The organism is Massilia sp. DWR3-1-1, from assembly GCF_049898325.1.
Classification (GTDB): domain Bacteria; phylum Pseudomonadota; class Gammaproteobacteria; order Burkholderiales; family Burkholderiaceae_D; genus JAFCUW01.
This window is the reverse complement of record NZ_JAFCXL010000014.1, coordinates 1-115,343: the sequence shown is the minus strand read 5'-3', so window position 1 is coordinate 115,343 and position 115,343 is coordinate 1. Positions and strand designations below refer to the sequence as shown.

Sequence of the window (115,343 nt, the reverse complement as noted above, 5' to 3'; positions counted from 1 at the left end):
GTGGCCTCGGCCAGGAAATCGTCGACACCGGCTTCGGCGGCAATCGCCGCGGCGGTCAGCTTGTTGTCACCGGTGATCATCACCGTCTTGATACCCATGCGGCGCAGCTCGGCGAAGCGCTCCTTGATGCCGCCCTTGACGATATCCTTCAGTTCCACCACGCCCATGACGCGGCCATCGTCGACCACCACCAGCGGCGTACTGCCGCGGCGCGAGACGTCGTCGACCAGCTTGGCCATCTCGGCCGGATAGACCTGGCCAATCGCTTCGACATGCTTGCGCACGGAGTCGGCGGCGCCTTTGCGCAACTGGCGCGCACCGATATCGGCGCCGCTCATGCGGGTATTGGCGCTGAACGGAATGAACACCGCGCCGAGCGCACCCAGGTCGCGTTCGCGGATATTGAACTTCTGCTTGGCCAGCACGACGATCGAGCGGCCTTCCGGGGTTTCATCGGCCAGCGACGCCAACTGCGCCACATCGGCCAGCTGTTGCTCGGTGACGCCGGGTGCCGGAAAAAAAGCGGCAGCCTGGCGGTTGCCCAAGGTAATGGTCCCTGTCTTGTCGAGCAGCAGCACATCCACGTCGCCGGCGGCTTCGACCGCGCGGCCCGAGGTGGCGATCACGTTGGCGCCCATCATGCGACTCATGCCGGCCACGCCAATCGAGGACAGCAGGGCGCCGATGGTGGTGGGGATCAGGCATACCAGCAGCGCGATCAGCACGGTCACGCTGACCGGGGTGCCGGCGCCGGCCGCGGTCACGCTGAACATGGAGAATGGCAGCAAGGTCACCGTGACCACCAGGAACACAATGGTCAGCGCGACCAGCAAAATCGTCAGTGCGATTTCATTCGGCGTCTTCTGGCGCTTGGCGCCTTCCACCATCGAGATCATGCGATCAAGAAAAGTTTCGCCCGGGTTGACGGAAACGCGCACCACCAGCCAGTCCGACAGCACGCGCGTGCCGCCGGTCACCGAAGAAAAATCGCCGCCCGATTCGCGGATCACGGGCGCCGATTCGCCCGTGATGGCGCTTTCGTCGACCGAAGCCATCCCTTCGACGACCTCGCCGTCGATGGGAATGACGTCGCCCGCTTCAACGAGGATACTGTGCCCCTTGCGCAGATCGGCGCCGGGCACCGGCAGCCAGGTGGTGCCGTACTTGGCAATGGCCAGCTTTTTCGCCATCACGGTCTGTTTCAGACCGCGCAGCGATGCCGCCTGGGCCTTGCTGCGCCCTTCCGCCAGGGCCTCGGCGAAGTTGGCGAACAACACGGTGAACCACAGCCAGATCGAAATTGCCGCGATAAAGCCGCTGTCGCCAATTTCGGCCGGTGAGCTCAGCGCCCGAAAATACATCAGCGTGGTCAGGATACTGCCGACATACACGACAAACATCACCGGGCTGCGCGCCTGCGTGCGCGGACCGAGTTTCGCGAAGGCCTCGCCGATGGCGGGCAGCAGCAGGCTGGTATCGAACAGTGTCAGCGATTTGCGTGGCGCTGCTGGTGGCGCCACCGGCGGCGTGCTGACCTTGGGCAGGGATTTTGTTTGGGACATCTTGGACTCCGTGGCCATGATTACTTGGTATACAACTGAAGGTGTTCGACCACCGGGCCCAGGGCCAGAGCGGGAACATAGTTAAGGACGCCAACGAGCAGCACCACCCCGACCAACAAGCCGACGAACACCGGCCCATGGGTGGGCATGGTGCCCGGGTTGGCTTGCAGGCGCGGCTTGGCGGCCAGCGAACCGGCAATCGCCAGGATCGGCACGATGACGGCAAAGCGGCCGAACCACATGGCGATCGCCAGCATCACGTTGTAGAACGGCGTATTGGCGGACAGGCCGGCAAACGCACTGCCATTGTTGTTGGCTGCCGAGCTGAAGGCGTAAAGAATTTCCGAAAAGCCGTGCGCACCCGGGTTGGCAATGCCGGCCCGGCCGGCGTCGACCATGACGGCAATGGCGGTCCCGCCCAGCACCAGCACGGGAGTGACCAGGATGGCGATCGACGTCATCTTCATCTCGAAACTCTGGATTTTCTTGCCCAGATATTCCGGCGTGCGACCGATCATCAGGCCGGCGATAAACACCGCCATGATGGCGAACACCAGCATGCCGTACAGGCCCGAGCCCACCCCGCCGAACACCACTTCGCCAAGCTGCATCAGCAGCATCGGAACCGAACCGCCCAGGGGCGTGAAGGAGTCGTGCATGGCGTTGACGGCGCCGCACGATGCGGCGGTGGTAATGGCGGCAAACAGGCTTGATGCGGCAATGCCGAAGCGCGTTTCCTTGCCTTCCATATTGCCGCCAGCCTGGATCGCACTGCCGACCTGGTCGACGCCCATCTGTGCCAGCTGCGGGTGCGCGGCCTGCTCGGCGCCCATCACCACCAGGGTCGCGGCAACAAACATGATGCTCATCGCTGCCAGCACGGCGACGCCCTGGCGGCGGTCGCCGACCAGGCGACCAAAGGCAAAGCACAGGCCGGCGGGAATCAGGAAGATCGCAAGCATCTGGCCAAAATTACTCAAGGGCGTAGGGTTTTCGTAGGGATGAGCGGAATTGGCATTGAAAAAACCGCCGCCGTTGGTGCCGAGCATCTTGATCGCTTCCTGCGAGGCTACCGGGCCCATGGCAATGGACTGCGTGGTGGCCGTCAGGTTTTCCATGACCGGCTGGCCCTTGGCGTCTTTCAAGGGCTGGCCGTCGGCACCGTTTTTCGGCACCGAATAGGCGACCGGCTCAATGAGCTGCACGTCCTGGTACGCCGAGAAATTCTGAATCACGCCCTGCCCCATCAGAAATACCGAGAACAGCAGCGACAGCGGCAGCAGCACGTACAGGGTCGAACGGGTCAGGTCGACCCAGAAGTTGCCGATGGTCTTGGCCGAGCGGGCGCTGAAGCCCCGGATCAGGGCGAACACCACCGCCATGCCGGTAGCGGCCGAAAAGAAATTCTGGGCCGTCAGCGCCAGCATCTGCGTCAGATAACTCATGGTCTGTTCGCCGCTGTAACCCTGCCAGTTGGTGTTGGCGACAAAACTGATGGCCGTATTGAACGACGAATCCGGGCTGATATTGGGCAGCGACTGGGGATTCAGGGGCAACCACAGCTGCAAGCGCTGCAGGGCGTAGACAAACAAGGCGCCCAGAGCGTTAAACACCAGCAAGGCGACGGCATACGCCTTCCAGCCCATGGTGGCGCCGCTGGCGACGCCGGCGGCGCGGTAGAACAGGCGTTCGATGGCGCCCAGCCAGCCCATGCCGGGAACGGCAGCGCCCTCGCCCTTGCCCACCTGGGCCAGCACGATGCCGAGCGGCCACGCCAGGGCGAACAGTGCGACCAAAAAGGCGCACAACAAGATCAATGATTGGGTGCTCATCACAAATCCTCCGCATTGAGCAAGGCATGCACCAGGTAGGCCAGCAGGCCGATGGCGACGACGCCGCCGATTTGCCAAATTTCCATTATTTTTCTCCCATCTTCTGGCAGCCTGAGGCAAAAGCCCAGGTCAGTGCGAAGAACAGCACTGTGGCCCCGATATAAATTGCATCCATGTGATCCCTTTTGATGTTCTGGTGTCGATACGGTCAGCGTAGCGCTGACCGCCTAAAAATTTTGTAAACACTTGAACCAAAGGTGTAAACAAGCCGTAAAAATTTAGAACGTTTTGCTGATCGTCAGCTGCAGCGCGGATTTGCCAAGAAATTTGCCGTTGGCCGGCGACGCATACGCCACTTTGCCGGCGTTGGTGCCAATGTAGGCAAGGGCGCCAGTGACAACGCCGAAGTCATGGGTGACCCCGACTTTCCAGTCGGTGTAGCTGGCCGCGCCGTTGTTGGCGACGCGCTGGCGGCCGACATGCAGGTTCAGTGTGACGTCCTTGACCAGCTCGGGATTGACCGACAGGTCGAGGTAGCCGCTGTTCTTGCTGTCGACAAAGCCGAACAAATTACTCACCGCGTGCGAATACTTGAGCGAGCCCGGGCCGTATGACAGCTGGCCGTACAGCTCCGTGGTATTGGCGTTGGCAAAGCCGCTGACGTGGGCCAGGCCGTTAGAGGGATAGACATAGGTCAGCACGCCGACGTCGTAGCCAAATCCCTGTCCGATATCGCCGCGCTTGCCGCCGTACAGGTCGATTTCCACATCGCCGCTGCCACCGGCGTCCTTGGTCCATTTGATCGTCGAGGCCCAGATCCCCACGTACAAGCCGGAAGGCTCGTTGGTAAAATCGGCGCCGCCCTGCACGGCCGGCTGCAGGCGGGTCTGCGAAATGCCGCGGTAACGGTAGTCGCTGGTGACGGCGGCATTGAAGGTCAAGGCATTGGGCTCGGCAGCGGCCTCTTGCGCCAGGGCCTTGCTTGATGCAAAAGTAGAAACCAGGGCGACTGCAAATAATACGTTTTTCATGAAACTCTTTCTCGTTCAGGGGGGGTAAATCAATGGTTGAATGAAATGGGGAAACCCGCGGCCTGCTGCGCGTAGACCTCGCGGTACAAAGCGTGCAACTCGGCAGCCGCACCGGGATCGCAGGTCTCGGCGTCGCACACGCAGCGCCCGTGGCCGTATTCCTCGGCGCCAGGACAGTGCAGCACGGTCGTGGCCAGGCTTGCCGACATGACCTGGCTGACATACAGGCGGGCGCGCGCCAGCTCGAGTGCGGTCGGCTCGCCGCCGTCGGCCAGGATGACGAACAGCACTCTGAGCGAGGGGTTGAACATGCGCGCGCCGTTCAGGTCCGCAATCAGGCCGTAATTGGCGTCAAGGTCGTAATCGGCCGGCGCGAGCGGCACGACGACCACGCGTGCCGACAACAGCGCGCTGTGGCAATCCTGGCTGGCGCAAGCGCCGGTGTGGATCAGCAGATCGCTGTAGCGCGCGGCGATCTGGTCGATGCCGCCGCTGGGCACCCGGGCGGGCAGCGCCAACGACGCCATGGCCGGCCCCTGGCCTGCCTCCTTGCGTGCACAGCCCCAGCGATAGGCGCTGCGCGCCGGGTCGATGTCGAGCAGGCACATGCGACTGCCGCTGCGGGTACGCAATACCGCAAGGTTGGCGGCCAAAGCGCAATGCTGGCGGCCGGCCGCGGTGCCGGCGATGGCGACGATCATTGCAGTTCTCCTTCGGAGGTGCGATGGCTGCCGAGCCGCACGCCAGGCAACTGCTGCTGTACCGCTTCGCTCAGCAGCGCGACAAAGCCCAGTTGCACGCACAGCCACACGTCAATGCGCTGGCCGCCGGCGCACACAGCAATGCGCATGAATTCCAGAGCATCGCCGCACACCCGCATGGCAAGCTGGCGCAGGCTGGTGACGGAAGCGCTGTCCACCGTCAGGCGCAGCACATAGAAACCCGCAGCTGCAAGGGGGGCTCCAGCGGCGTATTTCGGCACGCGTGCGGCGGACTGTTGTGACACGTGGCGGGTCGGCCAGGATTTCATGCTGCCTCCATCGGCAATGCGTAATTGACCCGGTGAAGCGTATCAAGCAAGGCGTAAAGATTTTCTAAAAAAACCACGACGGCGCGTAAACGCGGTGTAAAAAAACGCAGGCCGGGACGGCCCGATCCCACCCGCGTTTACAGTTCGTTTACGCATTCGGCGCCGTTCTTGACAAATTTTTTACAAGTCACTGTGTACGATCTGTTTGAACTCGCTACCGGAACGATCAATGCCATGAATGTTGCAGAAGAGATACCGCCCTCGGCACACCGATTGCTGACACCCCATATCCGTCACGGTGTGGAGGACGATGTCGCCGAATTGCTGCGCATCGAACAAGCCAGTTTCAGTTCCGACCGTTTGAGCCGGCGCAGCTTTCGCCATCTGCTCACGGAAGGCAACTCGGTGACCTTGATCGACGACGCCGGCGGCGCGCCGCGTGGCTACATTACCTTGCTGTTTCGCGCCGATGTATCGCTGGCGCGGGTGTACTCGATCGCCAGCGCGCCCGGATGGCAGGGGCAGGGCGTGGCGGCCGGACTGCTGGCGGCGGCCGAGGAATTGGCCCTCGCACACAGTTGCGTGGCGATGCGCCTGGAAATTCGTCGCGACAATGTCTCCTCGCAGCAGCTATTTATGCGCCATGGCTACGAAGTATTCGGCGAGCACGCGGCGTACTACGAAGACGGCATGGACGCGCTGCGCCTGGAAAAATCGCTGACAGCACGCCTGCGTCCCCAGCTGGCGCGCACTGCCTACTATCCACAGACGCTGGGTTTTACGTGCGGTCCGGCGTGCCTGATGATGGCCATGAAAGCCTTCGATCCCGTCATGCTGCTCGACCGTACCCTGGAATTGCAGATCTGGCGCGAGGCCACCACCATCTTCATGACGGCCGGTCACGGCGGCTGCGGTCCCTACGGCCTGGCGCTGGCAGCCCACCGGCGTGGCTTCCCAACAGAAATCTATGTCAACGGCGATGGGGTGCTGTTTCGGGAATCGGTGCGCAGCGAGGAAAAGCGCGAGGTCATCACGCTGGTGCACGACGATTTCGTGCGCCAGGTTCACCAAGCCGGTATCGATGTCCATCACAAGCTGGCGGGCACCGCCGAGCTCGATCGGTGCTATCGCACAGGTGGCATTGCTCTGGTGCTCATTTCCACCTACCGACTCACGCGCGAGCGGGCGCCGCATTGGGTTGTGCTCACCGGGTCGGACGAGCGCTACTTTTTTATCAACGACCCCGACCAGGCCAACGGACGCGCCGCTGAGGAGCACATCAACATGGCCATCCTGAAGCAGGACTTCGAACGCATGGCACGTTATGGACGCAAGGCCACCAAGGCCGTGGTTGTCGTCTACCCGCCCACCACCGGCACCGATGCCGCAGAACCGAACGCCTAACCCATTTCTCACTTATGCAGAACACTTCTTCTCGCGCCGGCGCCAACGCCGGAGTCTCCACCGCGACGCGCACTCTAGCGCCGCCGCGCCTGGTGATTGTCGTCGAACAGCAAAGGGACTGGCCAGACAAGTCCACGCCCTACAAAGTAGTAACGGCCGCGCAATTTCTCGCCTCCGCCGACAATCCGGACAGCGCCGGCACCACCGTCATTAATCTGTGCCGAGGCTACAAGTATCTGTCGGTCGGCTATTACTGCTCCCTGCTCGCTGAGGCGCGCGGTCAGGCCGTGCTGCCGTCGGTGAAGACCATCAATGACTTGTCGCGCAAGGCAATCTACTGCCTCGATACCGATGAGCTCGACTACGCCTTGAACCAATCGCTCGACGACAGCGCGGCGCGGCCCATGCCAGTCGAATTCTCCATGGACATTTATTTTGGCACCACGGAATACACCCCGCTGGCCACACTGGCGCGGCAAATCTTTGAAACCTTTCCGGTCCCCCTCATGCGGGTCGAATTCGAACGCGAAGGCGACTGGAAAATTGCCGCCATCCGCGTGCACAATGTCAACAGCTTGAGCGACGCCCAGCTGGCGCGCGGACGTCAAGGCTTGCATGCAATTGCCTCGGCGCCCATGCCGGCAGCGGCGCCCGTCAAGCCTTACCGCTACCATATCGCCATCCTGCACGATCCGGACGAACAACTGCCCCCCAGCAATCGAGCAGCGCTGCAGCGTTTCATCGACGTGGGTCGCACGCTGGCGATGGACGTCACCCTGATCGAGAAAAGAGATTTTTCGCGTCTTGCCGAGTTTGATGGCCTGTTGATCCGCGAAACCACCGCCATCAACCACCACACGTATCTGTTCGCCAAAAAGGCGGAAAGCGAAGGCATGGTGGTGATTGACGACCCGATGTCGATTCTGCGCTGTACCAATAAAGTCTACCTGGCCGACCTGATGCGGCTTAACCGGATTCCCACGCCCCGCACTTACGCCCTGCAGCGCGCCGATCTGGACGATATCGACGCGATCGAGCGCGACATTGGCTATCCGATGGTCATGAAGATACCCGACGGTGCATTTTCGCGCGGCGTCACCAAGGTGGCCGACCTCGCGCAGTTTCAGCAGACCGCGCAGGCCCTGCTCACCCAGTCGGCCCTGATCCTGGTGCAGGAATACATGTACACCGAGTTCGACTGGCGCATCGGCGTGCTCAACCGCGAGCCTTTGTTTGCCAGCAAATATTTTATGTCGAAGGATCACTGGCAAATCGCCAAGCGCGATGCGGGCGGCCAGGCCGAATTCGGTGCCGCCCGCGCCGTCCCGCTCGACGAGGTGCCACCCGAGCTGTTGGCGCATGCGCTGGCAGCTGCCAATCTCATCGGCGACGGCCTGTATGGCGTCGATATGAAAATGACGGCGCGCGGTCCAGTGGTGATCGAGGTGAACGACAATCCCAACATCGATGTCGGCAACGAAGACAGCGTGCTGGGCGACGCCTTGTACCGCAGTATCCTGCTCGACCTTGCGCGCCGGCTCGACCTGGCGCACGGCATTGGGGCGCCGCAAAACCGGAATGTTGCATGAACGAGGGCGTCGCCCGGGTCAACTGCTCGGTTTATCGGCACGGCCAGAAACTGTCCACTATCACCATCGACGACATCAGTGAAGCGCTCCACGAGAGCGATACCTTCGTCTGGCTCGGCCTGGTGGAACCGGATCGGGAGCTGATGCTTCGCGTCCAGCAGGAGTTCGATCTGCACGAACTGGCGGTGGAGGATGCCCAGAAGGCCCATCAGCGCCCGAAGATCGAAGAATACGGTGACACCCTGTTCGTGGTGCTGCACACGGTGGCCCTGAGCGGCGACACGGTGGACTTCGGTGAAACCCACGTGTTTGTCGGCAGCCGCTTTGTCATCACTGTGCGGCATGGCACATCGAGCAGCTACGCGGGCGTGCGCGAGAAAACCGAGCGGACGCCGGCCCGGCTGGCGACAGGCCCCGGCTACGTGCTCTATTCCATCGTTGACTTCATTGTCGACCAGTACCAACCGTGCATGGATGTGCTGCAGTTTCGCTTTCGCCAGGTGGAAAAGGACCTGTTCCAGGAGAACCCACCAGACAGCAATCTGGAAACGTTTTACAAACTCAAGAACGAATTACTGGCCTTGCACTCGGCAGCGGGCCCGCTGACCGATATCTGCACGCAATTGCTGCGCTTTCACGGCGATATCGTTCCCAAGGAAACACGTATTTACTACCGCGATATTCTCGATCACGTTGCCAGTGTCAACGAGGCGGCCGACCGCCTCCGGACCATGATCGATGCCGCGATGCAGGTGGCGCTGGCCCAGGTGACGATCCGACAGAACGAGGTCGTCAAGCGCCTGGCAGGATGGGGAGCCATTCTTGCCGTGCCGACGATGGTATTTAGCTGGTACGGAATGAACTTTGAAGTCATGCCAGAGCTGAAATGGCAGTGGAGCTATCCGGCGGTCATGAGCGCCATTGTCGTCATCAGCGCGGCGCTGCATCGGCGCCTCAAGCGGGTTGGCTGGCTGTAGTCGCAGCTTCATCAACGCTTGCCGCCACCAAAGCAGGACGGCCAGAACTATCGAGCGTTCTATCCACCCCGTTAGCGTGGATCGTGCCGGAAGGTGCCTGACCTCGCCGGACATAAATCAAGCAAGCTCCCTATGACGGGACGAAAAAAAGCCCCGTCTCCGGGGCTTTTTTTCTAATACTTGGCGGAGACGGTGTCTGTAGAACCTCCCTATGAAAAAAAGCGAGAAATCGGGGCTATCTACCTTTCTATCTACCTTTCGGCGCACGGCTTATCTGCAGTACAGGGAGTGAGGTGTACTGTCAATAGCGGACACTCTTGTTTCAGGCCGCCTGTCATTGTTCTCTGAATTTTTCAGCGGTGGCGACCTTTTCGCAACAGAACGCCAGCCAAGGCTGGCAGTGTTGCCGCATCGATCACGTGACACGCTGAGCGCGCCGATTTCGGCACAGACAAGACTGACACAATGTCAATTTTCGGAACAACATGCGCTGATCGGGGCGCAGCGCACCAGCCATTGCGTGAACATTCTTACTTTTTTTGTAGTTCATTCCGACAACTCCGTAAGGAAATTTATTTTTCTTTCGGCAACCAATCGACTGAACAATTGATCAGTAAATCATTGCCGCGCAGCGCAGGGCCGACACCTTGTTGCTTAGACTCATGAAATATTTTTGCAACTAAAATAGCTCCTAGACACATTGCAAAAAAGAAAATATACTTCGAAAATATGCACGCTAGGTTGCCCGGGCGTCATGCGTGATGGGGCTGCAATAGCGTGGCTGTACGCGCCTTCCCGACCACCTTCACCTGGCCTATGGCATGAGTTACCCCGCACGCAGCGTCACCTCTTCTGCCATCCACGGCGCCGCCGACACACTTGCGCTCTGGGTCTTCGCCGTGCTGGCTGTGTTACAAGCGATCATCGTCGCTGACCTCAGCGATGGCGCGCTACGCACGGTGGGGCTGGCCGGTCTGGCGCTGACGCTGTTACTGACCGTTGTGCCAACTGGGCGGCGCGGCAAGCTGCCGGCGGTCGCCCTGGTCGCGCTGGCGCTGGCCATCAATTTCACCTGGTTTCTCATTGCCGTACCGGACCCCTCGCGCTGGCGGATCATGCTGGTGGCAGTTGCCACGGGCTACGTCAGCACGCTGTTGGCGATCCTGCCGGCAAGTCTGCTGCCCCGCTTGCGACTCGGTATCTGGATCTCAGCGCTGACACTGACATTGACAGTGCCCCTGTCCGAATGGATTTTCGCCCAGACCGAGCCAGGCCGCCAATTGCTGTCGTACAACCCGACGGTGATCCATTGGTCAGGCGGCACCGCGCCCCATCCCGTCCTGGAAGAATACTACCCACCCAACACGGTGGCGACTACCTATTATCGTTCCAACCCGAACGCCTATTTCACCAGGGACGATACCCGCTCGCAGCAATGGCAGCTCAACATCGCCGATCCCGCCAGCGCCGCCGCACTGCAATTTCCCGCCGGCGCCGCCGACCGCGCGACCGTGACGATGGCCCGCGCGGCACAGCAAATCTGGCAGGTGCAGCTGGTCTATCCCGGCTTGACTGTGGCCGACGACGACGAGGTGATGGTGGCGTTTCGCGTGCGCGCCGCGCAGCCGCGCACGATCGGCGTGGGCGTGGGACAAAATCACGCGCCATGGGAATCGCTGGGGCTGTACAAGCAAATCACCGTCAACAGCGTGTGGCAGGATGTGCTGCTGCCGTTCCACACCAAAGGCGGGGACGACCACGCCCGCCTGCACTTCGATCTCGGATCGGACGCCGCCGCCGTCGACATCGAACAAGTCCAGGTGCGCCGGCGCGTCTCTTCAATGAGCATGGTTCGTCCAATTGCCGCCTCCTATTCCGTCGAGTACCGATTCAATGACCAAGGTTGTCGCGGCGCGAGCCTGCCCTCGACGCCGGCAAGCGGCCACCGCCGCATCCTCGTGCTGGGCGACTCCTATGGCCTCGGCGTTGGCGTGCACCAGCAGGACACCATGTCGGTCCAGCTTGAACGGCTCCTCAACAGCGGTTCCGGCACCGCCAGGTCCGACGTCGTCAATTGCAGTGTGAGCGGCTACGCCACCTTGCAGGAGCGTCAGATGTATGCCATCCAGGCGCCGTTTTACCGGCCGGCGGTGGTGATTGTGCCGATGGTACAAAACGACGCCGACTCGTGGCGCGACGATGTCCGCGATGGCTATTTTTACGAGCGCACCAAGTTCGACCGCCTGTTCCTGATGTGGGGCGTGTACCAGGGCCTGCGTCATGCAAAGCCACCGGCAGACTTCAGCAAAAATGTGCAGGAACTGCGCGCGCTGCGCGATGCGTGCGCAAAGAACGGCGCGCGCCTGGTGGTGGTGTCGTTCAGAAACGGCAATCTCGAGCAGGGAGAATGGGGTCGGATGGCAGCTACCATCAAGGCCGGCGTGGCCGGGACCGACATCATCTGGGCCGACCTGGGCGATGCCATCAAGGGCCAGCAGGACTGGCGTTCCCTGTATGTCCATCCAGAAGGCGATTTCCACCCGAACGCCGTGGCCCATGCGCACGCGGCGGCCGAACTGGCGCGCCTGCTGCGCGCCAACGGCCTGGCCAACTAAGCTGGCGCCTGTCCGATGCCGCCCACCACATCCCCGTGCTTGTTGCGCCCCTGGGCGCGACCATGAAGCACCTGTTCATCTGCCGTGAGTATCCGCCAGCGGCGTATCTGCCAGGCGGAATCGGCACCTATGTGCGCAATATCGCCGAAAGCCTGGCCAGCGCCGGTGAGACCGTCGTCGTCATCGCGCACCGCTGGGCCGGCGCCCCGCGCCTGGCCGAGCAGTCGTTCGACGGCCGCCTGACCGTGCACCGTATCGCGCTCGATGAACCGGTGACCGATCCTGCCGCCCTGTCGCCGCTGCGTGGCGACGCCGTCCAGCGCGGCATGCTGGCGTCGTCGTTTCCCGCCCAGGCTTTTGGCTGGCAGGCCGCGTTGCTGGCCGAGCGACTCATCGACAGCGAGGGCATCGACGTCGTCGAAGCGCAGGAGTGGGAAGCGCCGCTGTACTACCTGCAGCGACGGCGCGCCCTTGGCCTCGGTCCGCAACGCCAGCCTGCCTGCGTGGTCCATCTGCATTCGTCCAGCGAAAGTATTTTTAACGCCAACGCATGGGACACGACGGTGGCCGATTACGCCCCGGCGGCGGCGATGGAAGCGTGGTCGATCCGCGCCGCCGACGCCATCCTCGCCCCGAGCCGCTTCATCGCAGACGAAGCGATCGCCCGCTACGGCATCGCCCGCGAGCGCGTGACCGTGATCGCCTATCCGCTTGGCCGCCGCGCCGCCATCGCGTCACAGCATGACTGGTCGGGCAGCACCGTGTGCCATATCGGCCGGCTCGAATTGCGCAAGGGCGTGCTCGAATGGGCGCAGGCGGTCGATCATGCCGCCCACGACTATCCCGCCTTGCGTGCCGAGTTTGCCGGCGGCGACACCCCCGTCGCGGTGACCGGCGTGGACTCCGTGCGGGCCGCCATGCTGCGCCCGATCGGCGCTGCGCGGCGTGGCCGCCTGCACTTTCACGGCAACCTGGGGCGCTCCGGCATGGATGCCGTCATGGCGCGTTCCTTCGCCGCGGCGATTCCCTCGCGGTGGGAAAATTTTCCGAACACGTGCATGGAAGCGATGCTCAGCGGCCTGCCGGTGATCGTCTCGCCCAACGGCGGCATGCGCGAACTGGTCGAAGACGGCGTGACCGGATGGATCGCCGCCGACGGCAGCGCCGCCGGACTGGCCGCAGCGCTGGCGCGCGCGCTGGCCACCACGCCAGCGCAGCGCGCGGTAATGGGCGCGGCAGCCCATGCCGCCGTCCTGCGCCGCTGCGACACTGCCGACGTGGTGCGCCAGCATCTGCTGTTCAAGGGGCAGCTGGTGCAGGCGCATACGACTGCGGCGCCGGCCGCGGGCCGGATCGCCGTGCTTGTCAGCGGCCACGCAAGCACCAGCGAAAACAGCGCCATGCTCGAGGCAATGTTCGCCTCCCTTCGCAGCCAGACCCTGCGCCCGGCCGCAATTGGCCTGGTCGGGATGGCGGCCGGCGCCGCCCGCTGCGCGGCCGCCATCGCGCCGACCATCGAGGTGGCCACCGACTGCGCCATGAACGCCGCCGTGGAGATGGCAGCCGACGGGACTTTTTCGGCTCTGCTGATGGTCGACGTCACGCAGCCCTTGTCCTGCGGCGCGCTCGCTGCCCTTGCCGACATGTTCGCGCGCGATGCGGCGCTGGGCGCGGCCTCAGGCTGGCTGCTGGCAACCCAGCCGGCAGCGTGCGTGCTGATGGCCGAATCGGTCGCCGTGCCGCAGCGCTGGCACGGCGTCGCCGGGCCGCTGGCCTTGCGCGCAGATGCACTGCGTGAACAAGCCGGCACGGCGGCGGCCGATGTCGTCGCGCGCATATTGGAAGGCCGCTGGCACGGCGCGGTCTATCCGGGCATACTCGCGCTCACCGAGCACGGTGCCGCGCGGCCAGCAGGCGAGCGGCACTATTCGGCCATGGCGTTGGCGGTGCGGCGCCTGCACATGCCGCCGGGCCGCTGGCTCATGGAATGTCCGCCGCCCTATCGGCACGCACTGCTCAATCGGGCGCTTGCACAATTGCCGGCAAGGTTAGTGGCACGGCTGGCGGCGCCCCTGGTGGCACCTGAGCGCACCATTGCCGCCATTCCATACAACCCAGATGCCGCACTGGCGCCCGTCCCGGCCCCAAGCGAGCAAGGCGCGCCGCTGGTGTCAGTGATTATCGCCGCCTACAACGGGGCCGACTACATCGGCGCGACCCTGCGCTCGGTGTTCGCGCAGACACTGAGCGACATCGAAGTGATCGTCGTCGACGACGGCTCGACCGATCACACCGCCGCCCTGGTCAGTGCCATGGCCGTGCACGAGCCGCGCCTGCGCCTGATCCGCCAGAGCAACCAGGGAGTGGCGGCGGCGCGCAACCGCGCCATCGGCGATGCGCGCGGCACCTATGTCGCACCCGTCGACGCCGACGACCTGTGGGCGCCGACCAAGCTGGCGCGGCAAGTGGCCCGCATCGAGCAATGCGGCCCCGAGACAGGACTGGTGTACTGCTGGTGGGCCTGGATCGACCAGCACGGCGCCCTGCTCGACCGCTCGCCGCGCTGGCGCGAAGAAGGTAACGTGCTGGCACGGCTGTTGCAGATCAACTTTACCGGCAACGCCAGCATTCCCCTGTACCGGCTCGCCTTCGTGCGCCGCCACGGCGGCTACAGCGTGCGCCTGCGCGATCTTGGCTGCCAGGGCTGCGAGGACTGGGACCTGGTGCTGCGCATCGCCGAACACAGCGCCGTCGCCTGCGTGCCGGAGATCCTGGTCGGCTACCGGCGCTACGCCACCAGCATGTCGGCCGGCTGCGCCGTCATGTGGCGCTCGGGCACCCGCGTGATCGATGAACTGGCGGCGCGCCAGCCGGCCCTCGGCGCCGCCGCAGTTCGGCACGCGCGCGCGCAACTGGCCATGCACCTGGCCGGCGTGGCGTTCTGGTCGAAACGCTACCTCGCCGCCTGCGGCTGGGCCTTGCGGGTGCCCTCGGCCTGGTTGTCACTGGCCATTGCCATGCCGGTGCTGCGCATGCTGCTGCGCCGCCTGGTGCAGCCAGGCAGGCCAGGTCCAACGACCGGGCACGATTGGCAAGCGGCCGACGGCATCGCCGAACCGTTGATCCCGTACGACGCCATCTATGCGCGCCACTGGGCAGCCACGTCCCCCATTGCCGCGCAGCGCTTGCGCCGGGAGCGGCCGTGAAGCGCCTGGACGGACTCGCCCGTTGGGCCGCATCGGCCCCGCTGCAGTGGCTGGCGCTGGCACTGGCGACCGGCGCACTGATTTACCTCGACTGGGGCCACGACGGCCTGTGGTTCCAGGGAGATGCGCCACGCCATGCGGCCACAGGCCTGTTCTTCGCCGATCTGCTCGCGGCGCTGCCGGCGCACCCGGTCGACTACGCGCTGTCCTACTACGTGCGCTATCCGATCATCACGCCACTGCTGTATCCACCGCTGTTTTACGTGGCCGAAGCGATCGGCTTTACCGTCTTCGGGCCTTCGCCGTGGCTTCCCAAAGCCATCGTGCTGGCCAGCGCCGCCGTGGCCGGCGCCTACAGCCTGCTGTGGGGACGCCGCTGGATCGGCCCGCCCGCTGGCTGGGCCGGCGCCTTGCTGCTGCTGATGCCCGGCATGCTGTTGTACGCCAACACCGTCACGCCCAATGTGCCTTCGCTGGCCCTCACAGTGGCCACCCTCTACCACCTGCGTCGCTGGAGCGACGGCGACGCCGGCCGCCATCTTGCACTGTTCATCGGCCTGGCCGCCGCCAGCGTGCTGACCTATTACCCGGCGGCGCTGGTACTGGCGGTGGCGGCATCGTGGACCTTGCTGGCCGCGCCGCGCAAGGCCGGTTGGACCATCATCTTGCTGAGCGCGGCCGCGCTGGGCACGATCATCGTGCTGGGCAGCCTGCTGCCGCTCAACCTGCTGAGAAACCGTCCCGTGCTCGCCAGCCTGTTGAGTGCCCCTGGCTGGCAATTTTATTGGCAGGCGCTGCCCGCGCTGGTCGGCACCGCCACGCTGGCGCTGGCGGTGCCAGGCGCCCTGCTGGCGGCGTTGCGGCCACAACGCCGCCAGGAAGCGGCCCGTTACGGCCTGGCCCTGCTGGTCACGCTCGCCTGCCTGGTGGTGCTGCCACCCAAAGACGCCCGCTATGCCCTGCTGCTGCTGCCGTTCGCCGCCCTTGCCGTCATGCTTGGCGTGATCACCTGCGCCGACGCCGTGCGCGCGCCGCGCGCCTGCGTGCTGGCCGTCGGCCTGCTGTGCGCCGCCGGCGGCGCACTTGCCGGCTGGCACAAACAGCAAGTTGCCGTCGTCGCCGGCTTCGCGCCGCTGGCGCGCATGCTGGCCAGCGAGGGCCCCGACAACGCCGTCCTGTACGCCGGCCGCTACGATGGCGTCTTCGGTTTCTACCTGCGCCTGGCCGACCCGCACATGCGCCAACGCGTCGCGTTCGCCCACAAACTGCTCTACCAATACGACCTCGCCGAGGGCTTCGAACGCATCGAACAGCCGCGCATCGACGCCGCCGGCGACGTCGCCGCGCTGGTGGCGCAGCGCTGCGGCTGCCGCTGGGTGGCGTTCGAGGTGCGCGAGGACGCCACCCTGACCGTAGCGGACCGCTTGCTCAGAAGCGCCCTCGCCGGGCCGCCCTTCGCGCTGGTCGCCTCCTTCCCGCTGGCCGCGCCAAGCGCCATACGGGTCGATCTTTACCGGCTCGCGCTGCCGGTGACGCCGTCGCCAGCGCAAGACATCGCCTTTCCCACCTTCGGCGCGCGGGTCTACCGTGGCATCGCACCGCTCAGACCACGCTGACATGAAGCGATTACTGACCTCACGCCTGCGACCTGTTGCCTTGGTCGCCCTGCACGCGGCCCATGCCGCGCAGCGGTGGCGCCTGCGCGCCGAATCGCTGTGGAGCGACCGGCCCGGCGCCGGCGCGCCTCGCCTGCGCGTGGCGGCCACGGCATGCTGGCAATTTCCCATCTATTCGCAAACCTTCGTCCAGCAGGAAGCAGCCGCGCTGGCCGCAGCCGGCTTCGAGCTGCGCTTTTGCTACGCTGAACTGGGCGAGCACGCCGACTTGTCGGTGTCGGCCGCCATCCTGTGGGGCCTGAAGCGGCGCTTGATTCTGCATGTGAGTACGGCCGCCACCGACCTCGCCTACTACCAGCGCCGCATGCCCGACAAGCTGGCCGCGCTGGTGGCGCTGCTGTGCGAAGCGAGTGGACTATCGCGCGACCAGCTGTATTGCCACGAGCATTTTCTGTACGCGTTTTCCTTCACGCGGGCCATGCAGGCGTGGCGCCCGCACTACCTGCACAGCTATTTTTTTTATGAACAGTCGCTGTTCGCGCTGGTGGCAGCGCACATGCTGGCGATCCCGCGGGGGGTTAGTTGCTATGCCGACCATCTGCTGGACGATTACGCGCTCAAGGTGGTGCCACTGCACCTGCGCAGCTGCGCCGTGGTGGTGGCCACCTCGAGCCGCATCGGCGCCGAACTGAACGCCCTGCACGGCGCCCCGCTGCCAGCGGTGCTGGTCAAGCCGAACGCCATCGACACCGCCAGCTTCACGCCGCGCTTGCGCCCGCAGCACCGGGCCGAGGACCTGGTGCGCCTGCTGTGCGTGAGCCGCATCGATCCAAAGAAGGGGCTCGAATACCTGATCGAGGCGACCGCACTGTTGCGCAGCTGCGGCTACCGCGTGCACACCACCATCGTCGGCGCACCCACCCCGGACAGCGCCGAGAGCCGCTACGAGAGCGACCTGCGCGCCCAGGCGGCGCGGCTCGGTGTCAGCGATGCCATCGATTTCGCCGGCAAGTGCAACAGCGCCGCGGTGCGCGTGCACCTGGCCGCAGCCGACGTCTTTGTCGCTCCCTACGTCGAACTGGCCAATGGCGACAAGGACGGCATCCCCACCGCGGTGCTCGAAGCGATGGCCTCGGCCTGTCCCATCGTGGCAACCGATGCCGGCTCGATCGGCGAAATCGTCACCCACGACCGCGAAGCGTGGATCGTGCCGCAGCGCGACGGCGCCGCGCTGGCGGCGGCCATCGATCACCTGCTCACCAGCGCCGGTCTGGGCGCGCGCCTGGGTGCAGCGGCGCAGGCGCGCGCCGTGGCGCAGTTCGATGTCGGCGTGTGCGAACACGCGTTCCATCAGCGCATCCGCGCTGCGGTCAAGGCGGCAATATGAAAATAGCCCTGCTGTCGTTCGAATATCCCCCCGAGACCGGTTTTGGCGGCATCGGCACCTATACCTGGCACCATGCGCGTGGCCTGGTCGCGCTGGGCCACGAGGTGCACGTGCTGGCCGGCGCCACCACCGCCACCGCCATGCGCTCAGAGATGCGCGATGGCGTCATGGTGCACCGCTACTGGTCGGGCGAGGCGGCGATGGCGGTCTTCAACGGCTTTGGCCGGGTGCGTTTCTGGTGGACCCGTCAACGGCTGCAGAATGCCTGGAGCATGCGGGCCGGTCTTGCTGAACTGGAGCGCATGCACCGCTTCGACGTCGTCGAGATGCCCGAATGCGGCGCCGAGGGTGCGCTGGTGACGCGCCGGCGCGAGCTGGCCAGCGTGGTGCGCCTGCATTCACCGGCGCAGCTGATCATGGGCTACTACGATGTGCGCCGCGGCGACGTCAGCCTGTGTTCGGCCATCGAGCGGCAGGCCATCGTACGGGCCGGCGTACTGACCGCCTGCTCGCGCTTTGTCGCCGACGCGACCACCGCGCAGCTGGGACTGAACCGGCCCATTGCGCACATCACCAACGGCCTTGACATCGACTGGTTCGACAGTCTGGCCAACAGCTTCGATGTGCACAGCCACTACGGGCTGGTGCGCGCACGGCCCATCGTGCTCTTTACGGGCAGGATGGAAACACGCAAGGGTATCGATGTGCTGCGCCAGATCGCCATGCTGCTGCTGCAACGGCGCGAAGTGAGCCTGGTGCTGGCCGGCGACGACCTGTTCGGCCACCTGCGCGAGACGCTGGTGCCGGCCCTGGCGCAGCTGCCCCTCAAAGGCAGCCTGCACTGCCTGGGCGCGCAGCCGAACGCCGACCTGCGCTCGCTGGTGCGCGCCTGCGACGTTTTTTTGCTGCCCAGCCTGTGGGAGAACTGCCCGTATTCCTGCCTGGAGGCGATGGCCGCCGGGCGCGCAGTGGTGGCATCGCGCCAGGGCGGCATGCCGGAGCTGATTGACGACGGGGTCGATGGTTTGCTCGCCGATGCGCACGACGCCGCCGCTTTCGTCGCCCACATCGAAGGCCTGCTCGACGACGCCGCCCTGCGCGAGCGGCTCGGCGCCCGCGCCCGCGCTGCCATCGAACGCCGCCACAGCCATATCGAGGTGGCGCAACAAACGCTGACGCACTATCGACTCGCCATCGCCGCTGTCGGGGAGCAAGCATGCCGATGACATCGTTTGCCCGCTTGAGCGAGACCGCGCGCTGCGCCGACTGGTGGTCGCACAAGATCCCGCCGCTGCTGGCAATCGCGGCGGCCGGCTGGCTGCTGTCGGGCGCCACGCCGAGCAACTGGACGGCCGCGCTGTCGGCGCTGGCCGCGCTGGTGTGCGTGGCGGTGTTCGGCTACGTGCTCAATGACCTGTGCGACATTGATGCCGACCGCCTGGGCGGACGGCGCAACCGCATGGCGGCGCTGGGACATCGCGCGCGCGCAGGCGCCTTGCTGCTGCCCGTGGCCTGCCTGGCGGCGATCGTCTGGCAGGCCGCCGATATGCCGCTGGCACTCCTGCTGGGCCTGAACTTGCTGCTGCCAATCGCCTACTCGGTGCCGCCGCTGCGCTTAAAGGGGCGCGGATTGTGGGGTGCCCTGTTCGACGCCGCCGGCGTGCATCTGCTGCCGGCGCTGATCGTGGCGCGCGCGGCAACCTTGAGTATCGATGCGCCCGGCCCCTTCATCGGCGCCGTCGGCTGCTGGGCTGCCCTGGCCGGTGTGCGCGGCATCGTCCTGCACCAGGTCGCCGATCACCAGGCCGACAGCGTGGCCGGCGTGCGCACCCTGGTCGGCACCATCGGCATAGGCGCGGCGCGGCAGCTGGTGAGCTGGCTGCTGCCAGTCGAATTGCTGGCCCTGTGTGTGCTGCTGGCGCCGCTGGTGGCGCGCGCGCCGCTGGCAGCGCTGCTGCTGGCCGCCTGCGCGCTGCTCGAAGCGGTCAAGCGCCTGCGCGGCTGGCGCCAGCCCGTGTTCGAGCCAGCCGACAGTTCGCGTGAACCCTATGTGCCGTTCCTGAACAACGAAATGGTCGAGGTGTGGCTGCCGCTGTCGCTGCTCATTGGCCTGGCCATGCTGGAACCGCGCGCCTGGCTGATGGTGCTGGGGTTTGTCGGGCTGTTCCATGCCAGCCTGCGCCGCGCGCTGCGGCAAGCGGCGCGCGCCTGCCGTGCGCGCTGGCCCAGCACCGCGCCAGCCGCACCGCCGCCGCTGCGCGTACTGATCGGCGCCACCAGTTGGACCGTCAATGGCGTCAACGTGTTTTCGGCCAATCTGGCGCGCGGCCTGATCGCGGGCGGCGCCGAAGCCACGATCCTGTTGACCGAAAACGACAGCGAGCTGGTCTCGACCAGCGAACGGCTGCTGCCGGCAGCGCCCGACCTGCCGTTCGCCTCGCTCGGATTGCACCGCACGGCCAGCTGGGGCGCGCACTGGGGCGCGATGGTGCGTACGCTCGATGCAAACGCGCCCTGCATCTATATTCCCAATTCCGACTGGCGCCACTCGAACGTCTGCCCGCGCCTGTCGGACCGGGTGATCGTGGTGGGCATCGTCCACAGCGACGACCCCCTCCATTACGATCACGTGCGCCGCCTCGGCGCCAGCTGGAACATCGTCGTGGCCGTCAGCGAGGCAGTGGCCAGGCACACGCTGGCGCTGTGTCCGCATCTGGCCGATCGCCTGGTGGTGATCCCGATCGGCGTGCCCATTCCCGAACGCCAGCCGGCACCGGCGCGCGCGGCGCCGGTGCTGCGGCTCATTTACCACGGCATCTTGAAGCAGCACCAGAAGCGGGTGCTCGACTTGCCGCGCATCGTCGCCGCCGCAGCGGCGCGCGGCGTGCCGCTCAAGCTGACCATCGTCGGCGCCGGTCCCGACGAGCAAGCGCTGCGCCTGGCGGCGGCGCCGCTGGTGGCGCAGGGCCTGATCCATTTTCACGGCCTGGTTGCCCCGGAAGCGGTGGCAGCCTTGCTCGAACAGCACGACGTCTACCTGCTGGCGTCCGAATTCGAAGGCATGCCCAACGCCCTGATCGAGGCAATGGGCAGAGGTTGCGTGCCGCTCGTGTCGCGCATGGAAAGCGGCATCCCGGAGCTGATCGACGATGGCGTCAACGGTGTGCTGGCGACGATCGGCGATGCCGAGTCGTTTGCCGATGGCATCGCGCGGCTGTGGGCCGCACCGGCGTTGCGCCAACAGATGGCGGCCAACGCGTTCGCCTCGGTGCGCCACGGCGGCTTTCGCGTCGAGGACATGGTCGCCTCCTACCGGCACGTGTTCAAGCGCGCCGCCGAGGACCTCGCCGCCGGCCGTTTCAAGCGCCCGGCCGGATTGCTCGACCATCCGCCGGCCAGCGTGGCCGGCGTCAGCCTGTTTCCCGTGGCGCTGCCGTTCACGTTGCCGCAGGTCGGCAATTTCCCTTCGATCGACGATGCCGAGCAATACCAGGAGCAGTTGTCGCAGGCGGTGACGCCCACGACGGCCCTCGGCCTGGACGAGCTGGCCAGGTCGCTGGCCGGCATGCGGGTATTCATCGCCGCGCCCGTATGGACGGCCAACGGCGTCAATGCCTGGTCGGAGGACGTGGCGCGCGCGCTGCAAGGCGCCGGTCTCAAGGTCAGCCTGCTCTTTACCGAGGAGACGACGGTGCTGGTCAATATCGACGCCGACCGTTTGACGCGGCCGACCGACATCGACTGCATCGAGCTGGCCGTGGCCGGCGAGGACAACTGGGGCGCCCGTTGGGGCGCGATGATCAGTTTGCTCGAATCGAATGCCCCGTGCGTCTATTTCCCCACCTTCGACTGGCGCCATTCATGCATCAGCGCGGCGCTGTCGGACCAGGTGCTGGTGATCGGCAGCTTTCACGACACTGGCCCACTGTACCTTGAGCACGGCGCGCGCATGGGGGCCAGCTGGAACGGGGCGATCGCCACCGACCGCGTGGTCGCGCGCCAGGTGCGAGAACAGCTGCCGGCGCTGGCGCCGCGCCTGGCCATGATCCCGCACGGCCAACTTGGCGCGACAGCCGCGCCGAAAGAGCGCGCCACGCTGCTGCTGCTGGCGCCGCCCGAGAGTGACCCGGCAGCGCTGGCCTGGCTGGTCGAGCTGGCGCGCGCCATGCTGCAGTGCGCGCCGACCTTGACGCTGCTGGTACTGAACTCGGCGCCGGCACAGGCGGCCGTCCTGGCCATTGACGGCATTGACATCGCCGGCGCCATCAATCGCCAGCAGATGCGCGCCCTGTTTGGCCAGACGCTGATGGTGGTCGCCGCCGATAGCACGGGCGCCAATTACCGCAGCCTGTGCGAGGCCATGGCACACGGCGCCGTGCCGCTGGTGCACCCGCAACTGGCGGCGCAGTGGCCGGCGCTGGCCAGGGCCGGCGCTGTCGTGGCTGGCAGTGCCGACGCGGCGGTGGCCGCGCTGGCCCGCCTGCGCGCCGACGGCGCCGCCCACGCCGGGCAGATGGCCGGCTTCGCCGTCGACAGCGGCTACAGCGACCGCCAGATGCTGCACGCGCTACTCGAGCTGCTCCATCGGGCACGCCTTGATGGGGAAAGTTACGCGTTTCGACGGCGCCGCGGACCAGTGTCTGCGCCGCCGGCGCGCATCGACGGCATCGACATCCTGCCGCTGGACCTGGCCTACCACAGCCGCCTTGGTCGTTTCGCCTCGGCCGCCGAGGCCGGTAGTTTCGCCGCCAATGCGCGCCTGCGCAGCATACCGAGGAGCACTCCAGCATGACCATCCCCGTCCCCGCTCGACGCGAGCCGCTGCTGCCGGGCGCCTTTTATCGCTATTGGTACCCGCTGCTGGCGCTGTCGCGCCGCGAACTGCGCAAGCGCTACGCGACGACCGTGTTTGGCGCCTTGTGGACGGTGCTGCTGCCACTGGCAACGCTGGCGATCTATCTGACCGTGTTCGTGTTTATCCTGCGCTCTGGCCGCAGTGACAGCCAGGCCTGGCATTTCGCCGTCAACATGCTGGCCGGTCTGCTGCCGTTCCAGGCCTTCGCCGACGGCCTGCAGCGCGCTTGCCCGTCCTTGCGCGAAGACCGCGCCCTGCTCGATCGCGAACAGTTCCCGGCCGAAGTGGTGGCCGCCTCGCGCGTGCTGAGCACCTCGGTGAGCGAAGTGGCCGGCCTGGCCCTGCTGCTGCTGGCCGTGGCGCTGCACGGCGAGCCGCCCGGCCCGCTGGTCTTGCTGCTGCCGCTGGCGATCGCCTTGCGCATCTTACTGACGGTCGGCATCGGCTGGTTCGTCAGCATCCTGTCCGTGTTCATCGCCGACGTCGCCGAGGTGCTCGGCTTTGTGCTCACGGCATGGTTATTCCTCACGCCGATCTTCTACAGCGCCGAGGCGCTGCCGCCGGCACTGGCGTGGACGCTGACGGTCAATCCGCTGCACCACCTGGTGTCGATCTACCGCGCGCTGCTTGTGCATGGCCCGTTCGACTCGAGTGCGGTGGCGATCCTGCTGGTGTGGGCAGTGGCGGCGGCGGCGGCCGGGCTGTGGATGCACCGGGCAACCATCGACCGCGCCAAGGATTTTCTCTGATGTACAGTATTCGCGCCCGCGTGGTAAACAAGGCCTTCCGGCTTTACCGCAACCCCATCGACAGCCTCAAGGAAGTGCTGCTGCGGCGCAGCTACGGCGAAACGGTCAGCGCCGTGCGCGACGTCAGCTTCGAGGTGGCCGCCGGCGGCTCACTTGGCATCGTCGGTGCCAATGGCGCCGGCAAATCGACCCTGCTCAAAATGCTGGCCGGCGCGCTGGCGCCGACCAGCGGCAGCATCGAACGGCATGGCCGGGTCGCCGCGATGCTACAGCTCGGCGCCGGCTTCCACCCGGACCTCAGTGGCCTTGAAAACATCCGCGTCGGCTGCGCCGTGATGGGCCTGTCGCCGGCGCAAACGGCAGCGCTGATGCCGCATATCGTCGACTTCGCCGAGCTGGGCGAGTTCATCGACAAGCCGGTGCGCATTTACTCGTCCGGCATGTATCTGCGCCTCGGCTTTGCCGTCGCCACCGCCAGTGCGCCCGATATCCTCGTGGTGGACGAGCACCTGTCGGTGGGCGACCAGCACTTCCGCCTCAAGTGCATGCGCCGCATCAAGGCACTGCGCGAGGGCGGCTGCGCCCTGGTATTTTGTTCGCACGATATGTATGCCATCGGCGAAGTGTGCGAGCGCACACTGTGGCTGCGCGACGGCCAACCGGCCATGCTGGCCGATACCGCTTCGGTGCTCAAGGCCTACCAGGACCATGAGCGCGACCGCGATGGCGCTGCGGCGCAGGCGCTACCGGCACCAGCGCCGGCCGATCCGCGCCGCAGCGGCACCGTGTTGCGCGACGTGTGCCTCGGTTCGGACGCGCATGCCGGTGTCATCGCCACCGGCCAACGGCTGACACTGCGCATTACCGCCGACGTGAGCGAGCAGGCGTGGCGCGACGGCGTCCATGTCGGCATCGTCATCGTGCGCAACGACGCGCTCTGGTGCTACGGCATCAGCACCAAGATGGATGGCCTGGCCAGCGGCATGCAGCGCCTCGACGGCACGCTGTGCGCCGTCACCTTCGTCATCGACCAATTGCCGCTGCTGTCGGGACAATATTCTTTCACCGTGGCGCTGATGGACAATCTGAGCCCGCTCGTGTTCGACTCCAGGGCCGCGGTGGCGCCGTTCGCCGTGCACCACGACGGCAAGGACGTCGGCGTCGCCTTGCTACCTCACCGTTGGGAACTTGCATGAACCAGTCGCTTACCGCCGCCAGTGGCGCCGACGACGTAGACCTCGCCGCCGCCTGCACTGCCATCGTCGACTACCTGGCCAGCAGCCAGGGCGCCGACGGCAGCTTTCCCACCTACCGCGCCTTTCCCGCCGCAGTGCCGTCCTATGTTGGCGCCACCGCATTCGCACACTGGTTCAGTTTCGGCGAATGCCCGTTCTGCACCGCCAATATCGTCTATCACCTGGCCGACATCGATGTGCCCGGGGTGGCGGCCATCATCCGTAAAGGCTGCGCTTCGCTTGCCCGTGGCATGGAAAACGGCGTGGCGCGCTACGTGCCGGCGCACGCCAAGCCGATTGATTTCCCCACCGACGTCGACGACACCTGCCTGGCCGCGCTCGCCCTCGAGCGCAACGGCGTCGCCAGTGGCGTCAACCTGGCAATGGTGTTCGAGAACATCACGCCTGGCGGCGACATCCTGACCTGGCTGGTGCCGCGGCCGGCGCCCTGGTACCGGCGTGTGCGCCACCGCGCCGAGCGCCGCTGGCTGCGCGCCGACAAGGCGGTGTCGGACGCGGCCATGCGCGCGTATGGCACGCCCGCAGCCGTCATGGCGCTGATCGACGCCGAGTACCGCGACAGCTTCGAGCCTGGCATCGCCGCCAATGTGCTGCTCCATTGCGGCATCACGCCACGCACCCGAGTGCTATTGGCGCGGCTGATTGAACGGATCGAGACGGCGCAGATGCCGCCCGGTTATTACGCCAGCCTGAGCGTGGCCTACTTCCACGTGGCCCGGCTGGCGGTGCACCGCATCGACCAGCTCGAACGCGTCAAGCCGACCATCCTCGCCCATTTCGCCGCCCTGCAGCAGGCCGACGGCATGGTCGAGACGCCTTTTCATACGGCGCTGGCGGCACTGTCGTACATGTACTTCGAGGCCTGGGAGGCGCCGCAACTGGCGCGCGCGGTGGACTACCTTGCGCGCCATCGCATGCACACAGAAGGCTGGCTGCCCTGGCATTACTGCAACGACCTGCACGGCGTCTTCATCGACGGCGGCGCTGAACTGACGGCAACCCTGTATCTGGAAGTGCTGTACCGCTGGCACCAGCGCAGCGTAGCCGGTCGGGCAAATGGAATCAATCAAGGAGCATGAGCATGCGGGTACTGGTCGTTGGAGGGGCAGGTTATATCGGCAGCCATGCGCTGCGCGTGCTGGCGCGGGCGGGGCACCAGGTGTGGGCCTACGACAATTTAAGCGAAGGCCACCGCGCGGCAGTGCCGCCCGGGCTGCTGATCGAAGGTGATCTGCACGACGGCACACTGCTCGAGAAGGTATTGCGCGAGCATGCCATCGAGGCGGTGATGCATTTCGCCGCCTGCGCGCTGGTCGGTGAATCGATGGTCGATCCGGCCAAGTACTATCACAACAATATCGTCGGCACGCTGTCGCTGCTCGAAGCGATGCGCCGCGCCGGCGTCAACCGCATCGTCTTTTCGAGCACCACCGCCACCTATGGGGCCGCCGTGACCATCCCCATCACCGAAGACGAACCGCAGCGGCCCATCAATCCCTATGGCTATTCAAAAATGGTGGCCGAACAGGCCTTGCAGGAGTATGCGCGCGCCTATGGCTTCGCCACTGCCGCGCTACGCTACTTCAATGCCGCCGGCGCCAGTCTGGAAGGCGGTATCGGCGAAGCGCACACGCCCGAATCGCACCTGATTCCGAATATTCTGAAGGTGGCGCTGGGCCAGGCCGAGCGCGTGCTCATTCACGGCATTGATTACCCGACCGCCGACGGCACCTGCGTGCGCGACTATGTCCACGTCGACGACCTGGCCGATGCCCACCTGCGCGCGCTGCAGGCGCTGGTGCCGGGCGTAGCCCTGCAGCTCAATCTCGGTAGCGGTACCGGCTACAGCGTGCGGCAGGTCGTCGACGCCTGCCGCGCCGTCACCGGCAAACCGATCGAGGCGGTGAGCGGACCGCGCCGGCCGGGCGACCCGCCGATACTGGTGGCCGACAGCAGCCGCGCCAGGGCCCAGCTGGGCTGGAGCGCCAGTCGCTCGGACCTGCACACCATCGTCGCCAGCGCGTGGCAGTGGCACCTTTCTCATCCGAACGGCTACGGCGACACTGCCGCCGACGGCGCGCACGCACAACAGGAACGGGCATGACGATCAAAACAATTCTGGTCACCGGCGGCGCCGGTTTCGTCGGCTCGCACCTGTGTCGCCGCCTGCTCGACGATGGCGCCGCCGTCATCTGCGTCGACAATTTTTCCACCGGCAGCGAGCGCAATGTCGATGCCCTGCGCGCCCATCCGGCGTTCACCGTGCTGCGCCACGATGTCACCGAGCCGCTGCGGCTCGAGGTCGACCAGATCTATAACCTCGCCTGCCCCGCCTCGCCCGTGCACTATCAGCAGGACCCGGTGCGCACCACGCGCGTCTCGGTGCTGGGCGCGCTCAACCTGCTGGAGCTGGCGCGCAGCACAGGCGCACGCATCTTGCAGGCCTCGACCAGCGAGGTGTATGGCGACCCGCAGGTGCATCCGCAGCGCGAGGACTACTGGGGCCACGTCAATCCGACCGGTATCCGCGCCTGTTACGACGAGGGCAAGCGCTGCGCCGAGTCATTGTTTTTCGACTATCACCGGCAATACCAGACCGATATCCGCATGATCCGCATCTTCAACACCTATGGGCCGCACATGCATCCCGAAGATGGCCGCGTGGTGTCGAACTTCATTGTCAGCGCGCTGCGCGGCGAGGACCTGACCGTGTGCGGCGACGGCCAGCAAAGCCGCAGTTTTCAGTACATCGATGACCTGATCGAGGGCATGGTGCGCGTGATGAACAACCGCGACGGCCTGATTGGTCCCTTCAATATCGGCAATCCGGTCGAGATCACGATCGCCGAGCTGGCGCGGATGGTGTTATCGCTGCTGCCCGACAGTGCCAGCCGCACCGTCGCCATCGCCGCGGTGCAGGACGATCCGCAGCAGCGCTGCCCGGATATTTCGCGCGTGCGCGAGGCGCTGGGCTGGTCGCCCAAGATCGACCTCGTTACGGGGCTATCGAACACCATCGCCTATTTTCGCCACCACCTGCAGGCGGAGCATTGAAGCGCCACAGCGCGGCGCCGTTGCGGCCGGTGTTCGCTTGCACCCTGATCCTCCAGGGCGTAGGGCTGATCCTGGCGGCGCTGCTGTGCCACACCATCAACGTGCCGACGCTGCGACTGCGCATCGAAACCCCGCTGATACTGGGCGCTGGCGGCGCGCTGCTGGTGCTCGGCCTGGGCGCGCTGGCGGCACGCCGGCTCTCGCCGGCCTGGTCGATGGCGGCCGTCTTCGCGACCTTGCCCGTCACCGTCGCTTTCGCACTGGGCTACCAACCAGTACGGCCGGGCGATTTCACCTTGCTGCTCGGTGCACGCTTGTGGCAATCGGCCACCGAGTGGACCGACATGAACACCACCGCCGATCCGGTGGCCGGCCACAAGGGCAAGCCCAACAGCACGGCGCGCCAGTCAAACCGCGATTTCAACGTCACGTACCGGACCGATGCCGACGGCTGGCGCGTGATGCCGGCGCCCACGCCCGACCCCAGCGCCGCGCCAGGCGCTCCCCCAACGGTCTGGTTCCTTGGCTGTTCGTTCACCTTTGGCGCCGGCGTCGAGGACAGCGAAACGTACGCATATCAGCTGGCCGCGCACGCGTGGCCGCATGCGCGCGTGCGCAATTATTCTTACTCGGGCTGGGGCACGACCAATGCGTACCTGGTCCTCAAGGACAAGCTGGCCCAAAAAGAAAAGCCCGACGTTGTCGTCTATGGCCTGATCAGCCACCATATGCGCCGCAATTACCTGCGCCAATCGTGGTTCTCGGTCAACGGCAGTGACAAGCCGATCCCCCACTTCGAGCTTGAGCAAGGCCGGCTGCGCTGGGACGGCTTCATCAGCCGCAGCGCAGCCATCCTGCCCGACTCGCCCGAGCTCGACCGCAAGGAATTGGCACTGACCGTGGCGCTCATCGGCGCCATGGCCGAGATGTCGCGACAGCGCGGCGTGCCTTTCGTTGTGCTGGTGCTGCATAGCGATCAGCCTGCGCTGGTGGACGCCGTGCGCGCAACACCGAACCTGTCTGTGCTCGACGTGAGCCAATTGAGCACGGCGTTTCATCCGCACGATGGTCATCCGACGGCGCTGTGGCACCAGGCGGTGGCGCACGCCATTGCCGCCGACCCGCTGCTGGCCCGCGTGAGCGTAAAAGCCGCGCTGCATGCGCCGGCGGCGATTGCCGATCCGCCCATGCGGCTCTGGCACATGTCGCGCTCATCCGACGTTCCCGCCACCAGCCGTGCCACGATCGTCTATCCCGCCGCTGCCGGCGCGCCGCTGGGGGCCCAGTTCAGTGGTACGCCGGTGGACGATCCCTGGAAGCTCTATCTGCACCGCTTCGGCTTCGACATCGTCGCCGGCCGTCGCTATGTCTACACGATGCGGGTGCGCGCCAGCGCGCCGCGCACGCTGCACTATCTGGTCAGCAGCGGCGGCGCGCCGTGGGGTAATCTGGGACTGGAAAAACAGCTCGCGCTGGGCACCGACTGGCACAACGTGCGCGAAGAGTTCACGGCCACCGGCAGCGACAGCAACGCCCAGATCATGCTGTTGCTGGGGGGCGCCACAGCGGCCGTCGAAGTGGACGGCGAACCGCAGCTGCGCGCGCTAACGGGGGCGCCGGCCGAGACGCCACTCGACCCAGCAGAACGCGAACACGGCGCCGCTGTAGACGTACACCAGCTGGTGAAAGGCCATCGCCAGCAGCGCGAAACGGCTGCCGTGACGGCGGCGAAACAGAGAAAACAGACGGTGGTTGGCGCCGATGGCGGCGCCGCCGAGCAGCGCAGCGCACAGTAAAGCCGGCAGCGGTGGCGCCAGCAGCGGCGCGGCCAGGGCAGAGAGGAACAGCGCGGCCAGCAGCGCGCGCCAGCGCTCCGAATGCCGTACATTGAGCTCGTCGCGCAGCGTGCCCCGCGCGAGGATCAAGCGCGACCACGGCAGCGCGCGGCGCAAGATGTCAGTCGCCAGCAGCTCTTTCAATCGCCATACTTTCAGGTGGGTGCACAGGATCGCCGGGTCCAACACGACCGGCATGCCCAACGCCGCCATCCTGGCCCCCATGTCGATGTCCTCGATCGACGGCTGCGGATAGCGCGCCCCATCAAAGCCGCCGACGGCGGCGAAGGCGGCGCTGCGCACGGCGCCGCAGCCAGCCCAGAAGCTGGACGATGCCCCGCCGCTGCGCTGATGCTGGTGGTGATGCGCGAGGTTCTTGTACTGCGAAAAAAAGCCGGGCGCGGCCGGTTCATCGTCGTACGAACCAAACAGCGCGGCCAGCGGCGCACCGCCAGCGCCGCCAAACACCGCGCCGATCCGCTCGGCCGCCTGCGCATGGACGACAACGTCAGCGTCGACAAACCACAGGATCGCAGCGCCCGCCGCGCGCGCGCCCACGTTGCGGGCGGCGCCAGGTCCCAGCCGTCCGCCCGAGGTCATCACCGTTGCCCCGGCCGCCCGCGCCAGCAGCATCGAATCGTCGGTGGAGCCGTCATCGACGACGATCAACTCTGCGACCTCGCCACGCGCAAGCATGGCCGTCAATGGTGCCAGTGAACGGGCCAGGAAGGCGCTGCCATTATAGACGGGCATGATGACGGCGATGGCGGCCGGATTGGCCCCGCCGTGGGGCCGCTGCGCGCACATCGTCACCATTTAGTCCGGCGCAAACGCATGCTGGTAATCGCGCGCCAGCGCGGGGTCCTGGGCCGACTTGCGCAGGTAGGCGTTGCCGATGGCCAGCACGTCCATGCCGGTGCCCATGAAGCAGCGGAAGGCGTCGCCCGGCTCGCACACGATCGGCTCGCCGCGCACATTGAACGAGGTATTGACCAGCAGCGGACAGCCGGTCAGGCGCTTGAACTCGGTCAGCAGCGCGTGGTAGCGGGGATTGGTCAGCGCATCGACGGTCTGAATGCGGGCCGAATAGTCGACGTGGGTGACGGCGGGAATCTGCGAGCGCGCCACGTTGAGCTGGTCGATGCCGAACAAGGCGCTGTCGGGGGCGCTCATGGGAAGGCGCCTGTCGAGCTTGACCTCGGCCACCATCAGCATGTAGGCACTGGTGGCATCGATGTCGAACCAGTCGGCGGCATCCTCGGCCAGCACCGATGGCGCAAACGGCCGGAACGACTCGCGAAACTTGATTTTCAGGTTCAGTGTCTTTTGCATGTCGACGCGGCGCGGGTCGCCCAGGATCGAACGCCCGCCCAACGCCCGCGGGCCAAATTCCATGCGGCCTTGAAACCAGCCAGCCGCCTGGCCGTCGGCCAGGTCGGCGGCGCAGCGCGCCACCAGCTCGTCATCGCAAAGCACCTCGTAGACGGCGCCCAGGGCGCTCAGGCTGGCGTTGATTTCTTGCTGGCTGAACGACGGTCCCAGGTAGCTGCCGCGCATGCTGTCGGCGCCGTTGGCGGCCAGCGTGCGCGGCATGCCCAGCATGCCGTGGTGGGCCGACAGTGCCGCCCCCAGTGCGCCGCCAGCGTCGCCGGCGGCCGGCTGCACCCAGATGCGCTTGAAGGCGCCGTCGCGCAGCAGCTTGCCATTGGCCACGCAGTTCAGGGCAACGCCGCCGGCCAGGCACAGGTCACTCAGGCCCGTCGTGCGCGCTGCCGCGCGGGTCAGACGCAGCATGATGTCCTCGGTCACCTGCTGGATGGAGGCGGCCAGGTCCATGTGGCGCGTGGTGAGCGCCTCGTGCGGCAGGCGCGCCGGACCACCAAAGAGCTGCTCGAATCGGGCATTGACCATTTTCAGGCCCGTGCAATAGTCGAAATAATCCATGTTCAGGCGGAACGAGCCGTCGTCCTTGACGTCGATGAGGTGCTCGCGGATCAAGCCGGCATAGGTGGGCTGCCCGTACGGCGCCAGGCCCATCAGCTTGTATTCGCCCGAATTGACCTTAAAGCCGGCGTAATACGTAAAGGCCGAATACAACAGGCCCAGCGAATGGGGGAAATGCAGCTCGCGCAGCACTTCCAGTGCATTGCCGCGGCCGACCGCGAGCGAGGACGTGGCCCATTCGCCCACGCCATCGAGCGTGAGCACGGCGGCCGACTCGAACGGCGACGGATAAAAGGCACTGGCGGCGTGACTGAGGTGGTGCTCGCCGAACAGCATGCGCGCGGCCCAGTCGACAGCAGGCGCCAGGTTGGCCAGTTCACCGATGAGCAGGTCCTTCAAAAACAGCTTTTCGCGCAGCCACACCGGCATCGCCTTGCGAAATGAAGCGAAGCCGCGCGGCGCGAAGGCGATATAGGTTTCGATCAGGCGGTCGAACTTGAGAAAGGGCTTGTCGTAGAAGGCCACGTAATCGACGTCCTGCATGCTGACCCCGGCCTGCGCCAGGCAGTACTTGACGGCGTTGAGCGGAAAAGCCGGATCATGTTTGACGCGGGTGAAGCGCTCTTCCTGGGCGGCGCCGACGATGACGCCATCGCGCAGCAGGCAGGCGGCGCTGTCGTGGTAATACGACGAGATCCCGAGAATGAACATCGGTCAGAACAGCGTGTAAATGAACGGCGCCAGCGCCGAACCCTGGGCGAACACGATCAACGCCCCGAACAAGGCCATGACGATCAGAATCGGCATCAGCCAGAATTTTTTATGCGAGCGCATGAAGTCCCACAACTCCGCGATGAATCCAAGCATGGTGTTCCTTAAAATTGCTTTTTCATTTGTTGATCGGCACGTCCCGGCGGCGTGCGCTCGATCCAGTAACTGCGCGCCTGCCGATCGAATTTCAGCCGCAGCAGATCCTTGCGCAGTAATTTGCACAAGAGGCCGGTAGTGACAAAGGCCAGCAGGTAGATCGCCAGCAGCGCGAGCGGGCTCACCAGTGTGTGCAGCAGATGTCCCAACTTCGACCACAGGCGGTTCAAACGGGCCAGCGTGACCGGGCGCCACAGGGCGATGGCCAACACCAGTAGCGCCAGGCCCAGGCTCCACAGGCGCGGTGCGCCGTGCGCGGCCAGTGGCAGCAGCCCGACGATGGTAAAAAAGGCGCTAAAGACGAGGCCGAAGCTACGGTCGGAACTGCCGGCGGGTGCGCGCGCGGTGGCACCAGGTTCAGGTAAATGGTCGTTCACTGGGCCTCGCGGTAGGGTTAAGTGGCGCCGGCCGCAGGACGTAGCGGTTGGCGCTGTCGGCTTCGTCGGCGCTGCGCATTTCGTGATAGTGGGGATCAAGGTTGACGGCCATGGGATCGAGTTGCTCGCCGAGCAGGCGGCGGCCCATGATCAAGCCCATTTCAATCGAGTGATCCGAATTGTTGTAGCGGAACGAGCCGCTGCGTCCAAGGATGTGCAAGCCTTCAAAGCCGGCCAGAAATTGATGGATCACGGCCAGGTTGGACTGGTAGGCCAGGTCGTACACAGGGTAGGCGTCGGTGGTACGGACGATCGCGTAGTCTTTCAGGTCGCCGGCCGCGATCAAGCCGAGGCGCTGCTCGAGATCGTCGACGCAGCGTTGCACGATGTCTTCGTCGGCCATGTTCCAGATCGCATCACCCCGTGAACAAAAACACTCGAGCACCAGCGAGGTACAGCCCGGCTCTGGCACCATCGCCGCGCTCCAGTTTTTCGGCTCGTGCAGGCGGCCGAACAACACTTCCTCGTCCTGCACGTACAGCCAGGTGTCGGTGGAGACGCGTTCGCGCGCCAGGATCAGGTTGACGGTGACGAGCGCGCGAAACTGCAGGGCGCGGGCGGCAGCGACGACGGCCGCGCCTGGCGCCGGGCTGAGCATTTGTACGAGACGGCCCAACGGCATCGACGACACCAGCGTTTCGCAGTCGACCTTGTGCTCTTGACCGCCACAGCGGTAGTGCAGCTCGAACTGGTTTGGTCCGTGGTAAATCACCCGGGATGCCGTGGCGGCCACGATGACCTCGCCGCCGCGCCCCACCACCTGCTCGGCCATGCGCTCGGGAATGCGCACGAAGCCGTCGCGCGGATACATGAATTGGTCGATCAGGCTGGCGAAGGCCGGCTGCTTGCGGCCCACGGCGTCTTTCAGCAAGGTCCAGATCGACAAACCCTTGGTGCGCTGGGATACCCAATCGGACGAAAGTTTCTCGCACGGGAGACCCCACACTTTTTCCGTGTAGCGGCGAAAAAACATGTCATACAGTTTGCTGCCGAATTGGGCAATATAGGCTTCGCGCATATTCGCCGGCGGGCGCGCGCGCAGCAGCTGGACCACGGTCGCCCAAATAAACACCAGGCCCGCGTGGGCCATCACCAGCAGGCTGGAACGGCGGAACAGATCGACGATATCGATCGGGTACAAATAATACTTGCGGTCATAGTAAATACGGCTGATGCGCTTGACCAGCACCAGTTCGTCACCCATCAGGCGACGCAGCCAGGCATTCAAATCTTCATTTTTGCTGAACCAGCGGTGTCCGCCGAGGTCAAAGGCATAGCCCTTGTAACGCACGGTTCGGCACAAACCGCCGACAAATGCGTTGCGTTCGATGACGGTCAGGTCGACCCCGCCTTCGCTCAGTTCGTGTGCCACCGCCAGTCCTGCCGCGCCGGCGCCAAGAATGACCGTCTTGCCCGGTGCGCGCAGTGGCGCGGCAGGTCGAAGGGGCGCATTCATGCGCGGCCCTGCTGCCTGAACCGGACACGGACTGCCATAAAACAGTGGGTCGAGCGGACAAAAGTCGGAAGAGGATCCGGCTGGGCGATCATGGCATTAGCGCACTGCCGTGCGGCAGCCGATGATAATTAGCGAACCATAATTGTATCCTATAAGAAAACTTATAAATATGATTTATTTAACCATTCCCCAAGATGCGACGCCAATCGCAACTGCCCGCCCCTGCGCCACCGAATCGACCCAAGTCATCCATTTCGGCGGCTTTTCTGGCATCGCCGCGCCCCATCAATTCGTGCAGTGCATCCAAGGCGAAGCCCCAACCTATTTTGCCGATCATTGCACCGACAATCAGGGCGGCGATGGGGTCTGGCAAGGGGAAGCCGAACGGACGTGCCAGGCATTGGCGATCAGCATACTGAACTTCACACGCGTTGCCACTTTCAACATGTAGCGGAACAACAGGGCAAACCCATGCACGACCGGAATGGTCTCGGGGTTTTCCAGTTTGCCAACGGCAGCCCACGCCATGCCTGCGCCGACGGCCATGAGTAACAGGTCAACGGCCCGGGAGGCACCGTTTTCGAAGCGCTGATCTATTTGGGCAGCATCCTGCGCAGCGTATCATCGCGCACGAGATAGTGGTGGTACAAGGCCGCCGCCGCATGCAAGCCGATCAGCACATAGCCGACGCTGGCGCCAGCTTCATGCATCTCTTTGAACCAGTCGGCCAACTGTTCGCTGGCACCCACCAACGGTGGCAACGACAGGCCAAAGAACACCACCGGCACGCCCTCGGCGCTGCGCATGGCCCAACCGAGCAGTGGCATGCCCAGCATGAAGCCGTACAACGCCAACTTCATCAGGCGCGCCGCCAGTACTTGCAAGGCAGGCGGCGGCGGCGAAATGGCCGGCACCGGCCCAGCCAAGGAGATGGCCAGCCGCAGCAGCGCCAGCACCAACACCGAAATACCCAGCGTGTAATGCCAGCTTTTCATGGCCTCGCGCGCCGCACTGCCCTTGAGGAAGTATCCGCGTAGTTCCATGCTTGCAAACACTGCCACCAGTAGCAGCAACATCAGCCAGTGCAGCGCGGCGGGTAGCCATCCGTACTGCGTATTACTGTTTCGCCATTTCATGGGTAATCCTCCTTCGATGCGTTTTCAGCAGAACCGTCATCGAAACGATGAACGACAGACCCAGTGTAAAGGCGCAGTTGTTAAGGAATAATTAAGCCTCAAGCGATGCGAAACACACTTTCACCACCAGACCAGCACCTCCCGGTCCATCAGACAGCAATACGGTGGCGCCGTGGACATCGGCAATGCGACGCACGATCGACAAGCCCAGTCCGCTGCCAGGCCGGTTCGCATTGGCGAGGCGAAAAAAACGCTCGAAGACACGTTCGCGCATGGCCGGCGCGATGCCGGGCCCGGCATCGCTCACGCTGAGCCAGGCGCCGGTGGCATCGGCGGAGCAGGCCAGCACGACGTTGCCACCGGGCGGCGTGTAGCGCAACGCATTGTCGAGCAGATTGCGCACCAGGATCAGCAGCAGCGCGCCATTGACGCGGCAGACAGCCGGCGCCAAGTCCGTCAGCAAGGTGTGATGGTGTTGCCGTGCGCTGGCGTCCCAGATTGTCAGTTGCCCGGCCAGCAGCAGGGCCAGATCGTGCTGCGCCAGCTGCGCACTGTGCTGATGCGGGTCCAGCCTTGCCAGCGTCAGCAGCTGGTCGACCAGCCGGGTCGCACGATTGACACTCAGGCCAAGGCTTTTCACGAACTCTTCGCGCTCGGCATCGTTCCTGGCCCGCTCGATCACCTGCAGGCTGGTCTTGATGGCGGCAAGTGGTGTACGCAGTTCATGTGCTGCATCAGCGGTGAAGCGCTGCTCGTGCTCCAGCGTCGCACGGACGCGGCCAAACAGGCGGTTGATTGCCAGCAGCAAGGGCGCCAGCTCGTCGGGGGCACCATCGAGGCTGACATCGGCCAGGTCGTTGGCTGTGCGCAAGGCGACCTCGTCGGCCGATGCTTGCACCACCTTGAACACCTGGTTGACGCTCCACCAGATTGCCGCCGCCGCGATGGTAACGGCCAGCACGGCGAAGCCGAAGAATTTCCAGGCGAAGCGGGCGCTGATTTCCTTGCGGTGCGTGGCCGGCTCGGCCAGTTGAATTTGCAGGCGGCGGCTGCTGTTCCAGCCGGCATACACGCGCCATTGCTGCCCGTCGCGTGCGACCCAGGAATAGCCGCTGGCGCCCGGCGCGGCAAAACCCGTCTCGGGAGCCCCGGCGTTTTTATACAAGATCCGCTGGTCGCGGCTCCAGATCTGAAACAGCAGATATTGCTGGTGATTGCGATTTTCCTGCGTCGCCATCACCAGCGGCGTGCCGGCCACATGCTCCTGCACTTCGTGGTCGGCCAGCGACAGCAGCAGGTGCGCCGTTTCGCTCAGGGACTGGTCGAACAGCTCGGCGCTTTCCTGTTCCGCATCGAGGTAGACAATCAGCGCGCTCACGCCCCACAGCAGCAGCGTCAGCCCCAGCAGCAAGGCCAGCAAGGTGCGCCGCAGCGACCAGCGGCCTGCGCGCCCCAGCCAGACGCGCGCCGTCATGCGCCCCCCGGCACAGCCGCCTTGTCGATGCTGTAACCGACCGCGTGCACGGTGCGGATCAGCGCCTTGCCCAACTTCTTGCGCAAATGGTGAATATGCACCTGCACCGCATTGCTCTCGATCTCTTCCCCCCAACTATAAACGCTCTCTTCCAGACGCTCGCGGCTGATCACCTGGCCGCAGTGTTCGATGAGCATGAGCAAAATACTAAATTCCTTGGCCGTCAACGGCACCGCCTGGCCGGCCTGGTGCACGCGGCGGGCGGCGGCATCGACGACGATGTCGCCGTGGACCAGCGTGGTCCGCACGCGCCCGTGCGCCCGCCGGCAGGCGCTGCGGATGCGGGCCGACAGCTCGTCGAGGTCGAACGGCTTGATGATGAAATCATCGGCGCCGCCGTCGAGGCCAGCGATGCGGTCGACCACCTGGTCGCGCGCCGTCACGATCAGCACGGCGCCGTCGTAACCGCCCTGGCGCAGCAGCGCCAGGGCCTGCATGCCATCCTGCTGCGGCAAACCCAGGTCCAGCAGGATGCAGGCGTAGTGATGCAGCCGCGCCGCCGTGTGGGCGCTTTCGGCCGACTGTACCCAGTCGACCGCGTAGCCCGATTGTTCCAGGCCGATCTGAGTGGCGCGCCCCAGTTGGGGATCATCCTCGGTCAACAAGATACGCATCGCTGGCACTCCCCGTTCATTCAATGCCAACAATGATAGGCGAAGCTTGTTAAGAACTTCTTAATATCTTCACATCACCATGGGCGCCATTACTCAACTGATGGAAATAAAGCACATGCGATGCCCCCTGCCAAACTCCCGCTTGCCGTCGCTTCATGTCGCCTTGCCGCGCACGCTGCTGCTGCTTGCCATGCCCTGTTTATTTGCCGCGCCCATCACCATGGCGCATGCCGCTGCAGCCAATATACGCATCAGCGAAGCGGACATGACCCGCGCCGGCATTGCCGTCACCGCTGCGCTGGCGACGCTGGAGGGCAGCACAGCGGTGGGCAACGGCGCCCCTTTTCCCGGCACCGTGGTTGCGGCGGCAAGCTCGCTGAACCTGGTCAGCAGCGAGCTCGGCGGCGTGGTGCAGCAGGTGCACACGGCAACCTTGCAGCAGGTGCGTGCCGGGGCGCCCGTGGTGACCTTGTTCAGCCAGCCTTACGTGGCGCTGCAGAGCGACTACGTGCAAAAGGCCACGCAGGCGCAACTGGCTGCCGATAAACTGGCACGCGACACCAGTTTGTTTAACGACGGCATCATTGCGCGCGCCCGCCTGGACGACAGCCGCGCGGCGGCAGCCTCTCGCCGATGCTGGTCGTCAGGGCACCTGTTGCCGGCAGCATCCTGGAATTGCCAGCGCAGCCGGGCCAGCAGATCGACGCTGGCGCCGCCATCGCCAAGCTGATCCGACCTGGTCCCCTGTGGGTAGAACTGCAGGCGGCACGCCAGCAGCCACGCCTTAAAATTGGCGATCGACTGCAAGTTGCCAACTGCAGTGAACTGCGGGTCATCGCCATATCTCCCGAAGTCAACGGCGCCAGCCAGAGCCTGCAGATCCGCGCCGAGCAACTCGATCGCGACCCGTGCCTGAAGGTCAATGCCTACGTCGAGGCCCGCCTGCTGGCGCCGGACCGCGATGCCGGCCAGCCGTGTAAATCAAGAATTCCAGGGCGCGCGCGGAAACACCCTCGCGCTGGCGCAGAAGGACCATGAATGCCGGCGCCTCAATCCATGCCAAGGCCGGCCGGTTGATCACCGGCGCCACCTTGTTCGGGTTCGCCAGCAGGAACTCCAGGTGACCGCGCCAGCGGGCAGGGTTTTCACCAACGCGAAATTTGCTCACCGTCGCCCAGTCGAGGATCGCCTCGATCCTGCCGCGCAGGCGCGTGGCCGTTTCCGTCTTGTCGATCCAGATCGGCGCCAACGCCTTGACCACCAGCGCCGTATCTACCTCGCCCACGGCCGCAGCGCCAAAAACTGGTGACACGTAGGCCGCAAGGGTGTTCTCCCATTGCTGGGCATGTTTTGCATTGCGCCATGAGGCGCGATGGGCGGCCATGTAAGCTTGGGCGCAGGCGTCGAAGGTGATTGTGCGGGCCTCCACCAGCTTGAGAGCCACTGCGGCATCGCGGCGCTCAGCCAGAGGGTTGGCGCCAGAACGGACGCGCCGGCCGCATTCGCGCGCCACTTCCCTTGCCTCGGCAAGCGATACATCGCGCAAGGAACCCAGGCCCATGTGATACCGCCGACCGTCGATTTCATAACGGTACACCCGGCTCTTGCTGCTACTCGCGGATACTTGCAGCCACAATCCTTCGCCGTCGCAATACCACCCGGGCACAGCCAGGCGTGCGACCTTCAATGCGGATAAATTGTTGACTGTTCTCGCCATGACCGAGCTCTGCAGGACCGTAGTTCTATCTACCGTTCTATCTACCGCTTAGAGCTGGATTGTGCCGGACGTCCCCGGAAAAAAATCAAGCGAGCTGTCTATGACGGGACGAAAAAAAGCCCCGTTTCCAGGGCTTTTTTTCTAATACTTGGCGGAGACGGTGAGATTCGAACTCACGATACAGGTATAAGCCGTATGCATCCTTAGCAGGGATGTGCCTTCGGCCACTCGGCCACGTCTCCATTCTGCTGCTGCAATTGCTACATCAGAAGACCGAGATGATACCGGCTGGGTACCCCTGCGGTCAATGGAACGACCCACATTTTTTGAAAATTCTTACGCTTTTTCCAGTTCGAACGCTTTGTGCAGGGCGCGCACTGCCAACTCCATGTATTTCTCATCGATCAACACGGAAATCTTGATCTCCGAGGTGGAGATCATCAGGATGTTGATGCCCTCTTCCGACAAGGTGCGGAACATCTGCGAAGCGACCCCCACGTGGCTGCGCATGCCCACGCCCACCACCGATACCTTCGATACCTTGGCGTCGCCCAGCACGCTGGCCGCGCCGATGTCGGCCTTGACGCCCTCGAGCACGCCCATGGCCTTCTGGTATTCGCCGCGCGAGACGGTGAAGGTGAAGTCGGTTTTACCATCGACCGACTGGTTCTGGATGATCATGTCGACTTCGATGTTGGCATCGGCCACGGGGCCCAGGATGTGGAAGGCCACGCCCGGCTTGTCGGGCACGCCCAGGATGGTGATCTTGGCTTCATCGCGGTTGAAGGCGATGCCGGAAATGACGGCTTGTTCCATATTTTTGTCTTCCTCAAACGATATCAGGGTGCCCGAATTGGCTTCTTCTTCGAGCGGCATCAGGGGGTCGGTCAGCGAAGACAGTACGCGGGTGGGCACGCGGTAGTTGCCGGCGAATTCGACCGAGCGGCTCTGCAACACTTTCGAACCGAGCGAGGCCATTTCCAGCATTTCCTCGAACGTCACCGTCTTTAAACGGCGCGCCTCCGTCACCACCCGCGGGTCGGTCGTATACACCCCGTCGACGTCGGTGTAAATCAGGCACTCGTCCGCCTTCAAGGCGGCGGCAATCGCCACCGCCGAGGTGTCCGAGCCGCCACGGCCCAGCGTGGCAATGTTGCCATGGTCGTCGACACCCTGGAAGCCGGTGATGATCACCACCTTGCCCGCGTCCAGATCGGCGCGCACTTTCGTGTCGTCGATCGACTGGATGCGCGCCTTGGTGAAGGCCGAATCGGTCTTGATGGACACCTGCCAGCCCGCATACGACACGGCATCCTTGCCAATGGCCAGCAGGGCCATGGCCAGCAAGCCCACCGACACCTGCTCGCCGGTGGAACAAATCATGTCCAGTTCGCGCGGGTCGGGCTGGTCCATCAGCTGCCTGGCCAGGCCAATGAGGCGGTTGGTTTCACCCGACATGGCCGACGGCACCACCACCACCTGGTGGCCGGCATCGTGCCACTTGGCCACACGGGTGGCAACGTTCTTGATGCGATCCGTCGAGCCCATCGACGTGCCGCCGTATTTGTGGACAATTAAAGCCATAGGTGTTTCTCTGTAGTAGGAGGTAAAAAGAGGGCTTTACTCTACATGCTGCAATGCAAAATGACAAGAAGCCGGGTCGGCAAAGCTATACCTTGTGGATATAAGATCATGCGCTTTTCGACTATCAGGGGGCGAGATCGGCCTGCCAGCGCAAGCTGATGCTGCCCTCGCCGTCGACCAGGTGATGGTAATCCATGCCGATGCCGGCCGCATACAGCAAGCGCTTGCCGGCGCTGACGACCGGCAGGCGGGTGCGCTCCCAGGCCGGCACATTGACCGCCTGATAGTGGTACTTCAGGCTGCGGGTGGGCCGGTTGTGCGCCAGTTTGAGGCGCTCACCGCCGACCCGGAAATCGATCTGCAAATCCTGCTCGCGCAGCCAGGCGCCATCGAAGCCGCGCCCGGCTTGCTCGAAATGCACGGTGCCGCCGTAGTCCGGAAAGTGCAGCGCGGCTTCGCCCTGCCAGCGAAAACGCTGGGCGTGCCGGACGATGATGCCCTCGTCGTCCGGGTCGCGCATGCCGGCCAGGTCGTCCAGTTTCGGTACGATGTGCAGGCGGTCGCGGTGGCGACGGATGTGGCAGTCGGGGTGGGTCACCAGGATCTGCGCACCGGGCCGCGCTTCGAGCAACTGCGTGACCATCTCGTCGAGCCAGGCCGACGAGGGCATGCGCACGTTCTGCAGGCCGAACCAATGGCGCAGCAGGTTGCGCACGCGCTCGAGCGACATGCCGCGCAAGCGGGCGACGTCGATGAAGGCGTCGACTTCGACGGCGCGCAAATCCTGCTCGGCCAGTTCGACCAGCAAGCGCTGGGCCGATTGCGCGTGCGCGGCGCTGCGGGCGAAGCGCTCCTGAAAGCCGGGAAACGCCGCCGCCAGCGCCGGCATCACCTGCAGGCGCAGGGCGTTGCGGGCGTAGCGGACGTCGAGGTTCGACTCGTCCTCGATCCAGCCCAAGGCATGCTCGGCGGCGTAATCCTCGAGCGCCTGGCGGCTCACCGGCAGCAGCGGCCGGGCCATCACCAGGTCGGCGTTGGCGAGCAAGTCGGGCGCGCTGTTGGCCGCGTCCATGCCGGACAGGCCCGCCATGCCGGAGCCGCGCAGCAACTGCAGCAGCACCGTTTCGGCCTGGTCGTCCAGGTGGTGCGCCGTCAGCATCAGCGTCACGCCATGCTCGGCGCACAGGGCGCCCAGCGCGGCATAACGCAGCTTGCGGGCGGCCGCTTCGACACCGGACTTGTTTTTTTGCAGGCTCACCTTGCGCGCGTCGAAACGCACGCCCAGCGCCTCGCACTGCGCGCGACAGTGCGCGAGCCAGTCGTCGGCGTTCGGGCTGATGCCGTGGTGAACGTGGAAGGCAAACAGGGGCACATCGTGCGCGCTGGCATAGGCGTGGGCCAGATGCAGCAGTACGGTGGAATCAAGGCCGCCGCTAAAGGCCAGGGCCAGCGGGGCGGTGCTGCCATCGCGCAGCGCATCGAGCGCGCACGCGAAGGTGGCCGGCAGGACGCCGGCTTGGGATCGACTCACGGACAACTCACTCTTCGACGGGCAGGGTTTCTTTGAATTTGCCGTAGCTCATCAGTTTTTGGTGACGGGTGTCGATCAGCTCGCGCGTTTTCATGCCCTGGAACTGGCGCAGCGAATCGGCCAGCGCGCGCTTGAGCATGGTGGCCATGGCTTTCGGGTCGCGGTGGGCGCCACCGAGCGGCTCGTTGATGATCTTGTCGATCAGGCCCATGGCCTTGAGGCGGTGGGCGGTGAGCGCGAGGGCGTCGGCGGCGTCGGCGGCACGCTCGGCGGTTTTCCACAGGATCGAGGCGCAGCCCTCGGGCGAGATGACGGAATAGGTGGCGTATTGCAGCATCAGCACGGCGTCGCCGACGGCGATGGCCAGCGCACCGCCGGAGCCGCCTTCACCGATGATGGTGGCGATCAGCGGCACTTTCAGCTCGGCCATGACGTACAGATTGTGGCCGATGGCCTCGGACTGGCCCCGCTCTTCGGCGTCGATGCCGGGGAAGGCGCCGGGGGTGTCGACGAAGGTAAAGATGGGCAGGCCGAATTTTTCAGCCAGCTTCATCAGGCGCATGGCCTTGCGGTAGCCTTCCGGCTTGGGCATGCCGAAGTTGCGCAGCGCGCGCTCCTTGGTGTCGCGCCCCTTCTGGTGGCCGATCACCATGCAGGCCTGGCCGTTGAAGCGGGCCAGGCCGCCGACGATCGACAGGTCGTCCGCGTACGAGCGGTCGCCATGCAGTTCGTGGAAATCGGTGAAGATTTCGTTGACGTAGTCCATGGTGTAGGGACGCTGCGGATGGCGGGCGATCTGCGACACTTGCCACGGCGTGAGCTTGGCATAGATATCCTTGGTCAGCTGCTGGCTTTTCTTGGCCAGGCGGTCGATCTCTTCGGAGATGTCGACGGCGGAATCGTCCTGCACGAATCGCAGCTCTTCAATCTTGGAATCGAGCTCGGCAATCGGCTGCTCAAAATTGAGGAAAGTTGTTTTAATCATTGGTCCTCCGAGGGAATTCATGGACGGCGCCGCCTGAGCGTGCGCTGCCTTTTGTAATTTTTTTAAGGGCCGCGGTGCTCGCCCGGCAGGCCGCTGATCGCCTATTCTACCGCAGCAGGGTCCAGGCTACGCCACAAATACCAGGTGGCCACCGTCCGCCACGGCTCCCAGTTGGCCGACACTTCGCGCGCATCGCTGCGCGAAACGGGCTCGCCGGAAAAGTAATTGTGGCTGATGCCGTGGATCAGGCCAGGGTCGTCCAGCGGCAGCACATTCGGCCGCAGCAGGTTAAAAATGAGAAACATCTCGGCGGTCCAGCGGGTAATGCCGCGAATTTGCACCAGCTCGGCGATCACTGCTTCGTCGGCCATTTCCGCCCACAGGTTGGCGTGCACGCGCTTGGCCTTGAAATGGTCGGCCAGGTCGAGGATGTACTCGGTCTTGCGCTTGGACAGACCGCAGCCGCCCAGTTGCTCGGCACCCGCCTTGATGACCTGGGCCGGGGTGATTTTCGGGCAGGCCGCCAACAAGCGGGCCCAGGCGGCGTCCGCCACCTTGTTGGTCACCTGCTGGCCGACGATCGAGCGCGCCAGGGTGGTGAACGGGTCCGGGTGGCCGACCAGGTGCAGATCGCCGAACTGGGGGATCAGCTTTTTCATGATGCGGTCGCGCTTCATCAGCTCGAGCTTGGCCTCTTCCCAGTAAGCCGGCACTTCGATCAGCAAAGCGGCGTTGCCGACGACATCCCTGTTGAGCGCCATCATGCGCGGCGCCAGTTGGTGCTGCCGTCCGGCTTGTCTTCGAGGATGACGCCACTGGTCAGCAGTTCGGCGCGGATGCGGTCCGATTCGGCGAAATTCTTCGCTTTCTTGGCCTCGGTGCGGGCGACGATCAGGGCGGCGATACCGGCGTCGGCGTCGCTGGCGGCCCCTTGCAGGAACTGCTGGGCGCTGCGGCCCAGCAGGCCGATGACGTCGGCCAGCGCGCGGTACTGGCGCGCCAGCGCGGGCGACTTCGTTTTGTTCAGTTCGCTCACCATGTCGAACAGCACGGCAATCGCGATCGGCGTATTGAAGTCGTCGTTCATGGCGTCGGCGAAGCGGACCGCATACGGCCCGGTCCAGTCGACGGCGACGGCCTCGCCCAAATCGATTCCGTCGAGCGCCGTGTAAAGGCGCGTCAGCCCCACCTTGGCGTCGTCGAGGTGGGCGTCCGAATAATTGAGCGGGCTGCGGTAGTGCGCCTTGAGGATGAAAAAGCGGACCACTTCGGCGTCGTATTTTTTCAGGACGTCGCGGATGGTGAAGAAATTGCCCAGCGATTTGGACATTTTTTCATTGTCGACGCGCACGAAGCCGTTGTGCAGCCAGTAGTTGACCATCGGCTTGTTGAACGCCCCTTCGGACTGGGCGATTTCGTTTTCGTGGTGCGGGAACTGCAGGTCGGCGCCGCCGCCATGGATGTCGAAATGCTCGCCGAGCGTGGCGCACGACATCGCCGAGCACTCGATGTGCCAGCCGGGGCGACCGCTGCCCCACTTCGACGGCCACTTGACTTCGTCGGGCTCGGACTCTTTTGATGCTTTCCACAACACGAAATCGAGGGCGTCGCGCTTGCCCGTGTTGACGTCGACCCGTTCGCCGGCGCGCAGGTCGTCGAGCGACTTGCCGGACAGCTTGCCGTAGCCGGGGAAGTTGCGCACGGCGTAATTGACGTCGCCATCGTCAGCCTGGTAGGCCAGATTGTTTTTTTCCAGCAGCTCGATGATGCCCAGCATTTGCGGCACGTAATCGGTCGCGTGCGGCACCGAGGTGGGCGGCAGGATGCCCAGCGCCTGCGTGTCTTCGTCCATGTAGCGCTCGAACCGCGAGGTCAGCGCGTGGATCGATTCGCCGTTTTCCACCGCGCGGCGGATGATCTTGTCTTCGATGTCGGTGATGTTGCGGACATAGTTGACCTGGTAGCCGGACACCGTGAGCCAGCGATAGACGACGTCGAAGGCCATCATCATGCGCGCGTGGCCGATGTGGCAATAATCGTAGATGGTCATGCCGCACACGTACATCCCGACCTGACCGGGGACGATAGGGACGAAGTCCTGTTTGTCACGCGCGAGCGTGTTGTAAATCTTCAGTTGGCTCATCGGGCTCTTGCGGTGGATAGCAGGGGCCGCGACGCCACGAACCATAGCTGACAGGGGTGCGGAACCCACGGGGGCACGCACCGGCAGCGGTTGATCGTTCGATATCGTCACGGCCCTCTGTATTGTTCTTATTTGATAGAATGGACGTTCTGCACGAAAGTATAGCATTGTTAAAATCTCCTCTGGCCGCAGATGGCCAAGGTTTATTTTTCTGCAAACCGCTTGACAGCGCTTTGCGCTAACTCCACCTTGTGAAAGTCGCCATGGTCGCCTCGATGTTCCGAAATTCCCCCGCCCGCTGGCTCGGCCGCGCGCTCACCGTGCTGCTCGGCCTGTCGTTCGGCGGCGCCGTCCTGGCCGCCGACCCCGCCAAGGCGCCGCAGGTGTCGCTCAAGACCAGCATGGGTGAAATCGTGCTCGAACTGGACCAGGAAAAAGCACCGAAAACGGTGGCCAATTTCCTCCAGTACGTCAAGAACGGGCACTACAAGGGCACCGTGTTTCACCGCGTGATCGACGGTTTCATGATCCAGGGCGGCGGCATGGATGCCAGGCTGGTCACCAAAAAAACCGGCAAGCCGGTGCAGAACGAAGCCAATAATGGCCTGTTGAATGTGCCGTATTCGGTGGCCATGGCGCGCACGGGTGACCCGCACTCGGCCACCTCGCAGTTTTTCATCAACGTCGCCGACAACACCGCGCTCGATTACCCGGGCCGCGACGGCTTCGGCTACACCGTGTTCGGCAAAGTCATCCAGGGCCAGGATGTGGTCGACAAGATCAAGGGCGTCGTCGTCGACGACGTCAAGGGCCAGCAAAACGTGCCGGTGGTGCCGATCGTGATTACCGGCGCCAGTGTCGTCAAAACAAAATAAACGACGCAGCACTCTCACCAATCATTTATCCAAAAGGACAATCATGACCAAAGTACTGATCACCACCAATATGGGCGCCATCACGGCTGAACTGGACGAAGCGAAAGCACCGAAAACGGTCGCCAACTTCATCGAGTACGCCAAGCAAGGCCATTACAACAACACGATTTTTCACCGCGTCATCAGCGACTTCATGATCCAGGGCGGCGGTTTCGAGCCAGGCATGAAACAGAAATCGGCGCCGCAAACGGTCGAAAACGAAGGCAAGAACGGCCTGAAAAACGACAAGTACACGCTGGCCATGGCACGCACCTCGGATCCCCATTCGGCGTCGGCACAGTTCTTCATCAACACCAAGAACAATGCCTTCCTCGACTATCCAGGCCAGGACGGCTGGGGCTACGCCGTGTTCGGCAAAGTCACCGAAGGCACCGACATCGTCGACCAGATCAACAAGGTCAAGACCAGCCGCAGCGGCATGCACGCCGACGTGCCAAGCGACGCCGTGATCATCGAAAAAATCGAAGTCCTGTAATTGCGCACCCTCGGCTGGTTCACCCGGCAACAACCATGAACCAGCCGGTCCGCATTGCCGCGTATTTTATTTCCGACCTGCACCTGCAGGACGCGCACCCGCGCACGGCCGAGGCGTTTTTTCGCTTCCTGGCCGAGCGCGCGGTGCACGCGGACCAGCTGTACCTGCTCGGCGACCTGTTCGAATACTGGGCAGGCGACGACGATCTCATCTCCCCATTCAATGCCGCCGTGGCCGCCGCCTTGCGCCGCGTGGCCGATGCCGGCGTGGCCGTGTTCTGGATCGCCGGCAACCGCGATTTCCTCGTCGGCGCCGGCTTTGCCAGCGCCTGCGGCCTGACGCTGCTGGCCGAACCCCATGTGACGACGATCGCCGGCACCCGCGTCGCGCTGGTCCACGGCGACGCCGAATGCACCAGCGACACCGCCTACATGGCCTTTCGCGCCCAGGTGCGCGATCCCGCCTGGCAGGCGCAGTTCCTGGCGCTGCCACTGGCCCAGCGCAAGGCCATCATCGCCGGCCTGCGCGACGGCAGCCGCGACGCGCACGCCAATAAAACCATGGCGATCATGGACGTCACCGCCGACGCCATCGCCGCCCTGCACGAGCGCAGCGCCAGCGACGTCATCCTCCACGGCCACACCCACCGCCCTGCCCTGCACACGGACGGCGCGCGCCGCCGCTATGTGCTGCCGGACTGGGAGCTCGACGCCGACGCCCCGCGCGGCGGCTGGATCGCCATCGACGCCACCGGCGCCATCAGTCGCCACGACTGGGACGGCACGCCCTTGCCGCGCGCCGCCGGCTAAAAATTTTCGTAGTCAAAGCTTTACCCATCATTAATAATGGCACATAGGCAAGCGAGTACCGCTTTGTCCGTGGCACCATGCATATCCGAAATAACTTGCTGCCACCTGTGACGGTGTTATAGTCTACTACAACACCAATCACCCAGGGAGGCACCATGCAGCACGCCATGCCACCGATCCGGCGGGAGCATCGACCATGATGACGCCCGGCTGGAACGAACACACGCCAATTTACCGGCAACTGAAAGAGAAGGTGCTTGAAATGATGCTCGACGGCGACCTCAAGGCGGGCGATGCCCTGCCCTCTGTGCGCCAGGTTGCCGCCGACTATCAGCTCAATCCCATCACCGTATCGAAAGCGTACCAGGAACTGGTCGACGACAATCTCGTAGAAAAAAGAAGGGGAATCGGCATGTACATGACGGAAGGGGCCAGCGAGAAACTGCTGGCAAGCGAACGCGAGCGCTTCGTGCGCGAGGAATGGCCGGCGATGGTGGAACGGATCCGCCGGCTGGGCCTGAGTGTCGATGATTTACTCAGCGGCAGCGCGCCGGGAGCGCAGTCATGAGCGCCGTCATCACCGCCAGCGGCTTGTCGAAACGCTACGGCAAGCAGGCCGCCGTCGACAATGTCAGCTTCAGCATTCCCGCCGGCCGCATCGTCGGCCTGATCGGCCCCAACGGTTCCGGCAAGACCACCACCCTGAAAGCGGCGCTGGGCCTGGTGCCCTTCGATGGTGAACTCAACGTGCTGGGCTTCGATCCCCGCACCGAGCGCGACGCGCTCATGCGCGAGGTCTGCTTCATCGCCGACGTGGCCATCCTGCCGCGCTGGCTGTCGGTGGGCGACGCCATCGATTTCGTTGCCGGCGTACACCCCCGCTTCGATCGCAAGAAGGCCGAGCGCTACATCGCCGCCACCAAGCTGAAGCCGTCGATGAAGGTCAAGTCGATGTCGAAAGGCATGGTGGTGCAGCTGCACCTGGCGCTGGTGATGGCCATCGACGCCAAGTTGCTGGTGCTCGACGAGCCCACCCTGGGCCTGGACATCATCTACCGCAAGCAGTTCTACCAGAACCTGCTTGAAGATTATTTTGATGAAGGCAAGACCATCATCATCACCACCCACCAGGTGGAAGAAGTCGAACACATCCTCACCGACCTGATGTTCATCCGCGACGGCAAGATCGTGCTGGCCGCGTCGATGGAGGAAGTGGGCGAGCGCTACACGGAAGTGATGGTGCCGAGCGAGAAAATCAACGCCGCCAACGCCTTGCAACCGATCGACAAGCGCAGCGTGTTCGGCAAGGCAGTGATGCTGTTCGACTCGGCCGGGCCGGGCGGGGTCTCGCGCGAACAACTCGCTGGCCTGGGAGAAACCCGCAACATCAGCGTGGCCGACCTGTTCGTCGCCACCATGAAAGGAAGTTACGCATGAAAACCATGAACTGGCTGATCCGCCGCGAATACTGGGAGCACAAGGGATCGATGTTCTGGGCGCCTGCCGTGGTGGCGCTGGTAATGGTGGCGGTGGTGGCCCTCACGCTCGCCTACGGCTTCCTGTCGCCGGCCATGGATGCCAAGGTGATCGTCAACGGCCATGAATTTACCCGCGCCGCCGCCGTCGCCACCATGGGCCAGGAGCAGCGCGTGATGATGGCCAATGCCGTCGCCAATGGCTACATCGCCGCCGCCGCACCACTGTTCGGGGTGCTGCCCTTCGTGGTGTTCTTCTACTGCCTGTCGGCGCTGTATGACGACCGCCGCGACCGCAGCATCCTGTTCTGGAAGTCGCTGCCCATCTCCGACCGCGACACAGTGCTGTCGAAGGCCCTCACCGCGCTGGTGCTGGCGCCCGTGCTGACGTTTGTGATCGGCATCGTCACCGCCTTCGTGATCGTGCTGCTGACCATGTTCGGCGCCGGCTTCTTCGGCATCCACATCGTCGGCCTGGTGCTGGGCAACCCGGCGTTCTGGCTGGCGCCCCTGCAGATGCTGGGCCTGTTGCCGGTGTACTTGCTGTGGGCGCTGCCCACGGTCGGCTACCTGCTGATGGTGTCGGCATGGGCCCGGTCGAAGGTGTTCCTGTGGGCCGTGGGCGTGCCGCTGCTGGCGCTGGCGCTGCTGCGCTGGGTCAGTTTCATGACGTCCTCGTTCATGGATGTGGGCATCGACGTCAAGTGGATCGGCGAGAACATCGTCCTGCGCGGCCTGGCCAGCGTGGTGCCGGGATTCTGGCTGCCGTTCGGCACCTCCTCCGGGCGCGCCCTGCTCAATGCCGACAACCACGTCGATGCCGGCAATGTGTTCGTGCAATCGTGGCTGAGCCTGGCCCAACCGACCGTGTGGATCGGCGTGGTGGCCGGCGCGCTGATGATCTACGGCGCCATCCGCCTGCGCCGCTGGCGCGACGAAGGCTGAACCGGTACACGGGAATGCAAAAACGCCGCGAATGCGGCGTTTTTTATGCACGATTGCGCATAAATCCTAGTCGAATTGCTGTTTGAAAGCGGCGAACTGGGCTTTTAATTCATCCACTTCCTGGCGCAGGGCGGCGACTTCCTGCTCGAGCTGGGCGCTCTTGCTACCGGGCACGGGCGCGCTGACGCTGCCGAACGCCGATTCCTGGCGCGCCAGCGCCGCTTCGCCGGCCAGCAGGTGGCCGTAGCGGGGTTCCTTGGTGCCGGGCGCAAGCGCCAGCTTGGCCACCAACGGCGGGTATTTGTCGATCAGGAACTGCAAGCAGGTTTCCACCTCGGCCACCGATTTGAAATCGTGCAGGCGCCCGCTGCGGGTACGGATTTCGCCGGCCGTCTGCAAGCCGCGCATCATCAGGATCGCCAGCACTGCCAGCTTGTCCTGCTCGAGCGTCCACTTGATGCGCATGCGGTGTTCGTACTTGACCACGCGGGCGCCGGCCTGGGTGATGCCGCTGACGAATTTGCGCTGCATCAGGCGCTGCAACACTTCGGCGACGGTCTCTTCGGACAACTGCATGACCGGGTCGCGGCTCGACAACTGGTTACAGCCGTTGGTGAGGGTGTTGAGCGACAAGGGATAGTTGTCGGGCGTGAGCGCCTCTTTTTCGGCCAGCACGGCCAGCACGCGCACCTCGAACGGGTCGAGCTGGTCTGGATTGTCTGCAGCGCCATGTTCCATCGTCATCCGGCTTCCTTAATCGACTAGTTTATTCAATTGGACGGTGTCGAGTCTATCACCGTCGGGCATGGCCGGGCAGCACAGCCCCGCCTGCTTCAGGGTGGACATCATGCGCTCGATCTGCTCATCCTGGCGGGCCGCGTGGTTGATCAGGCCGTGCAGCGCCTTCGACAGGGGATCGTCGCCATTCGGGGTAACGCCGTAGGCGGAAAACATCTGCGCGCTGCGTTCGTCGACATCGACATTCTTGCGCACGATATGGGCCGGGTTGCCCACCGCGGTGGCGCCGGCCGGCACCGGCTTGACCACCACCGCGTTCGAGCCCACCTTGGCGTACTCGCCCACCACGAAGGCGCCCAGCACCTGCGCGCCGGCGCCGATGATGACGCCCCGCTCGAGCGTCGGGTGGCGCTTGGAGCCGCTGGTGAGCGAGGTGCCGCCCAGGGTGACGCCCTGGTAGATGGTGCAGTCGTCGCCCACCACGGCGGTTTCGCCGATGACGACGCCGAAGCCGTGGTCGATGAACACGCGCCGGCCGATGGTGGCGCCGGGGTGGATTTCAATGCCGGTGATGATGCGCGCAATGTAGGCGATGAAGCGGCCCAGCCACTTGAGCTGGTTGCGCCAGCACGCCTGCGCCCAGCGATGCATCATGATCGCCTGGAAGCCCGGATAACAAGTGAGCACCTCGAACCCGTTGCGCGCGGCAGGGTCGCGTTCGATGATGCTCTTGATGTCGTCAGTGAGATTGGGAAACATGCGGGGATGGGGCGAACAGTTGCAAGACAACCATGGTAGCGCATCCCGGGCCGGGACGCTGATGAACGCCGCGTTTGACGGCGCCCATCGGCAACGGACTGGCGCGGCGCCAGCCCCGTTGGCAGTGCTGCCGGTCAGACTTCGCGGGCGAGCCGCTGGCGGCGTGCTTCGTACAGGCACACGCCCGAGGCGACCGAGACGTTCAAGCTCTCGACGGAGCCGAACATGGGAATGCCGACGAGCACATCGCAGGTTTCCCGGGTCAGGCGGCGCATGCCCTCGCCTTCCGAGCCCATCACCAGCGCCGCCGGCCCCGTGAAATCGGCTTCGTACAGGCCGCGGTCGGCATCGTCGGTGGTGCCGATGAGCAGGATGTCGCGTTCCTTGAGCTCGCGCATGGTGCGCGCCAGGTTGGTGACGGTGATGTACGGCACGGTTTCGGCGGCGCCACTGGCGACCTTGGCGGCGGTGGCGTTCAGGCCCACGGCGCGGTCCTTCGGCACGATGACCGCGTGGGCGCCGACGCCGTCGGCCACGCGCAGGCAGGCGCCCAGGTTGTGCGGATCGGTGATGCCGTCGAGGATCAGCAGCAGCGGCGGACCTTCGATGGCGTCCAGCAGTTCGTCGAGGTTGCGTGCCAGCGCCAACTGGCTGGCGAAGGCAATCACGCCCTGGTGGCGGCGGGTGCCGACGATTTTATCGAGCCGCGCCGAATCGACCGGCATGACGCGCACGCCGAGCGCCTTGGCGCCGGCGATCAGGTCATGCATGCGGCGGTCCTGGCGGCTCGCATCGACAAAAATTTCTTCCACTGACGACGCTTCGTGCCGCAGGCGCGAGGTGACGGCGTGAAAGCCGAAAATCATTTTATTCTTCATTGTGCGCGTTTCTTCTTGCTGGTTTTTGCCGGCGCCGCCGACTTGGCGGGGCCTTTGCTGCGTTTGGCCGGGGCCGGCTTGGCCGACCCGTCGACCGATTCATCGAGGTCGTAGCGCGACGGCGCTGCCGCCTCGCCCGACATTTTCTTGCCGCCCGCCTTGGCCGGCTTGGCTTCCTGCGCCCTGGCGGCGGCGCTTTTCGGCACACCGGTGCCATCGACGTCGTCGTTGACGTTGCCGGCCATGACCAGGTCGATCTTGCGTGCTTCCAGGTCGACCCGCGCCACTTGCACCGTCACCTTGTCGGTGAGCTGATAGCGCTTGCCCGTGCGCTCGCCGCGCAGTTCGTGGCGGGCGTCGTCGTACTGGAAGAAATCGGTGCCCAGTTCGGTAATGTGCACGAGGCCTTCCACGTACAGGTCGTCGAGCTGGACGAAAATGCCGAAGCTGGTCACGCCGACGATCATGCCGGTAAATTCCTCGCCCAGCTTGTCCTTGATGAAGTAGCACTTGAGCCAGGCTTCGACGTCGCGCGACGCTTCGTCGGCGCGCCGCTCGTTGGCCGAGCAATGGACACCGAGCGCGTCCCAGATCGTCAGATCCTTGTCCTGCTTCTGGGTGCCGGCCGCCTTGTCCTTGGCCTGCTTCTTGCGCGTGGCGTTCGACACGGTGGTGTTCAGGCCGGCCAGATTGATGCCTTTCGGCTCGTACTTTTTGCCCAGCAAAATCGCCTTGATGGCGCGGTGCGTCAGCAGGTCGGGATAGCGGCGGATCGGGCTGGTGAAGTGGGCGTAGGCCTCGTAGGCCAGGCCGAAGTGGCCGATATTGTCAGGACTGTAGACCGCCTGCTGCATCGAGCGCAGCAGCATCGTTTGCAGCAGGGCGGCGTCGGGACGCTCTTTGACCTGGCGCATCAGGATGGCGTAATCGTTCGCCTGCGGCTTGTCGCCGCCGCCCAGGTTCAAGCCCACCTGTTTGAGGAAGGTACGGACCTGGTTGAGCTTTTCTTCGGTGGGCGACGCGTGGATGCGGTAGGTGCCGGGGTGCTTGTGGCGAATCAGCAGATCGGCGGCGCACACGTTGGCCGCCAGCATGCACTCTTCGATCAGCTTGTGGGCCTCGTTGCGGGTGCGCGGGATGATCTTTTCGATCTTGCCCAGCGCGTTGCAGACGATGTACGTTTCGGTGGTCTCGAAGTCGATGGCGCCACGTTTCTGGCGTGCCTTGTGCAAGGCCTGGTAGACATTGAACAGGTTGCGCAGGTGGGGCACGATGGCGGCGCGGCGCACGGCCTCGTCGCCCTGCGGATTGCCCAGCATGTCGGCGACGGCGTCATAGGTCAGGCGCGCCGCCGAATGGATCACGGCCGGATAGAACTGGTAGGCGGTCACTTCGCCGATCGGCGAGACCACCATGTCGCACACCAGGGTGAGGCGGTCGACGGCGGGATTGAGCGAGCACAGGCCATTCGACAGTTTTTCCGGCAGCATCGGGATGACGCGGCGAGGAAAATATACGGAGGTGCTGCGCTCGAGGGCATCGACGTCGAGTGCATCGTTGGGCTTGACGTAATGACTGACGTCGGCGATCGCCACCAGCAGGCGGAAGCAGTTTTCATCACCGACACGCACGGGCTCGCAGTACACGGCATCGTCGAAGTCGCGCGCGTCTTCGCCGTCGATGGTCACCAGGGGCACGTCGCGCAGGTCGACGCGGTCGGCCAGGTCGGCGTCGCGCACTTCGGCGGGCAACTTGGCGGCCTGGTTGAGGGCGCCTTCAGAGAAAATGTGCGGCACGCCGAATTTGCGCACGGCGATTTCAATTTCCATGCCGGGATCGTCGAGGTCGCCCAGCACTTCGACGACGCGGCCGGTGGGCTGCTTGAAGCGCGATGGTTGCTCGACCAGTTCGACGCTGACGATCTGGCCCGCCTTGGCCTTGCCGGGACTGCCGGCGACCAGGATGTCCTGGCCGATCCGCTTGTCTTCCGGGGCAATGAGCCAGACGCCGTTTTCATGGAGCAGGCGGCCGATGACGTGACTGTTGGCGCGGCTGACCACTTCGACGATGGTCGCTTCCTTGCGGCCACGGCGGTCGACGCCGGTGACCCGCGCCAGCACTTTATCGCCGTGCAAGACTTTCTGCATTTCTTTGTCGTTGAGGAACAAGTCCTCGCCCGGCTCGTCGGGAATGACGAAGCCGAAGCCGTCGCGGTGGGCGCTGACCTTGCCGGCCACGAAGCCGGAATGGTCGGCCAGGGCAAACTGCCCTTCCTGGTCCGAGGCCAACTGGCCATCACGCTCCATGGCGTTCAGGCGGCGCGACAGCACGTGAATGGCGTCCTCGTCGACCTTCAGGGCTTTTGCCAGGGCATTGGCGTCGAGCGGCGACTGGGCGTCGCGGAAAATGCCGAGGATATCCTCACGGCTGGGAATGGTATGAGTAGGTTGGTTCAAATCGTTTTCTTAATGTATTTGACAGTGCTCACGGTAGACGTCCGGTTCACTGCAGTGAGTAGATTGACACGCCATTTTGCATAGTGTAACGGACGACACCATGAATCGCCTAACGCGGCGCTCGTCAAATGTCTTGCCAAAAAAAGGCGCTTTCGACACTTTGACATTTCAAATTGTTCCGCTATAATTTCGGTCTTTCGCGGCAAGCCTAGGCCGAAGCGAACGAAAAATGCAGCAGAATGGAAGATGGTCGCAGCGCAGAGTAACGAAAGTTAGTCTGGCGCAAAACACCAAAGACCAGTATGATAGCAGAATTCGGCGGCAACGCAGAGAAGCAACAGTGCCCACGTGGCGGAATTGGTAGACGCGCATGGTTCAGGTCCATGTGCCGCAAGGTGTGGGGGTTCGAGTCCCTCCGTGGGCACCACTACCGGAGTGTTTTCCGCAGTTAGTTGTAAGCAGTAACAACCATTGCGCCGTGATCGCAGTTCGGGATTGCGGCATTGTAGTTGGCAGCAAAAGCAGTAAAGTTGAGGTTGCAATATCAGTGCCCACGTGGCGGAATTGGTAGACGCGCATGGTTCAGGTCCATGTGCCGCAAGGTGTGGGGGTTCGAGTCCCTCCGTGGGCACCACTACCGGAGTTATTTCCGCATTCAGTTGTAGTAGCAGCCACAAAACGCCGCAGTTCTCTTGTCGAGAAATGCGGCGTTTTGTTTTGCGCTGTGCCTGCGCGCCGTTTTTCTGCGTCGCCTCCCTTCTCCTGTGCGCACATTGTGCAGCGATAGGCTAAACTGCTCCTCGCTGCCTGCCACAAGGAATGCCATGCTTACGCTTCAGATACCTGCCATTAGCTGCGGCCACTGCGCCCGCGCCATCACCGAAGCCGTGCTCGAACTCGATCCGGCCGCGCAGGTCATGATCGACATTGACCGCAAACAAGCCTCGATCAACACCAGCGCGGCCACCGCCGCCATCCTGGCGCGCCTCGATGACGAGGGTTACCCCGCCACCGCCGCTTAGCACAGACGGCCGTCGCGAGCGAACCATGCCCATGGATCTGAGCGCCCTTCACTGCAATTACCACGCGATGCTGGCGCAATCGCCGGACCCCTGCGTGCTGGTCGATCTGCACACTTCGCTGCTGGTCGACGTCAATTTGCCAGCGGAAACGATGCTGGGCCGCACGCGCGCCCAGCTTTTGTCGATGCGCATCGATCAACTGTGCCCGGACCAGCAGCCGGACGGGGGCAGCTCACGCCTGCTGCTGAAGGCACAAATGTCCAGCGCGGGCGAGAACCGCAGTCACCAGTTCCCCCTCGTTGTTGCCAGCGCCGATGGCCGCCAGTTGCCCTGCGAAGCTTTGCTGATCCGCCTGCCAGTGGCCGGCCACGCGCTCGCGCACGGCCGCCTGGTCGACATTTCGGAGCGCCTGCGCGCCGAAAAGCTGCGCGACGGCCAGAGCGAAATTCTTGAAATGATCACCGGTGGCGCCGCCCTGAAACCGGTGCTCGACCGCCTGGTTGGCCTGGTCGAGTCGCTCTCGCCTGGCGTGTTGTGCTCGGTCCTGCTGCTCGACGACGACGGTTTTTCCTTGCGGCCCATGTCAGGGCCGAGCTTGCCGGCGGCGTACATGAAGGCGCTCGATGGCATGCACATCGGCCCCCATACGGGGTCATGCGGGGTGGCCATGTACGCCAAAAAAATGGTCATTTCGCCCGACATCCAGGTCGACCCCAACTGGGCGCCCTACCTGCCGCTGGCCACCCCGTTCGGCCTGCGCGCCTGCTGGTCGACGCCGATCATACCCGACGGCGAGGACGTGCTGGGCTCGTTCGCCATGTACTACCACGAAGTGCGCAGCCCGCACGAGTCGGACATCCGCCTGATCGGCATCGCCAGCCACCTGGCCGGCATCGCCCTCCAGCGCCACCGCCGCCAGCGCGAACTGAAACTGCACCGCGAGCACCTGGAAGAACTGGTCACGGCGCGCACCACCGCGCTGACGGCGGCGGTGGCGCGCGCCGACCAGATCAACCGGGAACTGTCGAGCGCCCTGGCGACCCTGTCGAAAGCGCAGGACGAACTGGTGCGACGCGACAAACTGGCCGCGCTCGGCGTGCTGGTGGCCGGCGTGGCGCACGAACTGAACACCCCCATTGGCAACAGCGTGGTGGCGGCCACCTCGCTGGCCGAGCGCACCCACGCCTTGCGCTTGCAGATGGCGCAGGGCTTGCGCCGCTCGGAACTGGAGCGCTTCCTGGCCGAGGCCGGCGAAGCCGGTGATTTGTTGGTGCGCAATCTCAAGCGCGCCGCCACCCTGGTGGCCGGCTTCAAGCAGATCGCCGTCGACCAGGCCAGCGCCGACCGGCGCCACTTTTCCCTGTCGCAGTTGTTGAGCGACCTGGCCGCGCCCCTGCGGGTGGCCGCCAAGCCGGCCCGCATCACGCTCGAACTGGACCTGGCCCATGACCTGACGATGGACAGCTATCCGGGGCCACTGTCACAGGTGGTGACGGAACTGTTTGAAAACTGCCTCGAGCATGCCTTTGCCGGCATCAGCGGCGGCGTGGTGCGCATCAGCGCCATCGAAACGGGCAGCCAGGTATCGATCTGCGTGGCCGACAACGGCGTCGGCATTGCCGCCGCCATCCAGGCGCGCGTGTACGACCCGTTTTTTACCAGCGGCGCAGCAGGCGCCCGCTCTGGCCTGGGCCTGCACGTGGTGCACAACATCGTCACCAACATCCTGGGCGGCAGCATTGAACTCGACAGCGCGGCCGGCGCCGGCGCCCGTTTCACCCTGCAACTGCCCACCGTGGCGCCCCAGCGCGCGCCGGCGCCGACGGCCATCGAGGCGGGGCAGACCGCCCTGCTGGCCCCATGATGGGCCGCCCCCGCCTGCGCCTGGTGGCCGCCGTGCTGCTGCTCGCCACCGGGGCCGCGCTTGCCAGGCCGGCGCCGTGGTTCACCTGGCGCAGCAAGCTCAACGGGCTAACCGTGTGCGCGCAAACTCCGCTGGGGCCCGGCTGGGAAAAGGCCTTCGGGCCCTACCGGGACAGCCATTGCACAAAGCCGGTGGCGCATGAATAATGAAAGATCGTGGTCCGCCGCGGCGGTCACCGACTAAAAACACCCATCGACGGCGCAGCCGATCGGTGTGGCACAGCAGTACCGGAGGAGAAGCAGCAAGGTTGTCCATCGCAGCACCAACCGAGGAGAAGTGCATGTTTACCAGTCCCGAGCAATTCGCATCCGCCACCAAGACCCTGTTCGAACTTCAGATGATGACGTTCAACGCCCTCACCAGCAAGGCGGTGCAGGGCGTCGAACAAGTGGTGGCGCTGAACATGGCCACCGCCCGCAGTTCGGTCGACAGCGCCATGGCGGCCGGCCAGAAAATGCGCGACGCCAAGGATGCCACGGCGGCGATGGCGGCCATGGCCAGCCAGGCCAAGCCGGACATGGGTGGCGCCGTCGAGTACCAGGAACAGATGAAAGTGATCATCGACGACATCCGCAAGGAATTCCACGATGCCGCCGACAGCCACATCGCCGAAGCCAAGAGCGCCTTGAGCGCGCTGATCTACGACGTCACGCAGAACGTCAAACCGGGCTCGGAAAACGCCGTCGAAATCATCAAGACCGCCATCGACAACGCGTTCAAGGGTTACGAGCAGGTCACCCAGGCCACCCGCCAGGCGGTGGCCACGGTCGAGGACCAGATCAGCAAGGCCAGCGCCAAGGTGGCGCCGGCGAGCAGTTGAGTTCGCTCGTCGCGTGATCAGGCCGCCGACTTGCCTGCGCCCAGCATCTCCTCGAGCTGGGCGTACAGCAAGTCGTCCTTGATCACCGCGCGCAGCCAGACGTGCAGGGGCTGCTCGCCCCAGTGCGCCGCCTTGTCGGCCAGGTAGGCGACGGGGCTGTGCGGCTCGCTCTGGCGAAAGAATGCCGCCACCTGTCGTAACTGGGCCAGCGCCTGCGCCCGGCTTTGCACGTGGCCACCGGCCACGGCCAGCGCTGGCGGCGGCGCCGATGCCACCAGCGCTGGCGCCCCGTCGGGCGCCGTTGCAGCGGCAGGCGGCGCGTCCGGCGCCGCTGTCACGGCCGCCATCGGCGTGGCAAAGTGCGCCACATCGTGCAAATTGGCGCGGGCGGCCGTGAAACCGGGGCCGTCGGGACCCAGGCGGGCATCGATCACCCGCTCGAGTTCGTCCAGCGCCCCCTGGCAATACACGCAGTCCTCCAGCAGGCGCCGGTAGAACGCCGCCGAACTCTTGCGACGGGCGCCGTCCGGATCGGGCACGCTGGTGCCAGCCGGGGCCGCGCCCGCGGTGCTGCCGGCATGGCTGCGGGCGAAGGCGAAATCGTTGAGACAATAGGCGCTGGCCCCCTCCGTCACCGGGATCTCCCTGGCCAGTTGCGCCACCCGCGCGGCAATCCAGCTCAGATTGCCGATGCGCTGCTCGTGACCGCCCTCGTCCGCCAGCGGATACAAGGCGTCCCAGTAGCGCTGACACAGCCCGGCCGTCACCAGGAGCGCCTCGCCCAGTCCGCGCAGGGACGCCGTCTTGGCCGACGCTTCGGCCAGCCAGACCGCCAGGCGCAGATCCTTGCTGCGGCTTTTCAGCAGCCGGCTGCAGCCGGCGGCGACGAACTTCCAGTCCGCCTCCTTGAGCGTGGTGACCCAGGCGCCCTGCTCGAGCGAAGGATCGTCGGCCTGGCGCGCGCGACCGATGGCGTCGAGTTCGCTGGAAAAGGCCAGGTCCTCGCCGCACGGACGCGCGGCGCTGACCGGGGCCAGCAGTTCTTCGATATCCATGACGCCTCCCTGGCTAGGCCGCTTCGATCAGGTACTTGAATTTGCCGGCGCGGGTGGCGCCGCACTTGATGCGCCTGAGCGCGCCCCCTTCGGCCATCGCCGCCAGCACGTTGTCGGCGATTTCGGGCAGCAGCGTGCCGTTCAAGATCGCATCGACATTGCGTGCGCCCGAGTCGACTTCGGTGCAGCGCGCCAGCACGGCGTTGACGAGGGCCTCGTCGTACTCGAAGCGGGCCTGGTGCTTGTGCAGGATGCGCGCGCCGATGCGCTCGAGCTTGAGGCGGATGATGCGCGCCAGGACGGCGTCGCCGATCGGGTAGAACGGCACCACCGTCAGCCGGCCCAGGAACGCCGGCTTGAAGTGCTTCATCAGTTGCGGGCGAATCAGCTCGGCGAGCTGCTCGGGCGTGGGCAGGTCGGCGGCGGCCTTGTTCAGGCAGGCCTGCATCATCTGGCTCGATGCCGCGTTCGAAGTCAGGATGATGATGGTGTTGCGAAAGTCGATCTGGCGGCCCTCGGCGTCGTCGAGCACGCCCTTGTCGAACACTTGAAAAAACAGTTCGAGCACGTCGGCGTGGGCCTTTTCCACCTCGTCGAGCAGCACCACGCTGTAGGGATTGCGGCGCACCGCCTCGGTCAGCACGCCGCCTTCGCCATAGCCGACATAGCCCGGCGGCGATCCTTTCAGACCGGACACGCTGTGCGCTTCCTGGTATTCGCTCATGTTGATGGTGATGAGTTTGCGTTCGCCCCCGTACAGCAGGTCGGCCAGCGCCAGCGCCGTCTCCGTCTTGCCGATGCCGGAGCTGCCGACGAACAGGAACACCCCTTTCGGCTTGTTCGGATCGTCCAGGTTGGCGCGCGCGGTGCGCACCCGCTGGGCCACCACCGCGCCGGCGTGCGACTGGCCGATGATGCGCTCTTCGAGCAGCGCCTGCAGATTCATCACGGTCCTGATTTCGTCCTTGACCATGCGCCCCAGCGGAATGCCGGTCCAGCCGGCGACAATTTCGGCCACCACGTGGGCGTCCACCTGCACCGGCACCAGCGGCGCCTCGCCCTGCAGCTCGCGCAGGCGCGCGATCATGCCGCGCAAGGCGCCTGATTGTCCCGCCGGCGCCGCGCCGTCGCCCGCCTCGATGCTGGCGCGCAGCTGCTGGATGTCGTTGTTGATGGCTTTTTCCTGCTCCCAGCGCTGGCGCCCCTCGCGCAGGGCATTGAGCGCGCTCGCGTGGTCGGCCGCCAGCTGGGCCAGGCGCGCGCCATGGTCGGCGCCGCCGGCCTGCTCGCGCAGCAGCGCCGCCACCTGGGCATCGATGCGTTCGATCAGGCGCGCCTGCGTTTCCACCAGCGCCGGCGTGGCCGACTGTCCCAGCGCCACCTTGGCGCAGGCGGTGTCGAGCACGCTGATGGCTTTGTCAGGCAACTGGCGGCCACTGATGTAGCGGTGCGACAGCGCGACGGCGGCCTCGATGGCGTCGTCGTACACGCGCACGCCGAAGTGCTGTTCCATCAGCGGCGCCATCGCCCGCAGCATGGCGCAGGCGGTCGCTTCGTCGGGCTCTTCGACCTTGATCACCTGGAAGCGGCGCGCCAGGGCGGCGTCCTTTTCAAAATATTTTTTGTATTCGCCCCAGGTGGTGGCGGCGATGGTGCGCAGCTCGCCCCGCGCCAGCGCCGGCTTGAGCAGATTGGCGGCGTCGTTCTGGCCGGCGGCGCCGCCGGCGCCGATCATGGTGTGGGCCTCGTCGATGAACAGGATGATGGCGTGCGGGCTCCTCTTGACTTCGTCGATGACGTTTTTCAGGCGATTTTCAAATTCGCCCTTGACGCTGGCGCCGGCCTGCAACAGGCCCATGTCGAGCGTGTGAATCTCGCAGCCCTGCAGCACCGCGGGCACCTCGCCCTGGGCGATGCGCAGCGCCAGTCCCTCGACGACGGCAGTCTTGCCGACCCCCGCTTCGCCCGTCAGGATCGGGTTGTTCTGGCGCCGCCGCATGAGAATGTCGATGGCCTGGCGGATCTCGCCATCGCGCCCGATCACGGGATCGAGCTTGCCCTCGCGCGCGCGCTGGGTCAGGCAGGTGGTGAACTGGTCGAGCGCCGGCGTGGCGCGCTGGCCCGCCGCCACCTCGGTCATGGCGTCGCCGGCCGGCACCTGCGTGCCTGGCGCGGCCAGCGTCGATTCGGCCGAGCCGCGCGTCATCTTCTCGAAGTCGTGCTTGAGGCGCTCGACGGGGATCTGGGCAAACAGGCTCGAACCGCGCTGGGCCAACTGGGCCAGGTCGGGCGCGGTCAACAGGGCCAGCAACAGGTGGCCGCTGCGGATGCGGTGCGGTCCGGACGAGCCCAGCGAGGCGATCAGCCAGGCGTGTTCGAGCAGCGTGGGCAAGTGGCGCGAGAACACCGGCGTGCGGCTGCTGCCGCGGGCGAACTTGGCGATCTCGCGGCGCAGGTCCGATTCGAGGCCGGTCAGGCTGATGCCGCACTGGTGGGCGATGCACGTAAAATCGCAGTCGGGCTGCTCGAGCAGGGCCAGGAACAGGTGCTCGATGTCGACTTCGTAGTGGCCCTGGCCGACGCAGATGGCGGCGGCGCGGGTGGCGGCAGCGCGGGTGCTGTCGTCGAGTTTTCCAATCAGCGTTTTCAGGTTGATGTCCATGGCGGTTCCTTCCGATGAGGATCAGGCGCGGCGGGGGCGCACTGTGCCCGCTGACCGTTTTGCTGATCGAGTAACACCAAACAACAACCGCGGCCCGGGGCCGCGGCATCAAGGACCGTCGCTTCTTCCTACACCACCTTGTTGGTGGCCAGGTCCCAGCCGCCCGAGGTGTTGCCGCCGGAGCCGCCGGTGACCTTCTGCTGGGTGTACTTCCACTTCACCTTCGAGAACTTCAAGCCCATGGTCTCGGTCAGGATGTCGCCCTCGCCCACGTTCGGGCTGACGTCGCCGATCAGGACATTTTCCAGTTCGATTTCAAAATACTTGATGCGTTCGCCCTTGCCGTCGGCGCGCATGAATTCGAACTTCGCCTTGGGAATGGTTTTACCGGACGAGCAGGTTTGCAGCAGGATCGGGGTGGCCAGGTCGGCCAGCTTGGAAATGTTGATTTCGCTGTGCTCGCAGCGCTCGGCAGTGTGGCCGCCGCCGGTGGACGCGGTGGCCGACTTCGGCTGCGACACCGACCAGGCCACCGATTTGCATTCGATCCAGTCCTTGTGCTTGTCGTCGGTCGACTCGCCCTTGATACCGTCGATCTGCAGGTATACGTCAATTGCCATGCTCTGCTCCTTGGATAGTTAATGGATAGGTGAAAGTAAGAGTAAACATCAGTTTTTGGTCGATTGCGGCAGTTCCGCGACCAGGCGGAGTGAAACGGACAATTCGTCGAGCTGGAAGTGGGGCCGCAGGAACGACACGGCGCGATACACGCCCGGCCGGCCCGGCACCTCGGCCACCTGCACGCTCGCTTCGCGCAAGGGAAACTGGGCCTTCTGTTCCTGACTGGCGTTGTCGTCGAGCAGGACGTACTGGGTCAGCCAGCGGTTCAGGTACTCCTCGACGTTCGAGGCGGCCGAGAAGCTGCCGATTTTGTCGCGCATCATCGCCTTCATGTAGTGGGCGATGCGCGAGACGGCGAAGATGTACTGCAGTTGCGAGGACAGCACGGCATTGGCGTTGGCCGCGTCGTTGGCGTACTTGCGCGCCTTTTGCGCCGACTGGGCGCCGAAGAACGCCGCGTAGGCCGTGTTCTTGCAATGCACCAGCGAGATAAAACCCAGGTCCGACAATTCCTTCTCGCGGCGGTCGGTGATGGCCAGCTCGGTCGGACATTTCAGGGCCACTTCGCCGTCGTCGGTCTTGAAGGTGTGGGTGGGCAGGTCTTCCACCAGGCCGCCCCCTTCGACGCCACGGATGGCGGCGCACCAGCCGAAGTCCTCGAAGGCGCTCATCAGGCGCGCGCCGAAGGCGTAGGCGGCGTTGCACCACAAGTACTTCTGGTGGTCGCTGCCGTCGACATCTTCGACATAGTTGAAGCCGTCGACCGTCATGCCGTCGGCCGGGTTGAAGGGCAGCCGGCCCAGAAAGCGCGGCAGGGTGATGCCCACGTAGCGCGCGTCCTCGGACTCGCGAAACGCCTTCCACTTGGCGTATTCGACGGTGTCGAAGACCTTGGCCAGGTCGCGCGGCTTGCCCAGGTCGCCGAAACTCTCGATGCCCATCAGCTCGGGCGCCGCCGACGTGATGAAGGGAGCATGGCTGGCCGCCGCCACGTGCGACATCTGCTCGAGAAAATAGATGTCTTCGGGCTGGCGGCTGATTTCGAAGTCGCCGATCAGGGCGCCGTAGGGGGCGCCGCCGAAGGTGCCGAACTCCTCCTCGTAGACCTTCTTGAAAATCGCGCTCTGGTCGAATTCCAGCGCCGACTGGAAGTTCTTGATTAACTCCTTCTTGGTGGCGTTCATCATGCGGATCTGCTGGCCGCCGGAGGTGGTGGAGTTTTTCACCAGGTACTGCAAGCCGGTCCAGCTGCGCTCGAGCTTTTGAAAGGCCGGCGCGTGCATCACCGCCGACAGTTGCGCCGAGATCATCCTGTCAAGTTCGGCGACGCGGGCATCGAGCGTGGCCGACAGGTTATCGGACATCACCACGGTGCCGTTCATGACCTGGCTGACCAGTTCGGCGATCAGGTCCTTGGCGCGCGCATGTTCGCTCGACGACGCCGCCACACGGCTTTGTTCGATGATCTCGTCGAGCAGGTCGACCTCCCCCGCCATGGTCTGCGCCTGCGCCGCCTGGTCCTGGGGCCGGCTGTCGATCAGGGCGCTCATTGGGGCTCCTTGCTGCGCAGGCTGGCCAGCTTCTCGGTGTTCGACAGCACCTCCGAGAGGATGTCTTCGAGACGGTCGTTGCCGGCGAGCTTGTTGCGCAGGTCGGCCAGCTTGGTGCGCGCTTCGAGCAAGCCGTTCAGCGGCGCCACCTGGCGCACCACCGACTCGGGCCGGAAGTCGGCCATCTCCTTGAACTGCAACTGCACGGCGAATTCACCGCCTTCGCCGGAGAGGTGGTTGGGCACCCGGAACTGCGCCACCGGCGCCACCGCGCCCAGCACCTCGTCGAAATTGTCGGCATCGACGTTGACGAAGTTGCGCTCCTTCAGGGCTTTTCTCGCCGCCGCCGGATCGCTGCCGAAGTCGCCGATCACGCCCACCACGAAGGGCAACTCCTTGTTTTCGATGGCGTCGCCGATCTCGACGTCATAGGTCATCTGCACCCGCGGCGGGCGCACTTTCTGCAGGCGCTTTTGCACGCCGTCTTTCTTGGCCATGTGGACTCCTGAAGAGGGAAAGGGGCCGGACCAGCCGGCCGGGATCGCGCGGGGTGCGCGCCTGCGCGCCTAGTTCAAGCCGCAAAACGGATTCGTGCAGGGCGGCTTGACGGTCGACGCCGTGCTGGCCGGCTTGACCGTCGATGCCGGCGTCGCCGGTGTCGCTGGCCGCGCCGGCGCCGCGCGCGGGCCGGTGGGCACCACGATCGGCTCTTTGAGGGTGTTGCGCAGCAGCGCCGCCAGGTCCTGCGCCTCGGTGCGCACGGAACCGGTAAAGCCGTTCTTTTGCGAGAGGTCGCCCAGCGCCTTGCTCGACACCCGCAGACCGCTTACCGCCACCAGGCTGTAGGCGAGCATGTCGTTGGGATCGCGCTCGAGCGCCTGCAGGCCGCTGACGATGGCTTCGCCGTAGTTCTTGTCATCAAAGCGCATCTGGGCGATGCGCAGCAGGGGCGTCTTGTCGGCCGGGTTGCTGGCGGCGGCCGTGCGCAGCATGGCGTAGGCCTGGTCCGGACGGCCCGCCTTGGCGGCGGCGTCAGCCTCGCTCAGAATGCTGTCCATGCTGGCCAGCTTGCTCCCCGGCGTCGCAGCCGGACCCGCACAGGCGCTGAGCAAGGCCGCACAGGCAAGCGCGGGAAAAATGCGGAAGATAGTCATCGAAGTCTCCGGTACCGTTTGTCCAGCCGCTATATTGAACGTGAGAAATACGGCCCCCTTGCGACGGATCAATTGTTTTGCTGTTGTGGTGTTTCCGAGAAATTTACGCAGCACTTGCGACAACGCAGCAAATGCGCTGCTACATCGCCCAAGCTTGGCGTTTGCTTGCCGCCGTTCCATGGCGCGCCCCAATCGAGGAGGCTGTATGACCCAACACGCAGAACGACGCGCCGCCCCCACCCTGCTGGCCAACCGCGGCGCCGGCGGGGCCGGCACACAGAGTCTGCTCGACCTGATGTACGAAGGCTTTTATGCGCTCTACCTGCTCAAGAACGGCAGCGGCCCGCAAGACCCCGCCGTGTTCGGCGACACCATCAGCGGCTTCCTCGCCGAGGTCGATCGGCAGGCCAAGGCGCTGGGGGCGCCGATCGACGATGTGTACGCGGCGCGCTATGCGTTCTGCGCAGCGGTCGATGAAATCATCCTGCGCTCAAGCTACATGGCGCGCGAAGGCTGGCAGACCCGCCCCCTGCAACTGCGGCTGTTTGGCGACCAGCTGGCCGGCGAACATTTTTTCACCAAACTCGAGGATCTGCGCACACGCGGCGCTCCGCACCTGCAGGCGCTCGAGGTATTCCATATGTGCCTGCTGATGGGCTTCCAGGGCCGCTACGCGATCAACGGCGACGAAAAGCTCAAGTTCATGAGCACCACGCTGGGCAACGAGATCGCCCGCATGCGCGGCCGTACGCGGGCCTTCGCACCGCACGCCGAGCGGCCCGACCAGGTCGCCAACAAGCTGCGCAGCGACCTGTCGCTGTGGGTGCTGACGGCGGTGTTCGCGCTGGCCGGCCTGGGCGGCTACATTGGCCTGCGCGCCAGCCTGGCCCACTCGACCAACGACGCGCTGGCCGGCTACAACGACATGATCAAGCTGCCGCCGCGGGCGGCCAGCGTGACCATCACCCTGCCCTGACCGGATCGGGCAAGCCGGCGGGATGGCGCGCTACTGCACCACCTTGAACTCGATGCGCCGGTTGCGCGCGCGCCCCTCGGCGCTGCGGTTGTCCGCCACCGGCCGGTCCGGTCCCTCGCCCGACACGGCGATCAGCTCGGCCTTGACGCCCTTGGCCGCCACGTAGCCGCGCACCGCCTCGGCGCGCGCCTGCGACAGCGCCAGGTTGCTGGCGCGGGCGCCGGCATTGTCGGTGTGGCCGATCACCTCGACCTTCTTGTCCTTGAGCGCCAGCAGTGCCACGCTCATCTGGTCGAGGATGGCCTTGCCCGAGTCGGTCAGGGTGGCCTTGCCGGACTCGAATTCGATGATGCGGTTGGCCAGGGCGGCATCGAGCACCGACTGCTCCGAGGCCACCACGCGCAGGCCGTTGTTGACGGTGATGCCGGCGCCATCGGCCACGCCGCTCAATTGCGCGCCGATCTGCTGGCGCTGGACGTCGCTGGCGACGTCGCCGCGCAGGGTGGCCGAAGCGCCGTCGACTTTCAGCTGGCCGTGGCTGACCAGCTTGAGGTTCGGCACGATCAGCTGGCCCAGCGCGTCATTCCACTCGCGCGAGGCGGCTACCGGCCCCACCGTCAGTTGATCGACCACGCGGGCGGCGCCGAACACCTGGCGCAGCCGCGCCACCAGCGCCTGGCGCGATGGCTCATCGGCCAGCATGCCGCTGACGATGACGGGGGCGCCGCCGGTGGCGGGCGGGGCACCAGTCCCGGCGACGGCCACAGGCGCCGACGCGGGAGGTGGGGCGGGTGTGGGTGCGGGAGCGGGGGCGGTCTGGGCAAGGCAGGCGCCGGCGCCCAGCAGCAGCAGCACCATCATCAGGCGTTTTTTCACGTGGCAGCTCCCAGAAAGGTATCCATGAACAGGTCGCGCGCCATCCGCAGGGGCAAGCCCGGCTGGGCCAGGTGGCTGGCCAGCGCGCGTACATCGATGTCGACGCGCAGCTGCTCGTCGACCCAGCCGGTGTCGGCAAAACGGACCTGCTGGTGCTGGCCGACGACAGGATCGATGATCGCGTGCAGCGCCGCCACGCAGGCGTCGCAAAAGCCGACCACCAGCACCGGGTCGCCGTCCTGCTCGGTGAAGAACAGCGCCAGGTCGAGATCGGCCTGGCGCAGGAAGGGGGCGATCAGCTCCATCCAGAACGCCGCCACCGCCGGCCGCGCGACCGGCTCGCGCGGCAGCGGCAGCACCAGGCTTTTTTCCAGGTCGGCGGCGCCGCTGTGCATCACCGGCTGGAGCAATAATCCCAGCGCCAGCACCAGGCTGCCGACGTCGTCACGCCGCAGCTGCGCCGCCAGCGAGCCGAGCGTGCCGGTGGCGAGAAACGCCGCTAGCGCGGCACCGGCATCCTGGTCGAGCAGCGGGGAATGCTCGGCGATGTCGTGCAGGGGTGCGATCGGCGCGGGCGAGGCCAGCACCGCCGGCGTGCGCTGCGCCAGCAGCGCGAACAGGGGGGCCAGCACCAGCGGACAATGCGACACGAAGTGGGCCGGCGCGTGAACGCCGATGGCGCGCATGAGCAGAAACGGGAAGCGCCGGCCCGACTGATCATGGCTGCCGACGATGTGCCCGGCCACCGCATGGCGCCGGCGCGGTCCGACGAAGGCGAACGCCACCGGTGCCATGGCGTCGTAGTGCAGCTTCCAGCGGGGATCGTCCGGCAGGCGCGTCATCACCTGGGCCAGCCAGTCGTCGAGCACGCCCATCAGTTCGACATCGGGCGCCAGCTTGACGAAGTCGCTGCAGGCGGGCAGCTTGCCGAAATATCCGATGCGCTCGCGGGCGATGGCCGCGCTCATGGCGGCGTTCATGGCGCCCCCGTGCCGGCGGCGGCCATGCTGGCGCTGGCCGGTGCGGCAGGCGCAGCCGGGGCAGCGGCCTCGCGCCCGGCGATCATGGGCGGCAGGCGCAGGCCGCGAAAGCCCTGGCCCGCCGCTCCCGCTGCCGCACCGGTCTCGCCACTGCTGATGATTTTCAGGTCGACCATCACCGACACCAGGCCGCTGCTCCAGCGCAGTTCGAACACGCCGCCCTCCTTCTTCTTGCGGGTGGCCGCCTCGATCAGCTTTTTCAAGCCCTGGTCGGAGGTGTCGCTAAACACTTCCACGCTGCGGCCATCGACCGTGACGGCCGACACGCGCGCCCCCGGCACGCCCTGCGGCCCCGGATGGACCATGTTGGTCCAGGCCGGCGCGGTATTTTTATAGCGCATCTGCTGACCGGCGATTTCGACGGTGTATTCGGCGATGCCCGGCACTGGCTGGGGCATCATCTGGAACACCGTCTGCGGCGCGGTGGGCGTGACCACGCCGTTGGCGCTGAGCGGTGCGATCCAGCCGGGCAGGCTGGCCACCGCCTGCGGCGACAGGGCGATGCCGATGTCGGCCCAGGTGCGCGGCGAGACGACGTCGCCGCGCCGCACCACCAGCGGGCCCATCGCCGTGCCGACAAACCTGGCGATGGCGCCGTCGGGGCCGAACACCTGGCCGATCTCGGCCGGCGTGGCCTCGGCCGCGCCGGCCAGGAACGGCCCCTTGGTGGCCAGGTTTTTCTGGAACGGCTCGATCACCTGGGCGCGCCAGGTCTTGTTCAGCTCCGTCTCGCTGGGCCCGACGATGATGGCGAAGGTCTGCATCAGCGGGCGCACCAGGATCGGACGCAGGGCCAGCTTCTGGCTCTCGCTCATGCCGGTCAACATCTGCTCGTCGACGTACTTGAGCGCGTCCGACAATTCCGAGCCGCTGCCCTCGAGCGTCTGCTGCATGAACTGCTTGGCGCCCGGTCCCGGATCGCCCTGGTTCTTGAGCTGATTGAGCCGCCCGCGCAGGCGCGACAAGGCGTCCAGGTAGCCGCCCATCAGCGACGCCTGCTTCTCGCGCAGGCCCACCAGGCGCGCCACGCCGGCGAATTCGCGGCCCACCGCGCCCAGGGCGCTGGGGTCGACCGGGGTGGCCAGGGTGGTCGGCAACACCACCTCCTCGCGCACTTCCGACGGCGCATTGCGCGACAGCGCCGCCATGATCGATGCCCATACCCCCTTCTCGACCCGTTCGCGGGTGGCGGCGGCGCTGGCGGCGCCCGGGTTGTCCCACGAAGTTTGCTGGTAAATCGTTTCCAGTAGCCGCGCCAGCGGCGAGTTCTGGGTGTCGCCGAGCCGGTTCATGGCGTTGATGCCCCCTTCGAAGCTGCCCAGTTCCCCCACCGTCACGCCCTGGACAAACCGTTGCCATTCGCCGATGTAGTCGGACTTGTACATCTCGGTGAGGGTCTTCTGGATCTGCTCGGGGCTGCCCTCGAGCGTCAGGTCGTCCTTCACCGCGGTTTTGAGCACCCAGTCGGTGCTTTGCAGTTCCTTGTTGGACGCTTCGCGGATCGCACCGTAGACGAAGCCGCTCCACGCTTCGCGGGTGAAGGCACCGGAGACGGCGACGCTGCCGCCCAACAGGGCCTGGTCCTGCTGGCCGACGATGCGCGCCACCGTGATGGCGGTATAGCGGGTAGCGGCGCGCGCCTTGATGTCGGCGTACACGCGCTCGCGCGCGGGCGTGCCACGCACCACCTTGCGCAGGTTTTCGCGGGCGGCGTCGAGCAGGCCCAGTTTGGGCGTGAGCTGGGGCCATGCCGGGTCGCTGATCTGGGTCAGATGAAAACTGAGCAGGCGCTCGGCGCTGCGCACCATCTGCTCATGCGCCATGGCGCCGCGGCTGGACTCGAGCCAGCCACGCCAGAAGCGCGTGAGCTGGTCGTTCAGGTGCCCCGCCTCGGCGCGACTTTTATCGGCCAGCATCAGGTAGGTCTTGAGGGCGTTGTAGCCGTCGGTGACGCTGCTGGTGGAGGCTTCCTGGTACAGGGCGCCACGCGGGGCGGCGGCGGGGGTGGCGGGGGTGGCGGGGGCGGCGGCGGCGGCCGAGGCGTCGAGCCGGCCGGCATTGGCGTTCATCTCCGCCAGGTGTGCCTCGAGCGCGGCGGCGACCGGCTGCAGCATCACCTCGCGCACGCCGCCAAAGTATTCATCGCGCAGCTTGCGCTCGAGCGCCGCCCCCTGGTAGAGGCCGAAGCCGAGCATCCACGGCTTGTCGCGGCGGTATTTGTCGAGCTGCTCGATGCGGTCCTGCAGGATCTCGAGCGCTTCCAGGCGCACCTGCAGGTCGCTGCGCTTGTCCTGCAGGCGCACCACCTTGTCAAGATCGGCCTGGACGTTGGCGACCAATTGCTTGTTGCTCATGTAGGACCAGCTCCAGGCACCCAGCGAACAACCCAGCAGGATGGTGGCGCTGAAAAAGGCCCCGTACTTCCAGCGCGCGCTGGCCGGACTGGTGTAGCGCGCCACCAGTTCCTTGTCGGCGAAAATCACCTGGCGAAACAGGTCCAGCAAAAAATAGCCAGACTGCTCGCGGGCGGCGCCTTCGACCACGGCCGCGCCCTCGAGCGTCAGGTCGAAGCGGCTGGCCACCCGCCGCGACGACTGGTTCGGCGTGCTGCCTTCCTGCAGGGCGCTGGTGAAGTAAAAGCCGCGAAACACTGGCTTGAACTGATAGGTATTTTCGTCGAACAGGGTGGCCAGGAAGGAGCGCAGCGGCGCCTTGATGGAGGCGAATTCGGGCGGAAACGTGAACACACCAGGGCGCATGGTGGCGCTGCGATTGGCCATGCTGGCCAGGCTCATTTCCTTGAGCCCGTCGTGCAGTTCGTCGAAATGCTGGTCGAAAAATGCCAGCACATCGGGCGACGTGCTGCGGCGGTTGTAGCGCATGGTGGCGCCCCAGACGCGATCGCGCTCGGCCCGTTCGGTGTCGTGAAAAAAATCGCCGAAGCCGGCGATCAGGTCGGCCTTGGTGAAGATCACGTAGACGGGCGCGAACACGCCGAGCCGCTCGGTGAGCTCCTGCACGCGGGTGCGCAGGCTCTTGGCCAGCTCGATCGTTTTGTTCGGGCTGGCCCCCATCAGCTCGGCCACGCTGACGCAGATCAGGATGCCGTTGATGGGCGAGCGCCGCCGGTGCTTGCGCAGCAGCGCCAGGAAGCCGAACCACTCGGCGCGATCCGATTCGATCGTCGAGTAGCGCCCGGCGGTGTCGAGCAGGATGCCCTGGCTGGTAAAAAACCAGTCGCAGTTGCGGGTGCCGCCCACCCCCTGCACCGCCTTGCTGCCGGCGATCGGGAACTGCAAGCCGGAGTAACCGACAGCGCTGCTCTTGCCGGCGGCGGGATTGCCGATGATCATATACCAAGGCAATTCATACAGTGCCGCCGCGCCGATGCTCAGGCCCAGCTTCGAAGTCTTGATGGTGGTGACCGCTTCGAGCATGCTCTTGCGCAGCACCGTGACGGCGCCAGCACGGTCCTGTTCGGTGGTGTCGAGCGCCGCTGACGTCGGGCGCTCTTCGCCTTCACTGGCGGCCGGTGCGATGGTTTCACCGAGGCGCGCCGCCTGGCGCTTGCGGTAGTGGCGACGGGTCAGCCACCAGGCGCCCCAGACCGCCAGCAGGACCAGGCCGGCCACGGCCGCCCAGATCGCTGCCACCTCGAGAAAATGCGCACCGAGCAGCAGAAAAGCCGCCACCGCCACAAAGCCGATCAAGCCGAACACCCGGCTATCGGTGAGGAACTGCCAGAGTCGGGCCATGGGTCACTCGCAAGTTGGATTGAAAATCCGGCAGGCAATGTTGGCATCGTTGCGCGGGGCCAAATTTGCGGCAGGACAAGACCCGCGCCGCTGGGGCACGCCGCCGCCCGCCGTGGCCCGCCACGGCGCGTTCCAACGCTTGAGAAATCGCAAGCCCTATTTGCGCATCACGCCCTTCATCCGCAGTTCGGCATGACCAAAATCCATCATGGTCCATCGCCCGCCCCAGGTCAGGCCCAGTGATTCGGCCACTTCGCCATACAACTGGTAACCGCGCATGGCCCACGGATCCTTCTCGGAAATGATCAGCTTGCCGTCGCGCCAGAACGCGCAGTCGGCCGCAAGACCATATTGATGCCAGCTCTGGAAGGCGCCCGCATTGGTGACGCTGCTGCCCATGCTGGCGAGCAGGTTTTGCCGGGCCGGGCTGCGATAGCCTTCCAGCAGCGCCATCTCGTAGCCGTGGCGGTCCTTCATGATCTTGAACGCCATCAGCAGGCGCTGGCTGAAATCAGGCTGGAGCAGCTGCCAGTTGCGGCTGGCGTCGACCAGCATCGGCCGCACCAGCGTCACTTCGACGGTGGTGAAGGCCAGCGGCGGCAAGGCGGCCGGCGGCGACAGGCGCTCGCCTTCGAGCAGGGCGGCGATCTGGGCGTCCGGCACGGCGCGGCTGCTCTCGAAGCCGGGCAACATGCCAGGATGGCTCAAGCCGATCGCCAGTAGCGTCGGCACCAGCACCAGCGCGGCGGCGCTGGCGCTCAAGGCGCGGTGGCGCGCCAGCCACTTGCGCTGGCGGCGCCACCAGCGCGCGGCGCCCGCCAGCGGGGGCAGGCGCCAGCGGGGCAGGCGCCAGCGGCCCACTGCGCCCACCACTTGCCCTGCAAACTGCCTGCCTGCTGGAAACAGCACCATCCAGATGGCGCTGCAGGCCAAAATAAAATACGCAAGTGCGATCAAGATCAGCATGACCTCTCCCGGATTTGTTTCTAATCGGAATACGAAGGCCAATCTTAGGAGTAATATTGTGCGCCCTACAGACGAACATCAAACGCCATCCACACGCCCCAGTTTCATGTCAGCAACGCGGCGGCCGGCTGGCAATGGTGACAACATCCTGGCGCGTCTCGAGCGTAGCGGCGGCAACGGCGGGCGCGGGACCTGGTCCGGCCCGGCCCGGGCAGCGGCGCTGGCCGGCGTGCTGGCCACGGCGGCGCTGGTGTGGCTGCTCATCGGCCTGACCCAGGACAAACTGCAGGAGCGCCGCGAGGCCCAGGTGGTGGTGGTGACGCCCACCCCGGTGGAGCCGCCGGCAAGCGCCAAGCCGGAAGCGGCGCTCGACACTGCCCGCGAGGCGCCCGTCGCCAGGCAAGTCGAGGCGCCACCCGACCCGACCTCGCTCGAGCCGATTCCTGTCTTGCCAATGCTGGCCGACGTCGTCGAAAAGGCGCCCGCCGCGCCCCCCGCGCGCGCACCGCACCGCCCCACCGCTACGCCGCCCCCGGCCCGCTCGGCGCCCACCGTTGCCGCGAAGGCGGGCAGCGCCCACGGGCCACGCGTCAACCTGGCGCCGCCGGTCGCCGGCAAGGGCGCCGATGCTGCCATCGATAACGACGTCGCCCTGCTCTCGGCGATCCTGATTCATGCGCCCCGCCACCGTGCCGAGCGGGCGCGCGCCGAAGAGAAATGCAAGACTGACAAGAAGTGCACGATGGCCGGCCCACTGCCCGCGCTCCTTCACGCGGGCGAATAAAGCGCCAGGCGCGCTGCCGGAGAATTTCACTGGGAGCGCGGGGCCGGCTGCGATATACTGTACGCATGCACAGTACAGCATTGCGCGCCTTGCCGCCGTCCTTGGCCGAGGCCCTGGATTTTTCCGTCGATCGCCCGCGCCCCGATCACGCCAGCTCTCCTGGGGCAGGCGCGGCCCATCCCCTGTATTACCTCGACAATTTCCAGCGCGTGCTCGACTGGATCGGTGCACGCTACAGCGATTTGCTGTCGGCCGACGAAGGCGATTTCCTGGCGTGCTTCGCCGCACTGCCCCAGCCAGCGCGGGCCTTGTTGGTGCGCATGATCATGCGAAAGGGCACGCTGTTTCGGGTCAGCAAGCTCAACTATGATGAAATTGGCTGCGCCATCGCCGCCAGCGGCCCCCTGTTGGCCCGGGGCTGGCTCGAAGCCGATCCGCTGGTCTCGATCGACGAGCTGTTCGGTCTGTGCTCGAAGGGGGAAGTGGGCCAGGTATTTGCCCTGGCCGGGGCCAAGCCGACGCGTAAATCCGATCAGCTCGCCGCCATGCGGGCGCAATATGAAGCGCCCAGGCGCTTTTCCGCCTGGCTCGCTGCTAGCCCCTGCGCCGGCGACAGCTTGCTCAAGGTAACCGTCAAACCCGTGTGCGAGCGCCTGCGCCTGATTTTTTTCGGTAACTTTCGCCAGGATTGGACCGAACTGATCTTGTCCGACCTGGGCCTGGTACGCTACGAGCAGGTCGATATCTCGCCCGCCTCGCGGGGGTTTCGCAGCAGTGCCGACGTCGATCACTACATCGCACTGCATCAGGCCAGGGACGACTTGCGCGCGGGGGTGTCGCCGCACGTGATCCTGGCGCGGCTGCCAACGGCGTCTGGCGACAACCAGTGGCTCGACAGCCGCCGCCAGCGATTGCTGTTCCAACTGGCCGGTCAACTGGAAAAAGACCAGGATTTCGATGCCGCCCTGCCCGTGTACGAGGCCTGCCGTTTTCCCGGTGCACGCGTGCGCGCCGTGCGGGTGCTGGAAAAAACCCGCCAGTACGGCGCCGCCCACCAGTTGCTCAAAGGGGCCCTGCGCGCGCCCGAGGGCGAGGCCGAGCGCCAGCAGTTGCTGCGTATCGCGCCGCGCCTGACCCGCCAACTGGGCCTGCCGACAAGCCGCGCGACCAAGGCGCCGCCGCCCCTGCGCATCGATCTGTGCCTGCCGCGGCCGGGCCCCGACTGCTGGGTCGAGGGGGTGGTGCGCGAACACCTCGCCAGCAGTGAGGCGCCCGTGCTGTATGTCGAAAATGCGCTGATCAACGCCCTGTTCGGCCTGCTATGCTGGCGTGCCATTTTCTGCGCCGTCCCGGGCGCCTTCTTTCACCCGTTTCACCGGGGCCCGGTCGATTTGTACAGTGCCGATTTCGTCGCCCGCCGCGCCGGCCAGTTCGCCGCCTGCCTGGAAGAACTCGACAGCGACGCCTACCTGGCCACCATGCGCGCCAATTTCCGCACCAGGCACGGCATCGCCTCGCCCTTCGTCAGCTGGGAATGGCTCGATGGCGCCCTGCTCGAGATGGCGCTGGCCTGCATCGCCCCGCAGCACCTCAAGCGCCTGTTCGAGCGCATGCTGCTCGACCTGCAGGCCAACCGCAGCGGCTTTCCCGACCTGATCCAGTTCTGGCCGGCCCAGCGGCGCTACCGCATGATCGAAGTAAAAGGCCCGGGCGACCGCCTGCAGGACAACCAGCTGCGCTGGCTTGACTACTGCGCCCTGCACCAGTTGCCGGTGGCGGTGTGCTACCTGGCGTGGGCGGCGCCGTCGGCCGGGCTTGCCGATGGCTGAGGACAGCGCCGCCGCCAGCTACGTCGTCGCCGTGCGCGCATTGTGCGAATTTACCGCCAAGACGGGCGACCTCGACCTGCGCTTTACGCCCTCGCCCACCGCGCAGGAAGGCATCGCCGGCCACGCCGTCGTCACCCGCGGTCGCGGCGCCGGCTACGAAACCGAAGTCACGCTGGCCGGTCGTCACGGCCCCTTGCTGGTGCGCGGGCGCGCCGACGGCTACGATGCGCAGCAGAACCTGCTGGAAGAGATCAAGACCTACCGGGGGCGCCTGGAGAGCATGCCGGCGCGCCACCGCCACCTGCACTGGGCCCAGCTGCGCGTCTACGGCCACCTGCTGTGCCAGCAGCGCGGCCTCGCGCAGCTCGAGCTGGCGCTGGTGTATTTCGATATCGGCAGCCACAGTGAAACCGTGCTGCGCGAGCATGCCAGCGCGGCCGAACTGGCCACCGACTTTGCCCGGCTGTGCGAGCGCTTCTCCGCCTGGGCCGCCAGCGAACTGGCGCACCGCCAGGCGCGCGACGCCGCCCTGACCGCGCTGGCGTTTCCCCATCCCGCCTTCCGCCCCGGCCAGCGCCACCTGTCCGAGACCATCTTCCGCGCCAACAGCAGCGGGCGTTGCGTGCTGGCGCAGGCACCGACCGGCATCGGCAAGACCGTCGGCACCCTGTTCCCCGTTCTCAAGGCCGCCCCGGCGCACCAGATCGACAAGGTGTTCTTCCTGTCGGCGAAGAGCCCGGGCCGCCAGTTGGCGCTCGACGCCCTGCACACCATCGCCACTCCCGGCCAGCCCCTGCGGGTGCTCGAACTGGTGGCCCGCGACAAGGCCTGCGAACACCCCGACAAGAGCTGCCACGGCGACTCCTGCCCGCTGGCGCGCGGCTTCTACGACCGCCTGCCGGCGGCGCGGCAAGCCGCGGCCGCCTTGCCGGTACTCGACCGCGCCACCGTGCGCGCCACCGCCCTCGCCCATGACATCTGTCCGTACTATTTGGGCAGCGAGATGGCACGCTGGAGCGATGTCATCGTCGGCGACTACAATTATTATTACGACAGCGGCGCCATGCTGTACGCGCTGGCCACCGCCAACGGCTGGCGCGTGAGCATCCTGGTCGACGAGGCCCACAACCTGGTCGCGCGGGCGCGCTCGATGTACACCGGCGAACTCACGCGCACAGCACTGCGCGCCGCCCGCGCAGTGGCGCCGGCGGCGATCCGCAAGGCGCTCGACCGGGTTGGGCGTGCCTGGTCGGCGCTCGACAAGACCGCCAGCGCCCCCTACCAGGTGCTGCCCGAGCTACCGGAAAAACTGCTCACCGGCTTGCAGGGCGCCGCCAGCGACATCACCGACTACATCGCCGGGCAGCCGGAGCCGCCCGCGCCGGCCCTGCAGCGGTTTTATTTCGACGCCCTGCAGTTTGGCCGGCTGGCCGAATCGTTCGGCGCCCACTCGCTGTTCGACGTCGCCCGCGACAGTGGCGCCGATGGCACGACCCTGTGCATCCGTAACATCGTGCCGGCGCCGTTTCTCAAGCCCCGCTTCGCCTTCGCCCATGCCAGCGCGCTGTTTTCCGCCACCCTCAGTCCCTGGCACTATTACAGCGATGCCCTCGGCATGCCGCCCGATACCGCCTTCATCGACGTCGAGTCGCCATTTTCCACCACCCATTTGCAGGTGCGCGTCGTCGAGCGCATCTCGACGCGCTTCCAGCATCGGGCCCGCTCGGTGGCGCCGATCGCCGCGCTGGTGGCGCGCCAGTTCGCCGAGCAACCGGGTAACTACCTGGCGTTCTTCAGCAGCTTCGACTATCTCGAACAGGTGGCCCAGGAGCTCGCCGTGCGCTTTCCCGAGCTGCCCCAGTGGCGCCAGCAACGCCGCATGGACGAAGCGGCCCGGGCGGACTTCCTGGCCCGCTTCGCCGTCGATGGCCGCGGCGTCGGCTTCGCCGTGCTGGGCGGCGCGTTTGGCGAAGGCATTGACCTGCCCGGCGCACGCCTGATCGGCGCCTTCATCGCCACCCTCGGCCTGCCGCAAATGAACCCCATCAACGAACAGGTGCGCCAGCGCCTGCAGGCCAGCTTCGGCGCCGGCTACGACTACACTTATCTGTACCCCGGCATCCAGAAGGTGGTGCAGGCAGCTGGCCGGGTCATCCGCACCGATGGCGACCGCGGCGTGGTGTACCTGATCGACGACCGCTTCGCCCAGCCCGAGGTGCAGGCGCTGCTACCGCGCTGGTGGGGACTGAACGCGGCCAGATCAGGCCAATAGCTCGCGCAGCTTCTGGTAACCGCTGCGGCTGACCGGCACGACGCGGCCATCGGCCATGACGCAGACATGGCTGTCCTTGCCGTGCGCTTCAATGCGCAGCAGCTTGGCCAGGCTGACGATCCACGAGCGATGCACCCGCACGTGGCGGCGCGGATCGAGTTGTGCTTCAAGCTCCGCCAGGCGCTGGTTCTTCAGCCAGCGCTTGCCGCCGGCGCTGATTTCTATGTAATCGTCCTGCGCTTCGATCACCTCGATGTCGCCCGTCGCCAGCACGTGCACGCGGGCGCCGTCGCGGATCAGCAGGCGCTCGAGCGGCGCAGCGCTGGCCTGGGCGTCGCGCACGACGGCGTCGATGCGCTCGACCGGTGTGACGGCGGCGCGCGCATTGGCCAGCGCCGTGTCGAAGCGCTGCTGGCTGAACGGCTTGAGCAGGTAATCGACGGCGCGCACCTCGAACGCCTTGACGGCATGCTGGTCGAAGGCGGTGACGAACAAATAACGGGTGGCGCCGCCAGCCAGGGCCAGCACCTCGAAGCCGCTCATTTGCGGCATCTGGATGTCGAGCAGCACCAGGTCGGGCGCCAGTTCGGCGATCGCCTTGACCGCCTCGAAACCGTCGCGGCATTCGGCGACGATGTCGATATCAGGGTGCGCCGCCAGGTACTCGCGCAGCAACGCGCGCGCCAGCGCCTCGTCATCGACAATGATCACGCGCATGGCGCCTCCTGCGCTGCGCCAGCTTCGTGCAACTGCGGCGTTTGTGCCGGCAGGATCAGCTCGACCCGGAACATGTTTGCCTGCACCCCCCAGTGCACGGCCGCCTGTTCGCTGTAGGCCGCCGCCAGGCGCTGGCGCACGTTTTGCAGCCCCATGCCACCGCCCGGCGCGCGCGCCGCCTGGGTGGCGCCGGCGCCATCGATGTCGTTCTCCACCAGCAGCCGCAACTGCGAGCCAATGCGCTCTGCCTGCACGCGCACCACGCCCCCTTCGCGCAAATTGCCGATGCCGTGCTTGACGGCGTTTTCCACCAGCGGCTGCAAGATCATCGGCAGCAACAGGCAGCGCGCCGCCGCCGCCGACACCGCGTGCTCGATCGCCAACCGCTCGCCGAAGCGCACCTGTTCGATCGCCAGAAAATCGAGCGTCAGGGCCAGTTCGGCCTCCAGCGTGACCTTGCGGTCAGCTTCCATGCACAGGGTCTGGCGAAAAAAATCGGCCAGCTTGATCGTCATCGCGCGCGCGCCTTGCGGATCGATGCCAGTGAGCGCGCTGATCGAATTGAGACTGTTGAAGAGAAAATGCGGATCGATCTGCGCGCGCAGCATGCGCAACTGGGCGTCCTGCGCCATCAGGCGCGCGTCCAGCGCGCGCCGCTCCGACTCACGCACGCGGGCCAGTTCGATGGCAAGGTAATGGCCCAGCGCCGCCAGGCCGAACAGGATCGCGGCGCTGGCGAACATCAGCGCCAGCGCCGGCCGCGCCGCCGCCACGCCGGCCCAGTCGACGCCGAACGAGAGCAGAACGGCATTCCACAGTGCCGCCAGCGCGCTCCATCCCGCGCCGGCCAGCACGGCGCCGGTGGCGAACACGGCGACGATCGACAGACCGCGCCGCTGGCCCAGCGGCCAGGCGCGGCACATATAATAGGTCGAGAAGCTGCAGGCAAACGCATACAGCAATGTGGCCGGCAGGACCAGCAAAATGCTGTTGGTCCAGCCCGTGTCACAGGCAAAACGGGTCAGCAGGGCGAGCACATGGGCCACCAGCACCCACGCGGGAATCAGCAGCACCAGGCCATAGCGGCCGAACACGGCCCCTGCCGTCGGCGCGGTCATCAGTTCCTCACTTCCACGCCGCCCATGATGGCGTAACCGCGCACGATCAGGCGCTTGCCGGCGTCCGCCGGCATCACCGTCTTCTCCTCGAAGCCGCCCATGATGGGGGTGCCCTGCAAGATCACGGTCCAGTCAGGCGGCACCTTGAGGGTCACGCCACCCCACACGGCGAACACATTGATGACGGCCTCGCCCTGGTTCGGGTCGATCGAACTGTTGCGCAGGTCCAGCGCGCAACCGCCCATGATGGCGCTCACTTCGCCGCCGCGAAACGTCGGCGTGCTGATGCGCCGCTCGAAGCCGCCCAGGATGGCGCAGACATCGACGGTAGCGTCGCCCGACGCCAGCGACTTGGGGTCGTCCGCCGGGCGACGTCCGCTCGCTGCCCGGTACAGCAGCATGGCGCCCAGCGCCATCAGCAGCACCGGCCACACCATCGCCCAGCTGAAATGGACCAGGCCAAGCCGACCGAGGATCATCATGACGCCCACGCCGACCAGCACGGCGCCAAGCAGATAGCCTTCGGCGCGCCGGCTGTCGACCAGCTTGAGGACACCGGCGACGATGAAGGCCAGCGGCCAGAACTGCAGCGCCTGGCGAAAATCGAACAAGCCCATGTTCTCGACCAGGAACAGCGTCCCCATGCAGATCACCAGCACACCCAGGATCACCTGGCGCGACACATTCTTGCGTGGCAGTTCGGTGTTCATGGCAGTGGCTCCTTCAAATGCGGATTGACGACGCTGTTGGCAGCCAGGCGATCGCGGACGAACGGCTTGAGGATCAGGATGATGCCCCAGGCGATGATGAGAAAGGGCCAGCTGTTGTCGAAATACAGGCCAAACAGGTGCTCAAAATTGGCAAACAGCCACACCCCGATCACCACCGACCACAGGCCGCCGATAAACTCCCGGGCGGTCGGATAGCCGATCATCTTGATCACGCCCACGACCACCAGCACCCACGGCCAGTAATGCCACAGTTCGTAGAGCTTGACGTAGCCGAGCTGGTCGGCCAGCAAGGCGCCGCCGATGCCGATCAACAGTAGTCCCCATAACAATTGTTTTCGCCATTGATACGCTTGGTTGCTGTCCATTCCGGCCTCCATTCTCAGATAGGCATACCTTAACGCGACTTTTCGCGCGGTCAAAGCGCAAATCGGCCAAGTGCAGCCAAGTGTCGGTGAATGGCGAAACGCCCGCGAGCACGGGTGCGCTGGAAAGGTCGGGGCACGAATGCAACAAGCCCACCGCGTTGCCGGGGTGGGCTTGTTGATACGGCCGCGACGCTCAGGCGGGTGGCAGTGCCAGCTCGTCGGGCTGATTCTTGAGCTGGTTGCGGAAGCAGGCTTGGGCGATGGCTTGCCTGATCACTTCGCGCGCCTTGTTGATCCGCCTGATTTCCTTCTTTCCCGCTTTGCCGCCCGGGAGGGCTTCGTCCTTGTTGCCGATGTGCTTGCTCATGGAGAGGTTCCTGTTGGCGTGTTGTCGGTATGCCGCGCCGGTGCTGACGATGTCCGCACCCGGAGCGGCCAGGGATCGGCCAGGTCAGCCGCGCCCGCGACTGGGGGCCAATTTAAAATCCGGCATCATCATTCCCCATCCCAGTTGCCGGCGGATTTCTTCCGGCGTCGGCGGTGGCGAACCGGCGCGCTTGCGCTGCTCGAGCCAGGCACGCACGGCCTGCTTGGGGGGATGAATCATGGTGAACATAAAGCCTCCGTTGCCGCATGTGAGGCCAGCGCAGCGCACTGGCGAGAGTCTGGTGCCGGTCCTTGAGGCGACCGGCTTACCTGCTGAGGGGTTCGTCGACCGTTCGGGACGTCACTCACACGCCACCATCTTAAAGGGCACCGTCCCGGAACAACTGTTCGGTGCCGCACGCAGCGACGCTTTTTTTCGCGCGTTGCAGATAAACGGTTTACCTCCTGGCGCAGCGCGCCCGTGGTCGACGTGAGCGCCGTGAGCGCCGCTGCGGATCTTGGAACGGGATGACGACGTGAGGCTGATCTCGACGCCGTTTTCGGACCAAAAATCGTCCCAGCAAAAACAATCGAACAAGAAGAAAATATTTAACAATGATTAATATCAATAATTACCAACAGCAATAATGGTCCACCGCACATGCTTGCGAAATATTATCAATTTCCCCAATCAATTATTGCCTCCATTATGAATTGAGGATTCTCAAATCTACCGCAGGAAATAAAATCAATAATAATTCGACAGGCATAAGCATCGAAACCCATTCGGGCTTCCCGGCGCTAATGAGAAATTACGAATAGGAATCACCATGACCGGCATTTCCGTCCAGACAATGCGTCAATTTTGCGCCGACATGGTTGCAATGCACCGCGGAACAAAAATAGCAATCATGGTGGTCGCCGATTTACTCGCGCTGCCGTTTTGCATCCTCATCGCCATGCTGCTGCGAGTTGGCGACCTGAGTCTGGCCAGCCACTACGGCCTCATGTCCTATGTGCTGGTCGCGGTGGTTACCGTTCTGGCATTTTCCATGTCCGACCTGTACCGCGCGGTGATCCGCTTCATCGACCAGCGCATGCTGGGCGTCACCGGATTGACCCTCGCCATCGCCGCCATCTGTGTCTATATCGTACTATTTGCCCTCAACGACGAAAAATTTCCCCGCAGCGTACTGGCCATCTACTGGTTCATCGTGTTTTCTTACGTGGTGGCCTCGCGCATCATGGTGCGCAATTTCCTGCGCAACCTGATGAGCCCCCCGCCCGGCGATACCGTCGCCATCTACGGCGCGGGCGAATCGGGCGCCAGCCTTGCCTTGACCATGCGCACCAGCAATGAATACCGGCCCGTATGCTTCTTCGACGAAAAGCATGTCCTGAACGAACGCACCATCGCGGGCCTGCGGGTATTTCACACCGATCGGCTGGTGGAAATGGTCAACGCCATGTGCATCCGCTCCGTCGTGATCGCCCTGCCCTCGGTCTCGCCGGCCCGGTTGCGCGAAATCGTCCAGCGCCTGGCCGATGCGGGGGTCACCACCAAAATCCTCAGTCGCCTGGTCGACCTGGCCGACCACGGCCGCGCCAATCCGGCATCGATCCGCGCCTTGAAATTCGAGGACCTGCTGGGCCGCGCACCGGTACCGCCGCGGGTCGACCTGTTCAGTCGTTGCGTGCGGGGCAAAACCGTCCTCGTCACCGGCGCCGGCGGCTCAATCGGCAGTGAACTGTGCCGTCAGATCGTCACCCTGGCACCGAAATGCCTGCACTTGCTCGATCACTCTGAATTCGCTTTGTACACCGTGCGCCAGGAACTGCAAACGCGCTTTCCCGGCATTGCCATCGAGGCGCACCTGGGCTCGGTCTGCAATACCAACCTGGTTGAACGTATCTTGCGGCGCGACCATATCCACACCATCTACCACGCCGCCGCCTACAAGCATGTACCGCTGGTCGAAGCGAATATCGTCGAGGGTTTGCGCAACAATGTACTGGGCGCCCAGATCATCGCCACCGCCGCGGAACGGTTCAAGGTGGACACCTGCGTGCTCATTTCCAGCGACAAGGCGGTGCGTCCCACCAACATCATGGGCGCCAGTAAACGGATTGCCGAAATGCTTTTTCAAGCCGCCGCGGCACGGTTTGCCACGCACACGACATTTTGCATGGTGCGTTTTGGCAATGTGCTCGGCTCGTCGGGGTCGGTGATCCCCTTGTTTCAGCGCCAGATTGCCCACGGCGGTCCACTGACCATTACCCATCCGGATGTCTCGCGTTACTTCATGCTGATCACCGAAGCGGCCCAACTGGTCATCCAGGCTGGCGCCATGGCCGAGGGTGGCGACGTGTTTGTGCTCGACATGGGCGACCCCGTTCGCATTGCCGACCTGGCGCGTACCTTGATTGTGATGTCCGGCCTAAAAGAAAAGACCCCGACTAATCCCGACGGTGATATTGCCATCAAATATGTCGGCTTATTCGCCGGAGAGAAGCTCCATGAAGAATTACTGACCGATGGAGAAGTATTTCCGAGCGAGCATCCACGCATTATGCGAATGAAAGAAAATGCGCTCCGTCCGGGCATTCTCGAAACATATATAACCTGTCTGATGATGGCCTGCGATACCAATGACCGCGCCATGATCGAATCGATGGTTCGAGCCATTGTGGCGGAATACACGCCGCAAAGGCAGCCGGATCCATCACCGGCTTTGGCGCCCCCCGAATTATCTCGGCAACCGCTATTAAAGCGACTGGCCGCCTTCCGCATCTGAATATCATTTTTTATACACCCACGAAACAGCCCATGGAGGCGATCAATATGCGTGACGTCATTGTTAGTGATCATTTACAACATCTGCAAGCCAAATTCGCCGATCGTAGCGCCGTCATCGGCATCGTCGGCCTCGGCTACGTCGGCTTGCCCCTCACCTTGCGTTACGCGGCGATCGGGTTCAAAGTGCTTGGCATCGACATCGATGAAACCAAGGTCGAACGACTCAATGCCGGCGCCAGTTATATCGCCCATATCCATTGTGCGCAGGTGGCGGCGGCACGCGATGCCGGGTTTGAAGCGAGTAGCGATTTTCGCCGCGCCGGCGAGGCCGATGCCCTCATCATTTGCGTGCCGACCCCCTTGAATCCGTACCGCGAGCCGGACCTGTCTTTCGTACTGGGCACCATCGACGCCCTGCTGCCGCATATGCGTGCAGGCCAGATACTGTCGCTCGAGAGCACCACCTATCCCGGCACCACCGAGGAAGAATTGCGGCCACGCCTGGAATCGCGCGGCTTCACCGTTGGCGGCGATGTATTCCTCGTGTTCTCGCCCGAGCGCGAAGATCCGGGTAATCCCCGCTTTGAAACCCGCACCATTCCCAAGGTGTGCGGTGGCTCGACGCCAGCCTGTCTGCAGGCCGGCCTGGCGCTGTATGGCCCAGCCATCGACCGGGTGGTTCCGGTCAGCTCGACCCGTGCTGCCGAACTGACCAAGCTGCTGGAAAATATTCACCGCGCAGTCAATATCGGCCTGGTCAACGAAATGAAAATCATCGCCGACAAGATGAATATCGACATCCACGAAGTAATCCGCGCCGCCGCCACCAAGCCCTTCGGGTTCACCGCCTACTATCCGGGTCCGGGACTGGGCGGTCACTGCATTCCCATCGATCCATTCTATCTGACCTGGAAAGCCCGACAGTACGGCTTGCATACCCGCTTCATCGAACTGGCCGGCGAAATCAACAGCGACATGCCGCACTGGGTGGTGGGAAAACTGGCCGAAGCCCTCAACGCCCGTTCGCGTTCCGTCAAGGGCAGCCGCGTGCTGGTTCTGGGCATTGCCTACAAGCAGGATGTCGAAGACATGCGCGAATCGCCCTCCGTCGAGCTAATGGAAATCCTGCGTGCAAAAGGCGCGCTGGTCGATTACTCCGATCCCCATGTACCGACCTTCCCGCGCATGCGCGAGCACCACTTCGACCTGACGAGCGTCACCCTGACGGCCCACAGCATCGCCTCGTATGACCTGGTACTGATCGCCACCAGCCACAGTGCCTTCGACTACGCCTTGATCGCCCAGCACGCCCGCCTGATCGTCGATACCCGCGGCGTCTATGGCGAAGCCCTGCCGAACGTCGTCAAGGCCTGAGGAGTCCGTCATGCGTAACTTCCCCCCAGCCATACTGGATCGTAAAATCCGCTTCGCCCTCATTGGCTGCGGCCGCATCGCCCAGAACCATTTTGGCGCTATCGCCGAGCATCGGGACCGTTGCGAACTGGTCGGCGTCTGCGACATCGACCCCGGCCGGCTTGCCGAAGCGGCTTCGGCGACAGGTGCCCGCCCCTTCGCCACATTGGCCGCCATGCTGGCAGACTGCGACGCCGACGCCGTCATTGTCTGCACGCCTTCAGGCCTGCACGCCGAACAAACCTGCCAGATCGCTGGTGCCGGCCGCCACGTCATCACCGAAAAGCCCATGGCAACCCGCTGGGAAGATGGCAAGCGCATGGTCGGCGCCTGCGACAGGGCAGGCGTGCGCCTGTTCGTGGTCAAGCAGAACCGCCGCAACGCCACCCTGCAACTGCTTAAAAGCGCGATGGAGAAGAAGCGCTTCGGCCGCATCTACATGGTCAATCTCAACGTGTTCTGGACCCGCCCCGACGCGTATTACAACAGCGCCAAGTGGCGTGGCACCTGGGAGTACGATGGCGGCGCCTTCATGAACCAGGCCAGTCATTACGTCGACCTGATCGACTGGCTGATCGGCCCGGTCGAGAGCCTGCAAGCCTACACCGCCACGCTGGCGCGCGACATCGAGGTCGAGGACACGGGGGTGCTCTCCATCCGCTGGCGCAACGGCGCTCTCGGTTCGATGAACGTCACCATGCTCACCTACCCGCGCAACCTGGAAGGCTCGATCACCATTCTGGGAGAACACGGCACGGTGCGCATCGGCGGGGTCGCCGTCAATCAGGTACAGCAGTGGGAGTTTGCCCGGCCCGACCCCGATGACGCCGGGGTTGAACAGGCCAGCTACCAGACTACCTCCGTCTACGGCTTCGGCCATCCCTTGTACTACGACAATGTAATCCGTACCCTGCGCGGCCAGGCCGAACCGGAAACGGATGGCCGCGAAGGGCTCAAGTCACTCGAAGTGCTGGTCGCCGCCTACATGTCGGCACGCGACGGCAAGCGTATCGCTCTGCCGCTGGAGTACTGAGATGGCCGCCCTCATTCACCCCACGGCCATCGTCGATGCCGGCGCCGTGCTCGGCTCGGCAACCCGGGTCTGGCACTTTTCGCATGTGTGTGGTGGCGCCCGGATCGGCGCCGACTGCTCGCTAGGACAGAATGTCTTCGTCGGCAACGACGTCGTCATTGGCGAACGGGTCAAAATCCAGAACAACGTCTCAGTCTATGACGCCGTGGTGCTGGAAGACGATGTGTTCTGCGGCCCCAGCATGGTATTTACCAATGTCTACAATCCGCGCGCAGCCGTCACGCGCAAGCAGGAATACCGTCCCACCCGGGTCCGCCGTGGCGCCACTCTTGGCGCCAACTGCACGGTGGTATGCGGCGTTACCATCGGCCACTATGCCCTGGTTGCCGCCGGCGCCGTCGTCAACCGCGACGTTGCCGATTTCGCCCTGATGGCCGGGGTACCGGCACGTCAGATTGGCTGGATCGGGCGGCACGGCGAGCGGCTCTCGTTCTCGCCCGACGGTAGCGCCGTTTGCCCGCACACGGGCGACGTCTATCTACTGCGCGGCGGCCGGTGCCAGCTACAGGACCCTGCATTAGCGACCTCATCGGCCACCAGCGCCGCCTGATTCCCCGTCCCTGCCCCCTGGAAGAAAGCACACACATCATGGAATTCATCGATCTTAAATCGCAGTATCAGGCGGCACGCGCGCTGATCGACCAGCGCATCCACGACGTCCTCGACCATGGCCAATACATCATGGGCCCCGAAGTGGGCGAACTCGAGCAGCGCCTTGCCCGCTTCACAGGCGCCCGCGAATGCATCACGGTCTCTTCGGGAACGGAGGCACTGATCATCGCGCTCATGGCGCTCGGTATTGGCGCCGACGACGAAGTCATCACCACCCCGTTTTCCTTCATCGCTACTGCCGAGGCCATTGTACTGGTCGGCGCGAGGCCGGTATTTGTCGATGTCGACGCCACTACCTGCAACATCGATCCCACCCTCATCGAGGAAAAAATTACCGCACGCACGCGCGCCATCCTGCCGGTCTCGCTATTCGGCCAGCCAGCAGACATGGAAGAAATAAACGCTATCGCGACCCGCCACGGCCTCGTCGTCATCGAAGATGCAGCACAGAGCTTCGGCGCAAGCTACAGGGGCAAGCGCAGCTGCAATCTGTCGACCATCGGATGTACGAGCTTCTTCCCCAGCAAACCCTTGGGATGCTACGGCGACGGCGGCGCAATTTTCACCGGCGATCCGGAACTGGCGCGGGCGATGCGTGAAATCCGCGTGCACGGACAATCGCGGCGGTACGTGCACACCCGCATCGGAGTAGGCGGCCGCATGGATACCCTGCAATGCGCGGTGGTGTTGGCCAAGCTGGAGCGTTTTGAATGGGAACTGGAGCAGCGCACCCGGCTGGCCGCCCGCTACGATGCGCTGCTGTCGGGACGCCTGGGTCGCGTCAGTCGCGCACCGGACCGCCACAGCGCATTTGCCCAGTACACCGTGATTGTGAATGAACGCGAGCGCGTACAGGCAGAATTGATGGCGGCCGGCATCCCCACTGCCGTGCATTATCCGGTGCCGATTCACCGCCAACCGGCGTATGTGCACCTGGCCACCGATCCCTGCCCCGTCGCCTGCGACCTGGCCGAGCACGTTTTGAGCGTGCCGATGGGTGCCTACATGTCGGCCGATCAGATCGACGAGGTCGCGTTTTCCCTGCTACGGGCAGCCCGCGTCGAACTGCCCGGCGAACCGGCTGATGCCCTATGCTGAATTCAACATACCGCGCCGTCAAGGTCGTGCATCTGACCTCGGTGCATGGACGGGGTGACACCCGCATCTTTGTCAAGCAATGCCGTACGCTGGCCGACCATGCCTACCGGGTCACCCTGGTGGTCGCAGACGGCCTAGGCGAAGATGTGTTGGATGGCATAACCATCACCGATGTGGGACGCCCTCAAGGGCGCTTGCAGCGCATGCTGCGTACCACCTATCAGGTTTACCGTCGCGCGCTGGCGCTCGACGGTGATATCTATCATTTGCACGATCCGGAGTTAATCCCGGTAGGACTGCGCCTCAAACGCATGGGGAAAGTGGTGATCTTCGATGCCCACGAAGACGTCCCCAAACAATTGCTCAACAAACCTTACCTTCCAACACCGGCGCGCAAGCTGGTGTCCTTGGCCTATTCCCAGTTCGAGCAACGTGCTTGCGCGAAGCTCGATGGGATCGTGGCGGCAACACCGAGCATCCGCGATAAATTCCTGTTGATTCATCCCGGCACTGTCGACGTCAACAATTATCCACTGCCCTCGGAGTTTGACGCCAGCGCCAGTTGGATCGATAAGTCCCCGGAAGTTTGCTATGTAGGCGGCATCGGCGCCACGCGCGGGATTCGTCAACTTGTGCAGGCTTGCGAGCTGATGAGAACGCCGACGCGGCTTAGCCTGGCAGGTAATTTTTCCGAATCGAAACTGGAGAGTGAAATCACCGGCCTGCCCGGATGGCAGCGGGTCATTCGGCACGGCCATCTTGACCGCGGCGGCGTGCGACGCGTGATGGCGCGCGCAGTCGCCGGTCTGGTCACCTTGCATCCGATCAGCAATTATCTGGACGCACTGCCGGTCAAGATGTTTGAGTACATGGCTGCCGGCATCCCCGTTATCGCCTCAAATTTTCCGCTATGGCAATCGATCATTCATGGCGAGCGCTGCGGGCTGTGCGTTGACCCGCTTGACCCGCAAGCAATTGCCGATGCGATCGACTATTTGGTTAGCCATCCACAGGTCGCCCGCGAAATGGGGGCCAACGGGCGTCGCGCCATCCTCGCCAGTTACAACTGGGCGGCACAGGCCACCCGTCTCATTGACTTTTACGGAGCCATCGCCAATGCGAAAAAAATTCGCGTCGCTGCTTGAACTTGCACGATCTCTGTCCCGACTACCCACGGCACACCTGGAATTTCAGCTTGCCAGGGATCCCGCAAACGTCGAACGCATATTCAAACATTTTACAAAACGCCACCCCCGCTTTTTGTTGTGCGGCAACAAGACGCTGGGCGCGGCGCTGGTAGATCTGACCCGATTCCAGACGGGCGCCGAGTATCTGCAGACGATCAAGGGGCGCAATTCCGCCGAACACCACGCGCGACGCGCGCGAGCACGCGGTTACCGCGTGACCGAAATCGACCGCAACCACTATATCGATGATATTCACCACATCAACACATCGGTCGAGGTGCGTCAGGGCAAACCCATGTCGGATTCTTACCTGAGCAAGCAGCACCATTATGTCCCCGACCCCAACTACAAATATTTCGGCACCCTCGATGTGACGGGCCACTTGGTGGCCTACGGCGAAGTCGGCGTTTGGGGCAATTTCGCCGCATTTAACCGGATAATCGGCGTACGCAACAACGATGGCATCATGCATTTGATGGTCAGTGAAATCGTCTGCACCATGATCGAGAATGACGAAGTCGAATTTCTGATGTACGACACGTATTTTAAGGCCAGTCCGGGCTTGAAGTTATTCAAAACCGCGCTGGGGTTTTCCCCCTACCGTGCTCGTTATCGCCTCCAATGAAAACACTGATCGACCGACTCTACAGCGACTATGCCATGCCGTCCCAGCTTGCAAAGCACGAGTCGGCAATCGTGGCCGCCGCCGACGCCGGCTACGCGCAAATATCGGTACGGGAATTCGTGCGCGGCTTGCCCCAGCGTGCACACGCTCATGCCCGCACCTTGGTGCACCGGCACGATATTGACACCGATCTACGCACCGCCCGCAAGCTATTTGAAATCGAGAAGCGCCACCAGGTAAGGTCCAGTTTTTACTTCAGGCTGTCCACCCTGGATTTTCGGCTGATGCACGAGATCGAAGAGTACGGCGGCGAAGCCAGTTATCACTATGAAGAACTGGCCACCTTCGCAAAACGCCATCGCATCAAGCGGCCCACCGACGTGATGTCTCGGCTGCCGGAAATCAAGGAAGAGTTCGCCTCCAATTTCCTGTCGATCGAGCGCACGCTGGGCAGCAAAATGACGACCGTGGCAAGTCATGGTGATTTCGCCAACCGGCGTTTAAAGCTGCACAACACCATCATTCTCGGCGACGCCGCCCTGCGGACCATGTGCGGCATCACTTGTGAAGCATACGATGCGGTGTTGATGAACAATACTGATATCTATATTTCCGACCGCCCTCATCCACAATATTTTTATCCGACCACGCCGCGCGATGCGCTGGGGCGCCATGCCCGCATCTATCTGCTCACGCATCCGCGCCAGTTTGAAACGAACTGGATAGAAAACACGAAGGAAAACCTTGCGCGGCTGTACCAGTCGCTGATCTGGTAAAAGCCCATAGGAGTATTTGATGCGCACGTACAAAATCCTCACCGTCATCGGCGCACGGCCGCAATTCATCAAAGCCAGTGTCGTATCAGCGGCGCTGGGTCAATCGGCCTGCCTACGCGAAGTGGTCGTTCACACGGGCCAGCATTTCGACGCCAATATGTCCGACGTGTTTTTTAATGAGTTCCGCATGCGCAAGCCTGATTACAGCTGCAGCATCCATGGCGGTTCCCATGGTGCGATGACAGGCCGCATGCTGATCAGTATCGAACAGATTCTGCTTGCCGAGGCGCCTGACGCCGTCCTCGTGTATGGCGACACCAATTCCACGCTGGCTGGTGCGCTTGCGGCCGTCAAGCTCGGCATTCCCGTGGCACATGTCGAAGCGGGCCTGCGTTCATTCAACATGGCAATGCCGGAAGAAATTAACCGGATCCTGACCGACCGCATCAGCCGGTGGCTGTTTGTCCCCACCGCCAGCGCCGCTGCGCAACTGGCCAGTGAAGGGGTGCCACATTCACGCATCCATTCTGTCGGTGACGTCATGTTCGATGTCGCACGCCGCCATGGCGCTCGCTGCGACCCGGACGGCGCGCTCCTCGGTGCGCTGTCGCGGGAGCATGGCATCACTGCTGGCGCTTACTGCCTGGCCACCATCCACCGCGCCGAAAGCACCAACCATGCCGATCGCCTGCGCGCGATTTGCGCTGCGCTGATTGCCTTGGGGCGCGAATTGCCCGTCATCTTTCCGCTCCACCCACGCACGCGCCAGACGCTACGGGGATTGGGTGCACTCGACAGCCTCGCCGCAGCGGTGCTGTTAATTGCCCCCCTCGGCTACCGCGACATGGTGCAACTGGAGAAATACGCAGCACTGATCGCCACCGATTCAGGCGGCGTGCAAAAAGAGGCATTTTTCCACCAGGTTCCCTGTGTCACCTTGCGCGATGAAACCGAATGGACCGAACTGGTGGATGCTGGCTGGAACCGCCTGGCGCCACCGACCAGTGCGGCAGCGATCTTGCTCGCCCTGCGCGCCGCGATAGGCACGCGCGGCCAGTCGGTCGCGCCCTACGGCGATGGCAATGCGGCTAAGCACATCGTCACCTGCCTGGAGCGGGAACTGGCTGGATCACCGCAACGCCAGTCTGACACGGCCATCGATGAAATCTACCCGAGCTAGAGTTAAGTACTAGCGACGAGATCATGATGATTTCTAGCTTCCATAAACGGCGCGATGGGGCCGTGCCCACCGCTCGCAGTGACAGCACTGCTAGCGGTGGCCCCCTGGCTTCGCCCCCGTTTCTGTTCGCAATGAATTCAATATAATTTTCCATGGGTACTTAGCCATGCCGCCGAGCCTGGCAACCAGCGTGATTTCTCCGGCCGCAACCCTACGAGAACGCTCGCAGGAGGCATGCTTTTCCTAGCGACATGCAGAGTGTGACATTGCTCCTGGGCACTCGTGCGCGTCTATCTCAGTGAGCGGGTAGGTGATCATCCCGACTGGGAATTTAAGAACGATTCAAGGAGGCCGCATAGGGTGCCATGCCAGACAACGCGATGCTGCACAGGGTTGTCAGGAGGCGCGAGCAAGGCCGCCGAAATGATTGACTAGGCCAGGGCTGGCATTCCAATACTGCGATCACTAACGAGTACCGCTATCCGCGCCCAAATCACCCCGACACCCGCAAACCGTCGCTGAGCTCAGTTGATAAAGTACGCTGGCGCAACACCTCATTTGGTTGAATGCGAGGCCTTGTCGACCAAATAAAAACGAGAAGTCGGCGAATCATGGGGATCCGTTCGATCACCCCCGACGAATCGTGAAATTAGCCGCATTGATGCGATCTTACGTCGATGTTCACCTTCCAGCTACGCAGCAAGGTGCGGGAATCGGTGTGGACTAGTCTGCGCCATCGAGCTTGCGCTCAAACGCGCGAAAAACAGTATTCATTTTCATGCTGAACGCTTTGGATTTAGAGGGGCGGCCTGGAACCGCGCAACTGGCGCGGCGACCATTGCCGGCACCGCTCGGCCGCGCAATCGCGTCGCCGCCAGCATCAATAAAAGCCAGATCGGCGCTTCGTAAAAAAACATTTTCTCGTTCAGCGGAATCAGAAATAGAATGGTCGAAAGTATCAAGCCATTTACCGCCACTGAACGCGCCAGTAGCAGTAGCAATGCTAGCGTGACGACAGCGCCGCCGCGGGTGACAAGGTTGAATGTGACGCCGATGTCCTGGTAGTAGCAACGCACACACGGATCCGAACCAAAGCCAACACCGAACATTTTTTCTTCAAGACTCTGCGTCATATAGGCATGCATACCTTCGACGCGGTGTGACAAGCTGCCGTCCTCGTGCTCAAAAAAGCGGTCTTCGAGATGGGTCAGCACGCCGGAGAAAAAAAGATAGGCGAAAATTGCTGCCGCCAATATGAGCAAGTGGCTCATGCGTATCCTGCTGCGCCACAGATAAGCCATCAGGGCAACTAACACCGGCACAAAATAGACGGACGAGCCCGAGTTGGTCAAGAAGATCGATAACACCGCGACAAACGCAATCCACAGTATTTTCGCGCTGAAGTCGGACGACAACAAGAGGACTGCGGTCAAACAAGCCATGTAGTTGGCGTAGGTGCCTGGTTCAACCTGGATGCCGGAAAACCGCGCGATGTTCAGATAGTCCTCGGCGAATCTGCTGTCAGAACCAAACAATACTTTGTGGAAATCGAAAATGCTGTGCGTGACCACGTAAAACATCAAAGCCTGGATGGCGATAAACAGGGCATTTATGATCAGCAGAAAAGCGACCGCGCTGACGAACTCGCGCCGCCAGCTGTAGCTCGCCTCAAACAACATCAGCGCGAGCGCACCATTGGCCAATATAAGTAAAGTGAACTGGGATGGCACGGGTTTGATGAATATCGTGTGCAGCACCACGCTCATGACGGCGATGGTCATCAACACCGCCGCCATGCGGATGGTCGCAGGTTTGAGCACGATCAGTGGCGCCATCATGCACATGCCGGCGCCAGCGGCCAAATACTTTGGAAACATGGTCGGATGCGGCCCTGATTGCTCGAACGGCGTGAACAGCAGGAACAAAGTCCCCAGTAATGCCAGAAACGCATAGCGAGAACCAAGCTTGGCGGCGATTAACTGGCTCACAGGTGCTCCATGCTGCGATGCAGCGCCTGACCGAATTGACCATAGTTGGTCTGCGCGTTGAAATGGGTTTGCCAGTACGCGAGCGCGCGCACTCGGTACGCTGCAGCAAGGCGCCTGTCATAAAATTTCAGCAGGGCTGCTGCAATGGTGGAGGCATCGGCATCTTCGTGAATGAGCACGCCATTGTCCGCATTGACAATTTCGCCACTGCCACCGACATCGGTGGCGATCATGGGAATCCCGGCTGAACTTGCTTCCATCAGACTGACAGGGATGCCTTCGCAATCACTGACATTGATGATGACATCGAAGGCGCTCTCGCGATAGAAGGCGACCACATCCGACTGCTGCATATAGCCTTTGAAAATGACTTCGACACGCCGTCCATCGAGAACCCGGGCCACCTGCGCCTGTAATTGCTGAAACAGTTCGCCGTCACCAATGTGGGTCCATCGTATCGACAAATCAGGATTCTGCGTCAGCAACACAGCGATCGCGTCGATGATCAAGTGTAGTCGCTTGCCCGGAACCATGAATGAACATGACAGGATGGACAAGGCATCGTCCTCAGGCTGGGGACTGACAAAGCCCGGATCATCAACACCTAGCCGCGCCAGATGAAAACGCTGCACCAAGCTAGGATACTTTCGTATGAGATAGCCCTTGCCGTGTTCTGAAATACAAAACACGGCATCAAGCCCAGTTGTAATGACGTCCGTGAGGCCCGCGTATCCCCCCGGACGGCGCTCCTCGTACAAATCACCTCCGTGGGCACGCGCGACGATGGTTGATCGATGGATTTCACCGACTTGGGACCGCTGTCTAAATGACAGGGCGCCGGCGATTTCAGGCACGATCCAGTAAAAATACACGAGGTCGTAATGCTTGCCGGCGGCCTGTTGCTGTTCGAGAAATCGTTCAAAAAGGCGCGCACGGTACAGCGTACGCGCGAGCTCTTTCAGATTTTCCAAGCGATGGGCATGCCTTAAAATGTAGCCCGCTTCACCAAGCCATTGATAGCGCCAAAGGCCTTCGACAAACGATTTGATGACGTGAAACACCCGACCGCCCCCCCAGCGCGCCCTTGCATACGCAAGATCGACAGCGTAGGCGACGTCACGCGGCGGTTTGTCGGGCGTAAAGAAACAAGGTACCAACGTTACCGTATCAAAGGTTTGCCCCATATAAGCGAGCTCTGCGGCTACAAAAGACTCGCCCTGGCCGTACGGATAGCCAGTGGTGACCATCAAAAGGTTGTTGGTTTTCATATCGGCACCGCCTGCACCTTGGCGACCATGATCCTCTTGTAAGCAATGACCGTGAACAGCGCAGTGCAGGAAAACGCAATCGTCGAGGCCAACGCGGCTCCTTGGACGCCCCACCGTGGAATGGCAAAGAGATCACCAACAATATTAATTGTCAGACAGAGCAAAGCGCCGCCGATATTGACGCCTTGGCACCCCATTCCGGCGAGCGAATTCGAAATCACGCTCATGTAGCTCCACAGCACAACCCCAGGTAACAAGGTCACGAACGGCAGCACACTGCCAACATAGTCCTGGCCGAAAATCCACGGAATGGCGAGCGGCGCAAGCATGCCCGCGAGCAGTGCACCGCTTCCGGTAATCAGCACGACAGTGAGCGCCACCTGCTCGATCATGCGCTGCAATTGCGCCGGGGTACGCCCCTTGGCTGCAGATTCGGGAAATACGATCATGGCAGCGGCACCCGACACCAGCCAGAATACTTCGGCAAGCTGTACTGACAACGCGTACGTGCCTGCCGCGCTGGCACCTAGCATGAAGCTGACGAGATACAGCGCCAGGCGATAATTGAGGAAGGTGATGACGTTGCTGACGTGTGCACGCAAGCCGAAACGCAGGGCATCGGCAAAGCGATGTTGCGCTTCCGCTGGCGCGCCGAAGCGGCTGATGCGGCGCTCGCTGGCGCACCACAAGGACAGCTGACTGAGTATGGTGCAGCTGATCACGGTGACGGGGGTAATTGCACCGAAGCTGCGCAGCAGCAGGATGGCCGCGCAAAAGACGAGTGGCTGCACCAGGAGCGTCAGGTTGTAACTTCGATAATCACGCTGGCCCTGGATCAGCGCCGACGACCACGCCGCCAACAACATCGTGGGAAACAGCAAACTGGCCATCAACGCCTCCTGCTTGCCGATGCCGGGCAGCACGCGGGCAATCAAAGGTGCGCCACACAATGCAAGTATCAGCGCGACAACGGCCCACAAGGCGGCGGCAAGCGCCCAGTTGGTGACCCGCATGCTGCCGTGGTTGCCAAGGCCACTGCTGAGGTGATACACGTGGCTCGGCCCGATACCGAGATTCAGGAAGGCAAACAGGGTCTGAGGCAGTAACAATAATGTGGCCAGCACGCCATTCTGCTGGGGGCCGAGAGCGCGAGTGGTGATCCACAGGCTTGTAAAATACAAAGCGCTGGCAAACACCTGGCGCGCCACGGTTGAGCCGATCGCCGCAGTCAAATTTGGGCGATTACCCTGCCTGGCGGCAGCATTCAACGAAGTGAAGAAATTTTTCATGAGTCCGGCATGGTCTGGATACGTCGCCTCCTTCCTGGAAGCGTTTCGACCAAGTATGAAATGCAATCCAGCTCATGGATTGAGAATTCGCAAGGCAGCGGACCGAACCCGGACTGATCGTCCCGGTTCCTTGCACCAGCGTTCGACTTGTTGATATCGATGCAAACGGCGTCGAATTCGACGAGTAAGATCGTCGCGTGTGCGATGAAAGGAAACCATGTGAACAAGCTGCTTGTTTGGCCGCCAACCATACTGGCGCTGGTTCTTGTATTGGCGTTCGGGTGCGCCATGGCATCAGCATGGTCCGTCGCGCCAGGTGCGGCCGGTTCGACGCCCAGCCCGACATTAAAATCTGCGCCAGCGGGCAACATTCTTCCCAGCGTGACCGTCGAGAACGCCCAAGCAGGCGCCGCCCAACGCAATCTCTACGTCAGCACCACTGGCGCCGACAGCAATCCGGGCACCGAAGATCTGCCGTTTCGCACCATCGAGAGGGCCGCGCGCTTGGCGCAGGCAGGCAGCACCGTTCACGTGGCGCCGGGCTCATATATTGGCACAATCGAGACCCGCAGCGCGGGGCTGCCAGCATCGCGCATCCGCTATCTGTCAACGGTCAAATGGGGCGCCCGTCTGCTGGGACAAGGCAAGGATGCCGTCTGGACCAACCGTGGCGATCATGCCGAAATCAGCGGCTTCGACATTAGCGGCAGCGGTCGCATCGGCATTCTTAATCTTGGCTCGCATACATTGATCGAAGGCAATCATGTCCATCATTTGAAGGTGAGCGGGGGCTGTACCGGCAATGGCGGTGCGGGCATTGATAACGGCAACTACGCGGGCTCCGATGGCGATATTGTCGGCAATATCGTCCATGACATCGGCACGCCGGGTGGATGCAACGGCGTTCACGGCATCTACTCGTCGAATAAGGGCGGACGCATTGTCAACAACCTGGTGTACCGGGTGTCGTCGTTCGGCATCCATTTGTGGCATGCCGCGACCCACGTCACTGTCGCCAACAACACCGTGTTCGCTAACGGCTCTACCAGTATGGGAGGCGGCATCGTACTGGGCAATGGCGATGGCCCTGGCGGCGGCTTGCTCAACCATACCAAAGTCATCAATAACATCGTTTATGACAACCCCTCGGTGTCAATCAAGGAATTCTGCTATCCCGGCCATGAGTGCACCGGGGCCAACAATACCTTTTCAAACAATTTGGTCTTCAATAATGGCCAGCCCATCCTGCTGCGTCACGGTCGCGCCAGGAATACGATCACGGCAGATCCACAGTTCATCGACTACCGCGCCGATGGCAGCGGCAACTATCAACTTCAACCGACCTCGCCTGCGATCGCCAAGGGCATGGCGCTCGCTGCGACAGGCGCGGAAGCTGGTGTCGGCAAGCGCGCAAGACGCCAGATCGACGTTGGCGCCAATATCCCCCAAGCACCATCTTCTTCCCACCTGTGCCTACCGGGAAAAGCCAAATCCGGCGTTTAGCGCAGCCCCCTGGTCGGCTGACAAGCGGCCAGGCCAGCGCCACGACATCTAACGGGGCGCCCACAACACGGTGACTGTGCCAGGGACGGTGAGCGACGAAGGCCCTCAATTGCGGTGCCCAGCGGCCAGACATCCGTGGGTACCGTACCGAACGGTTGCACTGCCGCTGCCCGCTCGACTTTCGCCCGATCAGGGCCGCCCGTTTGCGGGACTTCAATACGTAGCGAAGTACGCTTGATATCGTCCATAAGTGGCCGCACGACGGCCGTTTCGAACGACAGGCGTACCTTGAATATTCTACTAATCAACCATCACGCAGGCTCGTTGCAGCACGGGATGGAATATCGTCCGTACTACCTGGCACGGGCCTGGGTCGCCATGGGGCATCGGGTACGTATCGTTGCGGCTGCGCGCTCGCATGTGCGCCGTGAAGATCCTTGTTTGCATGGCCGCAGCCGCCTTGATCAACATATCGATGGCATCGAATACACATGGCTGAGCACGCCGGGCTACGTCGGCAACGGCTGGGGTCGTATCCGCAACATGTTGACCTTTCTGTATCGGCTGCATTACCTCGCCACCGCGCTGGCCCGCAGCTTTCGCCCGGATGTCGTCATCGCGTCAAGCACCTATCCGCTCGACATCTGGCCGGCGCACCGCATCGCGCGTCATGCTGGCGCCCGGTTGCTGTTTGAACTGCACGATCTGTGGCCGCTGTCGCCCATCGAGCTTGGGGGCTACGCCAGATGGCACCCGTTTATCGTGGCGCTGCAGTCTGCCGAAAATTTCGCCTGCCGTAACAGCGATGCCATCGTGTCCATGCTGCCCAACGTGCGCGCCCATCTGGAGGCGCACGGGATGGCATCGCACAAGCTGCACATTGTGCCAAACGGCACCGATCCCGATGAGTGGCGTCAGACCCCGGCCCCCCTGCCCGAAGCGCTTGCCGCCACCCTGGCCACGCTGCGTGGCCAGGGTGCTTTCGTGGTCGGCTTTGCCGGCGCGCACGGACTGGCCAATGCCCTCGACACATTGCTGAGCGCGGCCAGTCTGTTGCGCGATGTCCCGGTCCGTATCGTCCTGGTCGGCGCCGGTCCGGAAAAGCCCCGATTGCAGGCACGTGCACTTGCCGAACATCTCGATAACGTCTGCTTTCTGGACGCGGTGGGCAAGGACCAGATTCCCGCGCTGTTGCGCGCCTTCGATGTCGCCTATATCGGCCTGCAAAGGCAGCCCTTGTTCCGTTTCGGTATCTCGCCCAACAAGTTGATCGACTACATGATGGCCGGCCGTCCCGTGCTGCAGGCGATCGAGGCAGGCAACGACCCGGTTGGCGAAGCGCGTTGCGGCCTGACCGTGGCGGCGGAGAATCCACAGGCGGTCGCCTCCGGCATCCGCACCCTGCTGGCAATGACGCCTGCGGCGCGTGAAGAGATGGGCAGTAACGGCACCCGATTTGTTCTCGACAACCTTACCTACGATGTGCTCGGCAAACGCTTTATCGAGGCATGCGCCTGATCGCCGCGTGCATGCCAGACCTCTCCAACTCAACCGGAAATCACCATGAACGACCGCCTTCCCCCAGCATTGACCACCTCGCCCTTCCTGCCCTTCGCTCTGCCCGACATTGGCGAAGAAGAAATCGCCGAGGTGGTGGCGTGCCTGCGCTCGGGATGGGTCACCACCGGCCCCAAAACGCGCCAGTTCGAAGCCGATTTCGCCGCATATCTGGGGGGCGATGTGGAAGCAGTGTCGCTCAATTCCGCGACTGCAGGGCTGCACCTTGCGCTCGAAGCGCTGGGCATCGGCCCTGGCGACGAAGTCATCGTCCCCACCATGACGTTTACAGCAACGGCGGAGGTAGTTCGTTATCTGGGCGCCACACCGGTACTGGCCGACGTCGATGCCAATACCCTCAACCTGACCGCCGCTGCGGTCGAGGCGGCAATCACACATCGCACCAGGGCCATCATCCCCGTGCACTACGCCGGATTTCCATGCGACATGGACGCCATCCTGACGCTCGCGAAAGCTCATGGATTGCGCGTGATTGAAGATGCCGCCCATGCCTTTCCCTCGCTCTACAAATCGCGGCTGGTCGGCACCCTGGGAAGTGATGCCACCGTGTTCAGTTTCTACGCCAATAAAACCATGACCACGGGCGAAGGCGGGATGGTGGTAACGCGCAATCCGGAGATTGCCGCGCGCATCCGTATGATGCGCATCCACGGCATTCGCCAGGACGCATTTTCCCGCTACACGGCCACCACGCCATCGTGGTTCTACGAAGTGGTAGCGGCCGGGTTCAAATACAATCTCACCGATATTGCCGCCGCCATTGGGGTGCAGCAACTGCGCAAGATCGATGCCTTCCTGGCACGGCGACAACAACTCGCCGCAACTTACGCACGTGCGCTGCGCGACCTGCCCCTGCAGTTACCCGCGGATGCGGTCGCTGGCAGCGGCAACCGCCACGCGTGGCACCTGTACGTCGTTCGCCTGCGTCCTGATGCCGGTATCAGCCGCGACGCCTTGATCGGCCGCCTGTGCGAACAGGGTATCGGCACCAGCGTGCATTTCATCCCCCTGCATCGCCATCCTGTGTGGCGCAGTACCTGCCAACGCGCCAATGCCGAGTTTCCGGCCGCTGAAGCGGCATTCGCCGCCATGCTGAGCTTGCCGCTTTACACCAAGATGAGTGATACCGATCAGCAGCGCGTCATTACTGCATTAAACAATGCTTTCGCAGGAAACGTCACATGAGCAAGCGCCTGTTTGACCTGCTGGCATCAACGCTGGGGCTGCTGCTGCTGTCCCCCCTTCTTGTGGCAATCGGTGTCTGGATCCGCTGCGATTCCGCCGGTCCGGCCCTGTATCGACAACAAAGGGTGGGCCGCGGCGGCACCCTATTCTGGATCTACAAATTTCGCACCATGCGCGCCGAGTGTGCCAAGTCCGCCGCCAGCGCGCAGTTGACGGTGGGGCGAGACTACCGCATTACCCGCGCCGGACATTTTCTTCGCGCTTATAAAATCGATGAACTGCCGCAATTGTTCAACGTCATACAGGGTTCGATGAGTCTGGTCGGTCCACGCCCGGAAGTCCCGCGCTACGTCGCTTGCTATCCGGAGGCGGTGCGTAGGGAGGTATTGTCGGTGGCGCCCGGCATCACCGATTGGGCATCGATCGAATATCGCCAGGAAAATGCCATCCTCGGTGCCTCGATCGATCCGGAGCAGGTGTACATCGACCAGGTCTTGCCTGCCAAACTGGTGTTCTACCAGCGCTATGTCCGAGAGCGGACTTTCTGGCTGGATTTGCGCATTATCGGGGGCACCTTATCTGCCCTGGTGCGCTCGCGCTGATGCCATGTCGTGGGCCAACCTGATCCATCTTGGCGACTTGCCGCTGACAATGGCCGCCGCCGCCGCCGCCTTGGCCTGGATGGTGGCAAGCCGCATCTGGCGCCTGGCCTTCTGGTGGAGCGTGCTGTTCTTATTGGCTATTGCACTGGTAACGGCAACCAAGGTTGCATTCCTGGTTTGGGGAGCGTCGTCGCCCATGCCGGAATTTCGCGCGCTCAGTGGACACGCCACTGGCGCCACGGCCGTTTGCGTCATCGTGCTCTACTTGGCCGCGCACGCTTACGCCAGTCCGATGCGCAGCGCGGGCATCCTGACCGGCTTGGCCCTGGGGGCGATGATGGGTTTGCTGCTGGTGTTGAATGACGAACATAGTGTCGCCGAGGCGGCCGCCGGATGGTCGGTCGGCGCGCTCGCCAGCGTCGGTGCCATCCACCTTGCCGGCGAAGTTCATGCCCCTGTCGCCACGGCGCCGATCAGCATGCTCTGGGCCGGCGCAGTATTTTTGGCATGCACGGTCTTGCTACGTCAACTGCCCATTGGCTATCTCATGTGGCGCGTTGCCAAAGTCGTCGCGCGTCATGCCGGCGCACTGGCAATCGTGGGAGTCTAACCATCCAAGCGAGGTTCATATGCGTCATCCATTTTCATTGACTATCACCTGGAATGCCCATTCCGCCGATCGCGCGAACAACTGGCAATCGATTGTCATTGCCTTCGTGCGTGCGCTGGCGGCCATCGAAGTGGCAGCCTCCCATATACGCGCCTTGTTCTATCCGGGCATGCGCACGATTGCCGATCCTTCGCTGTGGTTTCAGGGCTTTGCCTTTTTCACCGGTTTCGGGCATCAGGCCGTACTGCTGTTTTTCATCATCAGCGGTTGGCTGGTGGGCGGCAGTCTGCTCGACAAATGGCAACAGCGCGACGTTATCGCCCACTATGCGATAGATCGGGTCACGCGACTGTGGACCGTGCTCATCCCCGTGTTTATCCTGACACTTCTGCTGGGAATCGCCAGTGGCCAGCTCGATGCCACGGCCATTGACTACGGGTCGACCAAGGACTTTTCGATGTTGACCTTGATTGGCAATTTGGTCGGGCTACAGATGATGGCCGTCCCCACCTTCGGCAACAACTTTGCTTTGTGGAGCTTGTCGAATGAAACCTGGTACTACTTGATGTTTCCCTTGCTAATTGTCATGGTGCGCACAACGCGCCTGGCCGTGCGCACCATGTGCGCCCTTTTTCTGACGCTGCTCACGCTGACTTTGCCGCCAGTAATGTTGTTGTATTTCGTGGTCTGGCTCATGGGCACAGCATGCTCGCGAATCCAGATCAATTGCAGCCGCTTCGCCCGCGTGGGATTTGTCGTGGCCGCCATGATCATGTCCGTGTATTTCCGTCTGACGGGGATCACCGACGATTTGTCCGCGGCGTCGTTCTTGTCGGACGTGGTGCTCTGTAGCCTGTTCCTCCTGGTCCTGTGCAGCTTGCAAAATAGCGCCGTGCCGAGCTCTCCCGTGACGCTGCGCTTTGCCGCGATCGGTCGTTACTTTGCTGAATTCTCATTCACCCTGTACGTGATCCACGTCCCTCTCATTCAGATGATGAAACACGGCATTCTCAAGCTTACCGGTGTCGGCCAACTGTCCCCCTCCAACCCGGTACATCTGGCATGGTGTGCGGGCATGCTTTGCTTGGTTATCGCCAGCGCATGGCTGTTCTATCTCATGTTCGAATCGCGCACGCCGACAATCCGGAAATGGGCCAAGCGAAAGCTGCTGCGTGCAGCGCCGCAAGGGGCGGTTACAGCATGAGCACACGCGACCACGGAGGATCATGTCGAACGACTTCGTCTCAGCCCCATTTTACGGAGCCTGCCCGTTGGTCGGCCACATTCCCCCCTCCGCAACATGGTCAACTTGAGCCAATACGTTTACTGATTCGTGGACGAGTACGCGTGGCTTAGCAGGAAAAGTTTCACGAGCGATGCGTAACCATTCTCGATCAAGCACAGCTGGGGTGTCTCTTTGTTGACGGTCGCTCAAGCTGCTTCGAAAGCAGCGCAAGGCAACGCGGGAGTGCCGGCAAAAGAAACCGCGAAATGCGAACGCATAGCGCGTCGATCGTTTACTGGCCTGCCACGCGCAGGATCTGATGTTGAATTGCGAACTGGCTGCAAGATCAAACCAGGGTCGGAGGCCACCAAACAACAGCCGTCCTGATAAATATTTCTAGGTGTGATCACCTCCAGCAGCTATCGCCTGCCGAGCTTGATCCACCATCACCCCGTCAAAAGTACGTGCTCGGCAAGGACATAGATCGCACGTGCCAGCAGCCCGTCCGCGACCAATACGGCTCGATCATGATCGTCATTGCAGGGGTTCCGTGTATTCGTGGGGGGGACGCAACTGTCAGTGTCGTCAGGGGACCGGACGATGATTCAAGTTTCGAAGCCGACGCGTGGGGGTGCCTCATAACTGTAATGCGCCCGCCTCTGGCCAAGGCGTACTGCCATATCATTGAACAGCACACCTTGGGGCGCGATACCGGCATGATTAAGACGCTTGATCGATTCGTTGATTTCGCTTTCGGTAGTCATTCCTGCACGGGTAAGAATAAACACCGCGCCGGCGTGTGCGCCAACAATCAAGGCGTCGGCGACCGCCAGGATGGGGGGCGGATCGATCAGCACCAGGTCGTAGTTGGCGCTGACGTTTGCAAGCAGTTGTGCAAAATTGAGTCGCAGCAGTAACTCCGAGCGATTTGGCGGCAAGGGGCCGGTGGCTATGAAGTCGAGGTTCTCGAGCACATTCTTATAAATGATATTTTCGATGGTGTCGGCGCCGCTGATGGCTTTGGTCAATCCGTTCTCGCGGTCGACACCAAAATAGCGCTGCAGATGCCCATGCCGCAAATCCGCATCAATCAGCAGCACGCGTTTGCCGCTGGAGGCGACGACGGCGGCAAGATTGGCGGCGATAAACGACTTGCCCAGGTTCCGGGTGGGCCCTGACAGCATGACGATATTGTTTTTAAAGTGCGGCATTGAAAACTGCAAGGCGGCCCGGAAGCTGCGCAAACTTTCGATCGCAATGTCGTCAGGCGCTTGTGTCGCTAGCAAGGGCAAGCCGGTCACACCACCGCGCGCCTTGCGTGCGAGCCGGTCTTGATTGTCGCTGTGGGGTACGGTGGCGTAGACGACGCGGGCATGCAGCATACTTTCTATTTTTCCAGGTTCATCGATACCGCTGCGAATGGCTTTGCGTGCCAGCGCCAGCACAATACCGAGGAACAGTCCAATGATGGCGGCCAGGGCGACAATCAAGGGGCGATTCGGGCGCACCGGCCGTTCAGGTGCCATCGGCGCATCGATCAGGCGTACATTGCTGACCCGTCCCACGGAGATCAGCCGCAATTGCTGAGCGGTGTTCGACAGCGCTGTGTACAAGTCCGTGTTGACCTTGATTTCACGCGTCAGGCGGGTTTCATCCTGTTCCAGCGACGGCAGCGAGCGAATACGCTTGGCGACATCGTCGATCTCGGCGTCCACTTCGCGTCGCTGGCCGTTGATGCCCTTGACGATGGGATGGTCTTCTGTGAACCGCGACAGCAATTCGGTTTTCTTTTGCATCAGATCGAGCCGCCGGGTGCGCGCCGCTGCGGCCTGCTGCAGGCTCATGCGTGCCTCTTCACGCAAGTCAATGGTGCCGTGGGCATTGCGAAATTGGTTGTACCGGTCCTCCGACTGCTCAAGCTGGCGCTTGAGAATGGGAAGTTGTTGATTGAGAAATGCCAGCGATTTTTCCGCTTCCTCGGTTTTTCGCGCCAGATTCTGGCGCAAATATTCGCGTCCGATGGCGCTCAGTAACATATTGATTCGCTTGGCGTTTTCACCCTGCAGTTTGACTTCGATCACCCCCGACTGCTTGCCCTGCTCGGTGATGACCATGGCGCTCTGGATCCGCTCGATGGTGCCGAGTCGGGCCAATCGGCGCATCCGGAACTGGGCGCCCGGCAAGGCGGTGATCTGCGCCACTTTTAACTGCATGGTGCCGTCCGAGGTGGGCACCACATATTGCTGGCCTACCTTGGCGTCGAACGTGGGCGCGCCGTGGCCACCACCGAAACGGTAGCGATCCGTGCCCAAAGCGGTGATGACGAACTCTTTTCCCAGCAAGGCATCGGGCACGTTGAACACGCCAGCTTCGAGCTTTTCCCCACCCCACACAAAGCCACCCCAGCCGAAAATACCTGGCTGGGACAGGGCGCCCCTCGAACGGTCGGCCATCCACGAGCCGGCGATCGGGAAGTACACAGGCTGGACCTCAACGTACAACTGCAAGTTGTCGACGGCGCGCGAGATCACCATGCGTGAACGCAGTAATTCCATTTCGGCGATGGCAGCTTTTTTGGTCTCGAACAGCGACGATGCCTCGCTAAGGATATTTTTCGACGCGTTCGGACTTTCCTCCTCGACGTGAATCATCAGGTTAGCTTCATACACCGGCTTGGCGACGAGCGCATAAAACAGGGCGCCCACCGTCAGCAAGGCGGTGATGATGCCGATCAGCCAACGACTGTCATAAATGGTGTTGAAGTAGGTTTTGAAGCTGACCGGCGTTTCGTCCGGCGGCAGTGGGGGGCTCGACGGATCGAGGCGCATGCTCAGGGTCGATGGCTGATGCACGACCTGCGACAAGGGGTGCTGCTGGTTGGGAAAGTCCATCATGAGGCTCCGGCAGTGCTCACGGTTTGGCGACCGTGGCGGCCGAGGTCAGCGCACCTGGAATGAGCAGGCTGAGACTGCGGTTCCAGTTGGCCAGCGGCGAGGCGGCGACGAACACCACGTCTTTCGGCGCCAGTTCAAATCCCTCCGCCATGGCCAGGGCTCCCGTAACGCGGGCGTCGAGCTGATACACGCGCACTTCTTCGCCCGACTTGCGCACCACATACACCTGCCGCGAGTCGCCTGACAGCGGGCTGACCCCGCCCGACTCGCCCAGGGCTTCGTTCAGGCTCAGGCGACCGTTGTGCATCGTCAAGGCGCGCGGGCTGACCACTTCACCAGTGACGAACACCTTGCTTTCATCACGCGAGTGCACGCGGACGATATCGCCATTGGCCAGCATGACGGCACCCGGATTAATGCCTTTCTGCACCAATTCGCGCAGGTCGACGCGGTAGCGGACGTCGCCACGCTCGAGCACGAGCCGGCTCTGGTCGGCCGTGGGCAACATACCGCCGGCACGGTTGAGGGCCTCCGTCAGCGTCATGGGGATGTCATTGATGGGCTGCAGGCCGGGCGAGCGCACTTCGCCATCGATATACACGCGCCGGCTGCGAAACGCCTGTACGCGCAGGGTGACATTCGGGCTGGCAATGTATCTGGCCAGCTTGCCGGCCAGCAGGTCACGCGCCTGATCCTCGGTCAGGCCAGCCAGTTTGATGTTGCCGGCGTAGGGGAACTGCACTTTGCCCTCGTTGTCAACGACAAAGCCATTGGGTGGCGCGCCGTTCGGCCCCAGTTCGGCGGCGCCGGTCGCCGGGGTGACGATGGTGCCGCCCAGTTCAGGATGGTCCCAGACGACGATCGATAAAATGTCGCCACGGCCGATGGTGTAGGCCGGTGGATTGCTGACGATCAGCGAGGACAGATCCTGGCGTACCGCCGCTTCGCGCTGTTGTTGTTCAGAGGCGATCAACTGGGGTGTGATGAGAATGGTGGGTGGCGCCTTGTCAGCGCGCGCCGAACCGGCCGGCGTGGCTTGCTGCGCGCCTGTCAAGCTGGCGCAAGCACCCAGCATTGCCGCCACGATCAGCGCCGACACTGGACCCAGCGCTGCACGAACCGCACGATGGCGGCCAAGTAAAGAAAGAAATTGCGTCATAAGTAAGCCCGTTCTCGCCCAACCGTTGCTAACAACTTGCTCAAGCGTCGCCCGGCCGTTGCAGCACTGAAGCACCGCATGACAGCGGCATGAGAACTCAGGGTAAGGCCTCGGGTTGGGCGGGCTTTGCCGCATATCAAAGTGATCGCTCAAGCAAAGCGGAGCGCGACAGACTTTAAAAGTGGCCCGGTGGGGCGCGATGGTGACGGCATCATGCCGGGCATCGATCCCACCGCTGATGCGGCGGGCCCAGGCGCTCGGGTACCGATGGAAGAAATTCCTAGCGAACTTCTTCCAACAAGCGCAAGGTATCGGTGAAACTCCAGACGCGGCGGATATCGATGACGTCGTAACGCGCGGCGATGTTTGGCGGAAACGCGGAATAGCGTGCGTTGACCCGGATGATGCGGCGCACTGCCTCGTCCACCTGCGGCCGTCCGCTCGAGCGCAATATGGTCACCTCGTCGACACTGCCGTCGCTGCGTACGGACATGCTCACCAGCGGCTCGATGCGCACCCGGTCGGCGTCCTGCGGGGCGAAGGCGATGCCGCCATTGCGTTCAATCTTCATGCGGATGCTGTCGACGTACATGCGCAGCACCACGTCGCGCTCGCCGGTCCCCACCGTCACCCGCCGGGCACCGCGCGCGTCCTCGCCGTGCACTGGCGGCGCCCCGCCGAGCAGGTCGACGCCGCGCGCCAGTTCGCGCACCCGGTTGGCGGCCGCGCTGCCAAGGGGCGCGCGATTGGCGCCAGGTCCGGCGCCGCCCGCGCCCGCGCCCGCGCCAGTGCCGCCGCCGTCGACGGCGACAGCGCGCGCGCGCTCAGCTGCCGCGCCACGTTCGGCCTGCTCCCGGCTAGACTGTTCGCGCGCTGCCTGCTCGCGCGCTGCCTGTTCCTGCTGCTCACGCACGCGTTCCTGCTCCTGCCGCGCCGGTTCCGCCTGGCGCCGTTGCTCGGCCAGCCTGGCCTGCACCTGCTGTTGTTGGCGTTCCTGCTGCGCCTTCAGTTCGTTGAGCTCGGACAGTTCGCGCTGCGCTTGTTGTTGCCGCGCTTGCTCGAGTTGGCGCCGCGCCTCGGCCTGCCGACGTTCGTCGGCCAGCGCCTGCTCGCGCTGCAGGTCGGCGCTACGCTGGCGGGCCGCAGCCTGCTCACGCTCCGCCTCCCGCTCACGCCCCGCCTGCTGCTGCAGCGCCGCCGCCTGCTCGCGCACCGCCTGCTGCTGGAGAGCCGCCTCGCGTTCGCGCGCCGCCTGCTGCCGGAGCACCGCCTCTTGCTCGCGTAGCGCCTGCTGCTGGCGCAGATCCGCCAGGCGGCGCTCTTCGGTATGCTGGCGTTGCAGTGCCTGCGCTTGGCTCGTCACCGTGGCCAGCGCTTGGGCATCGGCATCGGCTTGGGCTTGCGCCTCGGCCAGCTTGTGCGCCGTCTCCGCCTGGCCCGGGTCGTCGGGTGGCGTAGCCACCACGCGCGCCTCGACAGGCGCCTCGACGCCCTCCTGCGCATCGGCCGGACTGACGGTTTTTCGCTCCGCCTCCAGCGGCTGCGGCATCGGCAGCGTGAAGTCGTTGCGCGCCTGATCCTGGGCGATCACCCTGGTGCGCTGTTCGACCTTGTCGCGTGGCGCCAGCGCCGTGCTGATGCGTCGCGGCGTGACCGCGCGCACAGGAGACACCGGCGTCACCGGCGCCGGCTGCGACGCCACCAGGCGCATGCCGGCCGGCGCTGGCGGCGCGCTGGCCACGGCGCCTGCCCCGTCGGGAACTGGCGCCGGCGCCGGCGGCGCCACCACCTGGCCGTCCGGCGCCAGCGAAATCAGCAGCGGCGGCGACGGTTGCGGCGCACCGCCACCCGGCCCTGGCGCGCCGAACCGAAGCAGCAGCAACAGCGCGTGCGAAACGGCCGACAAGCCAAGGCCCAGCAGCAGGCGGCGCGAGGACTTGTCGGCGCCCCGCACGGGCGCTTCGCGGTCAAGCGCGGCGGTGGCAAGGGGGGGACGAAGGCGCATCGGAATCGGTACCGGCGCTAGCGGCGACGTGCCGCTTTGCCCGCCCGCACCGCACGTACTGCGGCGACCCAGTCGCTGCCGCCACCGGCCAGCGCGGCCTCGACCACCTCCACCGGCAGGCTGTACACCGAGGCCCAGGCGCCGCGCCCATCGGCCGTATTGGTGGGAAAATCATGACGCTCGATGGGCCAGCCGTACTTGCGTATGAGCGCGCGGATGACCGTGTTGAGGGCGATTTTTCGATGTTCGAACAGGCTTTCGACGCCGGCCATGTCGTCGCTCGAAAGCAGCACCACCAGCGTCTGGGAGCGCAGCGAAGTGCCGATGGTGGGGAAGCGCCCTGGGCTGGGCATCTTGACGCTGGCCATGTCAGGCCGCCTGCGCCGGCGGCGCCGACAACAGCGCGGCCGCGCTGGACACGGACTCGAGGTGATTGGTGCTCACGCCCGCCGTCAGCGGCTCGAAGCAGGCAGGCAGCAGCAGGCCGGGCCAGGTGGCGTTGTCGATGGCACCGTCGAACGTCGCGTCGAGGCCGGCGATACGCTGGCCTCGGGCGAGGTCGGATTCGGTACACGGATGGTCAAGCGGTACGGCGCCGCCGGAACCGGGCAACTGCCTGGCGAACAACCCCGTCGACAGCGATAACTTCTTGAAAAACACGGACATGCCAGCCTTGTCGAAAGACCGGCGCGATGGCGCCAGCCGGGAGAGTTGGCCAGATTGTACTGCAGGTTCAAACGTCTGCGGCAACGATGGCCTGGCCACGCGACGGCAGCGACTCAGGCAGAGGTCAGCAGGCGCCCCGCCCCATCGATCCGGGCCAGCAATTGCGCCAGCGACAACGGCCTGGCAAACAGGAAACCCTGCATCCCCGGGGCGCCGTTGGCGGCCAGGTAGCGCGCCTGCGCCTCGGTCTCGACGCCTTCGGCCACCACCCGCAGTCCCAGGTGCCCGGCCATGGCGATGATCCCCTGGACAATTGCCGTGCCGTTGGCATCGCCCGGAGTGTCGCGAATAAAACTGCGGTCGATCTTCAGTTCGAACAAGGGCATGCGCTTGAGATAGGCCAGGCTTGAATAGCCGGTGCCGAAATCGTCGATCGACATGCGAATGCCGAGCGCCGCCAGTTGGTGCATGCGGTCGATCACGCTGTCCTGGTGGTCCACAAACAGGCCTTCGGTGACTTCGAAGATCAGCTGATCGGCCGGCGTCGCCGTCTCGCGCAGCAGCGTGACGACCTGCTCGACGAAATCGGGATGGCGAAATTGCGAAGGGCTGACGTTGACCGACAGCGGCATGGCGTGCCCCGCGCGCGCCAGCACGTGCCAGGCGTGGCAGGCCTGGCGCAGCGCGAACTGGCCCAGTTCGACGATCAGCCCGCACTCCTCGGCCACCGGGATGAACTGGTCCGGCGCCACCATGCTACCGTCGGCGCGTTGCCAGCGCATTAACATTTCGGCACCGGTGGCCATGCCCAGGTGGTCGACCTGCAGTTGGAGGTGCATCGACAGTTCGCCGTTGTCGAGGGCAGCGGCCAGATCATCCTGCATGCCAAGGCGCAGCTCCATCTGGGCGCGCATGGTGGCCTCGAACAGCGCTACCCGGTTGCGCCCGCCCGCCTTGGCGCGGTACATGGCGGTATCGGCTTCGCATAGCAGATCGTGCACGGTGGCGGCGCGCTCACCGATGAGGGTGACGCCGATGCTGGCCGACGACTGGTAGCCCTGACCGTCGATGGCGAAGCCTTCCGCGACCGCATGGCGGATGGTTTCCGCCACCCGCAGCGCCGCCGCCGTGGCCACGTCGGCATCGTGGCCCAGGCGGCCCAGCAGGACGACGAATTCGTCGCCGCCCAGCCGCGCCACGGTGTCGAACTTGCCCACCAGCGCAGCGAGGCGGTCGGCGGCGTTGGTCAGCAAGGCGTCGCCCACGGCATGGCCGCGGGCGTCGTTGACGACCTTGAAGTTGTCGAGATCGATGAACATCAGCGCGGCGTGGCCATGGCCGGCGCCCGCCTCGACCAGCAGGGCCTCGAGCCGCTCCATCAACAGGCGGCGGTTGGGCAGGCCCGTCAACACATCATAAAAGGCCAGCCGGTGAATGTGCAAAGCCGATTTCTTGCGCTCGGTGATGTCGCGGGCGATGCCGACCCAGTGGGTCTTGACGCCGCCGGCGTCGGCGAACGGCTTGAGTTCGAATTCCACCCAGTACGACTGGCCGCTACGGGTGGCGTACTGCAGCTCACTGGTGACCGCCTCGCCACGATCGATGGCCGCGGACAGGCGTGCCACCTCGGCCGGATCGGAATCGGCGCCCAGCAGGATGCGCCAGCTGCCGCCGAGCACTTCGGCGCGGGTGTAGCCGGTTTGACGCTCGAAGGCATCGTTGACGAAAATGATCGGCTGATCGGCACCGGGGCCGTCGACGATGCGCGCAATGAGCACCATGTCGCTCAGGCGCGCCAGCGCGGCGGCGGTCAGGCTCAGCTCCGCATTCATCGCGTGCAGCTGTAACTGGCCCTGGTGCAGCGACGCCGCGGTGGCGTGCAATTGGCTGATCGAGCGCGCCAGCCGCTGCAGCAGGAACGCGCACAGCAAGGTGATCACAGCGGACACAAAGGCGTAGTTGACGGTGATGACGACCGCCTGCGCGGCACTGTGCTGCATCGACCCGAGCAAGTGCAGATGACCGACATCGGCATAGCTGATGCCAAGCACGGCGGCACAACCGATCAGCAAGGTGACGAGCGCCGCACCGGTTCCCAGCATCAACGCCGCCATCACCGGCGCGGCGATCAGGTACAGCTGGCTGGCCGGGCCGACCGTGACCATCAGGCCGCAGCCGATCACCAGCACAATGGCCAGGAAATGCAGCACCCGGGTGCGGTAGGCCATGCGCTGCGCAAGGCGCAACACGGCCAGCCACGCCAGGGCAATGATGTCGAGCACAACCACCACCCAACTGCCGCCGCCGACCAACAGCACGATACTGGGTATCGCCGTGAGTACGCCGAGCATCAGGATGACGGACAAAACGGCATTAAATGCCTGGTGGCGCCAGTGGGCGAGGGAGTCGTACGAATTCAAGGAGAAGCCTTCTCGGATCACCCGCGAGGGCGATGGCGCGTCATGCACCGGGGAATTTATTGCGTGTGATTATCATAGACTTGACGCACGGCAATGTCACGGGGTTTGCCTAGAGTGTAAATTCTAAGCAACCTAAATTGTGTATTAGTAATTTTCTGTAAAGCCTGATGCTTAATGTTTCCCGCACATCAATCCGCAGGCCGCCGGGGAATAGCCTGCAACTATCCCGGTCGTTGAAACAATTGTTCCCCGATTTAGATGAGAACGATTATCATTTAGTTTTAGCGGACGGGATGCGATGATGATAACGGCAGCGAAACGGGCAAGTCAGCTTGCCACCCATATCGGTATCGGCTTCCTGGTGGCGGCCACCCTGTCGGGCTCGGCAATACTGGGGGGCCTGGCAATGCTGATCGAGCCGCTCATCAATGTGATGATGCTGCCATTTCACGAGCACGCCTGGGCGCGGCGCCAGGCCCTGGCCACATCGGACGGCGGGCGCTACGCGCTGGTGGCGGCCGAAAAAATCAGCCAGACGGCCCTGCATGCAATCGTTGCCTTCGTCGTCATGTTCAGTGTGACGGGCTCGGTGGCCTGCGGCGGCATTGCCGCGCTGGTCGAACCGCTGTGCAATGTGCTGGTGATGCCCGTGCACGACCGGTTGTGGGAACAGTTGCGCCGACGGCTGGCAACTAGCCGCGACGCTGCGGTTCACCCGCACCTGTTTGCCAAGGGCGCGGCTGCGGACTGACTTCGCGGACGGCGACGCACAGTGCCTCGCGACGGCCTCGTGCAGTTCGCTCATCGCCCTGCCCGCCTCATCGGCTGGCGTACTTCCTGGCTCCGGCAACGCAAGCGACGGGTGTTAGCGTCGCGCGCAACATCGTCTTCGCCATGCTGGCACGCGCACTGTCGTCGTCGAGGGCACGCAGACCATTCAAGGCTAGCCGCCAGGCAAGGGCAAGCGCCGGAAATATTGATTGTGTGGCCTGATTAGGCCTTGAGTTCGCTTCACCGCTGATGGCCTGCTCACACAAGAAATGAATAGTAAAGGCACGGCCGCTGCTGACACTGAATTCTTTGACCGTGGACGGTTCCTAGAGGCTGTGGCACGGGATAAGGCCAATGTAGCCGCCCAGCTTGCCAATGGCAATGCCGACTGCGAAGCCGGCCTTCGCCCCTTCTAGCCTACCGAACAAAGAAAGGAACACACCCATGACACCAGCAGAAAACTACCTTGCCCGCCTTTACGGGCAGGCAGTTGACGTCCAGCTTGACGTACACGCCATTCTCCGCCACCTTAGCGCCTGTGGCGTCCTCCGCAGCGCTGCACAGGTAGCGTATGACCTTACGCGCGCTTATGGCTTCTACGGCTACGCCGCCAGCCCCCCTGCCCCAGCATTACCGGATGTGGCTGCATTCGACGCCGCAATTGGCTGGTAGGTCAGCCGGTTTGCGGTACTAACTTACATTGGCAATGACGACAAACACGGGCGTCATTCAGGACGAATTCGCGGCAGTCGGGGCACTTTACGTGCGTCCTCGGGGTCGGTGCATCCTTCGCCTCCAACACTGACGGCAGCACCGCAACGGCGATCAGGGCGAATATCCCGAACACCAAGCCAAGCAGAAACCACACGCCAGCAAACCGTCCCTTGCTGTTTGCGACAATCCAGCACATTACCGCGCAGCCGAACCACGCTATCAATAAGAACTCCACCACGCCCCCTTTATATTTCCAATTCGACAATCTTACACGCGACAAGCTGAACGGGGAATAAATTTAAGCACTGCATTTGAGCCCTCTGTCCAACAAGGTATACTTTCCTGACGAGTTCGCTTGCCTACCTCATGCCCCGCAACTTCTGTCCAACAAGTATGTCTCAAGACTTTATTTACACATTCCAGAAAGTTCCATAGACTTCATGAACACATCAAGCAAAGGGGAACACAATAAGCACAGGCCAGACAGCCCCCTATGTCAGCATAGTTGTCGCGTCATCTGATTTATCGTAACCGTACTGGGGGCGGAGTAAAAGAGCAGCAGTGAAGCACTATTCAGCAGAGCGCAAGGAAGCACTTTTGCGGCAG

General features: G+C 64.0%; 96 protein-coding genes, 3 tRNA genes and 1 pseudogene (1 of these 100 running past the window's edge). 49 read left to right on the top strand and 51 right to left on the bottom strand.

Features of this window, described 5'->3' with window-relative positions; all coding sequences use genetic code 11:
- The 3 genes in view from kdpB to ACP7EY_RS15995 are tightly spaced (at most 20 nt apart) and all read right to left on the bottom strand, a layout consistent with a single transcriptional unit that may run on beyond the window.
- Positions 1 to 1,562: the 5' portion of a potassium-transporting ATPase subunit KdpB gene (gene kdpB / locus ACP7EY_RS16005; RefSeq protein ID WP_426195289.1), read on the bottom strand. Its footprint begins 565 nt before the window's first position; the window shows 1,562 of its 2,127 coding nt (coding positions 1–1,562); it begins with the start codon at positions 1,560 to 1,562; the stop codon falls past the left edge of the window.
- Between the two features lie 20 nt (positions 1,563 to 1,582).
- The gene (gene kdpA / locus ACP7EY_RS16000; protein ID WP_426195287.1) at positions 1,583 to 3,394 is read right to left on the bottom strand and encodes a potassium-transporting ATPase subunit KdpA; all 1,812 of its coding nucleotides are present in this window, start codon (positions 3,392 to 3,394) and stop codon (positions 1,583 to 1,585) included.
- Positions 3,394 to 3,438, bottom strand: coding sequence for a hypothetical protein (locus tag ACP7EY_RS15995; protein ID WP_426195338.1), 45 nt, complete (start codon positions 3,436 to 3,438; stop codon positions 3,394 to 3,396). Before ACP7EY_RS15995 ends, kdpA begins: the two co-directional genes overlap by 1 nt.
- On the opposite strand from ACP7EY_RS15995, the gene ACP7EY_RS15990 reads away from it, so the two are divergent.
- Positions 3,421 to 3,558 carry a hypothetical protein gene (locus ACP7EY_RS15990; protein WP_426195285.1) on the top strand — a complete coding sequence of 46 codons (138 nt, stop codon included), beginning with the start codon at positions 3,421 to 3,423 and terminating at the stop codon, positions 3,556 to 3,558. The genes ACP7EY_RS15995 and ACP7EY_RS15990 overlap by 18 nt on opposite strands.
- Before the next feature lie 114 nt (positions 3,559 to 3,672).
- Here ACP7EY_RS15990 and ACP7EY_RS15985 read toward each other — a convergent pair whose 3' ends face one another.
- The 3 genes from ACP7EY_RS15985 to ACP7EY_RS15975 are packed head-to-tail and all read right to left on the bottom strand — an operon-like array spanning position 3,673 to position 5,455.
- Positions 3,673 to 4,425, bottom strand: a complete 753-nt coding sequence (locus ACP7EY_RS15985) for a TorF family putative porin (protein WP_426195283.1) — start codon at positions 4,423 to 4,425, stop codon at positions 3,673 to 3,675.
- 29 nt (positions 4,426 to 4,454) lie between these two features.
- Positions 4,455 to 5,126, bottom strand: coding sequence for a hypothetical protein (locus ACP7EY_RS15980; protein WP_426195281.1), 672 nt, complete (start codon positions 5,124 to 5,126; stop codon positions 4,455 to 4,457).
- Positions 5,123 to 5,455, bottom strand: coding sequence for a hypothetical protein (locus ACP7EY_RS15975; RefSeq protein ID WP_426195279.1), 333 nt, complete (start codon positions 5,453 to 5,455; stop codon positions 5,123 to 5,125). The genes ACP7EY_RS15980 and ACP7EY_RS15975 overlap by 4 nt, the downstream gene beginning before the upstream one ends.
- A gap of 234 nt (positions 5,456 to 5,689) precedes the next feature.
- Between ACP7EY_RS15975 and ACP7EY_RS15970 the strand changes: the two genes are divergently transcribed.
- The 14 genes from ACP7EY_RS15970 (at position 5,690) to ACP7EY_RS15905 (ending at position 28,163) form a co-directional block, all read left to right on the top strand.
- Entirely contained in the window at positions 5,690 to 6,859 is a 1,170-nt protein-coding gene (locus ACP7EY_RS15970; RefSeq protein WP_426195277.1) for a peptidase C39 family protein, read from the top strand.
- Between the two features lie 92 nt (positions 6,860 to 6,951).
- Positions 6,952 to 8,448 (top strand): RimK family protein, encoded by a 1,497-nt coding sequence (locus tag ACP7EY_RS15965; protein WP_426195275.1) that lies wholly within the window; start codon positions 6,952 to 6,954, stop codon positions 8,446 to 8,448.
- Complete coding sequence (corA, locus tag ACP7EY_RS15960) at positions 8,445 to 9,425, top strand: magnesium/cobalt transporter CorA (RefSeq protein WP_426195273.1); 981 nt, start codon at positions 8,445 to 8,447, stop codon at positions 9,423 to 9,425. Before ACP7EY_RS15965 ends, corA begins: the two co-directional genes overlap by 4 nt.
- A gap of 821 nt (positions 9,426 to 10,246) precedes the next feature.
- Positions 10,247 to 12,040 (top strand): SGNH/GDSL hydrolase family protein, encoded by a 1,794-nt coding sequence (locus ACP7EY_RS15955; RefSeq protein WP_426195271.1) that lies wholly within the window; start codon positions 10,247 to 10,249, stop codon positions 12,038 to 12,040.
- A 62-nt stretch (positions 12,041 to 12,102) separates the two neighbouring features.
- A complete protein-coding gene (locus ACP7EY_RS15950; protein WP_426195269.1) occupies positions 12,103 to 15,246 on the top strand; it encodes a glycosyltransferase in 3,144 nt (1,047 codons plus the stop codon).
- On the top strand, positions 15,243 to 16,862 hold the full coding sequence (locus ACP7EY_RS15945) for a hypothetical protein (protein WP_426195267.1): 1,620 nt from the start codon (positions 15,243 to 15,245) through the stop codon (positions 16,860 to 16,862). Before ACP7EY_RS15950 ends, ACP7EY_RS15945 begins: the two co-directional genes overlap by 4 nt.
- A 1-nt stretch (position 16,863) precedes the next feature.
- Positions 16,864 to 18,249 (top strand): glycosyltransferase family 4 protein, encoded by a 1,386-nt coding sequence (locus ACP7EY_RS15940; RefSeq protein WP_426195265.1) that lies wholly within the window; start codon positions 16,864 to 16,866, stop codon positions 18,247 to 18,249.
- Positions 18,246 to 19,475 (top strand): glycosyltransferase family 4 protein, encoded by a 1,230-nt coding sequence (locus ACP7EY_RS15935; protein WP_426195263.1) that lies wholly within the window; start codon positions 18,246 to 18,248, stop codon positions 19,473 to 19,475. Before ACP7EY_RS15940 ends, ACP7EY_RS15935 begins: the two co-directional genes overlap by 4 nt.
- Positions 19,466 to 23,041 (top strand): glycosyltransferase, encoded by a 3,576-nt coding sequence (locus tag ACP7EY_RS15930; protein WP_426195261.1) that lies wholly within the window; start codon positions 19,466 to 19,468, stop codon positions 23,039 to 23,041. Before ACP7EY_RS15935 ends, ACP7EY_RS15930 begins: the two co-directional genes overlap by 10 nt.
- The gene (locus tag ACP7EY_RS15925) at positions 23,038 to 23,853 is read left to right on the top strand and encodes an ABC transporter permease (protein ID WP_426195259.1); all 816 of its coding nucleotides are present in this window, start codon (positions 23,038 to 23,040) and stop codon (positions 23,851 to 23,853) included. The genes ACP7EY_RS15930 and ACP7EY_RS15925 overlap by 4 nt, the downstream gene beginning before the upstream one ends.
- A complete protein-coding gene (locus ACP7EY_RS15920) occupies positions 23,853 to 25,049 on the top strand; it encodes an ABC transporter ATP-binding protein (protein WP_426195257.1) in 1,197 nt (398 codons plus the stop codon). The genes ACP7EY_RS15925 and ACP7EY_RS15920 overlap by 1 nt, the downstream gene beginning before the upstream one ends.
- Complete coding sequence (locus ACP7EY_RS15915) at positions 25,046 to 26,188, top strand: hypothetical protein (protein WP_426195255.1); 1,143 nt, start codon at positions 25,046 to 25,048, stop codon at positions 26,186 to 26,188. The genes ACP7EY_RS15920 and ACP7EY_RS15915 overlap by 4 nt, the downstream gene beginning before the upstream one ends.
- A complete protein-coding gene (gene galE, locus ACP7EY_RS15910; protein WP_426195253.1) occupies positions 26,185 to 27,213 on the top strand; it encodes a UDP-glucose 4-epimerase GalE in 1,029 nt (342 codons plus the stop codon). The genes ACP7EY_RS15915 and galE overlap by 4 nt, the downstream gene beginning before the upstream one ends.
- Entirely contained in the window at positions 27,210 to 28,163 is a 954-nt protein-coding gene (locus ACP7EY_RS15905) for a UDP-glucuronic acid decarboxylase family protein (RefSeq protein ID WP_426195251.1), read from the top strand. The genes galE and ACP7EY_RS15905 overlap by 4 nt, the downstream gene beginning before the upstream one ends.
- Positions 28,164 to 29,767: 1,604 nt before the next feature.
- Here ACP7EY_RS15905 and ACP7EY_RS15900 read toward each other — a convergent pair.
- The 9 genes and pseudogenes from ACP7EY_RS15900 to ACP7EY_RS15860 form a co-directional block, all read right to left on the bottom strand.
- Entirely contained in the window at positions 29,768 to 30,814 is a 1,047-nt protein-coding gene (locus ACP7EY_RS15900) for a glycosyltransferase family 2 protein (protein ID WP_426195249.1), read from the bottom strand.
- Positions 30,815 to 32,653, bottom strand: coding sequence for a carbamoyltransferase family protein (locus ACP7EY_RS15895; RefSeq protein WP_426195247.1), 1,839 nt, complete (start codon positions 32,651 to 32,653; stop codon positions 30,815 to 30,817).
- Positions 32,654 to 32,656: 3 nt separating this feature from the next.
- The gene (locus ACP7EY_RS15890) at positions 32,657 to 32,809 is read right to left on the bottom strand and encodes a DUF5989 family protein (protein ID WP_426195245.1); all 153 of its coding nucleotides are present in this window, start codon (positions 32,807 to 32,809) and stop codon (positions 32,657 to 32,659) included.
- A gap of 8 nt (positions 32,810 to 32,817) precedes the next feature.
- Positions 32,818 to 33,246 (bottom strand): hypothetical protein, encoded by a 429-nt coding sequence (locus tag ACP7EY_RS15885; RefSeq protein WP_426195243.1) that lies wholly within the window; start codon positions 33,244 to 33,246, stop codon positions 32,818 to 32,820.
- On the bottom strand, positions 33,227 to 34,762 hold the full coding sequence (locus ACP7EY_RS15880) for an FAD-dependent oxidoreductase (protein WP_426195241.1): 1,536 nt from the start codon (positions 34,760 to 34,762) through the stop codon (positions 33,227 to 33,229). The genes ACP7EY_RS15885 and ACP7EY_RS15880 overlap by 20 nt, the downstream gene beginning before the upstream one ends.
- Before the next feature lie 277 nt (positions 34,763 to 35,039).
- A pseudogene (locus tag ACP7EY_RS15875) lies at positions 35,040 to 35,353 on the bottom strand (cation diffusion facilitator family transporter); the annotation flags it as partial.
- Positions 35,354 to 35,355: 2 nt separating this feature from the next.
- Positions 35,356 to 35,898, bottom strand: a complete 543-nt coding sequence (locus tag ACP7EY_RS15870; RefSeq protein WP_426195239.1) for a cytochrome b — start codon at positions 35,896 to 35,898, stop codon at positions 35,356 to 35,358.
- A gap of 91 nt (positions 35,899 to 35,989) precedes the next feature.
- Entirely contained in the window at positions 35,990 to 37,372 is a 1,383-nt protein-coding gene (locus ACP7EY_RS15865) for an ATP-binding protein (RefSeq protein WP_426195238.1), read from the bottom strand.
- Complete coding sequence (locus ACP7EY_RS15860) at positions 37,369 to 38,046, bottom strand: response regulator (protein WP_426195236.1); 678 nt, start codon at positions 38,044 to 38,046, stop codon at positions 37,369 to 37,371. The genes ACP7EY_RS15865 and ACP7EY_RS15860 overlap by 4 nt, the downstream gene beginning before the upstream one ends.
- A gap of 115 nt (positions 38,047 to 38,161) precedes the next feature.
- Between ACP7EY_RS15860 and ACP7EY_RS15855 the strand changes: the two genes are divergently transcribed.
- Together ACP7EY_RS15855 and ACP7EY_RS15850 are read left to right on the top strand one after the other, a co-directional pair.
- Entirely contained in the window at positions 38,162 to 38,776 is a 615-nt protein-coding gene (locus ACP7EY_RS15855; protein ID WP_426195234.1) for a hypothetical protein, read from the top strand.
- Positions 38,680 to 39,084 carry an HlyD family efflux transporter periplasmic adaptor subunit gene (locus ACP7EY_RS15850; RefSeq protein WP_426195232.1) on the top strand — a complete coding sequence of 135 codons (405 nt, stop codon included), beginning with the start codon at positions 38,680 to 38,682 and terminating at the stop codon, positions 39,082 to 39,084. The genes ACP7EY_RS15855 and ACP7EY_RS15850 overlap by 97 nt, the downstream gene beginning before the upstream one ends.
- Here the strand turns inward: ACP7EY_RS15850 and ACP7EY_RS15845 are convergent.
- From ACP7EY_RS15845 to cysS, 7 genes are all read right to left on the bottom strand, one after another.
- The gene (locus tag ACP7EY_RS15845; protein ID WP_426195230.1) at positions 38,966 to 39,763 is read right to left on the bottom strand and encodes a tyrosine-type recombinase/integrase; all 798 of its coding nucleotides are present in this window, start codon (positions 39,761 to 39,763) and stop codon (positions 38,966 to 38,968) included. The genes ACP7EY_RS15850 and ACP7EY_RS15845 overlap by 119 nt on opposite strands.
- A gap of 149 nt (positions 39,764 to 39,912) precedes the next feature.
- Positions 39,913 to 40,005 (bottom strand) — tRNA-Ser (locus tag ACP7EY_RS15840).
- A gap of 94 nt (positions 40,006 to 40,099) precedes the next feature.
- Positions 40,100 to 41,347, bottom strand: coding sequence for an aspartate kinase (locus ACP7EY_RS15835; protein ID WP_426195228.1), 1,248 nt, complete (start codon positions 41,345 to 41,347; stop codon positions 40,100 to 40,102).
- Positions 41,348 to 41,471: 124 nt separating this feature from the next.
- On the bottom strand, positions 41,472 to 42,878 hold the full coding sequence (tilS, locus tag ACP7EY_RS15830; protein WP_426195226.1) for a tRNA lysidine(34) synthetase TilS: 1,407 nt from the start codon (positions 42,876 to 42,878) through the stop codon (positions 41,472 to 41,474).
- A 7-nt stretch (positions 42,879 to 42,885) separates the two neighbouring features.
- A complete protein-coding gene (locus ACP7EY_RS15825) occupies positions 42,886 to 43,863 on the bottom strand; it encodes an acetyl-CoA carboxylase carboxyltransferase subunit alpha (protein ID WP_426195224.1) in 978 nt (325 codons plus the stop codon).
- A 101-nt stretch (positions 43,864 to 43,964) separates the two neighbouring features.
- A complete protein-coding gene (locus tag ACP7EY_RS15820) occupies positions 43,965 to 44,624 on the bottom strand; it encodes a DNA-3-methyladenine glycosylase family protein (protein ID WP_426195336.1) in 660 nt (219 codons plus the stop codon).
- Complete coding sequence (gene cysS, locus ACP7EY_RS15815; protein ID WP_426195222.1) at positions 44,624 to 46,006, bottom strand: cysteine--tRNA ligase; 1,383 nt, start codon at positions 46,004 to 46,006, stop codon at positions 44,624 to 44,626. The genes ACP7EY_RS15820 and cysS overlap by 1 nt, the downstream gene beginning before the upstream one ends.
- Positions 46,007 to 46,281: 275 nt before the next feature.
- Between cysS and ACP7EY_RS15810 the strand changes: the two genes are divergently transcribed.
- From ACP7EY_RS15810 to ACP7EY_RS15785, 6 genes are all read left to right on the top strand, one after another.
- Positions 46,282 to 46,881 carry a peptidylprolyl isomerase gene (locus tag ACP7EY_RS15810; protein WP_426195220.1) on the top strand — a complete coding sequence of 200 codons (600 nt, stop codon included), beginning with the start codon at positions 46,282 to 46,284 and terminating at the stop codon, positions 46,879 to 46,881.
- Between the two features lie 43 nt (positions 46,882 to 46,924).
- Positions 46,925 to 47,416: a peptidylprolyl isomerase gene (locus tag ACP7EY_RS15805; protein ID WP_426195218.1), complete on the top strand. Its 492-nt coding sequence runs from the start codon at positions 46,925 to 46,927 to the stop codon at positions 47,414 to 47,416.
- 35 nt (positions 47,417 to 47,451) lie between these two features.
- The gene (locus ACP7EY_RS15800; RefSeq protein WP_426195216.1) at positions 47,452 to 48,225 is read left to right on the top strand and encodes a UDP-2,3-diacylglucosamine diphosphatase; all 774 of its coding nucleotides are present in this window, start codon (positions 47,452 to 47,454) and stop codon (positions 48,223 to 48,225) included.
- Between the two features lie 199 nt (positions 48,226 to 48,424).
- Positions 48,425 to 48,793: a GntR family transcriptional regulator gene (locus ACP7EY_RS15795; protein WP_426195334.1), complete on the top strand. Its 369-nt coding sequence runs from the start codon at positions 48,425 to 48,427 to the stop codon at positions 48,791 to 48,793.
- Positions 48,790 to 49,662 (top strand): ABC transporter ATP-binding protein, encoded by an 873-nt coding sequence (locus ACP7EY_RS15790; protein WP_426195214.1) that lies wholly within the window; start codon positions 48,790 to 48,792, stop codon positions 49,660 to 49,662. The genes ACP7EY_RS15795 and ACP7EY_RS15790 overlap by 4 nt, the downstream gene beginning before the upstream one ends.
- Positions 49,659 to 50,645 carry an ABC-2 transporter permease gene (locus ACP7EY_RS15785; protein ID WP_426195212.1) on the top strand — a complete coding sequence of 329 codons (987 nt, stop codon included), beginning with the start codon at positions 49,659 to 49,661 and terminating at the stop codon, positions 50,643 to 50,645. Before ACP7EY_RS15790 ends, ACP7EY_RS15785 begins: the two co-directional genes overlap by 4 nt.
- Positions 50,646 to 50,711: 66 nt before the next feature.
- Here the strand turns inward: ACP7EY_RS15785 and ACP7EY_RS15780 are convergent, their stop codons facing one another.
- From ACP7EY_RS15780 to rnr, 4 genes are all read right to left on the bottom strand, one after another.
- The gene (locus ACP7EY_RS15780; RefSeq protein ID WP_426195210.1) at positions 50,712 to 51,389 is read right to left on the bottom strand and encodes a YceH family protein; all 678 of its coding nucleotides are present in this window, start codon (positions 51,387 to 51,389) and stop codon (positions 50,712 to 50,714) included.
- Positions 51,390 to 51,398: 9 nt separating this feature from the next.
- Entirely contained in the window at positions 51,399 to 52,142 is a 744-nt protein-coding gene (gene cysE, locus ACP7EY_RS15775; RefSeq protein ID WP_426195208.1) for a serine O-acetyltransferase, read from the bottom strand.
- 134 nt (positions 52,143 to 52,276) lie between these two features.
- A complete protein-coding gene (rlmB, locus tag ACP7EY_RS15770) occupies positions 52,277 to 53,020 on the bottom strand; it encodes a 23S rRNA (guanosine(2251)-2'-O)-methyltransferase RlmB (protein ID WP_426195207.1) in 744 nt (247 codons plus the stop codon).
- Positions 53,017 to 55,476: a ribonuclease R gene (gene rnr / locus ACP7EY_RS15765; RefSeq protein ID WP_426195206.1), complete on the bottom strand. Its 2,460-nt coding sequence runs from the start codon at positions 55,474 to 55,476 to the stop codon at positions 53,017 to 53,019. The genes rlmB and rnr overlap by 4 nt, the downstream gene beginning before the upstream one ends.
- A gap of 342 nt (positions 55,477 to 55,818) precedes the next feature.
- Here rnr and ACP7EY_RS15760 point away from each other — a divergent pair.
- From ACP7EY_RS15760 to phaP, 6 genes are all read left to right on the top strand, one after another.
- Positions 55,819 to 55,903, top strand: a tRNA-Leu gene (locus ACP7EY_RS15760).
- A 122-nt stretch (positions 55,904 to 56,025) separates the two neighbouring features.
- Positions 56,026 to 56,110, top strand: a tRNA-Leu gene (locus tag ACP7EY_RS15755).
- 190 nt (positions 56,111 to 56,300) lie between these two features.
- Positions 56,301 to 56,498, top strand: coding sequence for a heavy-metal-associated domain-containing protein (locus tag ACP7EY_RS15750; protein WP_426195205.1), 198 nt, complete (start codon positions 56,301 to 56,303; stop codon positions 56,496 to 56,498).
- Positions 56,499 to 56,523: 25 nt separating this feature from the next.
- Positions 56,524 to 58,362, top strand: coding sequence for an ATP-binding protein (locus tag ACP7EY_RS15745; protein ID WP_426195204.1), 1,839 nt, complete (start codon positions 56,524 to 56,526; stop codon positions 58,360 to 58,362).
- On the top strand, positions 58,359 to 58,568 hold the full coding sequence (locus ACP7EY_RS15740) for a hypothetical protein (protein ID WP_426195203.1): 210 nt from the start codon (positions 58,359 to 58,361) through the stop codon (positions 58,566 to 58,568). Before ACP7EY_RS15745 ends, ACP7EY_RS15740 begins: the two co-directional genes overlap by 4 nt.
- 134 nt (positions 58,569 to 58,702) lie before the next feature.
- A complete protein-coding gene (phaP, locus tag ACP7EY_RS15735) occupies positions 58,703 to 59,242 on the top strand; it encodes a TIGR01841 family phasin (protein ID WP_426195201.1) in 540 nt (179 codons plus the stop codon).
- 17 nt (positions 59,243 to 59,259) lie between these two features.
- On the opposite strand, the gene tssA is transcribed toward phaP, so the two are convergent.
- The 6 genes from tssA to ACP7EY_RS15705 all read right to left on the bottom strand — a co-directional run bounded on the left by tssA (position 59,260) and on the right by ACP7EY_RS15705 (position 66,284).
- Complete coding sequence (tssA, locus tag ACP7EY_RS15730) at positions 59,260 to 60,297, bottom strand: type VI secretion system protein TssA (RefSeq protein ID WP_426195199.1); 1,038 nt, start codon at positions 60,295 to 60,297, stop codon at positions 59,260 to 59,262.
- A 13-nt stretch (positions 60,298 to 60,310) separates the two neighbouring features.
- Positions 60,311 to 62,959, bottom strand: a complete 2,649-nt coding sequence (tssH, locus tag ACP7EY_RS15725) for a type VI secretion system ATPase TssH (RefSeq protein ID WP_426195197.1) — start codon at positions 62,957 to 62,959, stop codon at positions 60,311 to 60,313.
- A gap of 128 nt (positions 62,960 to 63,087) precedes the next feature.
- A complete protein-coding gene (locus tag ACP7EY_RS15720) occupies positions 63,088 to 63,579 on the bottom strand; it encodes an Hcp family type VI secretion system effector (RefSeq protein WP_426195194.1) in 492 nt (163 codons plus the stop codon).
- Positions 63,580 to 63,627: 48 nt separating this feature from the next.
- Positions 63,628 to 65,130: a type VI secretion system contractile sheath large subunit gene (gene tssC, locus ACP7EY_RS15715; protein ID WP_426195192.1), complete on the bottom strand. Its 1,503-nt coding sequence runs from the start codon at positions 65,128 to 65,130 to the stop codon at positions 63,628 to 63,630.
- Positions 65,127 to 65,627, bottom strand: coding sequence for a type VI secretion system contractile sheath small subunit (gene tssB, locus ACP7EY_RS15710; RefSeq protein WP_426195190.1), 501 nt, complete (start codon positions 65,625 to 65,627; stop codon positions 65,127 to 65,129). Before tssB ends, tssC begins: the two co-directional genes overlap by 4 nt.
- A gap of 69 nt (positions 65,628 to 65,696) precedes the next feature.
- Entirely contained in the window at positions 65,697 to 66,284 is a 588-nt protein-coding gene (locus ACP7EY_RS15705; RefSeq protein ID WP_426195188.1) for a tetratricopeptide repeat protein, read from the bottom strand.
- Between the two features lie 205 nt (positions 66,285 to 66,489).
- Here ACP7EY_RS15705 and icmH point away from each other — a divergent pair, with 205 nt between their 5' ends.
- Positions 66,490 to 67,260 (top strand): type IVB secretion system protein IcmH/DotU, encoded by a 771-nt coding sequence (icmH, locus tag ACP7EY_RS15700; RefSeq protein WP_426195186.1) that lies wholly within the window; start codon positions 66,490 to 66,492, stop codon positions 67,258 to 67,260.
- Positions 67,261 to 67,290: 30 nt separating this feature from the next.
- On the opposite strand, the gene ACP7EY_RS15695 is transcribed toward icmH, so the two are convergent.
- The 4 genes from ACP7EY_RS15695 to ACP7EY_RS15680 all read right to left on the bottom strand — a co-directional run bounded on the left by ACP7EY_RS15695 (position 67,291) and on the right by ACP7EY_RS15680 (position 73,897).
- Entirely contained in the window at positions 67,291 to 68,136 is an 846-nt protein-coding gene (locus ACP7EY_RS15695) for an OmpA family protein (protein ID WP_426195184.1), read from the bottom strand.
- Complete coding sequence (gene tagF / locus ACP7EY_RS15690; RefSeq protein WP_426195182.1) at positions 68,133 to 69,116, bottom strand: type VI secretion system-associated protein TagF; 984 nt, start codon at positions 69,114 to 69,116, stop codon at positions 68,133 to 68,135. The genes ACP7EY_RS15695 and tagF overlap by 4 nt, the downstream gene beginning before the upstream one ends.
- Positions 69,113 to 72,931 carry a type VI secretion system membrane subunit TssM gene (gene tssM, locus ACP7EY_RS15685; protein WP_426195180.1) on the bottom strand — a complete coding sequence of 1,273 codons (3,819 nt, stop codon included), beginning with the start codon at positions 72,929 to 72,931 and terminating at the stop codon, positions 69,113 to 69,115. Before tssM ends, tagF begins: the two co-directional genes overlap by 4 nt.
- A gap of 156 nt (positions 72,932 to 73,087) precedes the next feature.
- Positions 73,088 to 73,897 carry a M15 family metallopeptidase gene (locus tag ACP7EY_RS15680; protein WP_426195178.1) on the bottom strand — a complete coding sequence of 270 codons (810 nt, stop codon included), beginning with the start codon at positions 73,895 to 73,897 and terminating at the stop codon, positions 73,088 to 73,090.
- Between the two features lie 106 nt (positions 73,898 to 74,003).
- On the opposite strand from ACP7EY_RS15680, the gene ACP7EY_RS15675 reads away from it, so the two are divergent.
- The 3 genes from ACP7EY_RS15675 (at position 74,004) to ACP7EY_RS15665 (ending at position 78,782) form a co-directional block, all read left to right on the top strand.
- Entirely contained in the window at positions 74,004 to 74,681 is a 678-nt protein-coding gene (locus ACP7EY_RS15675; RefSeq protein WP_426195176.1) for a hypothetical protein, read from the top strand.
- Between the two features lie 65 nt (positions 74,682 to 74,746).
- Positions 74,747 to 76,510, top strand: a complete 1,764-nt coding sequence (locus ACP7EY_RS15670; protein WP_426195174.1) for a VRR-NUC domain-containing protein — start codon at positions 74,747 to 74,749, stop codon at positions 76,508 to 76,510.
- The gene (locus ACP7EY_RS15665; RefSeq protein WP_426195173.1) at positions 76,503 to 78,782 is read left to right on the top strand and encodes a helicase C-terminal domain-containing protein; all 2,280 of its coding nucleotides are present in this window, start codon (positions 76,503 to 76,505) and stop codon (positions 78,780 to 78,782) included. The genes ACP7EY_RS15670 and ACP7EY_RS15665 overlap by 8 nt, the downstream gene beginning before the upstream one ends.
- Here ACP7EY_RS15665 and ACP7EY_RS15660 read toward each other — a convergent pair.
- The 6 genes from ACP7EY_RS15660 to ACP7EY_RS15635 all read right to left on the bottom strand — a co-directional run bounded on the left by ACP7EY_RS15660 (position 78,771) and on the right by ACP7EY_RS15635 (position 82,329).
- A complete protein-coding gene (locus ACP7EY_RS15660) occupies positions 78,771 to 79,499 on the bottom strand; it encodes a LytR/AlgR family response regulator transcription factor (protein ID WP_426195171.1) in 729 nt (242 codons plus the stop codon). The two genes, ACP7EY_RS15665 and ACP7EY_RS15660, sit on opposite strands and share 12 nt — an antisense overlap.
- On the bottom strand, positions 79,490 to 80,617 hold the full coding sequence (locus tag ACP7EY_RS15655; protein ID WP_426195169.1) for a sensor histidine kinase: 1,128 nt from the start codon (positions 80,615 to 80,617) through the stop codon (positions 79,490 to 79,492). The genes ACP7EY_RS15660 and ACP7EY_RS15655 overlap by 10 nt, the downstream gene beginning before the upstream one ends.
- Positions 80,617 to 81,327, bottom strand: coding sequence for a LiaI-LiaF-like domain-containing protein (locus tag ACP7EY_RS15650; RefSeq protein WP_426195167.1), 711 nt, complete (start codon positions 81,325 to 81,327; stop codon positions 80,617 to 80,619). Before ACP7EY_RS15650 ends, ACP7EY_RS15655 begins: the two co-directional genes overlap by 1 nt.
- Positions 81,324 to 81,713: a LiaF transmembrane domain-containing protein gene (locus ACP7EY_RS15645; RefSeq protein ID WP_426195165.1), complete on the bottom strand. Its 390-nt coding sequence runs from the start codon at positions 81,711 to 81,713 to the stop codon at positions 81,324 to 81,326. The genes ACP7EY_RS15650 and ACP7EY_RS15645 overlap by 4 nt, the downstream gene beginning before the upstream one ends.
- Before the next feature lie 193 nt (positions 81,714 to 81,906).
- Complete coding sequence (locus tag ACP7EY_RS15640) at positions 81,907 to 82,080, bottom strand: hypothetical protein (RefSeq protein ID WP_426195163.1); 174 nt, start codon at positions 82,078 to 82,080, stop codon at positions 81,907 to 81,909.
- A gap of 84 nt (positions 82,081 to 82,164) precedes the next feature.
- Entirely contained in the window at positions 82,165 to 82,329 is a 165-nt protein-coding gene (locus ACP7EY_RS15635) for a hypothetical protein (RefSeq protein WP_426195161.1), read from the bottom strand.
- Between the two features lie 580 nt (positions 82,330 to 82,909).
- Between ACP7EY_RS15635 and ACP7EY_RS15630 the strand changes: the two genes are divergently transcribed.
- Genes ACP7EY_RS15630 through wecB form a run of 9 tightly spaced genes read left to right on the top strand, consistent with a single transcriptional unit; the run spans position 82,910 to position 92,860 of the window.
- Positions 82,910 to 84,874, top strand: coding sequence for a polysaccharide biosynthesis protein (locus ACP7EY_RS15630; protein ID WP_426195159.1), 1,965 nt, complete (start codon positions 82,910 to 82,912; stop codon positions 84,872 to 84,874).
- A gap of 32 nt (positions 84,875 to 84,906) precedes the next feature.
- Positions 84,907 to 86,250: a nucleotide sugar dehydrogenase gene (locus ACP7EY_RS15625; RefSeq protein WP_426195157.1), complete on the top strand. Its 1,344-nt coding sequence runs from the start codon at positions 84,907 to 84,909 to the stop codon at positions 86,248 to 86,250.
- A 10-nt stretch (positions 86,251 to 86,260) separates the two neighbouring features.
- Positions 86,261 to 87,322, top strand: coding sequence for a Gfo/Idh/MocA family protein (locus ACP7EY_RS15620; RefSeq protein ID WP_426195155.1), 1,062 nt, complete (start codon positions 86,261 to 86,263; stop codon positions 87,320 to 87,322).
- A gap of 1 nt (position 87,323) precedes the next feature.
- The gene (locus ACP7EY_RS15615; protein ID WP_426195153.1) at positions 87,324 to 87,932 is read left to right on the top strand and encodes an acyltransferase; all 609 of its coding nucleotides are present in this window, start codon (positions 87,324 to 87,326) and stop codon (positions 87,930 to 87,932) included.
- 38 nt (positions 87,933 to 87,970) lie between these two features.
- On the top strand, positions 87,971 to 89,092 hold the full coding sequence (locus ACP7EY_RS15610; RefSeq protein WP_426195152.1) for a DegT/DnrJ/EryC1/StrS family aminotransferase: 1,122 nt from the start codon (positions 87,971 to 87,973) through the stop codon (positions 89,090 to 89,092).
- On the top strand, positions 89,086 to 90,237 hold the full coding sequence (locus tag ACP7EY_RS15605) for a glycosyltransferase family 4 protein (protein WP_426195150.1): 1,152 nt from the start codon (positions 89,086 to 89,088) through the stop codon (positions 90,235 to 90,237). Before ACP7EY_RS15610 ends, ACP7EY_RS15605 begins: the two co-directional genes overlap by 7 nt.
- Positions 90,209 to 90,904, top strand: a complete 696-nt coding sequence (locus ACP7EY_RS15600) for a hypothetical protein (RefSeq protein ID WP_426195148.1) — start codon at positions 90,209 to 90,211, stop codon at positions 90,902 to 90,904. Before ACP7EY_RS15605 ends, ACP7EY_RS15600 begins: the two co-directional genes overlap by 29 nt.
- Complete coding sequence (locus tag ACP7EY_RS15595) at positions 90,901 to 91,680, top strand: hypothetical protein (protein WP_426195146.1); 780 nt, start codon at positions 90,901 to 90,903, stop codon at positions 91,678 to 91,680. The genes ACP7EY_RS15600 and ACP7EY_RS15595 overlap by 4 nt, the downstream gene beginning before the upstream one ends.
- Positions 91,681 to 91,699: 19 nt before the next feature.
- Positions 91,700 to 92,860 (top strand): non-hydrolyzing UDP-N-acetylglucosamine 2-epimerase, encoded by a 1,161-nt coding sequence (gene wecB, locus ACP7EY_RS15590; protein ID WP_426195144.1) that lies wholly within the window; start codon positions 91,700 to 91,702, stop codon positions 92,858 to 92,860.
- A gap of 776 nt (positions 92,861 to 93,636) precedes the next feature.
- On the opposite strand, the gene ACP7EY_RS15585 is transcribed toward wecB, so the two are convergent.
- Genes ACP7EY_RS15585 through ACP7EY_RS15575 form a run of 3 tightly spaced genes read right to left on the bottom strand, consistent with a single transcriptional unit; the run spans position 93,637 to position 97,405 of the window.
- Positions 93,637 to 94,848 carry a hypothetical protein gene (locus ACP7EY_RS15585; protein WP_426195142.1) on the bottom strand — a complete coding sequence of 404 codons (1,212 nt, stop codon included), beginning with the start codon at positions 94,846 to 94,848 and terminating at the stop codon, positions 93,637 to 93,639.
- Complete coding sequence (locus ACP7EY_RS15580) at positions 94,845 to 96,116, bottom strand: glycosyltransferase (RefSeq protein ID WP_426195140.1); 1,272 nt, start codon at positions 96,114 to 96,116, stop codon at positions 94,845 to 94,847. The genes ACP7EY_RS15585 and ACP7EY_RS15580 overlap by 4 nt, the downstream gene beginning before the upstream one ends.
- Positions 96,113 to 97,405 (bottom strand): lipopolysaccharide biosynthesis protein, encoded by a 1,293-nt coding sequence (locus ACP7EY_RS15575; RefSeq protein ID WP_426195138.1) that lies wholly within the window; start codon positions 97,403 to 97,405, stop codon positions 96,113 to 96,115. Before ACP7EY_RS15575 ends, ACP7EY_RS15580 begins: the two co-directional genes overlap by 4 nt.
- A 219-nt stretch (positions 97,406 to 97,624) precedes the next feature.
- Here ACP7EY_RS15575 and ACP7EY_RS15570 point away from each other — a divergent pair, with 219 nt between their 5' ends.
- The 6 genes from ACP7EY_RS15570 to ACP7EY_RS15545 all read left to right on the top strand — a co-directional run bounded on the left by ACP7EY_RS15570 (position 97,625) and on the right by ACP7EY_RS15545 (position 104,087).
- On the top strand, positions 97,625 to 98,908 hold the full coding sequence (locus ACP7EY_RS15570) for a right-handed parallel beta-helix repeat-containing protein (protein WP_426195136.1): 1,284 nt from the start codon (positions 97,625 to 97,627) through the stop codon (positions 98,906 to 98,908).
- Positions 98,909 to 99,196: 288 nt separating this feature from the next.
- Positions 99,197 to 100,426 (top strand): glycosyltransferase family 4 protein, encoded by a 1,230-nt coding sequence (locus ACP7EY_RS15565; RefSeq protein WP_426195134.1) that lies wholly within the window; start codon positions 99,197 to 99,199, stop codon positions 100,424 to 100,426.
- Positions 100,427 to 100,471: 45 nt separating this feature from the next.
- Positions 100,472 to 101,671: a DegT/DnrJ/EryC1/StrS family aminotransferase gene (locus tag ACP7EY_RS15560; protein WP_426195132.1), complete on the top strand. Its 1,200-nt coding sequence runs from the start codon at positions 100,472 to 100,474 to the stop codon at positions 101,669 to 101,671.
- A complete protein-coding gene (locus tag ACP7EY_RS15555) occupies positions 101,668 to 102,273 on the top strand; it encodes a sugar transferase (protein ID WP_426195130.1) in 606 nt (201 codons plus the stop codon). The genes ACP7EY_RS15560 and ACP7EY_RS15555 overlap by 4 nt, the downstream gene beginning before the upstream one ends.
- A gap of 4 nt (positions 102,274 to 102,277) precedes the next feature.
- Positions 102,278 to 102,883 (top strand): hypothetical protein, encoded by a 606-nt coding sequence (locus ACP7EY_RS15550; protein ID WP_426195128.1) that lies wholly within the window; start codon positions 102,278 to 102,280, stop codon positions 102,881 to 102,883.
- A gap of 19 nt (positions 102,884 to 102,902) precedes the next feature.
- A complete protein-coding gene (locus ACP7EY_RS15545; protein ID WP_426195126.1) occupies positions 102,903 to 104,087 on the top strand; it encodes an acyltransferase family protein in 1,185 nt (394 codons plus the stop codon).
- Between the two features lie 626 nt (positions 104,088 to 104,713).
- On the opposite strand, the gene ACP7EY_RS15540 is transcribed toward ACP7EY_RS15545, so the two are convergent.
- The 6 genes from ACP7EY_RS15540 to ACP7EY_RS15515 form a co-directional block, all read right to left on the bottom strand.
- Positions 104,714 to 107,002 (bottom strand): polysaccharide biosynthesis tyrosine autokinase, encoded by a 2,289-nt coding sequence (locus tag ACP7EY_RS15540; protein ID WP_426195124.1) that lies wholly within the window; start codon positions 107,000 to 107,002, stop codon positions 104,714 to 104,716.
- 16 nt (positions 107,003 to 107,018) lie between these two features.
- Positions 107,019 to 108,101, bottom strand: coding sequence for a polysaccharide biosynthesis/export family protein (locus ACP7EY_RS15535; RefSeq protein ID WP_426195122.1), 1,083 nt, complete (start codon positions 108,099 to 108,101; stop codon positions 107,019 to 107,021).
- A gap of 340 nt (positions 108,102 to 108,441) precedes the next feature.
- Positions 108,442 to 110,166 carry an energy transducer TonB gene (locus ACP7EY_RS15530; RefSeq protein ID WP_426195120.1) on the bottom strand — a complete coding sequence of 575 codons (1,725 nt, stop codon included), beginning with the start codon at positions 110,164 to 110,166 and terminating at the stop codon, positions 108,442 to 108,444.
- 17 nt (positions 110,167 to 110,183) lie between these two features.
- Complete coding sequence (locus tag ACP7EY_RS15525) at positions 110,184 to 110,534, bottom strand: hypothetical protein (RefSeq protein WP_426195118.1); 351 nt, start codon at positions 110,532 to 110,534, stop codon at positions 110,184 to 110,186.
- A 1-nt stretch (position 110,535) separates the two neighbouring features.
- Positions 110,536 to 110,832 carry a hypothetical protein gene (locus ACP7EY_RS15520; protein WP_426195116.1) on the bottom strand — a complete coding sequence of 99 codons (297 nt, stop codon included), beginning with the start codon at positions 110,830 to 110,832 and terminating at the stop codon, positions 110,536 to 110,538.
- Between the two features lie 113 nt (positions 110,833 to 110,945).
- Positions 110,946 to 113,252 carry a putative bifunctional diguanylate cyclase/phosphodiesterase gene (locus ACP7EY_RS15515; protein WP_426195114.1) on the bottom strand — a complete coding sequence of 769 codons (2,307 nt, stop codon included), beginning with the start codon at positions 113,250 to 113,252 and terminating at the stop codon, positions 110,946 to 110,948.
- 298 nt (positions 113,253 to 113,550) lie between these two features.
- Here ACP7EY_RS15515 and ACP7EY_RS15510 point away from each other — a divergent pair, with 298 nt between their 5' ends.
- Entirely contained in the window at positions 113,551 to 114,003 is a 453-nt protein-coding gene (locus ACP7EY_RS15510; RefSeq protein WP_426195112.1) for a DUF2061 domain-containing protein, read from the top strand.
- Positions 114,004 to 115,343: the final 1,340 nt, after the last annotated feature.

Coding starts and splice junctions, on each gene's coding strand:
- kdpA (WP_426195287.1), bottom strand. CDS start 3,394: ATGAGCACCCAATCATTGATCTTGTTGTGCGCCTTTTTGGTCGCACTG.
- ACP7EY_RS15990 (WP_426195285.1), top strand. CDS start 3,421: ATGCACCAGGTAGGCCAGCAGGCCGATGGCGACGACGCCGCCGATTTG.
- ACP7EY_RS15985 (WP_426195283.1), bottom strand. CDS start 4,425: ATGAAAAACGTATTATTTGCAGTCGCCCTGGTTTCTACTTTTGCATCA.
- ACP7EY_RS15980 (WP_426195281.1), bottom strand. CDS start 5,126: ATGATCGTCGCCATCGCCGGCACCGCGGCCGGCCGCCAGCATTGCGCT.
- ACP7EY_RS15975 (WP_426195279.1), bottom strand. CDS start 5,455: ATGAAATCCTGGCCGACCCGCCACGTGTCACAACAGTCCGCCGCACGC.
- ACP7EY_RS15970 (WP_426195277.1), top strand. CDS start 5,690: ATGAATGTTGCAGAAGAGATACCGCCCTCGGCACACCGATTGCTGACA.
- corA (WP_426195273.1), top strand. CDS start 8,445: ATGAACGAGGGCGTCGCCCGGGTCAACTGCTCGGTTTATCGGCACGGC.
- ACP7EY_RS15955 (WP_426195271.1), top strand. CDS start 10,247: ATGAGTTACCCCGCACGCAGCGTCACCTCTTCTGCCATCCACGGCGCC.
- ACP7EY_RS15950 (WP_426195269.1), top strand. CDS start 12,103: ATGAAGCACCTGTTCATCTGCCGTGAGTATCCGCCAGCGGCGTATCTG.
- ACP7EY_RS15940 (WP_426195265.1), top strand. CDS start 16,864: ATGAAGCGATTACTGACCTCACGCCTGCGACCTGTTGCCTTGGTCGCC.
- ACP7EY_RS15935 (WP_426195263.1), top strand. CDS start 18,246: ATGAAAATAGCCCTGCTGTCGTTCGAATATCCCCCCGAGACCGGTTTT.
- ACP7EY_RS15930 (WP_426195261.1), top strand. CDS start 19,466: ATGCCGATGACATCGTTTGCCCGCTTGAGCGAGACCGCGCGCTGCGCC.
- ACP7EY_RS15925 (WP_426195259.1), top strand. CDS start 23,038: ATGACCATCCCCGTCCCCGCTCGACGCGAGCCGCTGCTGCCGGGCGCC.
- ACP7EY_RS15920 (WP_426195257.1), top strand. CDS start 23,853: ATGTACAGTATTCGCGCCCGCGTGGTAAACAAGGCCTTCCGGCTTTAC.
- ACP7EY_RS15915 (WP_426195255.1), top strand. CDS start 25,046: ATGAACCAGTCGCTTACCGCCGCCAGTGGCGCCGACGACGTAGACCTC.
- galE (WP_426195253.1), top strand. CDS start 26,185: ATGAGCATGCGGGTACTGGTCGTTGGAGGGGCAGGTTATATCGGCAGC.
- ACP7EY_RS15905 (WP_426195251.1), top strand. CDS start 27,210: ATGACGATCAAAACAATTCTGGTCACCGGCGGCGCCGGTTTCGTCGGC.
- ACP7EY_RS15900 (WP_426195249.1), bottom strand. CDS start 30,814: ATGGTGACGATGTGCGCGCAGCGGCCCCACGGCGGGGCCAATCCGGCC.
- ACP7EY_RS15895 (WP_426195247.1), bottom strand. CDS start 32,653: ATGTTCATTCTCGGGATCTCGTCGTATTACCACGACAGCGCCGCCTGC.
- ACP7EY_RS15890 (WP_426195245.1), bottom strand. CDS start 32,809: ATGCTTGGATTCATCGCGGAGTTGTGGGACTTCATGCGCTCGCATAAA.
- ACP7EY_RS15880 (WP_426195241.1), bottom strand. CDS start 34,762: ATGAATGCGCCCCTTCGACCTGCCGCGCCACTGCGCGCACCGGGCAAG.
- ACP7EY_RS15870 (WP_426195239.1), bottom strand. CDS start 35,898: ATGAAATGGCGAAACAGTAATACGCAGTACGGATGGCTACCCGCCGCG.
- ACP7EY_RS15865 (WP_426195238.1), bottom strand. CDS start 37,372: ATGACGGCGCGCGTCTGGCTGGGGCGCGCAGGCCGCTGGTCGCTGCGG.
- ACP7EY_RS15860 (WP_426195236.1), bottom strand. CDS start 38,046: ATGCGTATCTTGTTGACCGAGGATGATCCCCAACTGGGGCGCGCCACT.
- ACP7EY_RS15855 (WP_426195234.1), top strand. CDS start 38,162: ATGCGATGCCCCCTGCCAAACTCCCGCTTGCCGTCGCTTCATGTCGCC.
- ACP7EY_RS15850 (WP_426195232.1), top strand. CDS start 38,680: ATGCTGGTCGTCAGGGCACCTGTTGCCGGCAGCATCCTGGAATTGCCA.
- ACP7EY_RS15845 (WP_426195230.1), bottom strand. CDS start 39,763: ATGGCGAGAACAGTCAACAATTTATCCGCATTGAAGGTCGCACGCCTG.
- ACP7EY_RS15835 (WP_426195228.1), bottom strand. CDS start 41,347: ATGGCTTTAATTGTCCACAAATACGGCGGCACGTCGATGGGCTCGACG.
- ACP7EY_RS15825 (WP_426195224.1), bottom strand. CDS start 43,863: ATGATTAAAACAACTTTCCTCAATTTTGAGCAGCCGATTGCCGAGCTC.
- ACP7EY_RS15820 (WP_426195336.1), bottom strand. CDS start 44,624: ATGGCGCTCAACAGGGATGTCGTCGGCAACGCCGCTTTGCTGATCGAA.
- cysS (WP_426195222.1), bottom strand. CDS start 46,006: ATGAGCCAACTGAAGATTTACAACACGCTCGCGCGTGACAAACAGGAC.
- ACP7EY_RS15810 (WP_426195220.1), top strand. CDS start 46,282: ATGTTCCGAAATTCCCCCGCCCGCTGGCTCGGCCGCGCGCTCACCGTG.
- ACP7EY_RS15805 (WP_426195218.1), top strand. CDS start 46,925: ATGACCAAAGTACTGATCACCACCAATATGGGCGCCATCACGGCTGAA.
- ACP7EY_RS15800 (WP_426195216.1), top strand. CDS start 47,452: ATGAACCAGCCGGTCCGCATTGCCGCGTATTTTATTTCCGACCTGCAC.
- ACP7EY_RS15795 (WP_426195334.1), top strand. CDS start 48,425: ATGACGCCCGGCTGGAACGAACACACGCCAATTTACCGGCAACTGAAA.
- ACP7EY_RS15790 (WP_426195214.1), top strand. CDS start 48,790: ATGAGCGCCGTCATCACCGCCAGCGGCTTGTCGAAACGCTACGGCAAG.
- ACP7EY_RS15785 (WP_426195212.1), top strand. CDS start 49,659: ATGAAAACCATGAACTGGCTGATCCGCCGCGAATACTGGGAGCACAAG.
- ACP7EY_RS15780 (WP_426195210.1), bottom strand. CDS start 51,389: ATGACGATGGAACATGGCGCTGCAGACAATCCAGACCAGCTCGACCCG.
- cysE (WP_426195208.1), bottom strand. CDS start 52,142: ATGTTTCCCAATCTCACTGACGACATCAAGAGCATCATCGAACGCGAC.
- rlmB (WP_426195207.1), bottom strand. CDS start 53,020: ATGAAGAATAAAATGATTTTCGGCTTTCACGCCGTCACCTCGCGCCTG.
- ACP7EY_RS15750 (WP_426195205.1), top strand. CDS start 56,301: ATGCTTACGCTTCAGATACCTGCCATTAGCTGCGGCCACTGCGCCCGC.
- ACP7EY_RS15745 (WP_426195204.1), top strand. CDS start 56,524: ATGCCCATGGATCTGAGCGCCCTTCACTGCAATTACCACGCGATGCTG.
- ACP7EY_RS15740 (WP_426195203.1), top strand. CDS start 58,359: ATGATGGGCCGCCCCCGCCTGCGCCTGGTGGCCGCCGTGCTGCTGCTC.
- phaP (WP_426195201.1), top strand. CDS start 58,703: ATGTTTACCAGTCCCGAGCAATTCGCATCCGCCACCAAGACCCTGTTC.
- tssA (WP_426195199.1), bottom strand. CDS start 60,297: ATGGATATCGAAGAACTGCTGGCCCCGGTCAGCGCCGCGCGTCCGTGC.
- tssH (WP_426195197.1), bottom strand. CDS start 62,959: ATGGACATCAACCTGAAAACGCTGATTGGAAAACTCGACGACAGCACC.
- ACP7EY_RS15720 (WP_426195194.1), bottom strand. CDS start 63,579: ATGGCAATTGACGTATACCTGCAGATCGACGGTATCAAGGGCGAGTCG.
- tssC (WP_426195192.1), bottom strand. CDS start 65,130: ATGAGCGCCCTGATCGACAGCCGGCCCCAGGACCAGGCGGCGCAGGCG.
- tssB (WP_426195190.1), bottom strand. CDS start 65,627: ATGGCCAAGAAAGACGGCGTGCAAAAGCGCCTGCAGAAAGTGCGCCCG.
- ACP7EY_RS15705 (WP_426195188.1), bottom strand. CDS start 66,284: ATGACTATCTTCCGCATTTTTCCCGCGCTTGCCTGTGCGGCCTTGCTC.
- icmH (WP_426195186.1), top strand. CDS start 66,490: ATGACCCAACACGCAGAACGACGCGCCGCCCCCACCCTGCTGGCCAAC.
- tagF (WP_426195182.1), bottom strand. CDS start 69,116: ATGAACGCCGCCATGAGCGCGGCCATCGCCCGCGAGCGCATCGGATAT.
- tssM (WP_426195180.1), bottom strand. CDS start 72,931: ATGGCCCGACTCTGGCAGTTCCTCACCGATAGCCGGGTGTTCGGCTTG.
- ACP7EY_RS15680 (WP_426195178.1), bottom strand. CDS start 73,897: ATGCTGATCTTGATCGCACTTGCGTATTTTATTTTGGCCTGCAGCGCC.
- ACP7EY_RS15675 (WP_426195176.1), top strand. CDS start 74,004: ATGTCAGCAACGCGGCGGCCGGCTGGCAATGGTGACAACATCCTGGCG.
- ACP7EY_RS15670 (WP_426195174.1), top strand. CDS start 74,747: ATGCACAGTACAGCATTGCGCGCCTTGCCGCCGTCCTTGGCCGAGGCC.
- ACP7EY_RS15665 (WP_426195173.1), top strand. CDS start 76,503: ATGGCTGAGGACAGCGCCGCCGCCAGCTACGTCGTCGCCGTGCGCGCA.
- ACP7EY_RS15660 (WP_426195171.1), bottom strand. CDS start 79,499: ATGCGCGTGATCATTGTCGATGACGAGGCGCTGGCGCGCGCGTTGCTG.
- ACP7EY_RS15655 (WP_426195169.1), bottom strand. CDS start 80,617: ATGACCGCGCCGACGGCAGGGGCCGTGTTCGGCCGCTATGGCCTGGTG.
- ACP7EY_RS15650 (WP_426195167.1), bottom strand. CDS start 81,327: ATGAACACCGAACTGCCACGCAAGAATGTGTCGCGCCAGGTGATCCTG.
- ACP7EY_RS15645 (WP_426195165.1), bottom strand. CDS start 81,713: ATGGACAGCAACCAAGCGTATCAATGGCGAAAACAATTGTTATGGGGA.
- ACP7EY_RS15640 (WP_426195163.1), bottom strand. CDS start 82,080: ATGAGCAAGCACATCGGCAACAAGGACGAAGCCCTCCCGGGCGGCAAA.
- ACP7EY_RS15635 (WP_426195161.1), bottom strand. CDS start 82,329: ATGTTCACCATGATTCATCCCCCCAAGCAGGCCGTGCGTGCCTGGCTC.
- ACP7EY_RS15630 (WP_426195159.1), top strand. CDS start 82,910: ATGACCGGCATTTCCGTCCAGACAATGCGTCAATTTTGCGCCGACATG.
- ACP7EY_RS15625 (WP_426195157.1), top strand. CDS start 84,907: ATGGAGGCGATCAATATGCGTGACGTCATTGTTAGTGATCATTTACAA.
- ACP7EY_RS15620 (WP_426195155.1), top strand. CDS start 86,261: ATGCGTAACTTCCCCCCAGCCATACTGGATCGTAAAATCCGCTTCGCC.
- ACP7EY_RS15615 (WP_426195153.1), top strand. CDS start 87,324: ATGGCCGCCCTCATTCACCCCACGGCCATCGTCGATGCCGGCGCCGTG.
- ACP7EY_RS15610 (WP_426195152.1), top strand. CDS start 87,971: ATGGAATTCATCGATCTTAAATCGCAGTATCAGGCGGCACGCGCGCTG.
- ACP7EY_RS15605 (WP_426195150.1), top strand. CDS start 89,086: ATGCTGAATTCAACATACCGCGCCGTCAAGGTCGTGCATCTGACCTCG.
- ACP7EY_RS15600 (WP_426195148.1), top strand. CDS start 90,209: ATGCGAAAAAAATTCGCGTCGCTGCTTGAACTTGCACGATCTCTGTCC.
- ACP7EY_RS15595 (WP_426195146.1), top strand. CDS start 90,901: ATGAAAACACTGATCGACCGACTCTACAGCGACTATGCCATGCCGTCC.
- wecB (WP_426195144.1), top strand. CDS start 91,700: ATGCGCACGTACAAAATCCTCACCGTCATCGGCGCACGGCCGCAATTC.
- ACP7EY_RS15580 (WP_426195140.1), bottom strand. CDS start 96,116: ATGAAAACCAACAACCTTTTGATGGTCACCACTGGCTATCCGTACGGC.
- ACP7EY_RS15575 (WP_426195138.1), bottom strand. CDS start 97,405: ATGAAAAATTTCTTCACTTCGTTGAATGCTGCCGCCAGGCAGGGTAAT.
- ACP7EY_RS15560 (WP_426195132.1), top strand. CDS start 100,472: ATGAACGACCGCCTTCCCCCAGCATTGACCACCTCGCCCTTCCTGCCC.
- ACP7EY_RS15555 (WP_426195130.1), top strand. CDS start 101,668: ATGAGCAAGCGCCTGTTTGACCTGCTGGCATCAACGCTGGGGCTGCTG.
- ACP7EY_RS15550 (WP_426195128.1), top strand. CDS start 102,278: ATGTCGTGGGCCAACCTGATCCATCTTGGCGACTTGCCGCTGACAATG.
- ACP7EY_RS15545 (WP_426195126.1), top strand. CDS start 102,903: ATGCGTCATCCATTTTCATTGACTATCACCTGGAATGCCCATTCCGCC.
- ACP7EY_RS15540 (WP_426195124.1), bottom strand. CDS start 107,002: ATGATGGACTTTCCCAACCAGCAGCACCCCTTGTCGCAGGTCGTGCAT.
- ACP7EY_RS15530 (WP_426195120.1), bottom strand. CDS start 110,166: ATGCGCCTTCGTCCCCCCCTTGCCACCGCCGCGCTTGACCGCGAAGCG.
- ACP7EY_RS15525 (WP_426195118.1), bottom strand. CDS start 110,534: ATGGCCAGCGTCAAGATGCCCAGCCCAGGGCGCTTCCCCACCATCGGC.
- ACP7EY_RS15520 (WP_426195116.1), bottom strand. CDS start 110,832: ATGTCCGTGTTTTTCAAGAAGTTATCGCTGTCGACGGGGTTGTTCGCC.
- ACP7EY_RS15510 (WP_426195112.1), top strand. CDS start 113,551: ATGATGATAACGGCAGCGAAACGGGCAAGTCAGCTTGCCACCCATATC.